The following is a 115,343-nucleotide window of genomic DNA, read 5'->3' on the forward strand; positions in this document are numbered from 1 at the left end:
ATGCTGGTATCTCCCGTTTCGTTGATACCAACATTCTACGCAAACATAGTTCAGTTAACAACGGAACGGAACACTAGCCGCGCCGCCCGGAAGCAAAACGGCTAAGCCGCGCGTTCATCCGGCCTTAAGGATTTCCGCTGGAAAATTGAGCCAGCGCCTGAGGGTCCGAGTACAGCGGACCCGCTTTTATCCTTGCCCAAGCGCTTGCGCCGCCGGGCGCACACGTCGTCCTGCCAAGACCCATACGGCCGCACCAATGACCAGGGCAAGCGCGCCGGCAACGCACAGGGCCGCGGCGAAACCGCTGGCGAAACTTGCGGGAGCCGCCGTTGCAATGAACACCTTCGCCGCCGGTGCCAAACGCTCTGTCGCGTGAACCGCGTCACCGGCAAGCAGCGTGCCGGCCATGCTTGCTGAAGGCCTTATCGACGTTGCGTATGTCAGGCCGCCCATGCATTACCCGGGGGGAATCCAGGCAATCACGCTGTATCGGGATCATTTCATTCTGGCAATCCATGAAGACTCGCCGCTGGCGAACTCGGCAGGCGTTTCGCCCGCGCAATGGCGCGACTGTGTTTTGCGGTACCTGAGCAGGACTTTGGGACATTCGAAGTCGGGCGCAGGGGGCGCTTTCAGCCGCGATTGGGTCAGCGGCCCGGACGGTTGGCCGCAGTACTGGCTTGCGTTTCGCCAGGAGGAAATGTCGCGGTAGTGCCGCGCACGCTCAGCGACTGCGTTTCATTTCCAGGCGTGGTTTATAAGGCGATTACTGGAAAACCGATCGTGTCCGAGATCGCTGTGGCGTTTCGCCGGCATGAGCGCGGGCCCGCCGTTCTTGAATTTATCAGGTATGCCAAGCAGTTTTAGTTTGACGTCTGATTGGTTTGTGAATTTTGTGAACGAGGGAGCGATTGCGTGGGGTTAGGCTCTGCACGACCGGACCACGTTCGGCAGGCGGTTTTTCTGTTCCGGGCGACCGCGCTCATATAGAGGCGGTCGACAGGTGTCCGCAAATGGCAATTGTGGAGGGGCGGGAAGGACACAGCGGCTGCGGCTGCCGATGCCCATGCCGTGTCCTCCCGTTCGAGTCATACCCGGTTGCTTCAGTGACTTCCGCCGCTGCCGCCGCCATGGCCACCGCTGTTACTGCTACCGCTCGATCCCTTGCCGGATGCACCGCCCTTACCGCCAGCGTTTGCGCCGCCATTGGAACCTGCGCCGGATGAGCCCTTGCCCTGGCCACCGTTGTTGCCGCTGCCACCGGATGAACCGCTGCCGTCGCCGTGGCCACCCGCACCCTCGCCGCCGTTAGGACCATGGCTGGATGATCCTGTTCCGTGGCCACTGTTGTTGCCATTGTTGCCGTTGTTGCCGTGGCCTCCATCGTTGCCGCGACCACCATCGCTTCCGTGACCGCCGTCGCTGCCATGGCCTCCATCGTTGCCGTGACTACCGTCGCTTCCATGGCCACCGTCGCCGCCGTGACCGCCGTCGCTGCCGCGACCACCATCGTTGCCATGACCGCCATCGTTGCCGTGACCGCCGTTGCTGCCATGACCGCCGTCGCTGCCATGACCGCCGTCGCTGCCGTGACCACCGTCGTTGCCATGACCGCCGTCGTTGCCATGGCCGCCGTCACTGCCGTGGCCTCCATCGTTGCCGTGACCGCCGTTGCTGCCATGGCCTCCATCGCTGCCGCGACCACCATCGTTGCCATGACCACCGTCGTTGCCACGACCACCATCGTTGCCGCGACCGCCGTCGCTTCCGCGACCACCATCGCTGCCGTGGCCTCCATCGTTTCCGTGACCGCCGTCGCTGCCGTGACCGCCGTCGCTTCCGTGGCCTCCATCGTTACCATGACCGCCATCGTTGCCGTGACCGCCATCGTTGCCATGACCGCCATCGTTGCCGTGACCGCCGTCGCTACCGTGACCGCCATCGCTGCCGTGACCGCCGTCGTTGCCGCGACCACCATCGTTGCCGTGACCACCATCGCCGCCGTGACCACCGTGGCTGCCGTGGTGGCCATGCCCTGATCCGCTGCCCGTATTACCGCCGGAATTGCCCCCTGAACTTCCACCCGAACCACTACCGCTTCCGTTCCCTCCGGCACCACCGCTTCCACCGCCGGAACCTGATCCGCTACCTGCACCCGCACCGCTACCACCCGAACCGCTACCGGATGCACCGCCGCCGCTTCCACTCCCTCCGGATCCACCGCTTCCACCGCTGGAACCCGATCCGCTACCCGCGCCAGCGCCACTCCCACCCGAACCACTACCGGACGCACCGCTGCCGCTGCCACTCCCTCCGGCACCACCACTTCCGCCACTGGAACCCGATCCAGCACCCGCTCCCGCGCCGCTACCGCCCGAACCACTACCGGACCCGCCGCTTCCACTCCCTCCACTACCTCCCGACCCACCACTTCCGCCATTTGAACCCGATCCAGCACCCGCTCCCGCGCCGCTACCACTCGAACTACCGCCTGACGAACTGCTTCCGTGTCCGCCGCTGCTGCTGCCTGATCCCGCACCGCTGCTACCAGATCCCGCCCCGCCGCTGCTACCCGACCCTGCACCGCCAGCGCCGGCGTTACCGTTCGAGGTGCCCGAGCCACCAATACCCGCACTGCCGCCCGCACTACTACCCGAACCACTACCTGAACCACTACCTGAGGTCCCGCCCGAAGTGCTACCCGAGGAGCCCCCCGAAGTTCCACTTCCATTTCCCTTGCCTTTACTACCTGATCCCGTGCCGCTGCCTGAAGTCCCGCTCGACGAATCATCACCGTGTCCCTCGGCGGCGATGCCGGAGTTAGGCCCGGTCGCTGCCCCGACGGCGAAACCCGACTCCTGCGAGCTGGATGTATCGGACTCCATGCCATAGTCATCGTTCACGGATCCGCAATTGCCTGCCATCAGCTTGTGGTGGTTGTCGTAACAAGGCAGCAATGGCGCTGCCGAAAGCGATGGGCTTCCGGCTTGCGCATTGGCCATCGGTGGAATGGCGCTGGCGATAACAATGCAGCTCACTCTAAGCGCGGTCTTCAGATTCTTTTTATAAGTAGTACTCATATTTCCCCCGGATTGAAACGCGTTTTTATTCCGCGTTCCCCATCAATCAAGGACGCGATGTGATTCCAGAATGACAGTCTGGAAAAAGCGTTCTGTGCGCTGTGCCACGCGAGTGGGGGGAGATGATTCGAAAGGGTGTGAGAGAGCGCAGAGAACGTTTGCGCACAACGGCAAAACCGTTATGGAAAACCCGATATCCTGATCGAAAACCCTGATATGAGCCTTGTTTTATAGGGCTTTTTAGTTCCGAACGCCGGTTGCGCATCGACATCGACGGCAATGCCTTCGTCGTGGCGGCCACGTCGTCTTGCAGATGGAGTGAGGAGTTGGCGAGGCAATCGGAAACTCAGGCGCGAATCACAACAACGAGTGTCGAAACACCGGCGTGATTGCTGAAAAGATGAAACGAAGGATAGTGAAGCGAGGGGTAAGGAAATCACCACTGCCAGCCGATACATCTATCGGCTGGCAGTGGTCATGAAATCAACCGCATAGATATTTCAACAGCCGGCCAATCACGTCACCGACGCCGGATTAAACAAGGTAAGCGCGTTATGCAGATTCAAATGCTCCGCACACGTCTCCTTGCGTCCGCTCGCCGCATCCAGCATCAAGCGGTCGCAACTACTCGCCTGTCACTGCCGCTGTTCCTTGACGCGCGAGACCAGTTGCGTCGGGCTCACGAACTGCAGCGCGATCAATACCCATACCAGCGTGATCGCCATATAGATCATCGCCATTGCATCGATGGATTGAGGCGCGCGCACGCCCGTCGAAAAGACCGCGTAATACAGCGCGACCACCAGCGTCTGCGTGGTCGGTCCCGCGGTGAAGAACGTCAGTTCGAACATGCCGATCGTGCGAACGAGCACCAGCAAGCCCGCGGCCAGCATGCCCGGCATCAGCAGCGGCAGCAGCACATAGCGGAAGTACTTTGCCGTGTTAGCTCCGAAGATACGCGCGGCTGCTTCAAGATTCGGATCGATCTGTTCAATGAACGGCGTCATCACGAGAATGACGAACGGCAGCGCAGGCACCAGGTTCGCAAGGATCACGCCGCTCAACGTCCCCGCAAGACCGACCTTGTACATGACGGTTGCCATCGGAATGCCGTAGGTGACAGGAGGCACCATCAGCGGCAGCAGGAACACGAGCATCGCAAAACGCTTGCCGCGAAATTGCACGCGGGCAAGCGCATAAGCCGCCGGCACGCCCAGCGCAATCGACAGGATCACCACCGCGCCAACCACCTCGATCGTCACCCACAACACGCTCGCAAGCTGGAAGTCGCTCCACGCCTGCGCATACCAGTGCAGCGTGAACCCGGGCGGCAAGAGCGTGCCGAACCAGCGTGTCGCAACCGAGTTGACGGCAACGGTCGCAATCAGCAACAGGACGTTGAACAGGAAGAACGCCATCGCGCCCCAGATAAATATCTTCCAGAGCCGGTCCCGCAGGCTGACGCGCGGTTTCATCGGCTTGGCCGGTTGTGCACCGTCGTTGCGGCTGTCGCGAGGAGCCGAGGCATGAGCGGAAGCCGTCCAGGCAGGTGCATGATTATCGGTCGCCATCAGCCTTTACCTCCGGTCACCGGACCCGTGTAGAAGAAGCGGCGCGCGCTCAGCATGCCTGCCACCACCAGCAACTGTACAAAGCCCATCACCATTGCGATCGCGGAGGCGAGGGAATAATCGTAGCTTTCGAATGCGGCTTCGGCCGCGGCGATCGAGATCACACGCGTGGGTCCGGCAGGCGCGCCGAGCAGCACCGCCGACGGAAACACTGAGAACGCCTGCACGAACGACAGACACGCGGCCATGGTCAGCCCAGGCATCAGCAGCGGCAGGTAGATCTGCCGAAACTGTTCCCACGGGCTCGCACCCAGGGTTGCCGCGGCACGCGCAAGCGTTGGATCGATGCCGGTCACATACGAGAGCGTCAACAGAAAGGCGAACGGAAAGCCCGACACGATCAGCGATATCAACACACCCCAGTAGTTATGCGTGAGACGGACTTCATCGCTATATAAGTGCAGCCCGTGCACCGCCTGGGAGAACCAGCCGTTCGGGCCGAAGTAAGTCAGCATGCCGTCGGCGATCAGCACCGTGCCCAATGTCACGGGAATCACCAGCAGCGTGGTCACGAACTTCTGATACGGGGAATTCCGGCGCAAAGCGAATGCAACCGGAACCGACAAACCCACGTTGATGATCGTCGCCGGCACCGCAAGCTTCAAGGTGACGATGATGGTGGGCCACATCGCCGTATCGGTGAAAAAGGCGATGTAGTTGGCGAACGCGGATCCGCCGTTCATCGGCTGGAACGACAGCACGAGGCCGTACACGAACGGATAAACAAACAGCGCGAGGATGAAGATCAGCGCGGGAGAAACCAGCCACGCCTTCGCGTCGCGGGGGACTGCGGAAGGGAGCGGAGCGGTCGGAACGGTTGGCGAGTTCATGGCGTCTCCCCGTCGTACACCAGCGTGCGCGATGGCGGGACCCGCAGGCAAATGGGTTCACCCACCACCACATCACCTGTCACGCGCGCCCACAGATTGCCGAACGCAGCCTTCACGCGGATCAGCGAATCGTGGCCGCCGTATTCCACCGTCAGCACCTCTGCATCAAACGCATTCTCGGCTCCTGGCGCGGCGCGCTCCAGGTCTTCGGGACGCATGGCGACACTCACGCGCTTGCTGTCGAAACCGGCCATCGGCATACCGATCAGCCGCACGCCGTCCGCGCTCACGGCAACCCCTTCACCCTGCATGCCCTCGAGCGTAAATTGAGCCACGTTCCGATACCCCATGAAGCGCGCGACATGCAGGTTGCCGGGCCGTTCATAGATTTCCTTCGGCGACGCAACCTGCTGTACGGTGCCCTCACGCATCACGACAATGCGGTCGGCCATCGAGAGCGCTTCGTCCTGATCGTGGGTCACGTAGATCGTCGCGCGTCCGAGCTGGCTGTGAATGCGCCGGATCTCGGCGCGCATTTCAATGCGCAGCTTGGTATCCAGGTTCGACAGCGGTTCGTCCATCAGCACGAGCGCCGGTTCGATCACGATCGCCCGGGCGATGGCAACGCGCTGCTGCTGCCCACCGGACAACTGCCCCGGCAGCTTCTTCTCCTGGCCGACGAGCTGCACCATCTGCAACGCTTCATACGCGCGACGGGCAGCTTCGCTCTTGGCCACGCCGCGCATCTTCAGGCCGAAGCCGACGTTGTCGAGCACGGACATATGCGGGAACAGCGCGTAGTTCTGGAACACCATGCCGAAGCCGCGTTTCTCCGGCGGCAGGACATCAATACGCTGGTCGTCGAGCCAGATCCGTCCGCCGGTCAGCGGTTGCAAACCGGCGATGCAATTGAGCGCCGTCGACTTGCCGCATCCGGACGGCCCCAGCAACGCGATGAATTCGCCGCGCTGGATGTTCAAGGCGAGACCACTGAGCGCCGCAACCGCCTGACCTTCGGCGTTCATGAAACTGCGGCTGACCGAATCAAGACGCAACTCATCAAACTGATGCTTCATGGCAGGTTCCTGAGACTAAGAACAACGCCGTGCGACGAGCTTGACGCAATCGTCAAGCCGCCGCACGGCCGTTAAAACACCTATTCGTTACTTCGTCATCCAAAACTACTTCGACTTTTGCGAGCCAATCTCGCGGTCCCACTTCTGGAATGCAGCAACCATCGCAGCGGCGCTCAGCGGCACCACATGCGGACGGTCGGCAAGCAGTTTCGCGTATTCCGGCCGGCCGTACTTCTTGATGACTTCCTGACTCTTCGCCGGGGCCTGGTCGATAGTCACGCCCTTCACTGCCGGACCCGGATAGAAATAACCGTCGTCGAAGGTCATTGCCTGCTGCGCGGGTTCAAGCAGGAAGTTCATCATCTTGTAGATGACGTCGAGCTTTTCTTTCGGCACGCCGTTCGGGATCACCATGTAATGGGCATCGTTGACCCACGTCATGTTGTCGAAGGCCTGGACCTTGTATTCGGCCGGCACGAGGCCGAGCGCGCGCGGGTTGATGTCCCAGCCGGTCACGGTCACCGTCATGTCGCGCGAGCCTTCGCCGAGTTCCTTCATCACCGCCGACGTACCGCCCGGGTAATACGGAATGCAGTCGTTCAGCTGCTTGAGAAACGCCCAGGTCTTGTCCCAGCCGTTGATTGGATCTTGCGGATCCTTGTCGCCGAGCACATAAGGCAAGCCCATCAGGAACGTGCGGCCCGGACCGGAATTAGCAGGGCGTGCATAGATCAGCTTGTCCGGATGCGCCTTGCACCACGCGAGCAGTTGGGCAGGCGTTTTCGGCGGATCGGTCACCTTGGCGGGGTTGTATTCAATCAGCGGACCCGCCGGCATGTACGTCACTTCAATCCCGTAGCCTTGCGCCAGGTCCTGCATCTTGCGCGGACCGGGCGCGTATTTATCGAGTACGCCGGGGAACGCCGCGGCTTGATCCGGCAACAGCTTCATCCAGAGCTTTTGTTCGATACCCGCGGCAAGTGCATCCGTGCCGGTCAGCACGAGGTCAATATCCGAGCGGCCGGCCGCCTGCATCGCCTTGATCTTGCCGGGCAACTGCGGCGCGGGTGCGTTGGTGAACGTGATGTTGGAGACGAGTTGCGGGTACTTCTCCTTGAAGGCCTCGAACGCCTTCTGCGTCAGTTGCAGGTTCCCCGCAACGTCCACGATGTTGATCGCCACCGGGTCCGCCGCGTGCGCGGCAGGTGCGGTAACCATGGACACCGCGGTAACCGCGGTGACCGCCGCCACGGCGCTCAGCGCCATGCGCAGTACCCGCAGCTTCGCCGACAAACGGCCAGACAGAATCATTTCGTCTCCTCGCTCTTTGTATGGATTTTATTGCGGATCGATTAAGGCCGATGCCGGCCGCGCGACACAAATGGACCGCAGCCAAGTCCGTTTCGCGGTCCATTTATCGATGTATGTTGTCGTATGAGAACATAACCGTGAAGAAGCGCTCTTTCTATCACCGTAAACCCCTAATCGCAATGACTTCGATTTCCCGGAAAAGATCGGATAGATGTCATTCCTGGCTTTACGGGTGGCCGTTTCCACGATTTGAACCAGCATTGGACCAGATCGGCCGAAGGCAGCACGACATTGGGCATCGGCGCAGATATTATCGCCCTTGTTGTACGACAACCTATCTTTTGAGTGCACGACAAAACACCGCGTTTAGTAACACGGAGCGGATGATTAAAGACGATTATTGCCCGAAAAGGCCGCTCCCCGGCGCGCGAAGCGCCGGGCAAGCTATGCGGAGATCAATCTCAGTGACTTGCCGAGGCCGGCTGCATCGGCACGCTGGCGGGCGCGTTGGCGGCCTGCGTCTCAGGCGCACTCTCCTGCTCGCTGCCCTGCTCGCTACCGCGCTCGCTACGAGACGCGGCGACCGAGAACGAGAACGTGTTGACGCCTCCGGCGCTGGTCGCGGACACCTTGCCACCATGCATTTCCGCCGTCGCCTTGACGATCGCCAGGCCGAGTCCATGGTTCTCGCGGCTGTTGGTCCGCGAGACCTCGGCGCGATAAAACCGGTCGAACAGATGGTCAAGCACCGCGCGCTTAATAGGCTCCCCGGGATTGGCCACCGCCACGCGCACCTGATCGCCTTCGCGGGTAATCGAAACCTTGATGGTGGATCCAGGCGCGCAATGCTGGATCGCGTTCATCAGGAGATTGATGCAGGCGCGACCGAACAGCGACTTGTTCACCCGCACGAGCGCGTCGCCGGTGGCAACCGCGTGCACGTGCGCCTCCTCGAGCGGAATCTCCAGGAACTCCAGCGTATGAGCGACTTCCGCAGCAAGCGATGCATCGAGAAGCCCCGTCGCCCGTTCGCCCTGATCGGCTCGTGCGAGAAACAGCATGTCGTTGATGATCGCCCGCATGCGCTCGAACTCTTCCAGGTTCGACTGCAAGGTGTGTCGCAGGTCGTCAACTGAACGGTTGCGGGTCAGCGCCACCTCGGTCTGCCCGATCAGGATGGTGACGGGCGTGCGCAACTCGTGCGCGACATCGGCATTGAACGATTCAAGCCGTCCGTACGCGCCATCGAGGCGCTCAAGCGCCCCGTTGAATGAATTGGCGAGATCGTTGAGTTCCAGCGGCAGCGAGCGCGTATTCAGCCGCTGCGAGCGATTGTTCGGACTCACCGCCGACGCGTCCCGAGTCAGCCGCGTGAGCGGCGCAAGCCCGATCCGGGTGACCGAATAACTCAGCAGCAGCACCCCGAGACTGCCCAGGGCGGACAAGGCGGCCAGCGCAAAGCCGAATGCGCGCATGGTCCGGGCATTGGCCGAATAACCGGCCGCGACCTGCAGCATCACGACCGGCCGCTGGCCATAAGCGGGAAGCGTAACCGTACTGGTCAGCATGTCGTTTTCGCTGCCGGGGCCGGTTCGCACCCGTTCATAGCCGCCCGACCAGCGGTCCATGACCTGCCCGGTGACTGGCTTGCCAAACTGGTAGGACGAATCGGCGCTCCACACCGAATACAACGTGACGCCGTCGCGCGGCGTCATGTCGGTGAGCTTTTCGCGCGCCATCTTCCATTTTTCAGGTGTGATCGCGTGATAGACGATGATCCGCGCGATCTGCGTGCGATCGTCGAGCGACTCGCGCAAATGCAGTTCGAGTTGCGTGCGCAACACCAGGAAAAGCCCGGTTCCGACCAGCGTGAAGACAAACAGCGCGACGGCCGCAAACATGAAAGCCAGACGTCGGGCGATGGATCGATTCATGATGTTCCCGCTTCTTCGCGGACCTCCAGCACATAGCCCATGCCGCGCACCGTATGCAGCAATTTGGTCGGAAATGGGCCGTCCAGCTTGGCCCGCAGGCGCTTGATCGCAGTTTCCACCACATTGGTATGGCTGTCGAAATTCACGTCCCAGACCAGTTCGGTGATCGCCGTCTTCGACAGGATATCGCCCTGGCGGCGCGCCAGCACGCTCAGCAGCTGGAATTCCTTGGCGGTCAGGTCCAGCCGCACACCGTCGCGGGTCGCGCGCCGGCCGATCAGGTCGACGTACAGGTCGCCCAGCGAGATCAGCGTCGACTCCTGCACGCGGGTGCGCCGCGCCAGTGCATGCAGCCGCTCAACCAGTTCCAGGAAGGAGAATGGCTTGGTCAGGTAGTCATCGGCGCCTTCCCGCAAACCCCGTACCCGGTCGTTGATCTGGTCGCGGGCGGTCAGCATGATGACGGGGGTCGCCTTGTGCGCGCGCAGCGACTTCAGCACGCTGAAGCCGTCGCGTTTGGGCAGCATCACGTCGAGCACGATCACGTCGTAGTCGAATTCGATCGCAAGATGCGTGCCTTCCTCGCCGTCAAGGGCCACGTCGACTATCCAGCCCTGCTCCGTCAAACCGGAGCGCAGGTAGTCAACCACCTTGTGTTCGTCTTCCACGATGAGCAGTTTCATGCGCGCCTTCTTGTGTACGTCTTCCCATTATAGAAAAACGTTATTTCCCCCTCCCGGCGAGTGGCGAAACCCGGTCTGCGCAATTGGGCCAGTTGCGCCCGGGCGAGTTCACGTCACCGCACGTCGATCAGTTTGACGGGTTGGCTGCCGCCGTTTTCTCCGGTTCTGCCGCATTGACGTCCCAGCCGCCCCCCAGCGCCTTCACCAAGGACACCGACAGGTTCCATTGCTGACCATGAATCTGCACATCCTGACGCTCGCTCGTGAGCAGCGACTGCTGGGCGGTGATCACATCGAGGAAAGCGACCAGGCCGCCCGAATAACGATCGTTGGCAAGCGCGAGCAAACGCTGCGCGTCGCTCACGGCCTCTTGCGACTCTTTCGACGCGGCATCGAGCACCGACAACCCGGTCACGCCGTCCTGCACCTGCTGGAACGCGTCAAGCACCGTCTGGCGATAATTCGCCTCGGCCGCCTGGTAACCCTCGCTCGCAAAGTCGACATTGGCGGCGCGCCGGCCACCATCGAAGACGACTTGCGAGAGCGTTGCGCCAAGTGTCCACATCAGGGTGGGCGCGCTCAGCAGGTTGGCGAACTGCGTGCTTTCCCAGCCGATGCCCGGCGTCAGCGAAAGGCTCGGGAAAAACGCGGCCTTCGCCACGCCGATCTGCGCATTCGCCGCGGCCATCGCGCGTTCAGCCGATGCAATGTCGGGACGCCGCTGCAGCAAGTCACTTGGCAGCCCGAGCGGAATCGCGGGCACGGTGGTGTCGATCACCTTCGGCGCGATGGCGAATTGCGGTGCCGGAACGCCGATCAGTGCGGCGATCGCATGCTCGAACTGGGCGCGCTGGTTGAGCAGCAAGCGCGCCTGGACCCGCGTTGAGTCGAGTTCGGATTTCTGCTGCAGCACGTCAAGCCCGGACACCGAACCAAGGTCATGCTCCGCGGTCACGTAATCCAGCGCCTTCTGCTGCAGGACGACTGACCGGTTCAGCACGTCGATCTCGGCATCGAGTTCGCGCATCGAAAAGTAGTCGGTCGCAAGGTCCGTGGTCAGCACGAGCCGCGCGTTGGCAAGATCGTCGCGCGATTGTTCAGCGGATGCCTTAGCGCCCTCGACCTCGCGGCGAATCCGTCCGAACAGGTCGGTGTCGTAGTTGATCGTGGGGCCGAGCTGGAGGTTGTTTTGCACCGTCGACTGGGTCGGCGTGGCGTAGTTGGTCAGCGGCCGGTCCTTCGATGTCCGAAAGCGCGACGCATTGGCGCCAAGGTCGACCTCGGGCACTTGCTGCGCCTTGGTATTCGCCAGCGTCGCGCGCGCCTGCGCGTAATGCGCGCTCGCGGCGGCGAGCGTCTGGTTCTGCGCGAGCGCCTGCAGTTCGAAGCCATTCAACGATTCATCGCCGAAACGGGTCCACCATTCCGGCGCGAGCGGCGCATGCGAGGGCTCGGCGACACGCCAGTACGAGTCGGTATGCCACGCGGGCGGTGCGTCGGCGTGAGGCTGCTTGTAGTCCGGCCCGACCGTGCAAGCGGACAGCAGAACCGCTCCGGATGCCATCGCGGTCGTGCCGGCTAATACGGTCTTGAGGGCCTTGAGCCGTGCCGGCAGGATCGGCCACTGCATCGGCCACTGGCGCGCGCGCTTCACGACGTCCCCTTCTTGGCAGGCTGTTGCGGTGCAATCAGGACATGGTCGCCGTCCGCAATGGAATCGCTCGGATTGATGATGATCTTGTCGGTTGCTTCAATGCCGCTTTCAATTTCCAGGGACTGCCCCAGGTCCTGTGCAATCACGATCTTGCGCAGGTTCACCTTGCCGTCCTGGCCAACCACTGCAAGCCGCGGCCCTTCGGAGCGGAACAGCAGCGTATTGCCCGGCACCAGCAAGGGCGCCCGCACGCTAGCGGGCAACGACACCTGCACGTACGCACCCGGGCGCAGCTTGTTGTCCGGATTGGGCAGGCGCACTTCGATCTGCAGCGAACGGGTGGGAACATCGATCGCGCCCGAGATATGAGCGATCGAGCCGTGGAATTGCTGGCCCGGCAACTCCGCCTGCGTGACGATGACATCCTGCCCTTGCGTCACGTTCTGTGCATAAGCCTGCGGAAGCTGCACGTAGACTCTCAGCGGGTCCGACTGCGCCAGCGCGAAGAGCGCGCGGCTCGCGCCGCTGCCGGCATCGATCAAATCGCCCACATCCACGTTGCGCTGCGTCACCACGCCTGTGAACGGAGCGACGATACGCTTGAACGATTCAAGCTGCTTCAGGCGCTGCACGTTGGCGTCGGCGGCGGCAAGATTCGCGACGTCCTGCGTATAGGTGCTCTGGCGTTCATCGAGTTCCTGCTGCGAAACCGCATCGCGTTGACGCAGTTGCTGCCAGCGATCGAGCGAACTCTTCGCGAGCACGAGGCTCGACGCGGTCTGCTCGCGTTGCGCCGCCGCCTGCTTCAGTTCCTGATCGATCTCCGGTGTATCGAGATCGGCGAGCAACTGGCCTTGCTTGACCCGTGCGCCAATATCCGCATACCAGTGCAGCAGATAACCCGTGGCGCGTGCGTAGATAGGCGACTCCACGTAGCCGCGCAACGTGCCCGGCAGCAAGGTGTCGCCGCCGCCCGCGGCTTGCTTGGGCAAGACGACATTCACGTACACCTTCGCATTTTGCTGTGAGGTCGCAGCCACCGAGTGGCTTTGCATCACGTCCGACACCACCGTGCGCCCGGCGCCCAGCACCAGCAGGACCAGCACCACGATGATGGCGATCTTCGCGCGTTTCCATTCCCGGCCGCGAGGCGGCAACGCGTGCCCGTCCTCGGTGTCCCTTGCAGGAATCGCCAGCGAAGCATGAGTTTTTTCAGTCATATCAGTCAGCCATATTTAACTTGGAGCATGCTCGCCGGCGCCATGGCCCGGGTTGCCACCTGGGTTGCCACCCGAGTGGCCGCCGCCATGATCGTCCCCGTCACCCGCTGAACGATCACGCCGCCGGGCCAGCCGGCTGTGAATACCCGCAAACACGAGCGGCACAAAAAAGAGTGTGGACACAGTAGCGAACAGCAATCCGCCGATCACCGCGCGGCCGAGCGGCGCGTTTTGTTCCGAGCCCTCGCCTAAGCCGAGCGCCATCGGAATCATGCCGATGATCATGGCGAACGCCGTCATCAGCACCGGACGGATACGGCTCGCCCCCGCTTCCAGCGCAGCGGTCAACGGCGGTGCGCCGGCCTGCAGCCGCTGGCGTGCAAAGGCAACCATCAAGATACTGTTCGCGGTCGCCACGCCCATGGTCATGATGGCGCCGGTCAGCGCCGGCACGCTTAGGTGCGTGCCGGTGAGGAACAGCATCCAGACAATGCCGGCAAGCGCCGCCGGCAGCGCGCTGACAATGATCAGCGGGTCGACCCACGACTGGAAATTCACCACGATCAGCAAGTACACCAGCACGATGGCCATCGCCACGCCGATACCCAGGCCGAAGAACGACGAACGCATGGTCGCGACCTGGCCGCGCACGACGATCTGGCTGCCGCGCGGCAGGGTTGCGCGGGCCTGGTTCACGAGTTTGTCGACCTGTGTCGCAATGCTGCCGAGGTCGCGCCCTTCCACGCTCACGAACACGTCGATGACCGGACGGATATTGTAGTGCGTGACCACGGCGAACTGGCTTTTCGGCGTGACCTGCACAAGGTTGCCGAGCAGTTGCGTGGGTCCGGTGGCGCTGCCGGAAACAGGCGTGCGCAGCAGTTCGTCGATGGATGACACCTGGTACTGGGGCGTCTGCACCGCGACAGAATATTCAACGCCGTTCTTGTTGTTGAACCAGAAACCCGGCGATGTCTGCGAGCTGCCCGACAGCGAAATCAGCACGTTCTGCGCGACGTTGTTCGCGGTCAGGTTGAGCTGCTGGAGCCGGGTGCGATCCATCTGAAGATTGAGCGTGGGTTCGTCGAGCTTCTGCTGAATGTGCGTGTCCACCGTGCCGGGAATCTGACGGATCGACTTCATCAGCTTCGCCGCGACGTCGAAATTACCCTGCTGGTCGGCCCCGGAAATCTGCACGTCAATGGCCGCCGGCAGACCGAAGTTCAGGATCTGCGTCACAATGTCCGCAGGCTGGAAGAAAAATTCCACACCTGGAAAGCGCTGCGGCAGGACGGCGCGCAGCTTGTCCACGAAGGTCGCCGTGGGATCGTGGTCGGGCTTCAGCGCCACCTGGATCTCGCCGTCGAGCGTGCCGATCGTGCCCGCATTGCTGTACGACAAGTTGATGCCGCTATACGGCAAGCCGAGGTTATCGAGGATCGTGTTGAGTTGAGCCGCCGGCACGATCTGCCGCACCACGTCTTCGACATGGTCCGCCAACCGCGCGGTTTCCTCGATCCGCGTGCCGGTCGGCGCACGCATATGCAGGCGGATGTCGCCCGCGTCGACTGTCGGGAAGAAGTCCTCGCCAAGCGCGAACACGAGGCACACCGACAGCACGCAAAAGCCGAGAAACGCCGATGCGAACATCCGGCGCCGCACGAGCAGCGTGCTCAGGATCACGATGTAAGTGGCGCGCATGCGCTCGAAGCCGGCATCGAAACGGTGATACAGCCGCATGAACAGGTTCGGCTTCGACCCGTTCTTCGGCTTGTGCGCGTGGCCCATCAGCAGCATGGCCAGTGTTGGCACGAGCGTACGCGACAGGATGTACGACGCGAGCATGGCGAACACCACCGCTTCGGCAAGCGGCACGAACAGGAATTTCGCCACGCCGGTCAGGAAGAACATCGGCACGAACACAATGCAAATACACAGCGTGGAGACCAGCGCGGGAACCGCGATTTCGCCGGCCCCTTCAAGGATTGCCTCGTGCAGGTCCGTGCCCATGTGCAAGTGCCGCTCGATGTTCTCGATGGTCACCGTTGCATCGTCCACCAAAATACCGACCGCGAGCGCGAGCCCGCCCAGCGTCATGATGTTGATGGTCTGGCCGAGCGCATGCAGCACAAGCAAGGACGAGAGGATCGACAGCGGAATGGAGACCGCGATGATGCAGGTGCTGCGCCAGTTGCCGAGGAACAGCAGGATCATCGCGGCCGTCAGCGCGGCGGCGATCAGCGCTTCGCGAATCACGCCCTGCACCGCCGCCTTGACGAACACGGACTGATCGAAAAGCGGCGTGATTTTCAGGTCCTGCGGCAGCGACGCCCGGGCATTCGGTAACAGCCCATAGAGCGTATCGACAATGGACAGCGTCGACGCGCTGCCGTTTTTAAGGATCGAGATCAGCACACCGCGGTGTCCGTCCTGACGCACGATATTCGTCTGCGGAGAGAAGCCGTCGCGTACATGGGCCACCTCTCTCAGGTAGGTGGTCGCGCCGTTCAGCGTGCGTACCGGAATGTCGTTCAACGCGTCGATGGTGGCCGGCGAGCCATTCATGTTGATCGTGTATTCCTTCATCCCGATCTTGGCCGTGCCGGTGGGCAGGATCAGGTTCTGCGCGTTGAAGGCGCTTACCACGTCAGACGGCGTCAGGCCTTTTGCCAGCAGTGCGCGGGTATCCAGATCGACCGAAATCAGGCGGCTTTTACCGCCATAGGGGTAAGGCACGGCCGCGCCGGGAATGGTCACCAGTTGCGGTCGCAGGAAGTTCAGCGCGGTGTCGTTCAGGTTCTGTTCGGACAGCGTGGGGCTGGACAATCCCAACTGGATCACCGGGATACTGGAGGCCGAATAACTGATCACGAGCGGCGGCGTGGCGCCCGGCGGCATCTGCTTCAGTTGCGCCTGCTCGACCGCTACCGTCTGGGCAATGGCGGTCTGGATGTTCGCGGTGGGTTGCAGGAAGATCTTCAGGATCGCGATGCCGGGCAACGACTGCGACTCAATGTGCTCGATGTCGTTGACGGTCGTGGTGAGACTGCGCTCGTTGACTTGCGTGATGCGGTCGGCCATGTCCTCGGCCGACAGGCCCGTGTAATTCCAGATAATGCTGACGACAGGAATGTTGATATCCGGCAGGACGTCGACCGGCGTTGTCAGGAGCGCAAACGGCGTCGCCAACAGGATCAGGATGGCCATCACGATAAACGTGTAGGGCCGCTTCAGCGCAACGTTGACGATCCACATTGAGGCGCGCTCGAAAAAAGCAGGAAAGAAAATGAACCGCTGGGATGCAACGACACCTTTCAGGCAAGGCCATCAGGCGCTGTTTCGCACACGGCGAGCCGGATTGATTGCGGCCCGATGCCATGTGGTCCCTCAGACAGTCGACAACAACCAACAACCAACGACAAGTGACAGGTAACTCACGCCTCGATCTTAACGGGCAGGTGCCAACACCCAGATGACGCCAAAATGGCAGAAATGTCAGGAAGCGCGGGTGCTTCTGCGGGTTTTCCAGAGGCAAACGTTTTCGTGCATTCGGGCTCCTTTTCTTACCCGATAAAAATAGAAGTCCTCAAGCCAGTTTCGAGTCCACCCACGATACAAACGCCGCCACCAGCGGCGCCTCCGTCAGCTCGTGACGACACACCCAGTAATACGCATGCTTGGCCGGCACGGTAAACCGGAACGGCCGCACGAGGGTGCCATCGGCAAGATCGTCGCGTACGGAAAAGCTATCGCCCAATGCTACGCCTTGTCCCCGCACCGCGGCTTCAATACCTACATGCGCAATGCCAATTTCAAGGATCCGCAAACCTTCCAGCTTGTCCGCCGATGCCTCCGCCAGCCATCGCATCCACGACTCGGCATACTCGCAGAACAAGGTCCGGTGAGCCAGGTCCTGCACCGTGCGAAGCGCGCGCGGCCCGTTCATCAATGCCGGACTCACGACAGGGAACAGGACCGGATGCGTAATCAGCTTGACGTCGCGATCACGCCAGCGGCCTGCGCCGTAACGGACGCAAAGATCGACATCGGATGAATAGATCTCCTTGTCGTCGTTGGATGGAATCAGTTTTAAGTTGACTGCGGGGAATTGCTCGAGGAAGTCGCCAATATGCCGAGCGAGCCAGCGCGTAGTGAACAACAGCGGCGCCGACACCACCAGGTCGCCCGCAATGACCGGCGAATCCAGTCTGACGACGGCTGTCGCAATCATGTCGAACGCATTCTTGACCGGTTGCAGCAGCGCTTCGCCGGCAGCCGTCAGTTTCACCCTCGCCTTCGAGCGGATGAACAAGGCCACGCCCAGGGTGCTCTCCAGCACACGCACCTGATGGCTGACCGCGCTTGCCGTGACGTTGAGCTCTTCGGCGGCACTTGCAACCGTCCCGTGCCGCGCCGTTGCTTCGAACGCACGCAGGGGATTGAGCGGGGGCAGCCGATGGCGCATGACAAAGCCTGCAAAAGCGTGGAACTACCGGAGAGATGCTGAGAAAAATTTGATTTAAAGCGAATTTAATTCTCTCTACAAGCAAAAAATTTGTTTGCGTAAGCTAGGCACCATGAGCTAGGCACCATGAACGACAAGCCGTGAACCAAGCCTCATCCTGAAACGCTTCCTTAGGCAAACCTGGGCAACGCGCATGAACACTACCGACACAACCGAACGCCTCTGGGGCGGCCGCTTCAAATCAGGACCTTCGCTGGCGCTGGAAAACCTGTCCCGTTCGGACCCAAGCTTCTTCCGTCTCGCCCCCTACGATCTCGCCGGTTCGCGCGCCCATGCAAACGAGCTGAAGCGAGCCGGCATCCTCACCGCCGGCGAGCTTCAGCAATTGCTCGACGCCATGCAGCAAATAGAAACCGAGTTTGCCGCGAGTGAGCTCGCCCCTATTCTTGCCGACGAAGACGTTCACACTTTCCTCGAACGCGAACTGACGCAACGGCTCAAGGCGATCGGCGGGAAGCTGCGTGCCGGCCGCTCGCGCAACGACCAGGCGGCTAACGACCTGCGTTTGTATCTGCGCGACAAGGCTCGCAAGCTGGCGCTGGCCGTGATCGAATTGCAGCGCGCGCTGGTCGAGCAGGCCGAGGCGCACGTGGAAACCGTCACCGCCGGTTTCACACATTTGCAGCCGGCGCAGCCTATCGTGTTTGCGCACCAGTTGCTCGCGCATGCTCAGTCCATTTATCGTGATGTCGATCGGCTGGTTGACTGGGACCGGCGCAGCGCACGTTCGCCGCTGGGCGCGGCGGCGCTGGCGGGGTCCGCAATCTGCTTGCGGGCCGATCTCTCCGCGCAGGAGCTCGGCTACGACGGCCCGTGCGAGAACTCTATCGACGCGGTCGCCTCGCGCGACCACGTTGCCGAGTTCACGTTCATCACCAGCATGCTCGCGGTCAACCTGTCGCGGCTTTCAGAAGAGGTGATCCTGTGGACCTCGCGGCAGTTTCGCTGGGTCGAACTCGACGATGCTTACGCGACCGGCAGCTCGATCATGCCGCAGAAGAAAAACTCGGACATCGCGGAGCTGACACGCGGAAAAGCAGGCCGGTTGATCGGCAACCTGAGCGGCTTGCTCGCGACACTCAAGTCACTGCCGCTTGCCTATAACCGCGATCTTGCCGAAGACAAGATCGCCGCATTCGACAGTATCGATACACTCGAACTCGTGCTGCCCGCAATGGCCGGTATGATCCGCACCATGCACGTGAACGTGGATGAAATGCGGCGTCAGGCGCCGCTCGGGTTTACGCTGGCCACTGAAGTCGCGGACTGGCTCGCGCTGCGCGGCGTGCCGTTCAGCGAAGCGCACGAAATCACCGGCGAACTGGTGCGGGTTTGCGAACAGCAAGGCATTGAACTGGGCGACGTGTCCGTGGCAACCCTTGCAACGGTCGACGCCCGGCTTGAACCCGGCGTCCTCGATCACGTCACGCTGGATGCCGCAGTGGCGGCACGCAGCGGTTATGGCGGCACGGCGCCGGCACGCGTGGCCGAACAGATCGCGCGCCTGCGCAGCGCTATTGAAGAACAGGTCGCATGGGCGGCTTACTACAAGGGACCTTCATGCTGAGCGCATCGAACGAAAGTGCACCGGCGTCCGGCAACGCCGACAGCTTCACCGATATCTCGCACTTCGAACACGTGCCGCGGCGCTATTACGGGCGCTATCTCGCCTCGGCCGTGATCCTGGCGATCGTTGTCTATGTGGTCGTGGCGTTTGCTCGCGGGCAAATCGAGTGGGCCGTCGTCGGACGCTTCCTGACAGCCAAGTCGATCCTCACCGGCCTCGGCAATACCATCGTCATGACGATCCTCGCGATGGCACTGGGTATTGTGCTTGGCGTGATCATCGCGATCATGCGGCTCTCCACCAACCCGGTCCTGCGCGCGGTCGCGCATGGTTACGTATGGCTGTTTCGCGGCACGCCGGTGATCCTGCAACTGTTGTTGTGGTTCAATCTCGCACTGGTGTTTCCGGTCATGGGCATCCCCGGCCTGTTCGAGTTTCGCACCGTCGACATCATGACGCCGTTCCTCGCCGCGCTGCTCGGACTCGGGATCAATCAGGGTGCCTACACGTCGGAAGTCGTGCGCGCGGGATTGCTCTCGGTAGACACCGGCCAGTACGAAGCCGCGAAATCGATCGGCATGCCGAGGCTCCAGGCGCTGCGCCGTGTGATCCTGCCGCAGGCCATGCGCGTGATCGTGCCGCCTATTGGCAACGAGCTGATCGGCATGGCCAAGCTGACCTCGCTCGCGAGCGTGATCCAGTACGCGGAGATGCTGCACAACGCCGAGAACATCTACTACGCGAACGCTCGCGTGATCGAATTGCTGATGGTCGCGGGCGTCTGGTATCTCGTCATTGTCACGGTTCTTTCCCTGCTGCAATCGCGAGTCGAATTGCGCTTCGCGCGTGGCGCGGGACGTGCATCCGCGAAACAGTAAGCAGCCCGCTCATACGCGAACCCAGGCAACCATGAACCCACTAGTCAAAGCGGTCGACTTGCGCAAGTCCTATGGCGAATTCCAGGCGCTGCACGGCATCAATCTCGACGTCGCGAAGGGCGAAGTGCTGTGCATCATCGGACCATCCGGGTCGGGCAAAAGCACCTTCCTGCGCTGTATCAACCAACTCGAGACCATCACCGGCGGCGCGCTGTGGGTGAATGACGAACTGGTCGGATACCGGCGTGTCGAGAAGAAGCTGTATCCGCTGTCTGAAAAGCAGATGGCGCGGCAACGTCTTGCGACCGGCATGGTGTTCCAGCGCTTCAACCTGTTTCCGCACATGACGGCGCTGGAAAACGTGATCGAGGGGCCGGTCCAGGTATTGAAGAAGAAAAAGTCCGAGGCGGTTGAAGAAGCCCGCGCGCTGCTCACGCGCGTCGGACTCGGACACAAGTGCGACGCGTTTCCGGTCGAGTTGTCCGGCGGCCAGCAGCAGCGTGTGGCCATTGCACGCGCGCTGGCAATGCATCCGCAGCTCATGCTTTTCGACGAACCCACCTCCGCCCTCGATCCCGAACTCGTGGGCGAAGTGCTGAGCGTGATGCGCGACCTGGCCAAGAGCGGCATGACGATGATCGTCGTCACGCACGAACTCGGTTTTGCGCGTGAAGTGGCGAACCGCGTGGTGTTCATGGACCAGGGCAAGGTGGTCGAAAGCGGCACGCCCGAACAGGTGCTCTCGCGACCGCAGCAACAGCGTACTCAGGAGTTTATTTCGGCGGTGCTGTCCTAGTGTGATCAGGAACGCATGGCAACGGCTTTCACGCTTTCACCCGGCTTTTAAACCCTTCCGTCAACCTCATGTTCAGGCGACTTTTATGATGAATTCCTTGTTCCGGCGAACCCTTGTCACCCTCGCGTTCAGCGCTGTCTCGCTTGGCTCGCCGTTTGCCCATGCACAGACGCCCGTGGGGGGCAACGGTACGCTCACGGCCGCGATCGTGCCGAACTATCCGCCGTTCGAGTACAAGGACCCCGCAACCGATGAACTGACCGGCTTCGACGTCGATCTCGGCGTGGCGCTGGCTGCGAAGATGGGTGTGAAACTGAAGTGGGAGGAGACCAACTTCGACCAGATGATGAGCGCGCTGACCACCCATCGCGTGGATGTGATCCTGTCGGGCATGACGGACTTGCCGACACGCCGCGAGGCGGTCAACTTCCTCGACTACATCAAGAGCGGGCCGCAGTTTTATACGTTGAAGGCGCACGCCGGCGACTTCCCGTCGATCGAATCAGTGTGCGGCAAGCACGTGGGCACGAGCCGCCGCACGTCCTGGCCCGACGACATCAAGACATGGAGCGACGAGCATTGCGTGAAGGCTGGAAAGCCTGCTGTAGTCGTGGTGGGAACGGATGGTTCCGCCGACGCACGTCTGCAGTTGCGCCAGGGACGAATTGATGCCGCCGTGCAAGGCGGTGAGACGCTGCCGTATCAGAACACCCTTGAGAAAGATGCGTACGCGCCGATCGGCCAGCCGTTTATGTCGCAATACACCGCAATTGGCATGGCGAAGAGCAGCCCGGCTTTGAACGATACGATAAGCCAGGCATTCGGCAAGCTGATCGCCGACGGCACCTATGCAAAGATCCTGAAGAAATGGGGCTTGCAGGAGCATGCGGTGTCGAAGGTCATCATCAACTCGCAGGAGTAAGAGCGGACCGTCATACGCTGATTGGCGCGCACAACGTAAAACGGGCGTTGTCAGGGCACTCCCTGACAACGCCCGTTTCAATCCAGCGTCAGATTACCGTTCGATCTGACGGTTCCAGCGCGCGTCCCACTGCGGACGATTCGCGTTGATCACATCCCAGTCCACCACGTTGACCTTCTTGACCAGGTCGTCGAGGTTGCCCAGTTGTTTCTGCATCGAGTCGGGCATGGTTGCCTGGCGGTTGGTCGGGATCTGGCGGCCGGCGCTCGCTGCCTTGCTTTGTGCGGATGCCGAGATCATGAACGCCGCAAGCTTTTGTGCGAGGGCCGGATCGGGGTTGTTCGCCACTACGCATTCATCGACCAGCAACAGCACCGGACCTTCCTTCGGGTTCACGTAGGCAACGGGAATGCCCTTAGCCTGCAGGTCACCCACGGCGGTCGGCGTGAGCGGGAAAAGGCCGGCTTGGCCCGTTTGCACCATCTCCGAGATCTTCGCCGAGTTGGGGATGTACTCGATCACGTTCCTGCCCACGGTGCTTTGCCATTTCGTGAAGCCCGGTTCGACGTTCTTCTCCGACCCGCCTTCAAGCCGGTTGATCATCAGGAAGCCGTGCAGGCCGAACGTGCTGCTCGATGCCGACTGGAACACCACTTTGTCCTTGTATTTCGGGTCGGCGAAATCGAGCCATGACGTAGGCGGCGCCCAGCCATTGGCCGCAAAGAGTGTCGTGTTGTACGCAATGCCGGTCATGCCAAGCTGCACGCCCGCACCAATGTCATCCTTCATGCGCGCGAACGGATAGAGTTGCTTGAGCTCAGGGGTGTCGTTGAGTTTCTGGCAGACGCCCATGCTGACTGCACGCGCCATCACGCCATCGTCGAGGAACACCACGTGGATTTGCGGCTTGGCTTTGTTCGCCAGCAGCTTGGCGAGAATGTCTGAGGACGTGCCTGGGACCACGACCACTTTTACGTTATTGGCCTTTTCAAATTCGGGCAGGACCTCGCTCGTGTAGGCCTTTTCCATCGCACCGCCGTTCATGCCGATGTAGATAGTCTTGTCGTCGGCTTGCGCGGGCGTGGAGAGGGCTGCGGCGCACAAGGCGGCTATGCCCACGCTGGCTACTGTATGAAACGCTTTCATTTACTGATCTCCTTCAGAGGTGGTCCTGCCAGATTTTGTTCGCACTTTTTTTGGGTCGCTCAGGCAAATCTCTCGATGGAAAATGCATCGAGAGGCGTGCTCGTCGTGCCCTCAACAACCAGGTCGGAAAGCACTTCTCCAACCCCCGGGGCAAGCAGGAACCCGCCGCCCGAAAATCCAAACGCGTGAAGCAATCGCGGCGTAGTCCGGCTAAAGCCGATCACCGGATTATCGTCAGGTGTACTGCCTTCCACACCTGTCCAGGTCCGCAACAGCAAAGCATCTTTCAACGCAGGTAACAGCGCACATGCCGCACGCATCACCGTCCGTGTAGTCTCCGTGAGCGGTTGGGCATACTCACCATCCCCCAACCCGCGACCACCGCCAATCACTACATTGCCGCGCGTGACCTGCCGGGCATAAATGCCGCCGCCATAGACCCCAAGATTGTGATCGATGAAAAAAGGCAGCGGCTCGGTCACCCACATGTTCGGGTAGATCGGTTCCATTGGGATGGCTTCGCCAAAGGACGCGGCCACCGTGTTGCCCCAAGCGCCTGCAGCATTGACCAGCCAGTCGCTCTGCGCCTCGATCGCCGCACCCGAGTCATGCCGGGCCTGCACAACAAACCGTTCCCCCGCCCGCACGATGTTCGTCACGGCAGTCTGCTCGCGGACATCGGCACCGGCTGCACGCGCCGCGCGCGCAAATGCGGGAGAAACCACACGCGGATTCGCATGGCCGTCGCCGGGGCACAGCGAGCCGCCCACCGCAGCCTCGCCGAGCCACGGGTAACGGCGCCGGAAAGTCGGCCCGCTCATCAGTTGCAGGTCGAGACCGAAAGGGTTGGCAAGCTGCGCGTACGCTTCCAGCGCCGCCAGATCCGCAACGCTACGGGCCAGCCGCAAGTGCCCCGACACAACGAACTCACCATCCGTGCCCACGAGTTCCGGCAACCGGTCCCAGATCAATCGCGCACGCACGGCCAACGGCAGTTGTTCGGCCGGCCGGCCCTGACGGCGCACGCCGCCGTAATTCACGCCGCTCGCCTGTGCGCCGCAATACCGGCGCTCGAAAAGCCCGACCTTCAGACCGCGCTTTGCAAGCATCAGGGCCGTCGATGACCCCACCAATCCGCCGCCCACCACCAGCACGTCAAACCGCAATTTCTCAGTCATCGCGTGCGTGCTCCGGAATGGCCGCGAGATGATCAGCTTGCGAGACTTCGTCCATCATTGCTATCGATAGAGGCACGGGTTTGATCGGCGCCTGTCCGCGCAAACGTCCGGCCTCCGCGATGGGTTTGCCCGTCTCCGCGCTCAGCAATTCCGCCGCCGCCGCGCCGCACATACGCCCCTGGCAACGACCCATGCCCACGCGCGTAAGCGCCTTCAGCCGATTGATCTCGCTCGCCTCGCCAGCGCGTATACAACGGCGCAGCGTGCCGGCATCGATCTCCTCGCAGCGGCACACGGTCATGTCGTCCGGCCAGTTTGACGTGCAATCGGAGGGCGGCGCAAACGCCTTTTCCAGCCCGATACGAAATTGGGCGATGTTCGCCAGTTGCCGGTCCAGCTTCGCAGCCTGACCCTGAACGTCAGCGTTGCCAGCTCTATGCCCAAGGTCTTCCAGCATCGCGAGCGCCGCACGACGGCCAGCCAGTTCCGCAGCATCCGCGCCGGCGATACCTGCGCCATCGCCGGCGAGATAAACGCCCGGCACCGAACTGCGGCCGGCCGAATCGCGCTCCGGCAGCCACGCGCGATTAAGCGCATCGAAGCGAAAACGGCAACCTGCGAGGTCAGCCAACTGCGTTTCGGAACGCAGCCCATAACCGAAGCCAACCGCATCGCAGGGAATGGTCAGCTCCTGGCCGCCATCGCGATAGGTCATGCCCTGCACAGCTTTATCGCCGGTGGCACGCACAAGCGTCACGCCACGTTCGATACGAACCCCGCGAGCCGCCAGCCAGCCGACGTAATAAAGGCCCTTCGCAAAGGTGGACGGCTGACGCAACAAACGCGGCGTCGCGGCGATCTGGCGCGAGAACGGATTGGTATCGAGCACCGCCTCCACCTGCGCGCCCGCTTTCGCATATTGATACGCCACGAGGTAAAGCAACGGCCCCGTTCCCGCGAACACCACGCGGCGTCCAATCGCACATCCTTGGGATTTCAACGCGATTTGCGCGGCGCCAAGCGTGTAGACGCCCGGCAGCGTCCAGCCCGGAAACGGCAAAACGCGATCCGTCGCGCCGGTCGCAATCAGCAAGTGCGAATAAGGTACCGCGCGTTGACGGCCAGCGTGGAAGGTATCGAGTTGTGCGGCACCGCATCCCCACACCAATGTGTCGGGCCGGTAATCGATCTTTGCAATCAGTCCCGCCATGGTGGAATGCACCGCGTCGGCCTTGCCTGCTTCCATGCCATACAACGTGCGTTTGCTGCGGGCGAAACCGGCATCCGCCGGCGGCTGGCGATAGATCTGGCCACCGGCACGCGGCGCTTCATCGATCACAACAGGCACGATTCCGGCTGCCACCAGCGTCTCAGCCGCGCGCACACCCGCGGGTCCCGCCCCGACGATCACGACCCGACGCATGCTGTCTTTATCGATTGTCGTGCTCACGCTCCTGTCACTCCCAGAGACCGGGTCAGCACTCGCATGCCCTCCTTCACGAAGGTCGAACATGCTCTGATCCGCGTGCCCTCTTCCAGTTGCACCCAGCAGTCCTGGCACGCGCCCATCAGACAGAAACCCGCACGTGGCTCGCCGCTGAACTCGGTGTCGCGCACCCGCCGCGCGTGCAGCAGGATGGCGCTCAATACCGTATCGCCGGTCAGCGCTGTGATGGCCGCGCCGTCCAGCATCAGCGTCACTTGCTTGCGATGCGTCTCCGTAAGACGCACGAATTGCGGTGCGGCATCGGCCGCTATTGGCGGCTGAACGGCAGATGCTGCATTTGGAAGGTTTGTCATCGCGTAGAAAGAAGTCGTAGGCACTGAGCGATCAATGCGAACCGATCAGGATCCGGTTCAGTCCATACACGCGGTCCAGCACGATCATCGCGCCGGCTGTAATAAAGATCACGAGCGCGGACACCGAAGCCATCATCGGGTCGATCGATTCCGTCGCGTACATGTACATCCGCACCGGCAACGTGATGGTCTGCGGCGATGTCACGAAGATCGACATGGTCAGTTCATCGAAGCTATTGATGAACGCAAGCAGCCAGCCGCCCGTGATGCCTGGCAGGATCATCGGCAAGGTAATGCGGCGAAAGGCTGTCCATCGGTCCGCACCCAGCGACTGCGCCGCATGCTCGATGCTGCGATCCATGCCGCTCACCGAGGCCAGCACCAGCCGCATCACGAACGGCGTAATGATGATCATGTGCGCCGCGACGAGCCACGTGAACGAGCCGGTCGCGCCGATCATTGCGAAGAAGCGCAGGAACGCAATGCCGAGCACGAGGCTTGGAATCACCAGCGGCGAGAGGAACAAACCGTTGAGGAATTCGCGCCCGGGAAAACGTTCACGGCCGATGGCAAGCGCCGCCGGCAAGGCCAGCGCGAGCGACAGCGTAGCCGACGCAAACGCCAGCCTGATGCTGTTGAAAAACGCCGAGATGAAATCCGGGTAGTCGAGAATCGCGCGAAACCAGCGCAGCGAGAAGCCATGCGTGGGCAGCGTCAACGTCTGGTCCGGCGTGAACGCCACCAGCACGATGATCACGAGCGGCGCCAGCACGAACAGGATCACGAGCGTGTGGAAACTCAGGGCAACGAGGCCGTTCTTTCGCATGGCAGCGGTCTCCTTAACCTTAACCCAGGCTTCTGGAGTAACGACGCTCCAGAACCCGGTAGTACGTGATCATGATCACGAGGTTCGCGATCAGCAACAGGATCGCGATGGTCGCGCCCAGCGGCCAGTTCAGCGAGCCGAGGAATTCGTCGTAGACAGCGGTGGCCGCCACTTTCAGGCGGCGGCCGCCAAGCAGGCCGGGAATCGCAAACGCGCTCGCCGACAAACCGAACACCATCAGGCTGCCCGACAAAATGCCCGGCGCGATCTGCGGCAACACGATGCGCCGCAACGTGGTTGCCGGTGACGCCATCAGCGAGAGCGCAGCGTTTTCCACTTGCGGGTCGAGCTTCTGCAGCGAGGTCCAGACGGGGATCACCATGAACGGCAGCATCACGTGAACGAGCGCAATCACGATCGCGAAGGTGGTGTATTCCAGCTTGTACGGACCGAGGCCAAAGAGTCCGAAGAACTGATTCACGATACCGCCGGTGTTGAGCAGCATGCTCCAGCCGAACGCACGCACCACGACTGAAACAAGCAACGGTGCGAGGATCACAAGCAGGAACATCGAACGCCACGGGTCACGCATGCGGTACAGCACGTACGCTTCGGGCGCACCAATCGCGACGCACAGCAAGGTGGTCAGGATCGCGATGCCGAAGGTCCGCGCAAAAATGGTCTGGTAATAGCTGTCCGTCAGCACTTCGGCATAGTTGCCGAACTGGAACGCCGCGATCGGGCCGCTGGCCGGATCGAAGCGATAGAACGTCAGCACAATGGTCATTGCGAGCGGCGTCAGCACGAGGACCGCGAAGAGGATGAAGGCAGGCAGGCTCATCAGCCACGGCGGCACGAACGCATGCCAGGGCGCGCGGTCTTTCTTCAGCGCACCGCTATCTTCAGGGCCGGTGGAATCGATCGTACTAGCCATGGCTCGCTTCCTGGATCACGCGCACGGCGTCACGATGCCAGTCGATGCCGACCATCGCGCCCTCCGCCACCGGCTCCGTACCTTCGTTCTGGCTACAGACCAGCACTTCGCCAATCGCGGTATCCACACGATAAAGCCATTGGCTGCCGAGGAAAAAGCGGCTGGTGACAGTCGCCGTCAAGCGCCCCGTGCCCACCTCGCACAAGTGCAGTTTTTCCGGACGGATGCACAAGGTCACCGTATCGCCTTCGCGCCACACCGTGCCCGCATCGATGCAGGCAATGCCGGTCAGGTCATGCCCGAGATCCACATGCACTTCGTTGTGACGCGCCTCGGTCACCTTACCCGCCAGCATGTTCGCCTTGCCGATAAACTGCGAGACAAACCGGTTCTCCGGTCGCTCATACGCGCGATACGGCGAGTCCACCTGCGTCACGCGCCCTGCCTCCATCACGACCACGCGGTCGCTGATGGACAGCGCTTCCGACTGATCGTGGGTAACCATGACCGTAGTCGTGCCGACCTTGCGCTGAATCCCGCGCAATTCGAACTGCATCTCTTCGCGCAGCTTGGCGTCGAGGTTGGACATGGGTTCATCGAGCAGCAGCACCGGCGGCTGGATCACCAGCGCGCGCGCAATGGCAACCCGTTGCCGCTGACCACCCGACAGTTCACGCGGATACCGCGCCGCGAGCGCATCGAGCCGCACGAGCGCCAGGGTCTCGCGAATCCGCTCCGCACATTCAGCCTTGCCGACGCCCCGCATTTCGAGGCCGAAGCCGACGTTCTGCGCCACCGTCATGTGCGGAAACAGCGCGTAGCTCTGGAACACCACGCCCAGGCCGCGCTTGTTCGGCCGCACGTTCGTGATGTCGCGGCCGTCGAGTGAAATCCGTCCGCGCGTTACGTCGATAAAACCAGCGATCATTTGCAGCGTCGTGGTCTTGCCGCAGCCTGAAGGCCCCAGCAGGGAAACGAATTCGCCTTTTTCAACCGAGAGGCTCACGTCGCTCACGGCGTTCAGGTCGCCGTAGGCTTTTGTCAGTTTGTCCAGCACGAGAAACGACACGGTGGCCTCCAGGGTCTGGCGGAAAAACAGTTGAACGGTCGCGAGTATTTGCACGAACGCAAAAGCAAACACCACGCGAAGACAGGCGGAACGCGCTTCTTATGCGAAGCGCGTCATGGGACAGGGTCGAGACAGGTTCACGCGCAACAACCGGGGATGACCGCGGAGGCCTGACGTCCGCTTAAGCGCCGCGGTTCGCGTGCGCCCAAGCGGATGAAAGGAGTTGGCGTCAGGGGTGGGACGCCAGGTTGATGTCTCGTTTTGATTCTTCTTTTAACGCTACTGCAAACTCAGGTCAGACGTCGAACTTCACGCCTTGCGCAAGCGGCAGCTCACGGCTGTAGTTGATCGTGTTGGTCGCGCGGCGCATATAACCCTTCCACGCATCGGAGCCCGATTCGCGGCCGCCGCCGGTTTCCTTTTCACCGCCGAACGCGCCGCCAATTTCTGCGCCGCTCGTGCCAATGTTCACGTTCACAATGCCGCAATCGCTGCCCGCCGCCGACATGAACTGCTCGGCTTCGCGAATGTCGTTCGTGAAGATCGCCGACGACAAACCCTGCGGCACGCCGTTTTGCAGTTGCAGCGCGTCAGCGAAGTCGTCGTAGGTCATCACGTAGAGGATCGGCGCGAAGGTCTCGCGTTCGACCACAGCCGTTTGTGCGGGCATGCGCACGAACGCGGGGCGCACGTAGTAAGCATCGGCGTGGCCGCCTACGTCCACTCGCTCGCCGCCCTTCACATTGCCGCCTTGCTCGCGGGCATCACCCAATGCCTTCTGCATGGCGTCGAACGCGGCGCGGTCGACCAGCGGACCGACGAGCGTATCGGCTTCAAGCGGGCTACCCACTTTCACTGATCCAAACGCTTTTTCCAGGCGCGGCAGCAACTGGTCGACCACGCTGGTATGCACGATCAGGCGACGCAGCGTCGTGCAACGCTGACCCGCCGTACCGACTGCCGAGAAGGTCACGCCGCGCACGACCAGATCCAGGTCAGCGCTGGGCGCGACGATCACTGCATTGTTGCCGCCGAGTTCCAGGATGCTGCGGCCCAGGCGCTTCGCCAGCACTTGCGCCACTTCAATCCCCATGCGCACGCTGCCGGTCGCGCTGACCAGCGGCACCTTGGGCGACTCGGTCAGCACCTGGCCGACATCGCGTGCGCCGAGCAGCAACTGGCTCAGGCCTTCGGGTGCTACGCCCGGATGAGTCTTGTCGAATTCACGCAAAGCCTTTTCAAACAGCGCGTGGCAGGCGATAGCCGTCAACGGAGTTTTTTCCGACGGCTTCCAGACCACGGCGTCGCCGCAGACAAACGCGAGCGCCGCATTCCACGACCACACCGCGACCGGGAAGTTGAACGCGGAGATCACGCCGACCACACCCAGCGGATGCCACGTTTCCATCATCCGGTGACCCGGACGCTCGGACGCGATCGTCAGGCCGTAAAGCTGGCGCGACAGGCCGACAGCGAAGTCACAGATATCGATCATTTCCTGCACTTCGCCCAGGCCTTCGGATGTGATCTTGCCGGCTTCCAGCGTGACGAGGCTGCCGAGCGCGGCTTTGTGTTCGCGCAGCACGTTACCGAAAACGCGCACGAGTTCGCCGCGCTGCGGCGCGGGCACGGTGCGCCATTTGAGGAAAGCGGCGCGGGCAGCGTCGATCTTGCGGGCGGCATCGGCGGGAGAATCTACGGCCAGTCCGGCCAGCGTTGCACCGTCAAGCGGCGAACGCGCCGTCAGGGCGTTGCCCTTCCATTGACCGAGGTCTACACCGAGTGCGCCAAGAATATCGTTCAGTTTCATCACTTCCTCTCTATGTCGGGTGGCTGCCGGGCAAGGCGGCGCAGCTTGGGGCCGCAGTCCGTCAGTGCCGCTCTGGAACCCGCTCCGGCGCTTGAATGGTCACATTCGCCGGAACAGAGTTTCAGGGCTTAAAAAAACCGCTGCAATTGATTAATCGGCACGACTTGGTGCGCTGGAGGAACCAACCATGCTCAAAATACCCAGCCCAAGCCGTCATCAGCGTTCAGGTTACGCGATTAGAACGCGTTTCACCGCATCTGGCGAGCCATACGGTGGCTTGCCCGCGCGTCTGCACCCGGTCTAGCGGTTCGCCAGCGCGAGCTTGAGCCGCCGCACGCCTTCGAACACTTCGGCCTCGCCCGGCGCGGCGGCAAATGAAAGCCGCATGCTCGACTCGTCCGGATCGCGCACATAGAACGCCGGTCCGGGAACGTAGATCACGTTCTGTTCGATCGCGCGCTTGAGCAGCGCGGCAGACTGCCGGCCGCCCGTCAGTCGCGCCCAGATGAACATGCCGCCCTCGGGCATCACGTAGTCAATCTCGTCGGGAACAAACTGGCGCAGCGCGCTCGACAACGCCTCGCAACGCTTGCGATAAGCCAGCGCAATCGTGTGCAGGTGTTCCGCGAGACGCCCGCGCTCCAGATAATGGCGCGCCGTTTCCTGCGCGAGCGGCGAGGTGCAGAGATCGCTGGTCTGTTTGGCGACGAGCATGCGGCGTGTGATGGCGGGCGGCGCAATCGCCCAGCCGACGCGCAAGCCCGGCGCCACAATCTTCGAGAGGCTGCCGAAATACACGAGCCAGTCGCTTGCGCCCAGAATGGCATCGGCGAATGCGGTAATGGGTTTCACCGGCTCACCCGAGAATCGCAGTTCGCCATACGGGTCATCTTCGACCAGCACGAAACGAAACCGCATTGCAAGCCGCGCAAGCGCTTCGCGACGCGCCGACGGCAAGGTCGCGCCCGTCGGGTTGGCGAAGGTCGGCACCGTGTAGAGCAGCTTTGGCCGCCTCGACGGATCGAGCGCTTCGAGTTGAATGGCAAGCGCATCGACATCGATACCCTGCGCGTCGGTGCGCACCGGGATGAGATTTGCGCCCGCGAGCCGCAGCGCCTGGATCGCGGCCGGATAAGCCGGCTCTTCAATCAGCACCGCGTCACCCGGTGCGACCAGGATCTTGATCAGCAGGTCGAGACCCTGCTGCGACCCCGTGGTCACGATCACGTCGTCCACGTCGCGCGTCACGCCACGATCGCTCATTAACCGCAGGATCTGGCGGCGCAGAGCGGGGGATCCTGCCGTGTCGCCATATTGCAGGCACGCGACCGGATCGGACGAATACGCGTCTTCCAGCGCCTGGCCAATCCCCGCCCGGTCGAAAAGATCCTTCGACGGATATCCGCCCGCAAACGAAATCATCCCGGGCCGGCTGAGGTACTTGAAAAGCTCACGGATCGCGGAGCCTTGCGGCGCCTTGAACGGTTCCGTGAAATCGTAGAGGTCGGAGGAGTTCACGCGGCCGCCGTCATCTTGAAGATGCCGGTGGCGTTGCCGGCATCGAAACCGAGATCGAGCCTGGCTCGCCCAGTAGCCTCGTCCATGACCGCGTCGCGGCTGATGAACTCGTAGAACGAGCCCGGCACGTCGCGTTCGATCCGTGCACCGTCGGCACCGATAAACTCGCGGCGCACGGGGTCGGCGCGAAACGCCGTCTGGCGCACCCGGCCCGACTTCGAAATTTCAACGCTGTCCTTGATCGGACGGCCGAGGACGCGCTGGGCATCGGCGACGGCAAAGACATCGTCCACGCGGTCGGTCGCATGATTGAACGCGTTGCCTTCGGTTGCGATCCACGCCATTTCCGCCGACTCGGCGCGCAGCGTTTCATAGTCCGTCATACGCGGCACCGGGTGCTGGCGCTCGAAACAACGCACGAGTACCGGCAACAGGTCGAGGGCGGTTGCCAGCGGCAACGAACGGTCGCGCTCCAGTTCCGCCAGCGACGCAACCGCTTGCGGCGTGAGCGGATCGACGCTCTGGCCGATCACGTTCGTTACCGCTTGCTGGAACTCGGGGCTGAAGCGCTCGGGATGCAACTCACTCACGAAGTACTGCGCGATTTCATCGGGGGCATCGATGTGCATGTACGAGCGCCCCGTCATCTTGATGCGATCGAGCGGATATGTGCCGTTCAGCACGAAACCCAGCGGCTTCAGGATGCGCGTGAACACGGCTTCGCCCGGCGGCAACGCGCCGGATTCGGTCCAGCGCACAGTGCGCAGCGCGCCGTGGTCGAACTGAACGCGGGTTTGCGTGTGTTGAAGGTCATCGGTATAAGCGCGGCCCGTCGGCACGCGCTCGAGCAGGCCAGCGAACAAGGCCATGTTCATCGCCTGCGCCAGTTCGGCACGGGTAACCGTACCGGGCGTAGCGCTGGCGAGTACGGAGGGCAAGTTCATTAATTGCACCAACCCGGTTACATCCGATTCTGGAAGAGCTACGGCGAGCAATGCGGCTAGATTCGGGTTCATTGGTTGTTTTCCGGCTGATCCAGCGTGGTGCGAGCCCCAGGGCCCGGTTCGGCGCTTCAATGGAAGGCGATTCTGGGGCGTGTCGAAAAGCTGCACAATTGATATAAACTCACCACTTCATTCTGAAATCGAACCAAGTCGGCTGAAACAGCTTCCGGCCCGTGGCTTTTATAGCGTAATCAGTACAAGGCGAACATGAGAAAAGGCATTCCCAACCTGGTTGCCCTGCAGATCTTCGAGGCCGCCGCGCGCCACGAGAGCTTCACCCGCGCCGCCAATGAGCTCGCGCTCACGCAAAGCGCGGTGTGCCGCCAGGTCGCGGGACTGGAAAGCCGCCTGGGCGTCGCTTTGTTCCTGCGCATCAAGAAGCGCATTGTGCTGACCACGCATGGCCGTCATTACGCGGCGCTCGTGCGCAAGAATCTCGACCGGATCGAGCGCGACACCCTCGAATTGATGGCGCAGCGCGGCGTGGGACGGATTCTGGAAATAGCGGTCGTGCCAACACTCGCCAGCCAATGGCTAATCCCGCGCCTGCCGCAATTTCGTGCGCTGCGGCCGGATATCACCGTGAATCTGTCGATACGCACCGAGCCTTTCCTGTTCAGCGATTCGCCCTTCGACGCCGCGCTTTATTTCGGCGATTCGGTCTGGCCCGGCACGCAGGGGAAGCTGCTGTTTCGCGAGGGCAAGGTCGTGCCGGTCTGCAGTCCTTCCCTGCTCGCCGGGAATGCGTCCGGTTCTTCTGTTTCGCTTGAGCAGCTCGCCGACTTGCCGCTGCTGCATTTATCGACACGGCCCGACGCCTGGCGCACCTGGTTTCGCCTGAACGGGCTGGAGCACGATGTGCGCGCGGTACGCGGCGCGCGCTATGAGTTGTTCACCATGCTCACCAGCGCGGCTCAGGCGGGTTTGGGCGTCGCGTTGCTGCCGGAGATCTTGCTCGCAGACGAATTGTCGTCCGGCCGGCTGGTCGTGCCGCTGGATAAACCGATGTCGGGCACGTCGGGTTATTACCTCGTCGCACCCGATGAAATCGCCCACGACGAACCGTTCGTCGCGCTCTCGGATTGGCTGAGTTCGATCGTGCCGCGAACGCAAGGCGACGCGTAGATCAAATTACTACAACCAGCGCGAAACTTGGCGGGGATTGATCTGGCCGTCGAACGATTCAGAGACCAGGGCATGCGTTTGCCATGGCAGACCGGGCAAGCCGGCTCAAACAAAACGTCGAATTCGGGGGACATTGGGCACTGGTGCGAATCCTGGAAAGGACGAAGGTCGAACCTGTCGATAGCGTGACGTTCAACTCACATGGCAAACCACGCCGGCCACGCGAATGATGCGCGTCGCCACGGTCGCGCCACAGGGAAAGGCTTCATCAACGTCGCCGAACGCGCAAAAAACCCTCACTTCAACGTAGACGTAGCGAGCTCAGCGCCCTTCTACGTGCTTTTCGGCCACCCCTGCATGATCGATCTCCGCCACGTATAAAACCGCACGCTTTCTCCGTCGTACGCGTGCATGTCGCTGAACAGACAACGCTTCTAACCGCCGAACCCATGCCATCGGAACGGGAACGGAATCACTCTCAAAATTCTCAGTCATTTCTCTTCTCCGATCTACTTTCTCTTTTGATAAGTACAACAAATCTCCCAAAAAATGAAACAGATGATTCGCCTATAAATCCACCAAAACCATACTCAGAAAAATCCGAATTTTTGTTTGCGACCATTTGTGACCAAAAGCGCTTCCCCATTTGCGTAAGTTCAACGAACATCCACAAGCATGACTGTTCATCGAAACATTGAAGGCGAACGTTCTTTGTCTTGCGTTTGTATAGGGCTTTCAAAACGATGCAGGTGGTGGCTTTGCGGGACAAATCAAGGATCGTAAGAGATGGCAGAAACTAATCAGACAGCGGGATTGCAGCGCTCACACGACTCGCGCGTAAAGAGCCTGCAGACCTATCACGTTGACGTACCGAGTGCGGCGAACGCCAAGGACATCTCTGTGGTCTCGTATAGCGCCCGCGAGGGTATGGCCTCACCCTACGAGATTACGATCGAATTTACGCACCCTGAGCTGCTCTCCCGCGCCGACTACCTCGGCCGCGACGGGCACTTCGCGATCACCGCAGAGGACAGCGCCGAACCTCGGGTATATCGCGGCATTGTCGCGAAGTTCAAACGGATCAAAAAGACCAAGGATTTCTTCAGCTACACGATCGTCATAACGTCGCAGATGGCGCGGTTGGGTCTTCTGCACAGATGCCGCGTGTATCAGCAGCAGAGCGGGCCGCAGATCATCGAATCGATCCTGTTGAGCGATAAGTTCATGGACCACCAGTTTGTGTTCAAGCTGCGTCGCGAATATCCGGTCCATGACTTCCGGCTGCAATACCAGATGTCGGACCTTGACTATATCCATTTGCTTTGCGAGCAAGAAGGACTGTTTTGGTACACAGAACAAGGTAAGCACGGTGACGTAATCGTCTTCGGCGACGATATCGATCACTACGTCTATACGCCTGAATTGAAGGTGCGGTATCGCGAGAACGCTGGGCTTGAGGCGGGAACTGAAGCGGTATTCGCGCTAGAGACGCACGCCGATCTGGTGCCGCAATCGGTCATGGTCGCGGATTACAACCCACTGATCGCTTGGGAGCGGTTCAAGCACGAGGCCAACGTCGCGATCAACGATACGACGACCTATGGCACGCCCTACATCTACGGCACGAATCACCTGACCCAGGACGGTGCGCAGTGGGAAGCACAGTTGCGCCACGAGGCTGCGATCGCCTGGCAGGTGGTGTATTACGGGCAAAGCAATGTGCTGGAGTTGCGACCGGGCCGCATTCTGCGCATTGATGAGCCCCTGCCCGATGCACCGAGTGGGCAGGTGATTATCGAGGTGACGCACTCTGGTGGGCGCGGTGTGGCTTACACCAATTCGTATAAAGCCATCCCGTCCGACCGGCGATTTCGATTGAAAATTGAAGAGAGTAAGTGGCCCAAAATTTCTGGGGCATTAAGCGCGCGCGTCACGTCACCGAACAAATACCCATATCCGTACATCACGAAATTCGGTCACTACGTAGTTCGGTTGGATCTCGATTTCGATGAGTGGAATCCGGGGGGTGAAAGCATTCCATTGCGGCTTGCGAAGCCCTTCGCGGGTGCACTGCAGACGGGTTTCCACTTTCCGGTACTCGACGGAACCGAAGCGGTCATCATGGCCCGCGATGGTGACCCGAACAAGCTCTTCATTTCGCAGTTCCATCACACAAGTCTGCAGACCGACTTGATCACCAATCATGACCGGTGGATGTCGCGTCATGTGATCCGTACGCAGAGCAATAACAAGCTGCGCATGGAAGACTGGAAGGGCGAAGAGCACGTCAAGCTCAGCACCGAACACTCCGGCAAGAGCCAACTGAACCTCGGTCACTTGGTCGATGATGAACGGCAAAAACGCGGTGAAGAATATGAGCTGCGTACATCGGGTTACGGGGCGATCCGCGCAGGTAAAGGCATGTTCATTACGGCCGATGATCAGCCTGGCGCAAGTGGCAAGCAGCTTGACATGATCGCTGCCGAGGGACTGCTTGAACAGGCCCTTCAGCAAATGCAGGCGCTCGCCGAAGCGGCCAAGGTTGCACAGGCAATTGCAGCCGATTACGACAAGCAGAAGGCGCTTTTCAATGACACTCTCAAAGGACTTAGAAAGGCCGGCATTCTCGTAAGTGCCCCGGCGGGTATCGCCCTGGTTTCGGCCGATCATTTGCAGCTTGCCGCTGCGAACAACTTGATAGCAACCGCTGGCGGCAATGCTGATATCGGCGTGATCAAGCGCTTCACCGTGGCTGCCGGCGACGCCGTGTCGCTGTATGCGCAACGACTTGGCATGAAGCTGTTCGCCGCAAAGGGCAAGGTTGAAATCCAAGCGCAAAGCGATGAGATGCGATTGCTGGCTGACCAGAACATGACGATCACCAGCGTCAACGGGCGGGTGACGATCGAAGCGAAAGAAGAACTGTTGCTTAAGTGTGGCGGATCTTACTTTCGTATGTCGTCTACTGGCATCGAAGATGGTACTCGCGGTGACCGGACCTTCAAGTCCGCTTCGTTTGGCAGGCAAGGACCATCTTCGCTTGGCGAGTCTATGAACACTTGGAAGCACGCCAAGTTCGATGAGCAGTTTGCGTTGAAATGGCCCTTCAGCAACAAGCCGGTCGCCAATCGAGCATTTTCAATAGTCTTGGGGGATGGAAGTGTGGTGAAAGGCATGACCGACAAAGCCGGAATGACAGATTTGCAGAAAAGCGTTTTTGTGGAGGGGGTTAGGTTGCGCATAGGCCCGAAGTAACAACATTACGAGATCTATAAAGCGGGATGCCCTAATCGACAAGCGAACAGCAGATGCCCATAACCGAACGAATCCTTAACGCTGAGATAGCCGACGATGGCTCAGTTCATTACGCTTCTACTACGTCGCCATCCGATGACAGCATTGCCGTGTGTCATATGGTTCCTGATAGGGTTATCCCCGTGATCTTTGTTCCAGGCATTATGGGGACAAATCTTAAATCTATCGAGTCGCGTGATCCCGTTTGGCTCATCGATAGCTCGCTGGGCGTAGCGTCGGATTGGGTCTTCGCCGGTGCCGCCACGCGCAAGACCCTGCTGGATCCTGATTTAACTGAGGTTTTCGATGGCGGCAAAATATACAGCGGTACGAATCAGACAGAAGAGGAGTTGCGCCGGCGTGGATGGGGGGAGGTTGCGCGAAGTAGCTACGGAAAATGGCTAGTTTGGCTTGAGGACGCGCTCAACGATGCCGCTAAGTGTAAAACCGGACCGCGCGCTCAACTATTTGAAACACTCATTAGCGACAAGACAGGCCCAGCCTTACTTAAAGATGAAGAGGTAGAGCTATCGTACATGTATCAGATGCCCGTTCATGTCGTTGGCTACAACTGGCTTCAGTCTAATAAAGCGTCGTCGGAACGGCTGTCGGCAAAGATCGACGAGTTCGTCGCGAAGTACTCCGCCGAAGGGAAAATGTGCGAAAAGGTTATCCTAGTTACCCATTCGATGGGTGGCCTCGTAGCGCGTTATTACTCCGAGGTTCTGCCTAACAAAGGCAACGGTAAAGAAGGTCAGACTAGCGCCGGATGCCGCGAGAAGGTGCTGGGAATAGTGCACGGAGTAATGCCGGCAACCGGATCAGCAACCGCGTACAAACGAGTCAAAGCCGGGACCGAGGGCATAGCGGGATACGTACTTGGGTCAAATTCCGCTCAAATAACGGCGGTTTTTGCACAGGCGCCCGGCGCCCTACAACTATTGCCAAGTACGGAATACGGATCCGGATGGCTAAAGATACAAGACGGAGACTCTACTCAAGTTCTCCCTCAATCTGATCCGTACACCGAGATATACACAAAAGAAAAAAATGGTGGGCATTGGTCGACGAAACCCTCATTAATCCACTTGATCCAGAAAAAATCTTCGTTAAGAAAGATTGGGATAAGGTTGTTGAATTAATCAGTGAGGAAGTGTACCCCTTCCACTATGCAATCGCGAATTCGTATCACAGTCAGACTTATGCCTTCTTCGGAGATGACCCAAGTCACGCAACTTGGGGCGATGTTGTATGGAAGCGAAAGTTACCTCGTTTTTTCGGATCAAGAACCTCCAAAACTGCGTTCCCTGATCTTCTAGAGCAGCCGCCGGGGACGGGAATCGGAACCGGCTCGTACACCATTCTTGACGTGCATAACAAAAGCTCCGCATCGGCGAAGTTTGTTCTGCAAGCTGCTAACGAGAATGGTGACGGGACTGTACCAGTTCGATCCGGTAGGGCCCCTGCCGGCAAGCGAGGGGTTCAAATTTGTCTCGCTTTCCCCGATGTGGACCATGAAGGTGCTTACAAAAAGCAGACGCAGCAATTGTTCGCGCTCTGGGCGATTACAAAATTAGTAGGTGGTGTAAGAGGCACGGCATTGGAGTATCAAGAGTGTTAGCAATAACAATAAGGCGCTCGCTTCTGAGTTTCGCCCTCAGCGCCGCGTTGGTTAGCACGAGCTTTTCCAAATTAAATCTTCGAGACGAAATGACAACAATTGATCCGATAAATGTTGAGCTGACCTCACGCTGCATCGGCCGCTTCGTGGTGTCGATTCCGACACGGGCATCAACATCAGGACGCGCGAAAATCCAAGGTGTTGAATTCGATGCTCAGCCGATGTCGCAGGAGCTTTCTGAAAAATTCCTTGACAATCGAGAAAACTCAATCAGAAAGACCAAAAGCAAATACAAATACCTGTATGCAGAGGGCGAGGCAGGCCTAAAGGGTTCGAAATACTTCATCTCGCTTGGAGACCCGAATTCCCTAAGTGACGGCACGCGACTCATCGAAGCCTACAAATGGGATCGTGGATATTTAATCAAGCTTTGGACTAACGCTTTTGATTGGACCAACTCTGTCTTCAAAGAACATCCTTTGTATAAAAACAATCCAATAAAAAGCAATGTGCAAGAAAAGACACAGGCTTTGGTTGCCATGTTGGCGCGCGTTCGGGGTCGCCCCGACAATGAGACCCCATCTGAGCCAGGTGTCTGCTTTTTAGGTGGATTTTTGCCGGGCGGTGCTACTGATTCAGAACGCGTGCAGAACTTCTTTGTTCTACAAGATCATCCAGATGTCACTATTAACGTTACGGCTGACTCCGGAATTAAGGAGACCGACTCGCTTTTACAGCGAGGTCAAGAGATCGAGCGCATGCTCAATGCGACACCAGGTGGTCGAACTCTGCGAAAGGGAGTCGTTAGCCTTCAAGGTGCGTTGCCCGCGGAAGAATGGCTGATCTCGGGCACTATGCCGCGCGGAGTGTTGGGAAACATCTTCAATTTGGAGGGTAACTCGCTCACGGGAAGCGCACTTACTCCACTAGTTACATTGAATCTGCATAACGGGGGAACGTCCCCGAACACTAAACTGGATGCGGAACAAAGCCATGCATCGATATCCGAAAACGAAGCGATAGCATTATGGGATGTAGTTTCACGCACGCTGCGGCCCCGTCCGAACGGATTTTAAAATAGCTAGGCATGCCAGTTGACCATCAACAATTGCCAGGGGAAGAACCAGAACCGGCAATTCCGCCCTCAAAGCTCATGTGGAGCATTGCGTTCGTCGTACTGCTTGCCGCGGGAGGTGCGGCGACAGTGCTGCTATGGCCGAAACACGTGCCGACTAATGACTGGCAGTTCTGGACGACGCTCGTCGTTCTTCCTACCGCGCTTGCGACCTTCATCGTGTCGCGTAGATTTAGCGCATACGAGGCGAGCAAGCTAGACGTTCAAGCCAAGAACGATGTTGTTGGCGCATACAACCAAAGCGTTTTCGACGCAGCCAGCAAGCCATTCGCTGTCCTCGCTGCGGCATATCGCTTTTCGTGCGATCGTAAAGATAACGCACTGGACGGAATTCGCAATTAGTCAACGAAGCTTGTTTCGCAGGCCGCGATCGCGCAGGCAGCATCTCCGGTCCATGCACGGTGGCTGATCGTGCCTTCGGTCAAGCTTGCAGCGGGTCCCCTAACGGCTGACAAGAAACGGCACATCGAGGTCGCGAAGTGGCTCTTCGGAGAATTAATTGGAGACATCTCCAAGACCATTAAGGCGCTGCCTCAAAGAATCTCGCTTGACATTCATTTCGTCGTCTCCAGTCTACTTTCCATTGAAGAGCGGGACGGCCTTTGGAATGACAAATGGGAGGAGTTCGGTTTGCGTCGGGCCGATATTGCAATCAACGATTCCGAAGTCGATCTCATGATGCTTGACCGCTGGCTGGATCGGACAATTGAAACGGCTGAGACCAAAGCTCGACTGATCGTTGCCATTCAATTGAATGTTCTTCAAAGCAAGTCGCCATCGCCCGGCTCCGCAGAAGCGGCTGTCGCGCTGCTCCTTTTGCCCCAATTCGCGGCGACTAGGCACGCGTTGATCTCGACGGCAAATCTTCATCGACCGGTTCGTGGCGGATTTGGTCAAGCAAACGAAGTCTTGCGGCCTGCACTGAAATGGGCCGGTGCCGTAGCGGCGGAGATTAAGGGTATTTGGGAGACTGGTTTCGATGCGACGCAGTGGGGACAAGTTGTTTCGGAAAGCGGCTTGCTCGGTCTACGGAACAATGCGACCAAGATGGACCAGTCGATCGGTTTCGCAGGCGCTGCTGCTCCTTGGCTAGCGGTCGCGTGCGCCGCGAAATCTTTGTCTGGTAATGAGCCGAGGCAGATGGTATTTGCTGGTTCGGAGCACACGTTCGACTGTGCAGTGCTCGTTCACTCTACGGTGGCGAATGAGCCAACATCTTCGACCTTAGCTGAACCATCGGTATAAGGCTGGTTGGACGTGCGTGGCGGCATGTTGATACCCGATTTTAGCAATCACAGGAGTTGCACCATCATGACAAAGCGCTACGACCTTGTGCAGGGAGATAAGACAACCACGGGGGCAACCATACTGAATGGCGATTCGACCGACATGCTAGGAGATCGAGAACAAGCTTACGAAGGTCACCCCGTGGCATGTCCCGTGTGCAAGACGATCGGACGAATCGTGTGTGTCGAACCTCGCCATTCAATGACCTCTCCGGATGGACGCGAAGCGGCGCTCAGCGACGACATCTGCTTATGTCTTTGCCATCCGAGTTCGCGCTTCCTTCCTTCTCAGTACATCTTGTATATGGAAGTGTGATGCGTAAGCGTACATGTGCCTCAGAAATATCGGTTCGCGGGACCACCTAAACATAGGAGGTTCGCTCAGACTTTAGAAGAAAGCATCGCAATGAAAAAACTGTCCCTAGACGTACTGAGCATAACGGCGCTGGCTCTGGTCGTCGGTCTTTTCATCCTTGTGTGGGGCAAAGAGATTGGAGTCACGACGCCGGAAGCGCGGAGCAACTGGATCGCTGGCATCGCCATTTGCGCAATGGCATTTGCTTTCTTATTCGCATTCGACAATCGAGCGAGATTAAGCAGTGCCGCGCGTAACCTCGCGAGATGGCTGCACGTCCGAGAACCTGAGATGGCCGGCACCACACAAGGTGCGCTGGCAAAGTCGCCGAGTGCGGCAAAACCGACAGAAACCGGTCTGAGCGCGCTGCGCGCTTACTTGCGCGCGGAGAACGGGATTCGCTGGCGCTACCGCCAATCGTGGCTTTTGTTGACAGGCGGCGAGACAAACATCAGTCGCGCTATGCCGGATCTGGCTCAAAACGGCTGGCTCGTCACTCAAGATGCCGTGTTGTTATGGAACAAGGCCTCCTCTGACGGTCGGCTGGACGAAGGCTGGCTTCGCCAACTCTACGCCGTGCGCCGTAATCGCCCAATTGACGCCGTAATCCTGACCCTTGACGACACGGTTGATTCATTTCCTCAGCGTCAAGGGATGGGCTCTCACAGCGTGACGCTCGCACGCATTGCCAACGTGCTGCACTGGTCCGCGCCGGTCTACGTGCTCGACGTTGCGGAGACCGATAAACTCAACGATGGACGAACAGCATTACTAGGTTGCGAATTCGCACCCGATGCCAACGAGCGTTCGATCGAATCAACCTTGCTTGAGTTGCGTAGTCGTATTGGGCATATGAGCGTCGGGCAATTGATTCGAAGCTACAAAGACCAATACGCCGCGAGGTTGTCGGAGCGACTCGATACGCGTAGCGCGCCACTCGCCGCGTTGATCGCATCGCTGGCAAATCGCGAGGCCCGACATCAGCCCGTAAGCGGTGCGTTCTTTGCACCGTTTCCGCTTGCCGTTGATGCAGGGGCAGTTGCCGATCCGAACGCGCCCACCACAGTCGATCTGCCGCTATGGCCTCACCTCGCGACGATCGCCCGCAGGCAACGCGGTCGACGCATGGGCTGGCATCCGGTAACGGTGTTTTCTACCGTAGCCCTGACGATCATTGGCCTATGGACCACAGGCATGCTGATCTCCGGCATGACGAACGGCCTCAGCTTGTCCGAAGCCCGGCAGACAATTCAAACGCTCAAGTCCGCACCCGATCCCGCCGCCCGTCTACAAGCGTTGCTCGCACTGCAACAGCAGGCTTCGACTTCAAACCGATTCCGACACCGGGAATCACCGACACCGTACTGACGATCGACGCGCAAAAACTCCACTACTACAACCAGCGTGAGACATGGCAGGGCCTGGTCTGGCCATCGAACGATCCCGAAACCAAGGGCACGCGCTTGCAATGGCAGACCGAGCAGGCGGGCATGAACAAGAACTTCGAATTCGGCGGCCGTTGGGCGCTCGTGCGGATGCTGGAACGAGCGAAGGTCGAGCCTGTGGACAGCGCGACATTCCAGCTTACGTGGCAAGCAGCGCCTGATACCCGGATGATGCGCGTGGCTGCTGCAACATCGCCGATCGCCGCCTCGTCGACTGCGCAAAAGCCTCTGCATCGAGCGGGTGACGACTGGAACAGGTCAGCGGAGGACCTGAGCACATCGATCGAGCACTCCTCACTCGATAGCCTTGTCACCCAGGAACCCCTCACCGCGGCGCCCGCAAACCTGACTTACCCGTTGAGTTATCTGATGCGCACTGACGTCGGCAAGGGGCCACTTGAACTGCTCGCGTTGAAGGGATTTGTCCTACCGAACCGCATGTTCATCGACAAACCGGCGCGCGCGGCGAACGCAAACACGTCCGCCAACCCACCGCAGCTACCTAAAGCAGCACTTGAAGCCGCCAAACACGCCGTCACGCCGCTGCCCGACGTCACCCTGACTGGCTCGCTATGAATTTCCTCGCAACGCCACAGGCCCCTGTTCCGGTCACCCTCTCGCAAGGAGCACGCACCGCATGATCACCTTTTCAAAGCTCCTCAACGCCCTCTTCGGCGCGCGCTCCCCCTCAAGGCGCACGATGCCTGGCGCATCCAGCCACGCGCAGATCTTCGACATGTGGGTGGTGTTGGGCGGGCATGCGTGGGAACCTGAACACGGTGAAGCGGCATACGTCCCAGCCAAGCGGCACACAATCTGACGCGTCACGACTGGACTCGTCCCGGTTGACCTTCAACCCCACCGCGGCTAAAGGCCGGCCTTCGTCAGCCCTCGACACGTCAGGCGCCGATAGACCGCACTAGCGGACATTGCCTGGCCGCTGAATCCAGAAGAATCAGATGATGAAACGCAATGATAGCTACCAGGCAGAGAGCGCGAAAAACCCGGAACATGTTGACATCGCGACTGCGACGCAGCCTGCAAAACGTACGTCGAATGCGAGGCTCACGATTGGCGAAATGCATGTCATCGCTGCAGGGCACAAGGGCAGGTGTCTGTCGCTGCACTTTGTGAATACCGATACGCATCTGGAATGGGAATGTGCCGAGGGACATCGCTGGCTGGCGATCCCAAGTAGCGTGAAGAGCGGGACATGGTGCGGTATCTGTTCGCGGGAATGCCCTCGCGTGCCGCTGACCGAGGTCCGTCGCGTAGCCGAAGAACGCGGTGGCCGCTGCCTCGCATCGAAATATGTGAATGGGACTACGCCCCTGCTGTTCGAGTGCGCATCCGGACATCGATGGAAAGCGCAGCCCGCTCTGGTCCGAGTCGGGCATTGGTGTCCGCAATGCCTGTACGCAAGCCGGCGCGGCACGATCGGCAAGATGCAGGAGATCGCCGAAAGCCGCGGTGGTCAACGTCTGTCCGAGGTGTATGTCGACCAGCGTCGCCCGTTACGATGGCGCTGTGCCAGTGGTCACGAGTGGGAATCGTCCGCCAACAGCGTGCAGGATCACAGGTATCCTTACTGTATGCACGAGCGCCTCCGCACAGGTATAGGCCGAATGCACGAAATCGCCGCCACGCACGGCGGACGCTGCCTGTCTGAGTCCTATGCGGGTACGAATACGCGACTTGAGTGGCAGTGCGCGACGGACACGTCTGGCAGATGGCGCCTGGCCAACTTGCCAAGCGTTGGTGCCCATTCTGTAGCGGCCGCCTCTGGTACACATTGGCAGACATGCAGGCGCTGAAACGTGGCCGTGGTGGCGAATGTTTGTCGGAGATCTACGTTTCGATGCGTCACAAAATGCAGTGGCTGTGCGAACGGGGGCACGCCTGGTCAACGACGCCTGCCATCGTGCTCAACGGCTCCTGGTGCCCGAAGTGCGCCCACCTGTCGCGCTTCGTGCACGAGAAAGCGAAGCGAAAATACTTGGCGTCAAGCTCGCTGACCAAGGAGGCTGACGTGGAACGCCGTTCCCTGCAGTTTCCAGCCAGCATGTGGTGCGGCGAGGGCAGGTGCAACCGACCGTCCGCCGCCGTATCCTGCCCTTGAAGGGTTGTGTCCGACGCGTCCGTTGGCGTGCTCCTTTCGCGAAACAAGTCTGCAAATCCTCGTTTTACCCAAGAGGGCCTACTTCAACGGCCCCCCATCGCATCGAGATAAATCAGCCGCCTTCACGAAATCGATAAAGACGCGCAACGGTGCGGGCAGGTGGCGGCGCCCCGGATAGTAGAGAAATGGCCCGGAAAAGCGCGGCCACCAGGGCTCGAGGATGGGCTCCAGCGCGCCGCTATCGAGGTGCGGGCGCAGCATTCCCTCGAACAGGTGAATCACGCCGACACCCTCCACGGCCATGCTGATTGCAAGGTCCATTGCCGCGCCGGGCCTGACCAGCAGCGGCCCCGTAGGGTCCAGCCGCACCACCTCCCCGCCCCGCTCGAAATCCCACGTAGGCTTCGCGCCGCCGGAAAACTGACCACGCAAACATGCGTGAGAAAGCAGTTCGCGAGGGTGCTCGGGTCTGCCGTGCGTATCAAGATAGCCCGGTGCCGCAGCGGTCGCGAAACGCTGCACACGCGGCCCGATCGGAATGGCGATCATGTCCTGCTCGAGCCTTTCGTCATAACGAATGCCCGCGTCACAGCCGATCGACAGCACGTCGACGAACCCATCCTCGACCACGACTTCCACGCGAATGTCGGGGTACGCTTTCAGGAACGGCGCGATAACCCCGGGCAGCACGATCCGCGCAGCGCTCGACGGCACGTTGAGTTTCAGCGTGCCGCTTGGCGTGTCCCTGAAACCATTCAGGACATCCAGTGCAGCTTCCATCTCGCCGAACAACGGCGTCAGCTTTTCGATGAGACGCGAACCTGGTTCGGTCGGGGCCACGCTGCGCGTGGTCCGGTTGAGCAAGCGCAGGCCGAGCTTCGCCTCCAGGCGGCGCACGGCAATGCTGAGACTTGACGCGGAGACGCCGCTGATCCGGGCGGCGTCGCGAAAACCGCCGGCGCGAGCGACCGAAACAAACGCGGCCAGATCATTCAGTTCCATGGTCACTGTTCACTTTTTTTAACAACCCGTGCAATTTAGACCGGATTATCGAACAGCGCAATCGTCTCCATACTGGCGCCACGTTCATCAAGGAGAGTGTCATGTCGAAGTCAACCATCAACACATTTCCGCTTGGTCACCGACCGGTGCACCGTCTGGGCTACGGCGCCATGCAACTGGCCGGACCCGGCGTATTCGGGCCGCCGAAGGATCATGATGCGGCGGTCGCCGTTCTGCGCGAAGCGGTGGAGTCGGGTGTCGATCACATCGATACAAGCGATTTCTACGGGCCGCACATCACCAATCAGATCATTCGCGAAGCGCTTCATCCGTACCGGGACGACCTTGTGCTCGTCACCAAGGTGGGCGCCGTCCGGGGTGAAGACGCCTCATGGCTGCCGGCGATGGAACCGGAAGATCTCAGGCGCGGCGTCCACGACAACCTGCGCAATCTCGGCCTGGACGTGCTCGACGTGGTCAACGTGCGGATCATGGGGAACATCCACGCCCCTGCGGAAGGATCGATTGAAAAGCAGGTCACGGCGCTTGCCGAACTTCAGCGCGAGGGACTTGTGCGCCACATCGGACTGAGTAACGTGACCGCGGCCCAGATCGCCGAGGCGCAGGGCATCGTGGAGATTGTCTGCGTTCAGAACCATTACAACCTGGTCCATCGGGACGACGACACGCTGATCGACGACCTGGCGAGTCAGGGCATTGCGTACGTGCCGTTCTTTCCGCTCGGCGGGTTCACGCCGATTCAATCCTCCGTGCTCTCAACGGTCGCCCAAACGATCGGCGCGACACCCATGCAGGTGGCGCTCGCCTGGCTGCTGCATCGCGCGCCGAACATTCTGCTGATCCCGGGCACGTCGTCGCTCACGCATCTGCGGGAAAACATGCAGGCGGCAGAATTGACTTTGCCGGACGCGGTGCTCGCTGAACTGGACGCGATCGGCGAAGCCCACGGGGAACATTGACCGCGCGCAACGCTAAGTCTGGCGGCTGCGGCTGACCTGAGCGAAGCTCAGTGCAATCGCACCTTTTGATGCGGTCCTGCTGCGTTCCGCAAACGCGTTGCCGTGCGGCAGCATCGAGCGGTTGAGCGGCCTGTCACTGTCAGAGCGGCGGGCCGCCAGGCATTGCTGGCCGACGCTTCCCGCTATCAGCCCGGGATCCACGCTTGCGGAAACCATGGGGCTTGATGAGGAACCGTGCTCGGCCAGCACTCGCCCGCCCGGATCGATGATCATGCCGTTCTGATGGCTGCCCGTGTCCGATCCATTGCTAAAGACTACGAACATTCCGTTGTCGGACGCTCGCGCGGTCAATGACCGCCGCAGCCAGTCCGTTGATCCCACGTTCTCTGCGGCTTGCGCGCGAGATCGCTGCACCGGAGAAAGCCGCTGTAACGAAGGCTCTCCATGTCCGTCCGATCCATACGTCCGATGCGGCGCAACAAGTAAGGTCGCGCCCATCATGGCCGTCATGCGAACGTTCTCGATCAGATAATTGTCAGCGCCAATCAGTATGCCGATACGAACACCCCAATTCGTATCCACGACGGTGTACTGCTCCCCGCGCTCAATACCCGGATGTTCAACCGCCTGCAGTTTGCGATGACAACAACGCACGCCTCCCGGCATGCAAACCACATAGCTGTTGAACAAGGTGCCGTCCGGTGCCTGCTCGATAAATCCGACGCCCGCGGCAACGCCGGTGCGCTCTACTGCGTTAGCGACTTCATCGATTGAACGCCCGTCGAGCGGCTCGGCGAGCGTTGCAAGGTCGCGCAGACGAACGTTCAGGGTATCGCCGTATCCGGCAAGGCTGGCCTCAGGAAAAACAACCAGTGAGATTTCTTGAACCGCAGCCTCCCCGAGCCACGCCGACACGTTCGCAACGTTCTGCGACGCATTCCCGCGCAGCGAGATAAGCGGGACCGTCGCAACCTGGAATGGGGAAAACGAAGATAAAGACATGTCGTTCACCGCCTGACTGAAGAACTTGTTGAAGAGTCCATTGGACTGCCTGGCCTTCAATAAGTAAAATGAATCATTCGACATATTCAATAACTCATTGGAATGGAATTTAGACTTCTGCGCGCCTTCCTGACGGTGACTGAACTCCGTCATTTCGGCCGTGCTGCCGAAGCGCTCAATGTCACTCAACCTGCCCTCAGCAAGCAGGTCGCGGCCTTGGAAGACTCATTGGGTGCGCGGCTTTTTGAACGCGGCAGGCATGGCGCCGAACTGACTTCATTCGGCGCCGGGTTCCTTGCGGATGCGCAAACACTGGTACGCGATGCGGACGAACTGCTCGCACGGGCGCGCGAAGCCAGCAGTGGAAAGCGTGGATATTTACGCGTCGGTCTTGGACTCACGACCTTGACCCTGGCGCCGCAACTGATAGCGGAATTTCGCAGGCTGAATCCCAACGTCAGCGTGACGCTCAATGATCTTTCTTCAGCCGAGCAAACCCGCCGCCTTCTCGCGGGGAAGCTCGATGTGGGCTTCATCCGCCTGCCGGCCGACACGGGGCTATCGTGCTTGCCGTTGCTCACCGAGGCATTGGCGCTTGCCGTGCCTCAGCACGCAAGATGGAAGCGGCTTCCGTCGAATCTGAACGAACTCAACGAACCCGGGTTGATCGCGCTCGCGCGCAGCAGTGGCCCCGGACTGGCAGCGCAGATAGACCACTGGTGCAGCGAGCACGGTTTCGTGCCCCGGGTAATTCAGCAGACCGATGATATCCAGTCCGTTCTTGCGGCTGTCGCCGCAGGCGTCGGCGCTGCATTCCTGCCGTCCAGGGCGAAGTACCTGTTGCGGGATGCCAGGGTTCTGCCCTTGCGCGATGCCGCCGCCCGTTGGCAAGTCGGGCTGGGCTGGGAGGCGACCCGCGAGAACGCGGTGGCGGCACGCTTCGTCGAATTCGTACGCGCGGCGAAGATACCGGCGTCGTGAGTCATGGCGGCGATCGTTATCCGAGTCCGGCCATCGCTTTCATCACATGGGCCGCCACGCTCGGATTCTGCTTTTGATGTAAAATACTGTACATCCATACAGCTATTTTCATCATGCCCGCTCCCAGTGGAAACGTCGGCAGATCCGGTTCTCGCGCATTGATCACATCGATCACGTTGAGGCGCTCGCGTGCCGGAGCGCAGCGGTGACGGCCATGCGGCGCATCGCGCATCTGGACATGGACGCGTTTTATGCGTCCGTTGAACTCCTGCGCTACCCCGAACTACGCGGCCAGCCGGTCGTGATCGGGGGCGGCAGGAACGCCATGCCTGAGACCCTGGAGGACGGCACGCGGCGCTTCAAGCGGTTGCGCGATTACGCGGGCCGCGGTGTTGTCACCACCTCGACCTACGAAGCCCGCGCGCTTGGCGTGTTTTCCGCCATGGGCATGATGAAAGCCGCGCAGCTCGCGCCGGACGCCATTCTGCTACCCACCGACTTCGATTCATACCGGCACTACTCGCGCCTCTTCAAGGAGGCCGTGGGCACCTTTACCACGCAGATCGAGAACCGCGGTATTGATGAAATCTACATCGACCTGACCGACCTGCCGGGCGACCCCGCCGAGACCGCCGCGCGCATCAAGCAGGCTGTGCGCAATGCCACCGGGCTGTCGTGTTCGATCAGCGTCGCGCCGAACAAGCTGCTGGCGAAGATCGGATCTGAACTCGACAAACCCGACGGCCTGACGATCCTCACCGCCGCCGACATGCCGCTGCGAATCTGGCCGCTGCCTGTGCGCAAAGTGAATGGCATCGGGCCAAAGGCGACTGAAAAACTGGCGGCTATCGGCATTGAAACAGTCGGCGATCTGGCGCGTGCCGACCCCGAGATGCTGCAGGCCCGCTTTGGCCGGACTTACTCGGCATGGCTCGTGGAAGTGGCGCAGGGTTTTGACGAACGGCCCGTCGTGGTCAGCTCCGAGCCGAAGTCGATGAGCCGCGAAACCACCTTTGAGCGCGACCTGCATCCACGGCAGGATCGCGGGGAACTCTCGGCGGCGTTTACCGACCTGTGCGCGCGCGTGGCCGACGACCTGCGGCGCAAGGGGTACGAGGGCCGCACGGTCGGCATCAAGCTGCGTTACAACGACTTCAGCACAGTCACGCGCGACCTGACGGTCCCGTTTCCAACAGCCGATGCAACGGAGATTCGCCGCGCCGCCACGGAATGCCTGAAGCGCGTGCCCCTGGACCGGCGGCTGCGTTTGCTCGGCGTGCGCGTGACCGCGTTGCTGCCGGTAGGGTCGTATGTGGCCGAGCCGCAACCGGTTCAGGGTGAACTGCCATTCTCAGCGGATTAGCCAGGAAAGGAATCGCCGTGTTTCAAAGCGATCTGTTCGATGCCACCCCGCTCACGCTTGTCGAAGACGCAGAAAGCGGGATTCGTTACCTGCCCGACGTGGTCCCACAAGCCACTGCACAGGCCTGGTTCGAACAGGCGCTTGCCAACGTTACGTGGGGCAACCAGCGCCGCCTGATGTACGAACGCGAGGTCGATGTGCCGCGCCTGATGGCGCATTTCTCGCTGGACGCGCCGGATTTGCCTGAACCCTTGATAGAGGCGGCCGCGCAGATGCGCATGATTGCCGGCGCGCAGTTCAACAGCGTCGGCTTGAATCTGTATCGCGACGGCAACGACAGCGTCGCGCCTCATAACGACAAGACCCAAGGGCTTGTGCCGGGAGCGCCTATTGCGATCCTGTCGCTGGGCGCGACCCGTCGCATGACACTCCGCGCCAAGTCGGGCAAGGGCCGTACGCTCAATGTGGATCTGCATGCGGGTAGCGTGATGGTGATGAGCTATGCGTCGCAATTCACGCACAATCATGGAATACCGAAAATGAGCGGCGTTGACGGACCGCGCATCAGCCTTGCGTTTCGATGCTTTGATGCTTCAAAGCTCAAAGAGCGGTAAGCATCTACCGCATGGCTTGTTTGAACATCGTAAGCCCGTCGGTGTTGCCCGCGAAGTGAACGTGATTGCTGCGGAAAACGCAGCAGGGAGACGCGAACATTCAACGCCTCCCTGGGCCTCCGGCTAAATCAAGCCATTCGTTAAAAAGCTTCCCAATCAGCGGCTCCGGCCAATGCAACCGGCTTCGGCTTCGCGCTGGTCAGCGCCGGCCTCTTGAGCGGTGCAGCCACGGCAACCGGGCTCGGGTTCGAACTCGCATTGCCGGCGATTGCGCGTTTCTTCGGCGCCGCCAACGCACGATGCGCCGCGGCACGCGCCGGTTTCACGCTCATCGGCGTCTTGCTGATGTCAAAACTGCGCTCGTCCAACTGGAACACCGCCACTGCTTCCTTCAACGCACCGGCCTGATCCTCGAGCGATTGCGCCGCAGCCGCGGCTTCTTCCACCAGCGCTGCATTTTGCTGGGTCACTTCGTCCATCTGCGTGACCGCGCGGGCCACTTGTTCAATGCCGCTGCTCTGCTCTGCGGACGCCGCCGCGATCTCGCCCATGATGTCGGTCACGCGTTGCACCGCGCCGATAATTTCATTCATCGTGCGCCCGGCGTCACCCACCAGTGTCGTGCCCGTCTGCACTCGCGAGACCGATGTGTTGATCAGTTCCTTGATCTCCTTCGCCGCTGCCGACGAGCGTTGCGCGAGGCTGCGAACCTCGGCGGCGACCACTGCGAAACCCCGTCCTTGCTCGCCAGCACGCGCCGCTTCCACCGCTGCGTTCAGCGCGAGGATATTGGTCTGGAACGCAATCCCTTCGATGATCGTGATGATGTCGGCGATCTTCGTCGAACTCTGGTTGATGTCGCCCATGGTGACGACAACCTGCGAGACCACCGTGCTGCCCTTGTTCGCGATCTCCGACGCGTTGGCCGCCAGCGAACTGGCTTGCCGGGCGTTATCGGCGTTCTGCTTCACGGTGCCGGTCAGTTCGTCCATGCTGGATGCGGTTTGCTGCAACGCCGACGCCTGCTCTTCCGTACGCGATGACAAATCGATGTTGCCCGCCGCAATCTGCTTGGTCGCCGTCGCGATCGATTCGCTCCCCGAGCGCACCGTACGTACCGTGTTGACAAGGCTGGCCTGCATCTTCGCGAGACCTGACAACAGTTGCCCCATCTCGTCGCGCGAGGTGACGATCAGTTCACGGCGGAGGTCGCCGGCGGCGATTGCATCGAACTGCGCAAGCGCTTCGTCGAGCGGACGCCCGATCGAGCGACGCAGCGACAGCCAGGAGAAAATGGCCGCCGCCAGGCCAACCAGAATGGAGGCAATGCTGACGATCCGGAAGTCGCCGAATGCTTCCTGCGAGTTGTCGTAGTCGCTCTTCGCGGAGTCGAATTGATACTTGCGGAGCGCGTCGCCAATCGTGGACAACTGCCTGAACGCAACTTGCATGGCTTCCGCGGAAGCGACAATCTTGTCTGCGTCGTTCGCCCTGACGTTGGCGTAACCGTCGTCCAGCAGCTTCTGGAGTTCAAGGCGCTTGGCTTCGAAGTCCTCGGCCAGTTTGTGCTCGCCCTGACCCTGGGGCAGCGCGGCGTAGGTCGCCCACTCCTTGTCGGCACGCGCGCGCATCGTTGCCCCGGTTTCAATGGCTGTCTCCGCGCTGGGCTTGCCGGCCAGCAAGGCCGCACGATCGAAGCTGAGCCGCTCCCGAGCAGTAAACATTTCCGCGTTGCCGGCCGCGACAGCGCTAGGCATCTGGTTCATGAAAAGACCGCGAGTGGTGTCGTTACCGCGGCTCATTCCCCAAAGCCCCAGTCCGCCAATCACAATCAGCAACAAACCCAGAAGCGCCATTGCAATGCCCAGGCGGCCTTTAATCGTCGAAAACATGTTCGTCTCACCTTTATATTTCACACCAGTGTCCAAGCGGTGGCGTGCGTCGATGCCTGGCGAACGCGACCGAAGCCGACAGCGTCCTCCGGCCTATATCCTTTAACGGCAAACGCCCGCGTCACTTGAGCGAATGCTTACATCGCCTCAGTTTACATTTCAATAATTATTGAAACGTGAAAGCGTTTGTTGTACGCTTTGCCGCATGAAACCGAACATGGTTGTCCGCGCGCTGGGCGCGCTCGCGCATGAGTCGCGCCTCGCAATCTTTCGGGCGCTGGTCGTGGCCGGACCCGAGGGTCTGGCGGCCGGCGACATTGCCCAGCAACTCGGCGTCTCACCGTCGGGTCTCTCGTTTCACTTGAAAGACCTGTCACACGCCGGCCTGGTCAACGCTCGCCAGGATGGACGCTTCATTTTCTACTCAGCGAACTTCGACGCCATGAGCGGGCTCATTGGCTTCCTTACCGAAAACTGCTGCGAAGGCGGCACGTGTTCGGTAAGCGCGGTGTCAAAACGCTCACGCTGAACGGCGTTGCTCAGTGGCGTTGCTTAGTGGCGTTGACAGAGCAAAGCCCTTCTTTAACGATTCATGGAGACATTTAGCATGGCCGTCACGATTTACCATAACCCCGCTTGCGGCACCTCGCGCAATACCCTGGCGCTGATCCGCAATGCGGGCATTGAACCGGAAGTGATCGAATACCTCAAGACGCCGCCCAGTCGCGACACACTAACCAGCATGATCAAGGATGCGGGACTGAGCGTCCGGCAAGCCATCAGGGAGAAAGAGAAGCTGTTCGCGGAACTCGGCCTTGCCGATGCAACGCTAACGGACGAACAGTTGCTGGACGCCATGCTGGCGCACCCTGTCCTTATCAATCGTCCGTTCGTGTTGACGCCCTTAGGCGCGCGTCTATGCCGGCCGTCCGAACTGCTTCTGGAGATCCTGCCCGAGACGCAGAAAGGACCGTTCAGCAAGGAAGACGGTGAAGTCGTGATCGATGACAAAGGCAACCGGGTGCGCTAATGTCATCAGGAATGCCTAATATCAGTGACATGCACATCGACATTCCGAGTGTCGAAAAGCTGACACCCAAATCCGTTGCAACACATCCTCCGCGGATTCTGCTGCTGTATGGTTCACTGCGCCCCACGTCATACAGCCGCCTCCTGACCCTCGAGGCTGAACGCATCCTTAACCACTTCGGCGCCGAGACGAAAGTCTTCGATCCGCACGGTCTGCCGATTACCGACAGCGTTCCAGCCGATCATCCGAAAGTGGCGGAGTTACGCGCGTTATCCACGTGGTCTGAGGGACAAGTCTGGTGCAGCCCGGAACGGCATGGAACGCTGACCTCGGTATTCAAGAACCAGATCGACTGGATTCCGCTGGAAATCGGCGGCGTGCGGCCAACGCAAGGCCGCACGCTTGCGGTCATGCAGGTGAGCGGCGGATCGCAGTCGTTCAATGCGGTAAACGCGTTGCGCGTCCTCGGCCGGTGGATGCGGATGGTGACGGTTCCGAACCAGTCATCGGTGGCAATGGCCTATAAGGAGTTCGATGACAACGGCCGCATGAAACCCTCCGCGTATTACGACCGCGTAGTGGATGTCATGGAAGAACTGGTCAAGTTCACTTTGCTCGTGCGCGATCGTGCGTCTTACCTGACTGACCGCTATAGCGAGCGCAAGCAAGCTTCGCCGGTGGAAGCTACAACGCTGGCAAACGCCGCGATGACTCATGAAACTGCTCCACCGGAAGACGACGACGTCGAGTAGTGCCGCAACGGCCGTGCTGTAAGCCTTGACTTCATTCCTCTCAAGCGGATATTTTCGATCCTGACGGATTGCTCGCACGAGCCGCCCTTCAAGAATATCGAGAATACACAGCAATACGCGGTGGCCTTTGCGCCGCCCATAAAAACCGATGGAGACGTGAATGAACAACACACTCGCCCGACGCTCTGCGTGCGGCCTCGTTACGGCAGCCATCCTGAGCCTCACCGCGAGCACGGCATATGCAGCGGCCGACTCAGTCAAGCTCGGCTTCATTACGGACCTTTCAGGGCTCTACTCCGACTCCGATGGCCAGGGAGGTCTCGAAGCCATCCGCATGGCGATCGACGACTTCGGTGGCAAGGTGAACGGCAAGCCCATCGAACTGCTGTATGGCGACCACCAGAACAAGGCGGACATTGCGGCGTCAAAGGCGCGCGAGTGGATCGACCGCGACGGCGTCAACGGGATCATCGGCGGCACGAATTCAGCTACCGCGCTTGCGACCAACCAGATTGCCGCCGAAAAGAAGATTCCGTACATCAACGTAGGCGCCGGCGTCGACGCCCTGACCAACGAGCAATGCACGCCCTACACGGTCCACTACGCCTACGACACGGTCGCGCTGGCCAACGGCACCGGCCAGGCCGTGACGAAGCAAGGCGGCAAGACCTGGTACTTCCTCACCGCCGACTATGCGTTCGGCAAGGCGCTGGAAAAGAACACGTCGGAGGTCGTCAAGGCGAATGGCGGGCAGGTGCTGGGAGCGGTGCGGCATCCGTTGTCGGCATCGGACTTCTCGTCGTTCCTGTTGCAGGCGCAAGCGTCGAAGGCACAGGTCCTGGGGCTGGCAAACGCGGGTGGCGACACGATCAACTCGATCAAGGCCGCGAAGGAATTCGGCCTGAACAAGTCGATGAAAATTGCCGCCCTGCTGATTTTCCTCACCGACATCCACAGCATCGGACTCGAGACCGCCCAAGGTCTTCTGGCGACCGATAGCTGGTACTGGAACAAGGATGCCGAGACGCGCAAATGGGCGCAACGCTACTTCGCCAAGATGAAGAAGATGCCGACCAGCTTGCAGGCCGCCGACTATTCGGCTGCGACCACCTACCTGAAGGCGGTACAGACGGCGGGCTCGACCGACAGCACCAAGGTGATGGAGCAACTGCACAAGATGAAGATCGACGACATGTACGCCAAGGGATATATCCGGCCCGACGGCACCATGATCCACGACATGTACCTGATGCAGGTGAAGACACCCTCGGAGTCCAAGGAGCCGTGGGATTTCTACACGATCACCGCGACCATACCCGGCGAACAGGCGTTCGGGTCCAAGGCCATATCGCGTTGCGCGTTGTGGAAGTGAACGATAAAGCGGGGCATGGTGGCGCCGCTTGTCCAAAGCGGTCGTCATATTCAACGGGCTTTACCGTTTTTGACCTTCGCTACCGCTGCGCCACGTCCACCTGATTGTTCAGCGGCTCGCCACGCATCAGGCGCCGCACGTTTTCGGCAATCTGCAAGCCAATGGTTTCGAGGCTCGCGATCGCCGCCATGTGCGGCGTGACGATGAGCTTCGGATGACACCAAAGCGGATCATCGGGTGGCAGAGGCTCGTTGGGAAAAACATCGACGATCGCGCCGCCCAGATATCCGTCGGACAATGCCGCGAGCAATGCGTCCATCACCAGATGTTCGCCCCGGCCTACGTGAATCAGTTTTGCGCCCGGGTTCAATTGCCTCAGCACCTCCGCGTTCAACAGACCGCGTGTCTCGCCGGTCAGCGGCAACAGGCACACGAGGATATCGACACCCGACAGAAACGCCGGCAGCGCGTCCCGGCCGCTGAATGACTGGATGCCCGGCAGCGTCCTTGCACTGCGCGCCCAGCCCTTCACCGTAAAACCCGCGTGCAGCAGATCGATGGCAACCCGCGCGCCTATTTCACCCAGGCCCATCACGCCGATCGTGCAATCGCTGGCGAGTGTTTGCTCCGGCACCCGCCATACTCCACGCCGCTGATTCGCGAGCACCTGATCGAACTGCCGATGAAAATGCAGCGCGCCCCACATGACAAATTCGCTTATGGCGCGCGCCTGATACGGATCGACCACGCGGCATAACGGTACGGCCGGCAGATGGGGATCGCACAAGATGTTGTCGACACCCGCGGCAATGCCATGCATCAGCCGGAGATTGGGCAGCGAGCGCAACGCGCCCGCCGGCGGATTCCAGCACACGGCGACCTGCGCATCGCCGGCATCGGGCGCGCCGAACGAATGGACCTGCAGTTCGGGCGCCGCGGCAACAATCGCGGGCGCAAGCGCGGACATGTCGTAGTCGCGGCTGATGAGAACGAGCTTGGTCATGAGTGGCTTGAAGAGTGACGCTTGACGCGACAGGCGATCAAGGGATACCGGCGCACGACGCTCTTCGTCGTGCAGCCGGTCATGCAGCTGTTGCGGATCAGGACCGGTAGTCCGGAAGGTTGTCGGCTATCAGGCGCATCGCCGCTTGCCATGCCAGTTCAATGATGGCGTCCGCACCTTCGGAGTCGAACTGCCGCGCGGTGAGTTCGCGGACATGCGCCGGCGGTATCCGCAGTTGCACGCCGCCAGCCAGCGCCTGAACCTGCGCCTGGCAAGCGCGCTCCAGGAAGTAGATCTCGTGGAACGCGTGCGCAGCGGTCGCACCGCCCGCGAGCAGGCCGTGATTGCGCAGGATCATCGCCTTGTGCGGGCCGAGATCCGCGACCAGGCGCGCGCGTTCGCCCAGGTCGAGCGCAATGCCTTCATAGTCGTGGTAACCCAGCTTGCCGTAGAACTTCAGCGCATGCTGGCTGATAGGCAAAAGCCCTTGCTCTTGCGCCGACACGGCGGTCCCCGCAGCCGTATGCGTATGGATGACAAACGCAATGTCCTCGCGCGCCATGTGAACCGCCGAATGAATCGTGAAGCCGGCCTCATTCACGATAAAGAGCTCGGGCGTATCGCGTGCGCGCTCGTCGATCACCTTGCCTTCGTAGTCGATCTTCACAAGGTCCGAGGCGCGCATCTCGTGGAACAACACGCCATACCGGTTGATCAGGAACGCGGGTTTCGCGCCCGGCAAACGCGCGGTAATGTGCGTGTCGATCATGTCCGTCATGCGGAAATGCGCCATCAGCCGATACAGCGCCGCCAGGTCCTCGCGGACCTTTTGTTCGGCGCCCAGGATCGGCGTAGTAGTCGTTTCCATGATGTGCTCCTTCCTCCTGATGACGCAGCTTGGAACTTGATAGGGGCCTGGCGCCTTATCGACGCTTATCGGCGCTGCACGCCCGGCAGCACGCACAGCATTTCATAAAGCAGGTTCGCGCCCAGCAGCGACGTGTTTCCGCTCGTATCGTAGGGCGGCGACACTTCGACCAGATCGCCTCCGATCAGGTCCAGCCCATGGCAACCACGGATGATCTCGATACCCTGGATGGTCGTCAACCCGCCAATCTCGGGCGTGCCGGTGCCCGGCGCCCAGGCGGGATCAATACCGTCGATGTCAAAGCTCAGGTAGACCGGCCCGCCCGCCACCTTGGCCCGCACTTCGGCCATCAGGGGTTCGAGCGACTTGTGCCAGCACTCCTCCGCCTGCACCACGCGAAAGCCTTGCCGGCGGCTCCAGTTGAAGTCGTCGGCGGTATAACCCTGCGCGCGCAAGCCGATTTGTACCACACGCTCGCAATCGAGCAGGCCCTCCTCCACCGCGCGCCGGAAGGTCGTGCCGTGGGCAATTTTCTCGCCGAACATGTGGTCGTTGACGTCGGCGTGCGCGTCCACATGCACGAGGCCGATCTTGCCATGCTTGCGATGCAACGCGCGCAGGATGGGCAGTGTGATGGTGTGATCGCCGCCCAGGGTCAGCGGCATCACGTCATGCTCGAGGATGCGGTCATACCACTCTTCGATAATGCGCACCGCGTCCAGCAGATTGAAGGTATTGATGGGCACGTCGCCAATATCGGCCACTGAAAGCGAGTCGAATGGAGCGGCGCCGGTCGCCATGTTGTAAGGCCGGATCATGACGGACTCGGCGCGAATGCCGCGCGGGCCGAACCGGGTACCGGCACGCAGCGACGCGCCTATGTCCAGCGGCACGCCTATGAATGCAGCATCCAGGCCCGCGGCCGAGGTGAGATGCGGCAAGCGCATCATTGTGGCAATGCCGCCAAAGCGCGGCATTTCATTACCGCCAAGCGGCTGATGAAAGATCTTTTCCATGGCACTTCCTCACATTCATTCGTCGAACAGTCTGGATTGAATTCTGGCGCTCACCGGCGCTCCGACAAAGTGCTGGTGCGAAATATTTAGTTCAGTTATTTCTAAAGTATTGGCCCGTCCGGGCCGGGGGCATTGCTTCGCCACCCTTGGCACCGGCCGTTCGCTTGCCGGCATTTACCGTATTCGATGGAGTCCGATGTGGCCACTGTTTTGCCTGAAGCACGCCTGCTGCGCATTTTTACCTGTGTGATCCGGCACCAGGGTTTTGCTGCCGCGCAGCAGGAACTCAACTTGTCCACGTCCGCCATCAGCACCTACATGAGCCAGTTGGAGTCCCTCGTGGGCGTGGTGCTGTGTCATCGCGGACGCGGCGGTTTCAGCCTGACGCCAAAGGGCGAGGAATTCCATCAGGAAGCGTTGCGGCTGCTTGGCGAGGTGGACGGTTTCGAGCGCTACGCCGCCGGGCTGCGCGGAGAATTGCGCGGCAATATCAAGCTTGGTGTGCTGGATTCCACGGTCAGCGATAAAGCGTTGCCGCTCTCCGACATCATCGGCGCATTTACGCGCGAGCATCCGGCGCTGCATCTGCATTTGCATGTGCAAAGCCCTTATGAATTGCAGCTTAGCGTGCTGGGCAATCGCCTTGACCTGGCAATCGGCGCGTTTCAGTTGCGCATGAACGGGCTGATCTACCATTCGCTTTATCGTGAGCAGCACTGGTTGTATTGCAGCGACAGCCATCCGCTCTTTAATGAGCGCCATATCCCGCTGGAAACGATCAGCCAGCAGCGGATGGTCGGGCGCGCGTACTGGAGTCAGACTGAGCTGGCGCGGCATGGGTTCAAGCGGAGCGAAGCGACGGTGGACAGTATGGAAGGACAATTGATCCTGATCCTGTCCGGTGCGTTTATTGGTTTCCTCCCGGAGCATTACGCGCAGGCCTGGGTCGACAACGGACGTTTGCGGGCTCTCGCGCCGGCAGGGTTCGGCTATCAGGCGCCGTTTGCATTGATCGTCAGGCGTGGGCGCTCGAAGGAACCTTTGATCCAGAAATTCCGCGACACGTTGAAGGGGCATCTTGGGCGCTGAGGGTTTCCGTTCGCCTAGGACCCCAGCGCAACCGACACGCCCTGATCCACGTGCGCCGGCGCCCCTTCCCTTGTTACGCCAATAAATCGCCGCACGCGTTCCGCGCCATCCTGATGCCTGATCGCATCGGGTGCGGCATCGAGCTCGATTACGCCGTTCTCCATAAAAACAATCCGGTCCGAAATCGACATCGCAAAGTCCATCTCGTGCGTGACGATAATCATCGTCATCCCTTCTTTCGCAAGCTCGCCAATCACATTGAGCACGTCGCCGACAAGCTCCGGATCAAGGGCGGACGTCGGCTCGTCAAACAACATGATGGCCGGGTCCATCGCCAGCGCCCGCGCGATTGCCACGCGCTGCTGCTGCCCGCCCGAAAGCTGATGCGGATACTTGTACGCATGCGCAAGCAGCCCCACCTTGTCGAGCAATGCCAGCGACCGCGCGGACACATCCGCGCGCTTGCCACGGCCGTGATAATTCGGCGCGAGCGTCACGTTGTCCAGGATGGTCCGGTGCGGAAATAGATTGAAGCTCTGGAACACCATGCCGATATGCCGCACACCATTGCGCACGCGCCGGATATCAGGTTTGTCAGCCGCGGAGATAAAGGTCTTGCCGAACAGGATGATCTCGCCCTCATCAATAGGCTCGAGCGCGTTGATCGTACGAATCAACGAAGTCTTCCCCGAGCCGGATGGTCCGATCACCGCAATGACTTCGCCCGCCTTGACCTCCAGGTCAACGCCCTTGAGCACCTCATGTTCGCCGTAGCGCTTATGCAGGTTCTTCAGCAACAACGCATGCGGCGCACCCTTGCCGTCCGGGCCGGCGTCAGGCGGCGCGACCGGCACAAGCCGCGTGCGCAGCGCCGCTATTTGCTCGGCCGCGAGCGTTTCGGGCTTGCGCTTCGAAAGATCAAGGCGACGCTCGACATACTGCAGCAACCAGCCGAAGACGGTGACGATCAGCACATAATAAATAGCGATGGCCGACAGGGTTTCCATCACCAGGAAGTTCTGCGAATAGAGCCGTTGCCCGACCAGCAACAGCTCGCTCAGCGATATCACCGAGATCAGCGACGTCAGTTTCACGCAGGTAATGAACTCGTTGATAAGCGTCGGCAACGCAATGCGAAGCGCCTGCGGAATCACGATCAGCCTTTGCAAACCGAACGGCCGGATGCCCAGCGCCACGCCCGCCTCATGCTGTCCTTTAGCCACGGACAACAATCCGCCGCGATGAATCTCCGCCATATAAGCGGTTTCCGTAAGCGCCAATGCGACAAAACCGGAGAAGAACGGATGCGACAACGCAACGCCGCTAGCGGGAAAAAGCTGCGGCAGGTTATAGACGAACACGACCAGGACCAGCAGCGGAACGCTTCGAAAAAACCAGATGTAAACGGCAGCCGGCGTGGCAAGCCAGCGCGAGCTGGACAGTTTGGCCGACGCCAGCAGGAAGCCCAGCACGAGACCTGTCAGCCAGGAAAGCGCGCTGAGTTCCACCACGGTCACGCACGCCTGCCAGAAGGCCGGCAACGCAAATAGCGACAGCAGGTAGGGGAAATCGTAGTGCATGAGTGCCTCTCGCCGGACGCGGTGCGCGGATCAGGTGTCGCCAGGAATCAGGTCGACGCAGGACGATTCAGGACGATTCAGGACAAGTCAGGACGACTTGGCGGGCGGCATGGACAGGTTGTATTTCTTGAGCATGGCTTCGTACTCGCCGTTTTTCTTCAATGCGTCGAATGCCTTCGTGAGCGTGTCGTAGAGCGCCGTGTCATCCTTCCTCACGTAGATACCCAGCGTCTGCGGATAGATCAGGTGCGGCGACTGCACCACCACCACGCGCCCTGACGACTTGGCGGCCAGTGCATGCGCCGCTCCGGCAATTTCCATCTGCGCCTGCACGTTATTCGAGAGCAGCGCCTGCAATACCTCCGGCGCCGACGGGTACTCGCTGACCGTGATCTCGCCCTTGCCGTTCGCCTTGCAATAGTCCTTCGACAACGCTTGCAGTTGCGCTACCCACGTCGTGCCCTGCTCGAGGCCCACATGCAGTCCGCACAATTCCTCAGGCGTCTTGGGTTTGACCGTGCTGCTCGCGGCTACCATGATGGCGGCCGAGGTTTGCGCGTAAGGAATCGCCTGCGCCTGTGCTACACGCTCGGGCGTGACGTACATGCCGGAAATGACCGCGTCGTAATGACGTGCGTTCAGGCCGAGGATAAGACCGGAGAAACGGGTGTCCACGAAGCTCGCGCTCGCACCGATTTGCTTGGCAAGCGCCCGTGAAAAATCGGGATCGGAGCCCACCACCTTGTCACCGTCGTAGGATTCGAACGGCGGGTAGGTGATCTCCATGCCAACCTTGAACTGGCCGGGCGTCAGGGTAACGGCGTTGGCCGGCGTCTGTGAAAACGCACTGCTCATGGCACATGCGCCGGCAAGGGCGGCAGTCGCGACTGCGATCAGGAAGCGCTTGGTGTCAGGCTTGAAAATCATCGTGTGACTCCGCTCGAAGAAGGGGTGTGATGTTGATGAACGTACTCAGTTGCCCGGGTGGCGATCAGCCTGGCTGACCGGCTTTTTTCAGGTGTCCGAAGCTTGACGGCTTGCGCGCACGCGAGGGCAGCGTCGCACGTCCCTCCGCCACCCGCTGGCGCAGGTAGGTGTAGGTTTGCAGCGCCTGCCCATACATGTGTTCGCCAATCGCGATCTCTTCGTACTCGTCGCCCTCCTTCGCAAAGGCCGGCAGCGGCTTGATGAGCGTGTGGTAATCACATGCATAGAACAGCGGGAACGAGTAGCGCTCCTCGCGCACAGTGCGCACGCGGTGAGCGGTGGCAACAAACGCGCCGGAGGTCATCACCTCCAGCATGTCGCCGATATTCACCACGAATGTCCCCGGCAGCGGCGGTGTATCGATCCATTCGCCCAGGCCGTTCATCACCTCGAGACCGGGCGCGTCGGCTTGCAGGATCGTGAAGCACTCGTAGTCGGTATGTGCGCCAATGCCGGGCGCATCCTGCGCCGCGCCGTCGAACGGATAATGGATCAGGCGCAGCTTCGAGGGCGGCCGCGTGACCAGCGCGTCGAAGTGATCTTCGGGCAGCCCAAGCGCCAATGCGAAGCCATGGAACAGCACCCGCCCAAGCGCGAACACCTGCTGGTAGTAGCGTTGCACAGCCGGTTTGAAACCATCGAGCGCGGGCCAGTGATTCGGTCCGAGCAACGGGGTCCCGGCGAGAACCAGGGGATCGTCGGCGGGAACTTCAAAGCCGACGTCGAACGCCTCCTTATGGTCGGGCTTGCCTTTCGCATAGACCTCTTCGCCCTCGGGCACGAACCCCTTGTGGGTGTCCGACGTGCCTATGTAGTGCTCCATCTTCTTCTCGACAGGCTGCCTGAAATAATCCTTGGCCGCCTGCCTCAGGCCGTCGATCACCGCGGGTTCTATACCGTGACCGGAGATATAAAGAAACCCGACATGACGGGCGGCTTGCCCGAGCTCGTCGGCGACAGCCTGGCGATCCGCCAGCTTGTCGCTGAACAGGCCGGAGATGTCGATCACCGGAATCGATGTGAAATTTTTATCCGGCGCAGCTTCGCCGGCGTGGTTCGCTTGCATCGCGTTTGGCTCCTGGGGGTCAGTGCGAGTCCATGATCTGACTGAAATTGATCTGACTGAAATGCTTGCGCTCGGCGTGCACCATCCACTCGTTGAGCTGGGACAGATCGGCGACCGGAACGTCGGTGAACGGCAGGTGATGCAGGTAGCCGTCCCGTCCGAACTCGGGTGTGAGGGTCGTGGTCTGGTAGCCGCGCGCCGCTTGCGAACGCCAGACGGCTGCCCAGTGGTCCTGATGAAAAGCGAGCGGCAAAGAATATTCGGCGGCGGCGGGGTGCGGCACCTGCGGCCCCTGGTCATAACCCACGCGCGCCTGGATGTGATGCACACGCTCAATGAACGGCGTGAGGTCGTCCTCGGCGTCATCCAGCAGACGTTCGCATACGACGACCCAATGACTGATGTCGCTGGTGAAGCGTAAGCCGGGCACCTGCCGGATCAGGTCGAGCGTGACCCACGGGCTATACAGGGAGCGCGCCCTATGCGTTTCGAAACTGCAAAACTGCTCATGTTTTTTCGCCAACTCAAGCGCGTTGCCGAAGAACTCGGCTTGCTGCGCGAGCGGCCAGCGGTCGTTGCCCGCCAGCACGTTGATAAAACGCGGAGATAACTGCGCAGCGAACCCGAGCTTGCGATCCAGGTCCTCCAGGTGTTGGGCAGGCGTCGCACGCTGGTCGGGCAACACCGCGTTGTCGGTGAAGACAATGGCGATGTAGTCGAGCTCGTGTTCCTCCAGGTCCCGCGCCAGCGCGGCACGTTCGTCCGCCATCGGCGGCAGGCGGGCCTCGATACCGGCCAGGCCCGCCTCGCGGACTTCGCTGAAGGTAGTGCGCCGGTCGCCTCGATGGCCCCAGAGCGAACGAAAGATGTCCAGTTGCATTGGCAGAGTTTGGATCGTGGGACCGGCACGGCGCCGTTCTTGTGAAAACAATGTCGCATACAGCCTGGGCGGCAAAAAATCCTGAAAATAAAACAATTAGTTTTGAGATTCCTGAACTAAGTTTTGCCGTCATGCAGCCGCTCGTCCGTTTCCTCATACGATTGTGTGCTGTCGAACATCGCGCGGCGTCGACAACCGGCACCATGACCCCGTATCAATTCCTGCCCTACCCATCGTTTGACTTCCGACTTCTTGTCAGACCGGCCGCATCCGCCGGCAGGCAAGAGCGGACAGCGGCGTTTATTTACCCGAGACACCATGAACCAGGCAGATTGTCAGTTTGAGATCGTGAGCAACGAAGACGACTTGCGGGCTTTAGAGCACGAATGGGACGATCTCTGGTCACGCGCGCACGGTCAGTACGGCCAGTCCTTCAACGTGTGCTGGCTGGCCTGGCAACATGTCGCCAAGCCGCGCGGCAGACGGCTCTGCTGCATCGTGCATCGTGAGAACGGGCAGTTGGCAATGGTCTGGCCGCTCGTGACCTACCGGCGGCTGCTATGGACTTATCTCTGCCCGCTCAGTCCTGAAGCCGGGGACTACACGAGGGTGCTCATGGCCGATAGCCCCAACTCCCCCGCTCTGATTGCCGGCGCGTGGCGGACGGCGCTCACGCGCTGCGGCGCTGACTTCATTAAATTACCCTATGTGGACGAAGGCTCCGACCTGCACGCTGTCGCGTCACGCGAACGCCATGTGATGATTGCTGCACGCACCGTTGCCGCATTTGCGAAGCTCCGCGACGAGACCGAATGGGACGCGTTTTGCAAGACGCTGGGCACGATGAGCGGGAAAAAACCGGGTGCGCTCGAACGTCGCTTGTCGAAAGAAGGCCAGCTTGCCGTACGTGTGACGGAGCCCGGCGACGCTCGCGAAAACGCCGCGCTGGTCGACTGGATTCTGGCGCGCAAACGCGCGTGGGGCGATCGGGTCGGAAAAAGGGGCGAGTGGCTCGACTCGTCGCACTACCGGGACTTTCTCGTCAATCTGCTCTGTCCGGCGAACGGGCGCGCCATGGGCCGCCTGTTCGTGGTCACCCTGGATGGCGCGCCGGTCGCGGCAACGGTGGTTGGCGTGGGCACGACCTGCGTCGACGGCCTCATTGCCAGTTTCGATGACCGGTATGCCCGCTTTGGCCCCGGCTCAATTGTCGTTGAACACGTCATCAAGTGGGCATTCGAACAACGCCTGAACGTAGACTTCGGCGTGGGCGCCGAACGCTTCAAAGCTTATTGGAGCCGCAATAACATTACCGGAGCCTGGAGCGCGCAGATTGCCAATTCGCGCTGGGGAGTGTTTGCGTTTCGCAGCAAGAAAGCCGTGCGGGCGGCTGCCCGGCGAATGGCGCGATTAAGCGGTTTGTCAGGCGGACAAAGGCGCGGTGCGTCGGCCTTCGTTCCTGACAATCCTGACAATCCAGACAATCATGACGATCCTGACAGCGCTCGCAGGCTTGATCTCCCGATGAATCCGTCCTGACTTCCGCTCATGGATGCGAACCTCGTGCGCTCGCATTGGCGATGCATATGCACGATGTCAAACACGAAGGGAATAATTTGCCACGCTGGTTCGTTTAGCTCATGAGTGCCGCATATCGCGCTTGACGCTTTTGCGCGCTCGTCCAAAACTCTCATGGGGAAACCAAATGAACTTCAAACGCATTGCGTCGGCGTTGCTGGCTATTCTGACCATCTCGCTCGCAGTCTCCCTGGCCGGATGCCAGACCGATAGCGCAGCCTCAGGGTCGAGCTCAGGCGGGAGCAGCAGCGGCGGGTATTGAAACCACCCGATATCACCCGAGCTCGCCCAATTGAAGTCTATTGAAAGCATCGCGTTTATGAAGGTGTTCCGGATACCCGGAACATGAGCGATCCGCCGCGTCCTCCCGGGATGTTGGAGTCTGATTTCCAGCAGGTGCTTGCAGCATTCAGGGTAATCGCGGGCCAGAACGCCGTTCTTGCGGGAGACGGTGCGGCGAAGCCGTATCTGGATCCGTTCGCGCCGGGGGACGCGCACGCTCATGAAGCGTCGGCCATCGTAATGGTCTCGGATGTCGAACAGCTTCGTGCCGTGCTGAGCGTGGCGAACCGGTATGGAGTGCCGTTGTGGAGCGTATCGACCGGACGCAACTTCGCTTATGGCGGCGCAGCACCCCGGCTCAGAGGCAGCGTCGTACTGGACTTGCAGCGCATGAACCGCGTCATCGAGATCAATGAGACGCTCGGTTATGCGCTGGTCGAACCGGGTGTCAGCTACTACGATCTTTATCAGGCGCTTCAGGCGCGCGGCATGGCGTTGTGGCTCGACCCGGCCGCCGCCGGCTGGGGCAGCGTGGTTGGCAATACGCTTGAGCGCGGTTTCGGCACGACCCCATACGGCGATCACGCGGCCATGCAGTGCGGGATGGAAGTGATGCTCGCGAACGGCGAGATCATACGCACCGGCATGGGCGCGATGAACGGCAGCCAGGACTGGCAGGTATTCAAGGCAGGTTTCGGTCCCTCCTATGACACCATGTTCATGCAGTCCAACTTCGGCATTGTGACCAAGCTCGGCATCTGGTTGATGCCGAAGCCCGAAGGCTACATGCTGTGCCGCTACACCTTCAGACACGACGCCGATATCGAGAGCATTGTCGAGACGCTGCGTCCCTTGAAACTCGACGACACGATCCAAAGCAACGCCGTCATCGAGAGTGCGGTGCGCTGGGCTGCGGGCGCGTCGGCACGCAAGCAGTGGTATGACGGTCCTGGCGCCATGCCCGACGCCGCCATAGAGACCATGGCGCGCAAGCTTGGCATAGGACGCTGGAATCTTCGCTTCTGCCTGTATGGTCCCGAAGCGCTGGTGAAAGCGCGCCGCGATGTCATCCATCAGCGCTTCGTGTCCATCAAGGATGCGGAGTTGATCGAGTCGCCCTATAAGCCTGCCGGCGACAAACCCGAAGGGGGCGGCGATCGCAGCCAGGTTGGCATTCCTAATCTCGACGCATTCAACCTGCTCAACTGGCGCGGCGGCTCGGGCGCGCACATCGATTTCTCGCCCATCTGTGCGCCGCTCGGCCGCGATGCGGTGCGGCAGTATCGAATGATAAAAGAGCAGGCTGCGCGGTATGGCTTCGACTATTACGGCGGTTTTACCGCAGGCCCGCGCAGCATGCATCACATTTTTGCAGCCATCTTCAACAGTGACGATCCGGCTCAAGCGCAGGCTGCGGGCGACCTGCTCAAGACATTGATCAACGACTTCGGCGCGGCGGGTTATGGTCAATACAGGACCCACCTCGCGTTCATGGATCTCGCTGCGTCCCAGTACGATTTCAACAATCACGCGTTGATGCACATGAGCGAGACCATCAAGGAAGCGCTCGATCCAAACGGCATCCTGTCGCCTGGAAAACAAGGGATCTGGCCGAAGAGGATCAAGGAGCGCGACAGATGAAAACCGGCCGGCGTGAGTTCATCGAGGCTGCTTCCCTGGCTGCGGCATGTGGGCCAATGTCCTGGCCCGCGCAGGCAATAGTGCGATCGACGACGTTATCGGACCAGCGATCAGAGTGTGACCACGCGCTCATCATCGTCTTCGATGAACGCGTGGCCGACAGCCGTGCTTTTGCTTTCAGATCTCGCACGAGGGGTGCGCACCTCGTGCCGATGGGAAACGATATAGGGGTGCTGTGGTTTCAACACCTGATGCCCCTGGCCAGCTTGTCCGGCAACACCGTCGCCGGCCTGACAACGTACGCGGACGCGTTCCTGCTGACCCGCTTCGCACAAGGCAACGGCTTACGGATCGTTCAGCGCACAGCCGAGGCGCATGCAGGTCCCAACACGCTCGTTATGTGGCGGCTCACTGCCGGTGATCCCGACCAGAGCGACGAGTATGTTCCCGCAGTTCGCCGGCCACGTTACGGCGAGAACCGGGAGGCAATGTGGCACGGCCGCGTAATCGGTAAAAAAGAGCGTGTAAGCGAAGATAAGGGTACGTAAGAACGCAACGTTGACCGTTGAACAAGCACCTCATTTCCCCTATCAAGCCCCTTTACAGTGCTGTTTTATGTGCGCGAACGCACCCCGTTCAAGCTGCCCTCTTTTGCTTGTGATGTAGCGCACACATCAGAGGATTTTCTCGTTGGTCCCCGTATTCGTCGTCGATACACTTTGGCTAAATCGTAAATCCGGGGAACACGATGCAACCCATAACGGGCTTTCTGCTGTACGGCGTCTGCGCAGCAATAGTCGCCGCGATTGCAGGCAAAAGAGGGCTGAGCTGGAGCGCGTACCTGCTCGTGATGCTGCCCCTGGGGCCGGCGATCGCGATCCTTGTTCCGCTGTTCACACAGGGCTCGGCCAACGGCCTGATGACAACGGTACTCGCTTTTTGCGTGCCGCTTGCCGCGCTGCTGGTGGCGCTCCTCAGCAAGGAACCTGCGACGCTGACATCAGGCGCCGATTCACGCGAACAGAAAGGCGCCTAGAGCACGGCGGAAGTACATAGTCAGGACAACGCACATCCTGGCGCGGCAACGCTTTATTGCGCAGCTATTGCATCAGTCACGCCAGATCGACTGGCACTCACCCATAAAAAAACAGCGCCTGTCATTCGATGACCGGCGCCGCTAGTCAACCACTCATGCGGGGCTCGCTCAGGCCGCCACCGGTTCTTCTTCCACCGCACGTACCGTCAGCGGCTTCGGCGTTCCATACGCGTAATCAAGCGTCATGCGCATATAGTCGTAGCTCTTGCGAATGGCGGCGCGGATCTTGTTGATCGACTCCACCGGCGGATTGGTCCCCAGCAACGTGGCCACGATATCCAGCGCGACCCACGGGTGCTCATCGTCGTAATGTGCGTGCACCTTGAGCCAGCGCATCGCCGACTTGCGAATCGGTTCCGGAAAGGTCAGCGCATAGGTTTCTTCAGAGCAGACGAAACACGAGAAGTCACCCGTCGCGCCTTCCACTGCATAGTTCGTTGCCGCCACCGCTACCGCCAGTTCGTCGGTAAGGCTGACATGCCCGCACCAGTGCGCGAGCGCATGCATCTCGCTGGGCACCTCTTGCGACAACAGGTCGTCAAGCTCAAGGCCGCTCGCTCCCGCCCACTGCAGCCAATGCTTGGCATGCATGTTCTCAACCCGGATATTCTGGATGAGGTAGGACCGCGCCATCCCTTCGCCATGTGAATTACCGAACCGTGCTTTCATCAGGTTCGACGCCATGAACTGCGGAAACTGCTCAATAACCGGGAAGAAGCCAATTAGAAAACGATGCGTACTTTCGATATCGAGCGTCGCGTCCTTCATGGCCTTGCAGAGCGGGTGATAGACAACCTCTCGCTTCGCTTCTTCGCAATCCCTGACTACCTCTTGGAGCCATTTCGGATAGCTGGCGATGTTCTTGAGTTCGCCGGTACGGGTGAAGTCTGCTTTCATCGGATGATCTCTCACAGAAATGGGTTTCAGGTGTTGGGCTTCGGCGCCCTATGCGGGTATAACCGGATCTCAACTCGCCATCGTGATGCTCGCCAAGCTTCGGGGAGCAGAAGAATTTCCTATATGCAGACGCGCACATTTCCCGGAACATTTAATAAAGGCATTTCTTCAGACAACATCGCACCGGCATCCTTTTTCGACACGCGGCGGTGTTGCGCCCGGGCTCCTGGACCTTTGAAACGGTTGAGAGATCAGGACCTGCGGAGAGTCGACGCAGCCTGTCTGAGATGTTAGTCCACGCGGCGCATTGAAGTGCTTGTACGGGGCGCTCGCCGGGGTGTCGGTTTTTTCTAGATTTTGGCGGAGAGCGACTATCCGTCCCCGCTCAAGCGGCCAGCCGTCCGAGACTCATGGCAGGGCGTACGGTTTCGGGCGGATAGATGTGCCAGGCGCCGTCATCGTGGCGAAAAAAGAAGAGCGTGAAAGCGTTGGTTGCGGAGCCGGAGATCCGTTCCACTTCAACGCAGACGCACCGGCGGCGCCCTGCACGGATACGATGAATGGCGCGCACGTGCAGGTGCCCGGCGCTCACTGCGCCCAGCCATTTTTCAACCAGTACACGCAACGACTGCTCCGGCGCAACCATAAGACTCTCCGTGGTTTGCTATTCAGCCCATCTTCAGCCCATAGGACCATGCTAGGAGCACCACAATTTCTTGTCCGTCGGGAGAGACGGATTATGGCCTCAGGCGCTGCTGCTTTTCTTGTCGGAATATCCTTACGACCGATCTCGTTCGGATGTCAAACCATGCTTGATCGCATACCGGATCAGTTCGGCGTTGTTTTCAATACCGAGTTTTTGCATGAGGCGCATCTTGTGCGTGCTGATGGTCTTGGCGCTCAGCACGAGCACATCGGCTATTGCGTTGATGCTCTTGCCCGCCGCCAGCAAGTGCAACACCTGGAACTCCCGGTCCGACAGGATCTTGTGCGGCGCGGCGTCCATGGAGTGGGTGTCGAAAACCATGACGTCGACAAGCTTCGGATCCATGAAGCGGCCCCCGCCGGCCAGCTTGCGAATGGCGGCAAGCAGGATGTCGGGATCGCTGTCTTTCGTGACATAACCCGTGGCGCCGGCGCGCACCGCACGCGCGACCACCTGCGCCTCATTGTGGATACTGAGCACCAGGACCGGCAGCACAGGGTGTTCGGTGCGCACCCGCCGGATCAGATCAACGCCGCTGATTCCGGGCATCGTCATGTCCAGCAGCAGGAGATCGACTTGGCAGGTGCGCAGTTTCTCGATCACCTCGGCGCCCTGCGCCGCTTCGCCCGCGACAACAATGTCCTCTGTCGTCGCAATGATCTGTTTCAATCCGCTGCGCACGATGGCGTGATCGTCGGCTATCAGGATCCTGATCATGAGCGTGCTCCGCCATCCAGCGGCACGTGAATCGACACCACCGTCCCTGTTTCAGGCGAGCTGTCAATTCGCAGAGATCCACCAATCAAACGGGCACGCTCGCTCATGCCGAGGAGTCCGTATGAATACCCCTTGCGCGCGGCCGCCGGATCGAAACCGCAGCCGTCGTCGCTGACATAGAGATCGAGCGCCGTCCCGGTGCTGGTCAAGGTTACGTCAACACGCGACGCACCCGCGTGGCGCGCAACGTTGGTCAACGACGCCTGAACGATACGAAACACCGCCGTGGCATGGGCATCTTCAAGAACCGGCTCGCGGCCGTTGATCCAGAGCTGACAGGAAAGACCCTTGCGGCGGCCGAAATCTTCCACCAGCCATTCCAGCGCCGACACAATGCCGAAGTTGAGCGCGGCAGGCCGCAGATGACTCGCGACGTTGCGCACCATCCAGATCGTCTTCTCAACCAGCTCGCGCATGTCGTCGGCTTTTTTCGCGGCACCCGAGTCGTCGGCCAGGCGCATCTTCAGCAACGAGACATCCATCTTCAGGGCGGTCAGCAACTGCCCGAGTTCGTCATGAATTTCCATCGCAATGCGTTTTCTTTCTTCTTCGCGGATCGCTTCCATATAGGCGGACAACTCGCGCAATTGTTCGCGCGACTCCAGGAGTTCATGCTCGATACCCTTGCGCTCGGTAATGTCCTGGATCGTGCCGACCAGCTTTAGCGGCTGGGTCTCGGCGCCGGGCATCGCCTCCGCCTGGAACTGGACGATCCGCACCACGCCATCGGCGCCGCTTACGCGGCAATCCAGGCCGTAAGGCCGCCGCTCGGCCAGCAATGCCCGTACGGCGCGGCGAACCAGAGGCCGGTCGTTTCGATGCACGGCCGCCAGAAACGTGCGGTAGGTCGGCCGCGAAAGACGCGGCGCCAATCCAAGGATCCGATACATCTCGTCAGACCAATGAATCACGCCAGCCGTCGTATCCCACTCCCAGTCACCGAGCCGGGCAAGCCGCTGCGCGTTCGCGAGGCTCGCTTCGCTCGCGCGCAATTTCCCCTCGGCCAGCTTGCGCGCGGTGACGTCGTTAAGGCCGACATAGATAGCAGGCGCTTCGTCGAAGCTCGCCACCCGGGCGGTCAGGATTGCCCAGAATGTGCTGCCGTCCGGCCGCTTGAAATGGACTTCGGTGTTGCGAAAAGCCCCGAGCATGCGCAACTGCCGCACAAGCCTGTCTCGCGTAGCGGGGTCCACATAGAAATCGATAACACGAATGTCCGCATAGGCCTTGAGGGGGAGACCGAACAGCTTGCGGAACGGCTCGTTCATGTAGAGCAGCGTGCCGTCCGGCATTGATGTAATGCAGAACGGCAGCGGACTGGTCTCCACGATGTTGCGGAAACGGGCCTCGCTCGACAGCAGCCTGGCTTCCGCTCGCCTGCGCTCCTCTATCTCCAGCCGCAGGCTTGCATTCGCCCGCGCCAGTTCCGCGGTGCGTTGCGCGACCCGCGCCTCGAGTTCGTCGCGCGCGCGAGCCAGCGCTGCTTCGGCTTGCTGGCGCACGCTCACCTCGTTCGACAACTGCCGGTTCTGCGCGACAAGCTGCTTGTGCATTGCACGTAGCGACAGATGCGTGCCGATCCTCGCCATCATTTCGTCGACCCGGACGGGCTTTGTCACATAGTCCGCGCCGCCTGCGGCAAAACCCTCGATCAGATCCTCGATGCGGGTCAGCGACGTCATGAAGATCACCGAAATATCCCGCGTCTGTTCGTTCATCTTGAGCCGGCGGCAAGTTTCAAAGCCGTCTATGCCGGGCATCTTCACGTCGAGCAGGATCAGGTCTGGTTGTGAAAACTGCGCGCGCTCAAGCGCCTCCACGCCATCGAGCGCCACCAGCACGCGAAAACCCCGGTCGGCGAGGCTGTCGACCACGAGACCGAGATTGGCCGGCATGTCATCGACAATAAGGATGGTTGGCGGCTCGCTGACGTCCGCGTCCGGGCTGGCGCTTGTCTCATTCATGGCGCCGGCCTCGCTTCAAGATAGTGCTCGACCAGCCGGAGGATTGCCTTCGATTGATAACCCCTCGCCAGCCCGCGCAGATATGCTGCAAATGGTTCGCACTGCGGATCGATCAATGAAATACCGTCGGCCCAGGCAATGATGTCGCGCATGTTGCCGAGCCGCGCAAGACGATGCAGCTCATCCATCTGCGCCGCCGGCACGGCAGCCGGCATATCGGGACATGGACACGGCGGGGAATGGCCCCTGGCCGCATAGGTCCACTCAAGCTTCAGCAATGTGCCGATCCTCGCCAGCAACAGGCCAAAATCGACCGGTTTGGGAAGGAACGCGTTCACGCCGGCCGCGAGGCTCCTTCTCTCGTCGACACCGGACGGGCTGGCGGTCACCGCGATGATCGGCACGTCGGCGAGCCCGGGTGTCTGACGCAATCGCCGCGTGGTCTCGAGGCCATCCATGCCGGACATTACAATATCCGTTATGACAAGTGCCGGGCGCTCGCTTTGGGCCTTCTCCAGTCCGTCGCGACCGTTCGCCGCCTCCACGATTTCAAAACCGAGCCGGCGCAGCAATTCCCCAATGACCGTGCGATTGACCGCCACGTCGTCGATGACCAGCACCTTCCTGCGCGGCCCCTCGTAGCCGCTCGCAACGCGTGCAGCCGGTTCCCGGGAAGGACCGGAGCGTAACGTCGTGGCGGGCATCAGCTCGAACCAGAAGAGACTGCCCCGCCCGATTTCGCTCTCGACGTGGATCTCGCTGTCCATCGCCCGCACGAACTCCCGGCTGATGGCGAGCCCGAGTCCGGTGCCCTCGGCACGGCGCTCGGGATTGCCAACCTGTTCGAACGGTTCGAAAACGCTTCGCAACTGGTCCGGTGGAATACCTATTCCGGTGTCGCGCACTTCGAACCGTACTGCGCCGGCAGCGGTCCGCGTGACAAGCAGGCTCACCCTGCCGGTATCAGTGAACTTGACGGCGTTCGCCAGCAGGTTGAGCAGCACCTGCCGCAAACGCCGCGGGTCGGCCTGCACGCGGTCCGGCACATCGGGCGCGATCGCGCAGAGACAGTCGAGCTGCTTCTCCTCCGCCTTCACGCCGATGATCTCGCGAATCGCATCCACGAGGCCCGGCAGTGCCACGTCGACGATCTCAAGCCGCAGCTTGCCTGCTTCTATCCTCGCGAAGTCGAGCGTGTCGTCGATCAGCGTCAGCAGATGTTCGCCGCTGCGCTGGATCACGGCCACGCCCGCGCGCTGCCGCTCGTTCAGCGCGCTGTCGCGCTGCAGGATTTGCGCATAGCCCAGGATGCCGTTCAGCGGCGTGCGCAACTCATGGCTCATATTGGCAAGAAATTCGCCCTTCGCGCGGTTCGCTGCTTCGGCCGAACGTAGCGCCTCGCGTTGCATGGCGGCATTGCGTTCGTCGAGATAGGCAACGTGCAGGCGTACCCCCATTGCGTGAAATGCGGCGACCACGCGATCGAGTTCGTCGGCCCGACGGGGCGGCCGACGCTGCAGGGCGAACGGGCGCGGCGACTCGCGAAAATCGTAGCGGCCGACAAGCCGCGCGATAGCGGCAAGGTGCCGCGTAACCAGCCGCGAAAAGATATAGATGATGAACAGCGCAACGAGGAACGTATTGGCCGCCTGGCTCACCAGGATCACGAGCGCTGTCTGCGCCAGCGCGCCATAGAGATCGGAGAGCGTCGCCTCGACATACAACGTGCCGAGCACGCGTTGGGTGCCGTGAACGCGGTACGAGATCGGAAATTCCCGCGATATGACTGCATCGTTCATCCGCTTGCCGGCGCTCACCACCAGGGGCGAGGCGATCGAGCCGGTCTCGCGCACCTCGGCTGCACGAATGTCGGCAAGATGAAGCATGCCATCCAGTTCGAGTTGCAGTTGCCGCCGGTCAAGGCGCCACAAGCCCTCGCTGAGACTGTCGCGATAACTCTGGTCGATATCCGACAGCCTGCCTTCGATGAGCGCGATTCCGCGCTCATAATCGCCGTAGAGTTGAAGCGCGGTCAGCAACAGCGTGACCCCGCAACTGAACAACAGGACGGTCGCGAGCAGCCGCAGGACCACACTGTGGCGAAAGCGGCCCAGCGAACTCCACGGCGCGCTGAACGTGTTGGGAACCATATCTCCCCGCGAGTGCCCTGATTCTCGTTTTCTCGAATCCGCACTCGTTGTCGAATGACGGTTACCGTGAGTTCATCGGGCGGACGGCCAGGCGTGTTGCCTACCGTCGGTACTGAGATGGTTTAAGTGAGCAGACCGGCGTTGCGCCTCATCGCACGCGCCCGCTGCGGACTGGAATCAACTGGCTGAGACGACCACTTCCGTATGCGTTTCCTGGAAGCACTTGAGCAGACAGCCGGAGGACTTGAACGGGAACAACCGATGCCCTCAAGCTTTCAAATTCATTTAGTTCACCCCAACAACAAAACCTGGTGCGAGCCTAGCCGTTTGCAGCGATATTAAACGGGCCGAACGAGTTCCCCAGGATCTCGTCAATGCAATCGGCCAGATCGCACAGCACGCCCGACTCGTCACCGTCGAGCGTTTCCGCGTGGAATTTACGCAGCTCCCACATGGTGTCAGCCAAACGTCTGATCGATATGGGACCGCTGTTGATCAGGGGCCAGCAATGCATCAGGTACGCGAGCGGAATGACGTTCCTGTTCTCACACCATGAATCGAACAAGCGCAGGCAGATAGTGTGGATATGCTCCACCGCGTTTTCGCGCTCGGACAAATACGGAATCATGGTGGATAACCGGAAAGACCCATTTCAATGCTTCAAATTCTAGGCGGGCGACCCGTCTCGCACAGTCAGGAAACGCGGAAATTGAACCGGGACGTATGCTGATTTCCCTGTCAGGAAATCCTTATGCGGAAAAAAAAATGCAGCGGAGGCAGGGAATGTTGCGGGGCGACGGCGGCAAGGCAGTGCCCCGCGTGGGCGCGTAAGGAACCCACGCGCATGGGCTCCTTGATCCTGGTTTGGGTGGTTTGGGTGAGTTTGCGCGGTTGGGCCAAGCGCGGCGTACGCCCTTAAGCGTGCCCGGAGCTTTCTTCAACAAGCGGACCGGGCGCGTTTTCCAGAGCGGTATCGTGGCGAAGCAGCAGGACCGCCGCAACGCCGACCAGTCCTGCTCCTGACAGGCAGAGCAAGCCGGCGGCGAAACTGCCGGTACTGTCCTTGATCCACCCCATGGCGTAGGGTCCGAAAAATCCGGCCAGGTTGCCGAGCGAGTTCACCGCGGCAATGCCGCCCGCTGCGGCCGCCCCCGAAAGAAATGCGGCGGGCAGCGTCCAGATCACCGGCAGGCAGCCGAAGATGCCGAAGCCTGCAATTGACAGCGCGATCATTTTCAGCACAGGATCATCCAGTGCGGTTGATGCCGCGATCCCACCGGCTGCCACCAGCAGCGGGATTGCCACATGCCACTTGCGTTCGAGCTTGCGGTCGGAGCGGCGTCCCCACAGGATCATGCTGAACGCACCGACAACATACGGCAGCGATGTCACCAGCCCCGTCTGGACATTGCCAAGGCCAAATCCCTTGACGATCTGCGGCAGGAAGAAACTCAGGCCGTAGTTGGTTGCGTTGGCGCCGAAGTAAATAAGCGCGACAGCCAGGACCCGCGGGTTGAACAAGGCTTCCCGCACGCTGAAGGAACGCACGGCCTCCCGCTGCGCACGCTCCTGTGCTTGCCGTGTCACCAGCCAGTCGCGTTCGTCTGCTGCAAGCCAGGTTGCATCGGCCGGTTTATCGGTGAGATAAAACAGGACCACGAACGACAGGAACAGGGCCGGCAACGCTTCAATCAGATAAACCCACTGCCAGCCGGCGAGGTTCGCGAGTTTATCGAGGTTGAGCAACGCGCCGGAGATGGGTGCTCCTATCACGGTGGACAGCGGGATCGCCACCATGAAGTAGCCGACCACGCGAGCCCGGTACGCCGCTGGAAACCACAACGTCAGGAAGAAGATGATGCCGGGGAAGAAGCCCGCTTCGGCGATTCCGAGCAGCACCCGCAGGGTGTAGAACACGTGCGCCGCCGACATGCCAGTGAACCGCGAGATGTCGGGGATGAACGCCATTGCGCCGGCGAGGATGCCCCAGGTGAACATGATCCGCGCGATCCAGCGGCGCGCGCCGAATTTCTCCAGCAGGAGGTTGGACGGAACTTCGAAAAAGAAATAGGCAATGAAGAAGATCCCGGCGCCGAAGCCGAAGGCGCTTGAAGAAAACCCAAGGTCCTTGTTCATTTGCAACGCAGCAAAGCCGACGTTGACGCGGTCCAGGTACGCTATGAAATAGCAGAGAATCAGGAACGGGACGAGTCGCTTCGTCACACGTCCCAAAGTACGGGATTCGAGTTCCACTAGCCTTCCTCCAAGTCAGAGTTTCAAACGTTCGTCGTGCGTTGAATGTTCATTTCTCTTTGCCGTAGAAAGCATAGTGCTCCTAAGACGAAGCGGGAAGTAGTATGTGCCCGTGGGCTCCTGATTGATGCGTGGAAGGGGTCAGGCCGGCTACCGGCAGAATTGGCCGACTCCCCCGAAGGGAGCCCTGGATTCGGAAGAATTGTCCGCAGGCAATGATGCATGAGCGCCTGTAAGGAAGATACCGCTTGCCTGTCCCGGCGCCCGCGCCACGAGACCCGTCAGGAGAAGGCACATGCGAAGCGATTGGACAGCCGGCGTTCGTGCCCTGGCCGGCGCCGCGTTGCTGGCGAGCGTGGCCAGCCTTTCAATGACCGGCATTGCCGCGGCCCAAGCGGGCGACTCGAAGGATGCGGCCATGCATATCCGCATCCTTCGCGTGGCGGACGAAGTCGTTCGGGAAAGGCGCTGGGACTTTCTCATTGCGGCGCTGGACCATACGATCCCCGCTTACGGACCGTACGTTATAGACGCATACTCCGAGCCAATGTCGACACAGCGCGAAATCGAGGAGGTGATATCGGGCCGGCTGATCAATGTGATCGCGAGCGATCCCGGTCACCCCGACCTCAACGCGCAGGCCATTCCGATTGCCATTCCTATCGACAAAGGTTTGCTCGGTTATCGGGTCGCGCTGATCCGGCGCGACAACCAGGCGCGGATCAACGAAGTCAACGACCTCCAGGGCCTTCGTCTCCTGAGCGTCGGGCAGGGTCAGGACCGGGGCGACGTGCCCGTGTACCGGTTCAACGGCATTCCCCTGGTCACGTCGAGCCACTACAACCTGCTGTTCCCGATGCTGGCCCATCGCCGCTTTGACCTGTTCCCGCGCGGGGTTCTCGAGATCACGCCCGAACTCATTTCTTTTCACGCGCAGTACCCCGACATGGCCATAGAGACTCACCTGCTGATCCGGTATTCCTATGCGCAATTCTTCTACGTCAACAAGTCTTACCCGATGATCGCGCAGCGAATCAGGGACGGGCTGGAGGCCATGCGCAAGGATGGAAGTTTTGACGCGCTGTTCCAGAAGAATTTTGCGCAGGCCGTGGCCGGCCTGCATCTGGAACGACGCGTCCTGATCGAGTTGAAAAACCCCTTTCTTCCCCCGTGGGTGCCGGTCGAGCGCAAGGAACTCTGGCTCGATCCGGTCACGGTCGGCACCCCGGGTTAAACCCCTGGGTCAGAAACGGTAGCCGATGGAAACAAACGAGATGATCGGGTCGAGTTTGATCTTGGGGCTGCTCGTCACGGTGCCCAGTTTCGACTGGGTCGTCAGCGTGGCGCGGGTTGAAAGCCACATATAAGACAGCGAGGCATCGACGGACCAATGCTTGTTGATGTTATATGAAAGCCCGGCGTTGATGACCGGCGCAAACGAACTGCTCAGCTTCACTGTCGTTGGTCCTTCCAGTGCGGTCCCATAGGTTGAGGAATACAGGAAACTGCCGCTGGACATGGCCGGACTCAACTTCACGCCGCTATACCAGACATATGATCCCCCGGCGCCAATATAGGGCCGCAGCCGGCTCTGCGCGTCATTGAAGTAGTACTTCAGCAGCAGGGTCGGGCTCCATTCATAAGCCGTCCCGATCTGCCCGAGTGGCGAGAGCGTTCCGCTGCCCGACAGATCAAACTTGGGCGGCACGCCGAGCACCGCCGTGGCGGCAATGTGATCGGTAATGAAATAGGTCGCCGTCAGGCCGAACGTGTCCGCGTTGTCGACAGATGCTCCCGTACCTGTTTCTGTCGTACTCGTACCCAACGCGCTGACGGTCAGCGGCTTGCTCGAATCCTGCGGCGAAAGATGAAACCAGCCGAGGTTCGCGACCACGTCGCCCGCGCTCTGCGCATGCGCGGCGGTACTGATCAACAACGCGGCCATCGCGGTTATCACGCCCAGCGCTCGTATCTGCATGCTCATGTCTCCTCCGTTTTTATCCGACCCTGTCAGTGGATCTGGAGAAGATTCTATGCGAACGATCGTACGAATAATTCCCTTGGCGGTGGAGCAATACTTCTGGAATCTGGTAAGAATCAGGAAGTCGACGCGGGCATCCGGTTTGCTGCGCGTTTATGTTTGTCTGTCAGACGCATTGCATGTTGCTTCATGTCGCTTTGGACGGCTTCATGCCGTCATACGTTGCACGAGAACGTTTGCTACGTGCGAATCGGCCAGCGCCGTGCTTCCTCGACTGGAAACAAATCGCACGTCTCTTGCGAAAGGCCTCTTTATCTTCTCAAGAGTTTTCGAACAAGCCCCCTCTTACGCCTACAATACAGCCCCATCCACGCCATACCGCGTCACCGTCTTCAACCCCACCACGCGCTCTTACCGGTCCACAGGCAGCATGGTTACAGAAACCTCATCCTCTGATTCCCTCGCAGTCGCGCAGCGTGTACGCGACCTGATGAATCGTCACGGCATCGGCAAGCGGCAGCAGACCGCTGAACTGTGCCGTATCCTCGACCTCAGTTTTTCGCAAGGACATCGAAAGCTACGCGGCAACAGCCCGTGGACCCTCGCGCAGATCCGCCGCGTAGCCGAAGCTTTCGGCGAGCCTGCACTGCAGCTCTTCGACGCGAAGAACGCCGATGTGGACGACACGGAAGGCACTGCCCAGGACGCCGTCCTGATGCTTGGCGCTATCGAGATTCCGTGCGTTGCGTGGATTGGCGAAGCGCTCGACCCGGGTAGCCGCCCGGATTTCATTGCGCAAAACATGAACGGCCGCTGGCTCGTGACAACGCATGAAGGGGTGCTGCTGCACGCCGCCCACGATGTCCACAAGATCGAGATCCAGCCCCGCCGCACGGACATGGACAAGCCGCTGATCGCCGTCGTGGACGACGACCAGACCTCCGCCGACAACCTGCACGACTACCTCGAGCGCAGCGGTTTCACAGCGGTCGCGCTGTACGGTCTGGAAGGGTTTTCGCAAGCGCTGCAGACGCAGGTGTTCGACGCGGTGGTGATCGACTGGCTGTTCGGCGCGCACACCTCGGCCGATGCCATCCGTGCCGTGCGCAACTCCGATAATCCGGATGCACCCATCTTCGTATTGACGGGCGAACTGACGACCGGCAAGGCCAGCGAATCGGAAATCAGCGACATCATCCAGCGATACAACGTCACGTGTTTCGAGAAACCGGCACGCATGGCAATCCTGGTAGCCGATCTCTCGAAGCGCTTGCAGCGCACCTGATCTTCAACGCTGCATCAACGGCACGCACGCCGCTCAATGTATCCGGCGTGTCGCCGATAACGCCCGCGCCAATGCGCTTTTCAGCACTTCATAGCGCACCGGTTTGAGCAGGTAATCGAAGAACAGGATGGCGGCGCTCGGGTCGACCAGATCCGGCGCATAAGCGCTGACCGCGATCACCGGCAAGCTCGCGCCCGCCGCCCGCCGTGCCCGGTATTCATTCACGAACGAGTAGCCGTCCTTGCCCGGCATGTGCAGGTCGGCAAGGATCACGTCGGCCTGATTGTTCTCCAGCCACGCGAGCGCGCTGTCCACGTCGGGCATGGCCACGCTTGCATAACCCAGGTGCGCCAGCATTTCAGTCAGCGACTCGCGAATGGAATCGTGATCGTCGATCACCAGCACGCGCGCTTTCTTCAACGGCGGCAAGTCCACGGGCGCGCGCTCGCGCTCGGGCATTCGCGCCACCGGCGCGGCGGGCAGACTCACGCGAAACGCTGCGCCCCGGCCGACGTCGCTCGACACGTTGACCACGCCGCCCAATAACTCGACCAGCCCGCGAACGACCGCGAGTCCCATGCCGGCGCCGTCGAAACGCCGTGTGGTCGATGAATCGAGTTGCGTGAATTCCTTGAAGATCAGCGGCAACTGTTCGCGTGCAATCCCGGGACCGGTGTCGATGACAGAGATATCGAGCCGTTCCAGCGAGCGTTCGAAACGGACATCGACAGAACCGGAATCGGTGTACTTGATAGCGTTCGTCACCAGGTTCGTCACGATCTGACGCAGCCGGTGCTGATCCGATTCCACCAGTCCCGCCTCGCCCGAGAACTGCCCGCGCAATACCAGGCCCTTCCCTAGCGCCGCCGGCGTATTCGCGTCCACGATAGAGTCAAGCAGTTCCATTGGATCGAATACGGTCAGCCGCAATTCAAGCTTGCCGGCGCCGAGCCGCGCGAAGTCGGTCAGATCGCGCATCTGTGCCTCGAGATGGCGTGCACCGGTCTCGAGCCGCTGGATGATCTTGCGGTCGCTTTCGCTATGCAGGTTCAGTTCGAGTAATTCCACCGACGACACAATGGCATGCAGCGGCGTGCGCAATTCATGGCTGATCATGCCGAGGAACGCATCCTTCGCCTGCGATGCTTCGCGCGCAGCGCGGGTTGCCTGATGCTGCGCTTCGAGCGCCGCGCGCTGCTGGTGAATCAGCTTCGAACGCCGGTAGCCGTTGAGCAGCAGCATGGCGGTGGCGACCATGGAGAGCAGCGCGAGCAGCATGCCCGCCCCGAACAGGTAGCGCCGCTTCGAAACGAAATCGCGCGCAATGTAATCACGCTCCGCCACGTCGACCACGCGGCGTCCGTTTGCCAGCTCGTTCACTGCATCCTGGTTCTGCCGCAATACGCCAATGATCTTCAGCGTGCGCCCGGGCTCCCGGCTCAATGCTTCGACATCCGTTTCGATGGACCCGAGCGCCGCGTCCAGCTGGCGCAGGATTTCCTGCTGGCGGTTCCTCAGGGTGCCTCTGTCGGAGAGCATCGCGGTGGAAGCGGTGACAATGGCGAGCTTCGATTCAAGCACCTCGTACCGGAGCTGGATCTCGTCGGTATCGGCGTCAATACCGCTGCGATACAGCAGCACCTGGTTCGCAAAGCGGCCGTACGCAATCTGGAATTGCGCACCGTCCCAGTAGAAACCGTCGTACGGCATGGTGAGTTGCTGCGTGGTCTGGTTCGCCAGCAGAACGGAATACAGCACGTAGCCGACCCCCGCCAGCGGCGGCGCAATGGCTGCCGCAACCAGCATGGCGACCTTGAAACGGCGGAACAGCGCACGCATCATTTCACGACCAGCGCTTTGATCTGCCACACGAACTTGGCCTCGGCGACCGAACCACTCAGCTCGGACGGGTAAGCGTCGCGCGGATAGACCAGGAACAGCGGACCAAAGTTGCTGACAGTGAGACGCACACCGTCCTTGCTGTACGCGAGAATCGCGCCGTAATGCTCGGCTTCCCTGGCGCTCACCGTGTACGAATAGTCGTCGATCGTGCGCAGTTCCACGCTGTCGGCGCGTGCGTCCACCAGCTTCAGCACGTCCCCGAGCAACGGTCCGGCGAAGGTGCATCTCGGCGTCCAGGTGGTCGAGGTCGTGATCGTGTGGACAGGAAGCTTCAGCAGGTCGGCTTCGCTGAGGTGATACACGGTATGGTCCGCGTCGTTGGTGCGCCCGATCATGCCTTGCACGTCCAGCGCCAACGGAGCCGCACTCGCGGCAAGAGGCAACAAGGCGAGCAGCGAAGCCGCCAGCAATCCCAAGATCCGCTGCAGTGTCATGGCCGCGGTCAATGCTGTTCGTCGAACGCGAGCGCCGCACGTTCGGACGCCACCACGATCAGCTTCATGGTGGCGCGCGTTGCGCCGACAAAGAACTTGCGCGCGACCTGTTCGTCAAAGGTATCGAAATCGACTTCAGTCAGGATCACGCAGGGCGCCGACTGTCCCTTGAACCGGTAGATCGATTCGAGCAGCACGTCGCCTTCCCGATACTCCGGATTCCCGAACAAATCGTAACGGCCGGTGAAACTGCGCAAGCGATGTGGCCCGAGCTGGTCGACCGCCATCAGCACCGAACCCTCGCGCCCCCGAAAGGACAACACGGCGATGTCCTGCTTCCGGTAGCCAAGCGCCAGCGCCTGGGTAATGGCCCGCTTGGTCGCCTCGATCACTTCGTCGGGGTGGCCGTTTTCGTAGGTGGAGAGACTGACTTCGGAACCGTCGAACGGACTGCCCGCATCAAGCCGCACGTCGCGTCCGACGATCCGCCGGATGTACGCGAGCAAGTCGCGCGGACTGCGATAGTTTGTGGTCTCGCGCAACGTGGTCCAGCCGGGCAACGGCACGGGGTCGCGGAAATACAGGTTCTGCATGGGATCTTCGAGCCACCACCACGCGCCGTCCGGCTTCAGCAAACGGGCCAGCGCGTCCACCCAGGCCGCCTGGAAATCCTGGCCTTCGTCGACAATCAGTATGTCGAACTTCCAGTTCTCCGCAATCTCCACATTGGCGAACTGCTCCTCCAGCGTAGCGAACGCGTTCGGCTGGCTGAAGTCGGGCGGGGTGCCCGCATCGCGCGCCACGCTTGCGCTGAGCTGGTGATAATTGGCAATGCGTGCTTCGGTCGGCGCAACCCGGCGGATGTGATCCGCAAGCGGCCGGTTGAAGCACACGTACAGCACGCTGAGGCCCTTCGCCACCGCGTCGCGCATCACCTGTACCGCCAGTTGCGTCTTGCCCGAGCCGGCCGTGCCAATCACGCGCAGCCTGAACGGCTGGAACTCGAGCCGGCGTGCCCACGTGGCCAGGCCGCCCGAGAGCCGCGTGACGAGCATGTCGGCCTGACCGACCAGCGCGTTGGTGTCCGGCGTGAGCGCAAGCTCGTCGGCGAGAAAATGATGGATCCGCGCCGAGGTTTCGAAACGCGGCTCATTGGGCGGGAGGATGTCCAGCACGACCGACGGCAGCCTGGCCTTGCGGCTGGCATCGACAATCCGCGCTTCAGGCACGCCGGCAATGGACGCGTCCTTCACCGTGTAGTCGGGGCAATACAGCAGCTCTTCAATCCGGTAGGTACCTGCGCCGAACGCAGCCGTGAAACGCCGGTGCAGGTTCTCGAGCGTGCGTGCCAGCTGGATGGCGACGTTGCGCTCCTTCTGCATGTAGACCTTCATCAGGCCCGCGGGAGTCTCGCGCAGGAACCCCGCCTTCTGTTCAATGACCAGCACCCGGCCCGACGGCGCGACCACCACGAAATCCGCTTCGCCGAACACCGAAAAACCTTCGTTGATACGGGTCCAGTGAACACCGTGGTAGACGGTGTATTCGTCGGGAAGTTTTGCGAGCAGCGCGAGCGTGTCGAGTTCACGCACGGCCGCGCCGGTCGCTTCCATATTCTTCCAGTCGTCGGGGACGATTCGAGCCATGCTTCGCCTTCGCGCCTAGGTGCGTGTGAATGCGTGTAAAAACCGGAAAGACCTTGATTCAGGCAGGATTCCGGGAACCAGCGGCCATTGTACGCAAGCCGCGCGGCCGTTCCGGGTCAGTACGCGAAATCGTATTTTCCGCCGCGCTCCAATGCTCGCTGATAGGCCGGGCGCGCGTGAATCCGCTTCACGAAAGCCGCCACGTGAGGCAGCGCCCTCGCGCCCGCACGCTGGGTTCCGGCTTCGAGCGGGAAGCTCATTTGCACGTCGGCGGCGCTGAAGGAATCGCCGGCGAACCATTCGGACCTCGACAGCTCGCTCTCTATGAAGCCGAAGTGCAGTTTCAATTGCGGGTCGATGAAACTGTCCTGCATGGTTTGGGCGATCCGGCGCGCGATAGGCTTGACGAAAAACGGCATGGGCGCGCTGGCAATGCGCAGCGCCACCAGCTTCAGCAGCAGCGGCGGCATGGCCGAGCCTTCGGCGTAGTGCATCCAGTAGTTGTAGCGAAGGCGTTCCGGCGTGATGCCGGGAGGAGGGGCGAAGCGCCCTTGTCCATAACGCTCGTTCAGGTACTCGATGATCGCGCCCGACTCGGCGATGGTCTGGCCGTCGTCCGTGATGACCGGCGACTTCCCCAGCGGATGCACGGCGCGCAACTCGGGCGGCGCGAGCATGGTGTCGGGATCACGCTGATAGCGCTTGATTTCGTAATTGACGCCCAGTTCTTCCAGCATCCAGAGCACACGTTGCGAACGGGAATTGTTGAGGTGGTGAACAATGAGCATGGGGGATGGCCGTAAGGGTTGAAGTCCGGGCATGACCGCGCCAAGAATACAACAAGCCCGCGTACGGGCGTTCGTATTCACACTGAGGTTGTCTTCGGATTAGCGCCGGATTCTGGGGGGAGGCCCGCTTTGTGCGAGTGCCATGATCTAACGCGAGTTGCCGTTCGCGGCTTTTTCACTTTTCCAGACCAAAACAACACAAAAGGACAATTCAATGACCCTGGTTATTTATCTGTTGGGCTGGCTGATCCTGATCGGCGGCGCGTCATGGGCGCTGGTCGCCATGCACGTGTCTCAGCACATCATCATGATTGTCGATGTGATCCTGCTGGGTATAGCGGTAATCACCGGCGCCACCCGCGCGCGCAACCGCGACCGGTCATAAGACCGTCATCCGCCCGGCGCGTGTTGGCGGCGGCGGGCGGATCGGCTCAGGACAGCACGCGCGTGCTAAGCGACTGCTGGATCAGTGTCACAAGCACATCGGGATGCGCGGGTTTGGTCATGAAGTGCTGGAACCCTTCGCCGATGCTTCGCAAGCGGTATTCGTCTCCGTCGTGGCCGGTGAGGGCAATGGCAATCGATGGCGTCAGGTTGCCTCGAATCTCATGGTCACGCAGGCGCTGGATCAGGTAAAAACCATCCATCATCGGCAGGTCGATGTCGCAGATGACCGCGTCGGGCAACTCCCGGATGACCGTCTCGGCGCCCTCTTCGGCGTCCGCCACGGCAACGACTTCCGCGCCTTCCTCCTCCAGCAGCATTCGCAGTGATTCGCGGCTCTCCAGGTCATCTTCTATCAACACAATCCTGGCATGTCCCAGTCTCGCTACTTCATTCATCATTGTCTTTTCTAACTGCCCCAAACAGGATTCCGGCGACCGCGTCGCGGCTCTCGCGTCTCACTCACTGCGGACCTTGCGGCACGATGGCATGAGCTCCATGCGGCACCGTGTGATGTGCCGCGCACGCCGGTGTCGAACGTCGCGCGGATTAAAAAATTTCAACGGGCGCAGTATGCCTCATCGCCTGTCGAGCATGCTTGCAGCAAAAACCAGACCGAGCGCAGAAACTGCATGAGGAACCACGGCGAAAACCCCGGCACGCATGCGTTTGCGCAAACCCTAATGGGCTGCCAACGGCTCTGTGCAAAGGGGCGAACGTGCAGCGCCGCAGGTAAGTTTTTACCTCGGCGTGCCGGTTTGAAAGTTCAGACTTATCGACGGCGATATTGACGCGGATATCACATGGAAAGCTTTGCGGCGGCATGGGTTGCAGGGTGTGCCGCCACATGATGATTGCGCAGCAGCGCGCGATATTCGGTTGGCGTCAGGCCCACGGTCGCCTTGAACTGCCGCGTGAACGCACTGTGGTCGGTATAGCCGCACAATGCCGCTACGTCGGTCACTTTCTCGTGCGTGACAAGCAGCGCGGTGGCCGCATCCAGCCGCGTCTTGAGCAGCACCTGGCGCGGTGTCAGATGAAACACCTTGTGGAAATAACGCTCGAGCTGCGCAATCGACATATTCGCCATGGCCGCCAGATGCGGCATGTTCAGAGGCTGCACAAAGTTGGCTTGAATATGCTGGACGACAGCCGCGAGCCGGCTGTAAGCCGGATGCGTCCCTTCGTCCGCCTGCAGGTCGCGCGAGATGCCGGCCAGGCCGACAACCGCGCCGCGGGCATCGTGGAGCGGCTGCTTGGACGTCATGCACCAGCCCGGCTGGCGCGCCGGATAGAGATGCAATTCGAGCTGGTCGATCATCGGGCTGCCCTGCGCGATGATCGACTGGTCCTGCGCGGTATAAATGCGGCCAAAGCGTTGCGGAAAAACTTCTTCGGCGGTCTTGCCGAGCAGCCCCAGCTTGTCCTTCAAGCCGCAGCGCGAAGCCAGCGCACGGTTCACCAGGGCATATCGCGCCTGCGCGTCCTTCACGAAGAAAACGATATCAGGCATGGCGTCGAAGACCGGTTCCAGCAGCCTGAAATGCTGCAGCATGGCCTCGAGCGTCGCAGCACCCGCAGGCGCTTGCAGCGTAGCGTGCAAGCCGGGCGGCGCGGCGGCGTGTTCATGCTCAGCATGCGCCGGACTGTCCGTCGTAGTGGTCATTCGCGTCTCGCTGGCATCGTCGGGATCCGCAGGTGCCGTCAATGCCGCGTAGGCCGCATGCATGGGCGCGCACCGCGCTGTGTCCGATTATAGAGGCGGGAAGCGCCCGTCAAAATTGGTGTTGACGACAGGCAAGCCCAGCGCTGCCGGAGGACGAACGAAATGGCGGGCGCGTGCCGCCGCGTGAGTGCCCGGTCAGGCATTCACGCGGCCGGAATACCCCAGGCGAACGGGTCGGTGCTGTCGAAGCAAAGGCGGCCTTCGGCCATGATGTGCGCGTGTCCGGTGATGGTCGGAATCACCGCCTGGCCCGCTAGTTCGCCGGAGCGCCGGTAGCTCGCTTCGAACACGCTGCCAATGATGCTTTCCTGCCGCCACACCTCGCCTTCTGCCAGCTTGTTGTCGGCGGCGAGGCACGCAACCTTCGCGCTTGTCCCTGTACCGCACGGCGAACGGTCGTAGGCGCTGCCGGGACACAGCACGAAATTGCGGCTATCAATACCTGCACGCGGCGAGTCCGCGAACAATTCGATGTGGTCGATCATCGCACCGTCCGCGCCCGTAATACCTTGCCTCTGCAATGCGTCACGAATGGCGTCTGTGAACGCCGTTAGCCGGGCCAGGTTCTTTACGAGCAGATCCTGGCCATGATCGGCCACGAGAAAGAACCAGTTGCCGCCCCAGGCAATATCGCCTGTCAGCGGCCCGTAGCCGTCGACGTTTACGCTGACCGCCTGCCGGTATCGATACGCCGGGACATTACGCACACTCACGCTGCCGTCCTGATGCAAGGTGGCCTCGACAACACCCGCCGGCGTCTGGACCCGGTGCGAACCCGGTTGTATCTTCCCCAGGTAAGCAAGGGACACGATCAGCCCGATCGTGCCGTGGCCGCACATGCCGAGATATCCCACGTTATTGAAGAAGATGACGGCCGCCGCACATCCGGGGTCATCCGGCTCGCACAACAACGCTCCCACGATCACGTCCGAGCCGCGTGGCTCGGTGACCGCGCCCGCCCGCCAGTCGTCATGTTTCGTGCGAAGGTTTTCCAGGCGCTCGGCCAGGGTGCCGCCGCCCAGATCGGGTCCGCCCGACGTGACGAGGCGGGTGGGTTCGCCGCCCGTATGGGAATCGATGAAGTGTAGGATTTTCATGCTGACATCGTAGAAATTCGGACTGGATCCGTCTTGGTGCCGCTCAACGGATTTGATGCCGATTTCGGCATAGATGGAGCAAGTTTGTTGAAGCCCGGAGCCCTCGGATAATGCTGGCTGCAGGCCCGATTCCCCTACGAGCAAGCCCGGCACCTGGGAAAGTTGAGGCTTTGAAGTTGTGCCGAAATCGGCATCGCAGTTGCGCGCAACATGCAAGACGGCCTCTTCTGCAATGCTTAGACTGCTCTCAACCGATCACTTTTAGGAGAGCCTCCATGGCGCATATCTGGGAAGGCGTGATACCCGCCGTCACGACCAAGTTCAATGCGGATTTCAGCATAGACAGCGCCTGGACGAAGAAGAATATCGAGGCGCAGATCGCGGCCGGCGTGGACGGTATCATCGTCTGCGGATCGCTTGGCGAGGCGTCAACGCTCTCGCTCGACGAGAAGCTGGATGTGCTGGATATCGCGGTTGATGCAGCGCAGGGACGCGTGCCGGTGCTGCTGACCATTGCTGAAAACAGCACCCTCGACGGCTGCCGCCAGGCCGAACTGGGCGTCAAGCACGGCGCGGCCGGTTATATGGTGCTGCCGGGTTTGCGTTATTTGTCAGACCGGCGCGAAACGCTCAACCACTTCCGCGTGGTCGCGAGCGCGAGTCCGTTGCCGATCATGGTCTACAACAACCCGCTCGCGTATGGCGTTGACGTGACGCCAGACATGTTCGCCGAACTCGCCGATGAAAAAAAGCTCGTCGCGATCAAGGAATCGGCCGGCGATGTTCGCCGCTTCACGGATCTCATCAACGCGGTCGGCGATCGCTACGCGCTCTTTTGCGGCGTCGACAACCTCGCGATGGAAGCCTGCCTGATGGGCGCACACGGCTGGGTTGCGGGGCTGGTTTGCGCGTTTCCCGAAGAGACCGTGGCGATCTTCAAGCTGCTCAAGGCGGGCCGCCTGGAAGAAGCGCGGACGATCTACCGCTGGTTCGCCCCGCTGCTTGCGCTCGACGTCTCGGCGAAGCTGGTGCAGAACATCAAGCTGGCCGAGGCAATGGTCGGTCTGGGCACCGAGCCGGTCCGGCCGCCGCGCTTGCCGCTTGCGGGCGACGAACGTCTCGCGGTGGAAGCATTGATCAAGCGTTCCATCGAAACCCGGCCCGTGTTGCCAACATTCTGAATGTTCTGAATGAAGTTTTACTCTCGGCGGCTGCGGCCTGTTCTCATGGGAACAGGCCGCAGCCGCCGCAGTTTTAGACCCTGCCAATACCCCTGGCCCCTCCTGATCCGCCAGCCGGAAAAATGAGCCTGTCCTGGCTCCGTTTCCCTTGCCCGGCGCGTTGCCGCCAGAGCATAAAACAGCCCACCGGGTACGCTCCACGGTCTGAAAACCGGCAAGGCGCCGCCTGACACCCGCTAACGCCCAAGACAAAAAATCCGCACCCGTTATATTCTGTAGAATATCACGGTACTATTCGTCTGCTGTCGGTCTCTCACGCTCCCGGCGCAAGGAAACCGGTTCAATCATGCATCTCGAGGATTTCCCCATGTCCGGGCAACAGGCATCGACACCCCGCGCTTGCGCCCCGCTACGCCACGACCTGTCGGTTGCGATCACGCCGCTCAACTCGGCGCGCAACCCCGAGCGTACAGAAGCGATCAGGGAAGTAGTCGATGCATTCCGGAACCTGCGCGCGAGCGTCGCCCGTTTTGTCCTGATGCTGGAGGACATCCGCGGCAATGCCCGCTCTCTCGAATCCACAACCGCCCAATCACTCGGAGACCTTTTGTCTGCGCTTGAAGATCATGCGCGCGCGCTCGACTTCGGCCGCCTCGAAGACCTGACGTTTGCTATCGAAACCGCGCGGTCTGCCGAGCAACAGCGCGACCTGGTATTCCAGGCCTCTCCCGGGAGCGGCACCGCCGGCCTTCAACAGGTCGCGCGCGGTCTCGAGCGCCTGGACGCCACCTTCGTCGGCTTGTGCGTCGAGCATGTGCTGGAGCGGCACTATCGAGGACGCGCGGGGAGCGGCGTGTCCGCCTGACAGCAACCCCTGACGGACCAGCGCAAGCCAATGTTGATTTCGTTGAATACCTGCCCGAATTCGTACCGTTATATTCAATGGTATATTTCGATATCCGTTCATCGAACAGGCTGGGAACCATTGCCTGTTCAGCCGTTTGACATCCAGATCGATTCGAGGTGAATGTGCAATCCGTTCCCCCCTTCCGCCTTGCTCGCACCCCGTCCGGTGAATCGACCAGCGCCGCGGGCGCTTATGGAGCCGCTTATTCAGCCACTCCCGCCGGCACGGCGGATGCTTGCTGCACACCTACCGAAGCACAGCTTCGCAGTCCGCACCGCCGGGCGCGGCTATCGGATCTGGATTCGCATTTGCATTGCTCCGTCATCGGCACGTGCCTGAGCACGAACGAACTTAGAAAACTCGTGCCCAAGTTTACGGATCTCGACCGGCAGCACGCGACGGACCTTGAAATTCATCATGCCGCGGTGGAACTCGCGATAGAGGGCGGCCCGGGCGCCAAGGCGCTGCAGAAGGCACTGGATGCGCGTTACTCAGGCGCCGTGCGCCGCTTTGAAGTGGCGAAAGGTCCGGAAGCCCTGCTGGGACTCTGGAAAGACGCGCTCAAGAGCGGCGATATTCCGCCGGCTTACTGGGCGGTGATGACACATCCGCACGCCGTCATGAGCGTGCGTCAGACTGCGTTCGGCGACTTGCATATGCTGTCCCATCTCGTGGGTGCGGCCAACCGGGCTGACATCCGCCGCCTGGTTGCACTCGAAGAAGAGAACGCGGCGCTCAAGGACAAGGTCGAGCGGCAACAAGAAAAACAGCACGAGCTGACTACGGAGCGCGACGCGTCACTGCGTCAACTGAGCGCGCAAGTGGCTGAATTGTCCGCGAAGGCCGAGCGTCGGCCAGATACGTCCGGGGCCAACCTGGAGGCTGAAATCGAGGCGCTGCGCGAGGCACTGGCTGCACGCGACGAACGCCTCGCGATTCACACGAGCCGGCGGGAAACCGCCGAGCAACGCGCGCTCGACGAGCAGCGCCACGCGCAAACCCTGAGCCAGCGCCTGGACGATACGATCGCCACGCTCAACGTGGTCCAGGCCGAATGCAACGCGCTCGAACAGGCGCTGGTGGCACAAGGCGGCGAAGCCGGTTCAAAGGCTGAGGACCTGACCAGCCTGAGCGGCAAGCGCGTGGTTTATGTAGGCGGCCGGCCCGGTTCGAACGCCGCGCTAAGGCAACTGGTCGAATCGGCGGGAGGCGATTTTGTCGTCCACGATGGCGGCATAGAAGACCGCAAGGGCATGTTTGCCGCAGCGCTCCCGCGCGCGGATATTGTGGTGTTTCCCGTTGACTGTATTGACCACGACTCCATGAATCTGCTCAAGCGCGTATGCGACCGTCATCAGGTCGACTATCACCCGCTAAGAACCGCGAGCGTGGCGAGCTTCGTGGAATTGATGACCCGGCTCGGCCGGGCGTCGCAGCAATCTGGCAAGTCCGGCAATACGCCGCCGGCTTCCCGCTTCTGCCTGCGGCACGGCTAAGCCCTTGCGCCTTGGGCTTGCCGCGGCATGCACCCTGATCAGCGCTTCATAAGCCTGGTCAGTGCGGAAATCTGCGGCGCGCAGGTCCTGGCCGCTTCCGCTTCAATCTCACGATAAAGCCGTACGATCTTTTCGCCAACCGGCGTCAGCACGCAACCGCCGCCCGCCGAACCACCCGTCTCCGAAGACGTTGCGGGCGCTTTGAGCGTGCGGTTCAGCTCGTCGATAAGCAACCACGCGCGCCGGTACGACATGCCGAGGCTGCGTGCCGCGGCGGAGATCGAACCATGCACATGCACCGCCTCGAGCAAGTCAATTTTCCCGGGGCCGATTGCCACGGCATCGGCCTGGCGAATGCGCATGCGAAAACGCACCTCGGGCTGACGGGATAGGGAAGTCGCTGGATCTTTCACGGATTTGGCCATGCGCGAAAGCATACACGAGGCCGACAGGCCCATGCATTGGCGCCATTACCAGTGCGTCGGGAAGCCGCGGCGCTCAGGCGCGGCTTCTTGATTTAGCGCCGAATTCACCGCCGGATGCACCACCGAAGCAATAGCCGAAATCCTCGCAGCCCGGGCACCCCGGCGCGGGCTGTGGGACCTGCCCCAGCGACAGCGCAAGCTCGCGCGCCAGGAATTCGGGAAATATCGGTTGAGCATGTTCGTGACGTCGTCACGCCCGGTCAACCCGAGATCTCGCCATAGATGGTCCGGCCGCAAGCATGCGTGAGCGATGATCGACGCGAGGCAGTCCGCGTCGACCATGCCGGCCGCGTCATTCGCTTGAGCTTGCCTCAGCAGGAAGGTCTCAAGCGCACTTACGAAACCTGCCTGCTCTTCTGAGCGGATAAGCAAACTCACGCCCGGCGGCCGCATTGCACCGAAATGCCGGCCATACAGCACGGCGATTTGCTCCCGCGACAATCCAAGCAAAGAAGGTTCGTCGTGCGCGGCAAGCAGCGTGGCGAACAATGCGGTGCCGGGAGAATGGGGGGTGGCGGAGGCGGCCAGCAGCTCGGCGCGCGTCGCGAGAAGGTGTGTCATTGCCTGGTAGCAGATATATCGCAGAGGTATGGCTGGGGTCTAGCCGAACGCGGACGTCACGCGAAGGATCAACTCAAAACCAGTATGCCATGCGCAGCCGGCAGTCAAGCCCGTGTCTCGCCAACCCTATTGCAAGAAGCGCCTGGCCGCCCCGGGCTCCGGAAGGCACCGGGTTTCAGACCACCCATCAGACAGTCAGGACCCGCGCCACGATGCGCACCAGCCGTTTTACATGACGGGGGGCAGGAAGAATATCCGCGCCTGAAAACAGAATGGGCACGCCGTCCTCGCTGCTGAGCGCGCGGCCTCCGCATTCATGCGCCACGATCACGCGCTCGCCGACTGGCGTATTGAACAGCTCGTGCCATGAGAAGGTGACCGCGTAGCCATCGTGCGCGACCGCAATGAATACCGTGCGCTTGAACTCGCCCTTCGGCTCCGGCCGCAGGCCGGCTTTCAGGATCAGGTCTTTCAGCAACACCCCGCGATACGTGTCGACACTGCGGATAAACCGGTTCGTCGTATAACAACGCAGATCGAACGAATCGGCAACGACGTTGGGTTGCTCCCTGAATTCCGCAAGATCGATAGTCAACGGCCGCAGGAAATCCCCTTCAAGCGACAGGACGGTTTTCGCCGTGGTTTCGAGCGCGACTGCGTGGGAGTGGGCTTCACTCATTTCTCATCCTCCAGGGGCCGGATTCAGATGGCTTGTCCGGCATTATATCCACGCGAATATTACGCTGCTGTCGCGGCCGGCGAGTCAGTGCGCAAGCAATAGGCAACATACAAATTCACGCATGTGCCCGCCAGGATGGCACCAAGCGATATATTGGTGGCCTTCGATCCCCGCGCCCAAGGAAAATACGATGCTTTCCTCGCACTTTTCTCAACGGTTCTCGCAGCGTTTCAAGCGCCATGCGCTTACAGTAGCCGGTGCCTTGACGGCCGCTGCGGTCATCGCGCTATCCGGTTGCGGTTCGACACAAATCGCCGGCACGCCGCAGCGAATCTCCCTGGATGCACGGGCCAACGGCATTGCAATCCGTCCCGCCGACGGGGCGGTCTTCATCACTGACGACAAGACCAACAGCGTGCTTTCATCGGCTGACGGCAAGACATTCAAACCCTTTGCCTCTATTGCCCCGGTCGCGGGACAAGCGAACGCGCTAAGCCAGGTGAGCATGGCGGATGACGGGTCGCTGCTGGTCGGACGATTCGGATTCGGCACGGCAGGCGCCGTGTTCGACATTGACGCGAACAGGTCCGTCTCCATCCTGTCAGGGCCCGATCCGGCACGCCGAAGACTGGGACTTGCGGCCATTGGTATGGGGAAAATACTCTCGACCTGGTTCGTCAAGAACGGCAACAGCCCGGCAACGGGTGGCCTCAGCCTGATCACGTACGATGTTTCAACCCACGTCGCGTCCGAACACAATTTGCTGACGGGATTGGCGAAACCCGTTGGCGTAGCCGTACAAGGCGACGCCGTTTTTATATCGGATCAGACTGACAACATGATCCTGAAGACGAGCCTGTCCGGGTTGCTCAATCATGCCCAGGCCGGCGGCTTGAACACGACGGTCATCAAGATCAACGGACCCGACCTGCTGAGCATTGATTCAAACGGCGCGCTCTATACGAAATGCAACTCGACCGCCGTGTGCCGGATAAGCCCGGATGAATCGGTTACGGTCATCGCAAACGATTTCGAGGATGCACGCGGCGTGGCTATAGACCCGGTGCATCACCTGTTGTACGTCATCGACCGGCCGAAATCCGCTGACAGTGCCAGTACCCTGCGGACCATTCCATTGAACTGATGAACTGGCGCTGCACGGATTCGCAAGAGGACTAGTTGTCCACGCCGACAATCACGCTCGACGCCTTGAAGATTGCCGTTGCGGCTTTCCCGCTGGCGAGCGCGAGCCGTTGCGCGCTTTCGTTCGTGACAATAGCGGCAATCTGCGCGCCGCCCTCGACCGTAATAACGACTTCGCTGTTGACCGCGCCCGGGGTCACTGACGATACCGTGCCGGCAAAGCAATTCCTGGCCGATACCTGGCTATCCGCTACATCGACCATCACGATCACAGACGACGCCTTGACCAGCGCGAATGCGGGCTTTCCGGCCGCCAGCCCTAGCGATGCCGCGCTGCCATGCGTGATCACCGCGACGATCTCGAGGCCGTCATTGGCGCGCAGCAGGATCTCGTCATTGACCGCGCCATGCTTGAGCTCAATCACTTCACCGACAAATTGATTTCGGGCGCTTGTTCGCATGTTCATCTCCGGTTGCGGCGTCCTTCGAAGACGTGGATCGCCTGGATCCAAGGACGCACGTTTTGCTCGGGTTACCTGCGTGGCAGGCAGGCCACAAGTGTAACCGCACCACGCCGCCCGCTTGGGACAAATAGCCGGCGAAACATGTCGATGGCGTTAGCGAACAAGTTGAGTCTGAGCGTAATATAGCGCCCTTTATCACGCCCTTTATCAACGTGGAGAATCAGATGATCCGTAAGGTGATGGTATCGGTTGCGGTCATGGCTAGCGGGCTCTTGAGCCACGCCGCCGTGGCGGATGAAAACGCCGTAAACGTGTTGTATGCCGGGTCGCTCGTCAATTTGATGGAGCGCAGTGTCGGCCCCGCTTTCGAGAAGGAAACCGGCCTGCATTTCCAGGGCTACGCGGCGGGTTCGAACAAGATCGCCAACGAGATCAAGGGCAAGCTGCGTCGCGGGGACGTGTTCATCAGCGCGAGCCCGAAGGTGAATACGAGCTTGATGGGTGCAGCCAACGGTGACCATGTCGCGTGGTACGTCACGTTCGCCGAATCGCCGCTGATGATCGGTTATAACCCGCGCAGCAAATTCGCCGCCGACTTCAAGACAAAGCGCTGGGACAAGGTCCTGCAGGAACCGGGTATTCGCATTGGCCGGACAGATCCCAAGCTGGACCCGAAAGGCGCATTCACGGTCGAGATGGTGACGAAGGCCGCCGCTCTTTATAACCAGCCGGATCTGGTGGAGAAGACGCTGGGCGACGCCGAGAATCCCGATCAGGTCCTGCCTGAAGAAACACTGGTCGGGCGTTTGCAATCCGGGCAGCTGGACGCCGGTTTCTTCTATTCAACCGAGACCTCGGACCTGAAGATCCCGTCCATTCGTCCCGCGCCCGAATTGCAAGCCAAGGCAAGCTACACGCTGACCATTCTTGGCGATGCCCCGAACTCCGCGGGCGCCACGCGCTTTGTCGACTTCCTGCTGAGCGAAAAGGGCCGCGAACTGCTTAAGGAACATGGTGTCGATGTGATCAAACCCGCGATCACCGGTAACGCTCAGGCCATGCCGCCATCCCTTCAGGCCGTGATCGACGCGACTCGATGAAACGAACCACCGCGCGACCGCTGCGGTGGCTTGCCGCGCTGCTCGCAGTCTATTTATGCGCGCCCTTTCTCGCGAGCATCCCGCAAGTGGGCGCAGCGGACTGGCACGGGGTCGACTGGACCAGCACGCTCTCGGCCGTAGCGGTATCGGCGGGCAGCGCGAGCGTCGCGGCGTTTGTCATCTTGTTGGGCGGCGTGCCGCTGGGCTATCTGCTCGCCCGGTCGAATTCACGCAAGGCGGCGTTGCTCGGTTTTGTCGTGCAATTGCCGCTGGCCTTGCCGCCGCTCACGAGCGGTGTCCTGCTGCTGTTTCTTCTCGGCCCGTATAGCTGGGTCGGACAACTGACGGGCGGCGCGCTGACCGACTCGTTCGCCGGCATCGTGCTGGCTGAAACGTTCGTCGCCGCGCCCTTCCTGATCATTGCCGCGCGCTCCGCGTTCGCGGCCGTCGATCCCGTGTTCGAGGACGTGGCCGCCACGCTGGGTCATCGTGCCGGCAGCCGCTTCTTTCGCGTCACCCTGCCCGTTGCATGGCCTGCAATCAGCGCCGGACTGGCGCTGGCGTGGCTGCGCGCATTCGGTGAATTCGGCGCGACCGTGATGGTCGCTTATCACCCGTATTCGCTGCCTGTTTATACCTATGTCGTGTTCGGCGGCCAGGGCTTGCCAGCCATGATGCCCTTGCTGCTGCCGACTCTTGCCATCGCGGTCGCGTGTGCCGCGCTGTCCATCTACAGCCGCAAAGGCCGTGTTTCGTTGGGCGCGGAACTGGTCAATGGTGATGACGCCGACGACAGCACGCCTGCACATCGGTTAGTGGATGAGGATGACCGGCGCCTGAGCATCGTGTTGAAAAAGCGTCTTGGCAGCTTCGATCTCGACATTGAATGGGCGCCGCGGACACGGCGTCTTGCGATCATCGGCACGTCGGGGTCGGGCAAGTCGCTGACGCTGCGCCTGATCGCGGGGCTGGAAGCCGGGAATACGGCTACCGTGACGCTGGGTCCAAGCCAGCTAGACACCCTGCCGCCCGAGGAGCGCAGGATCGGTTACATGCCGCAGGACTACGGTCTTTTCCCGCATATGACGGTCGCGCAACAACTGGCGTTTCCGCTAAGCGCTGATGCTGCAAGTGCGCGGCAATGGGTCGATCAACTGGGTCTTTCAACGCTGCTTGGCCGCTTGCCGCGTGAGCTTTCATTCGGTCAGCGCCAGCGCGTGGCACTGGCTCGCGCACTCACGCAGCATAGCCAGTTGCTGCTCTTCGACGAACCGTTCGCCGCGCTCGATACCCCTCGCCGCCGCCGTCTGCAGCAATCGTTGCGCGCGCTGCAGCGCGAGATATCGGCGGTCACGGTGATCGTCACGCATGATCCCGATGAAGCCGCGCTGCTCGCCGACGAAGTATTGCTGATCGAACACGGCCGCGTGCTTCAGGCGGGACCGGTGAGCGAGGTCTTCGAGCGCCCCGCTTCAATGCGCGTGGCGCAATTGCTCGGGCTTCACAACGTGGGGCAAGGCCGCTTGATTGAAGCGGACAGGGTGGAACTGGGCGGCGAGTTGCGCCTGAACATTGCACGCAACCCTGCGCTCCCCGTTGGACAAACCGTGATGTGGCGGCTGCCTGCGCTCGCCATCACGCTGTCTGATGAAGGTCCGTTCGAGGGTACGGTCGACGGTATTGAATTGCGGCGCGGAGAGCGCTATGCAAGGCTGAAAATCCGCGGTGTGGCCTTCGATATTCCCAGCGACGACACCCGCCTGAAGACCGGTACGTCGCACCGGTTTTCGGTGGACATCGACAAATTAACTATCTGGTCCATTTGAAGAGACCACCGAAAAATCCAACGGCTTTTTTTGCGTCATGCCTCACGCACGCATCAAGCCGTGGCTCCCTCTTGCAAACGCGCTTCCTCGGCTATGTCTCCGTAAAGATGCAGCAGCCTGTAGCCGCTCTTGTACACGGGCTGCAAGCGGAAGTGATTGACCGGCTCGATCGTCAATGCAAGCCTCAGGCGCGAAACATGACTGTCGATGGTCCGGGTGGACTCGCGAAACTCACGTCCCCAGACCATTGCGAAAATATGATCGCGCGACAACACCCGTCCAATGTTCGAGAAAAACAGCAACGCCAGCCGGAATTGCGTGCCGCTCAGTTGCACGGGCCGCCCGCGTACGGTGACGCTTTGCTGGCGCGAATCGAAGCGATACGGACCCAGCTCCGTCACAGCGGCGGTTTTCGCCGGATAGGCGCGCCGAAGCAGCGCTGCCACGCGTGCACCGAACTCGGCGGAACGCACGGGTAGCGTGACGTAATCGTCGGCACCCGCGCTTAGCGCACGCACCACGTTGCTCTCTCCGCCATCCACCGAGGCGAACATCACGGGCACGCGCTCGCCGATGCCCGAGCGCATCGACTTCAGCAGGTCGAGCCCGGACAAGCCGGTGGAATGCCAGTCGAGAATCAGCATGTCCACCGTGGAACGGGAGAGCGATTTCGACATCGACAAACCGTCGCTGAACGGAATGCATTCATGGTTGAGCCGTTCGATGATTCCGCCGATAACGAAGCGGTGCTGGGGATCGGACTGAAGAACTGCGATGCGCATGATGACGGGACCGGTGGCCTGTAAACGGCGGCTTCGGGACGTCCTTGGAAGACGTCATTGAAGGCGCCCAAGAAGGTCTCATGACGCTCCACGAGACCGCTTTCAACGCGCGAATTCTGAAGAGCGGTACCGGGTTGATCCATCGGAAAACTCTTAATTGCGTCCGCGGGGCTGTAACAAATGCTTTCAATATGTCTCGCGAAGTCTCAGCTTGTGCCGACACGTGGCGGGACAGGATCGTTTCAACACGCGTTGTCTGGACGTCGGCCGATGACACTGGCCCGGGCGCGCACGGCCGCAAAACGTCGACCATCCATATTTCACGAACCACGGAAACGTTGAAGGTTTCGGGTCGATAAGCTGGTCTTCATGAACTCGAACCTTATCCCCTCACGCGCCGGACTGAGCACACGCCAGGCGCTGATCGTCACCACGGCCAGCATGGGTTTCGTGGTCTCTCAACTCGATGTCACCATCGTCAATGTGGCGCTCGCGAGTATCGGACGCGACCTGCACGCAAGCGTGGCGGGCCTGCAATGGACCGTCGACGCCTACGCGCTCGCGTTCGCCGCGCTGATGCTCTCGGCGGGCGTGCTCGGCGACCGCTTCGGCGCGCGGCGTTTGTTCGTTGCGGGCCTGATGCTGTTCGGACTGGCGTCGGCCGCTTGCGGCTTTGCAATGGATGCGGGTCAACTCGTCGCCGCACGCGCGTTGCAGGGCATAGGCGCGGCCGCCATGCTGCCCAACTCGCTGGTGCTCCTCAACCAGGCCTGCGGCCACGACGACGGCCTGCGGGCACGCGCAGTGAGCTTGTGGACGGCAGCGGGGGCGGTATCGATTGCTGCGGGGCCGATCGTAGGCGGCCTGCTGATCGCGGCGTTGGGCTGGCGCAGCATTTTCTGGGTCAACGTGCCGTTGTGCGTGGCGGGGATCGTGGCGACCTATGTATGGATCGCCCATAAGAAACCAGCGCAAAAAGCACGCGGTATCGACTTGCCCGGGCAGGTGCTTGCGACCATCGCGCTGACCGCCTTCGTGGGCGCGATGATCGAACTCCGGCCGCTGGGCCTGACGCATCCGCTAGTGGTCGGAGGCATTGCCGTGGCGCTTCTCGCCGCCATCGGACTCGTGCTGGTTGAGCGGCGTGCAGCATCGCCCATGCTGCCGCCCGCGCTGTTTCGCGACCGCACGTTCAGTTCGGCCACCGTGTTCGGCATCTGCGTGAACCTCACGTATTACGGCATGGTGTTCGTGCTCAGCCTGTACTTGCAGCGCGTGCTCGGCCATACGCCGCTGGAAGCGGGGCTCGCGTTCCTGCCTCTCACCGGGGGGTTCCTGTTGTCGAATCTTGCCAGCGGCGCAGTGGTCGCGCGCTACGGCTCGCGCTTGCCGATGATCGTTGGCGCATTGATCGATGCAACCGGTTTTGCCGCGCTCCTGTTCGTCAATGCATCCACGCCTGTGTGGGCGTTGCTGCTGCCTTTCCTGCTGATTCCGACGGGCATGGGCCTCGCCGTTCCCGCGATGACAACCGCGGTATTGGGCACGGTCTCGCCTGACCGGGCAGGTACGGCGTCGGCGGTGCTGAACACCGCGCGGCAATCCGCTGGCGCGATTGGCGTCGCCGCGTTCGGCGCGCTGGTCAGTCACGCGGCGCCGGGGGAAAACACGCAGATCGTGGTGGGCGTAAGGGCGTCGGCGGGGGTATCGGTGGCGTTGCTGTTGTTCGCTGCATTCATGGCGCGGCGTGTGGTTGAAAGCAAGCGCGCAAAGGGTGCTGGAGCGCCCGGGGCAGTATCGGTTAAATGCAGCAGGGGGCACAGCACTGAGGCCCGCTGAAGGGATCAGCCCATGCAGGAACGCGTGTTGCGTGCGCAATAACACGCACTTCTTGTGCAACCCCCGGTCCGCAGGCCGCAAATGAGGAGCTGGACATGTTCACCCCGCCGCCCGACCCGACATACATACCGATTGAACCCGATCCCGACGAACTGATAGATCCCGATGCTCCCCCGCCCCCGGACGACGATCCCGACACACCCGACGGTCCGGATTCCTCAACGCCTCTGGTGCCTGCTGATCCGAACAACGGTACACCGCGTCTTTGATGTCGACACCACGGATCAGCAGAAAAAAATGCCCGCCTGTTTTAGAAAGCGGGCATTTTTTCTGAGCAGCGTGGTGCGCGTCAAAGGCTCGTTGTCAGGATTTCGCCCGTTGCGAGTGCGCGCTCGATGAGCCCTTCCTGCTGGGCCTTGCGCACGGCTTCGGCGACAAACGTCTCCGGCGCTTCGACCTCGGCCTTGATCGCGCCGATGATCCCCGACGCCTCGACAATCACCAGCGATTTCGCCGAATCCGCCCGGCTGATGATGACGCGCTGCGGACTGCCGCTGTCCGCGATGCTTGCACAGAACTGAACCGCCTGGCCGTCGATGGTTTGCTCGAAAGTTTGAATCATCGCTGGGATTCGCCTGTAGTAAATGGAGGTTAGGCCAGGGTACGCATAAAACATTCCGCACCCTGTCCGCCCTTGTTACTTATTGACTATTTATTGACTGAATATTCCGCACGACACAGGTTCAAATCTTGCAAGCGTGGAATCCATGATTCAGAACCGGTAAGTCACGCCCAACTGCACGACCGGGTACCAGCGATACTTCCCACTTGATTGGTGATGTTCTGCTGCTCCTCGTCGATATTCGCCTGCGTCGTCAACTGGCTGTAGACCGCCGGCACGAAATACGAAACGTGGGGCCGGCCATACGCCACGCCGAGGTCGCACATAAAGCCAAATCCCTTCGACACCGGCTTGTGGCCATAACCGACTCCGAGATACGGCATCACGCTCGGAAAACGCGCAGTGGCTGATGGCGCGGCGCCAATGGCCGGCACGTAATCATTGCCGATCTTGTAGTTGCCGTCGGCGTTGGGCACCGCATGCGCGGTGAGTTCGTCGCCGTTGAACAACGCGCCGCCCGTCACGCGAAAGCCGCTGCTGGAAAACGGGAACAGGTCAAGGTAGAGCCCTCCTTGCTTCAGGCTCAGGTGGCCGTCGTATTGGCTGCCGCTGACGTTGAACGAATGCGACAGCCCGAAACCCTCCACCTCCGCATGCACGCCCGCCCACGAGTTGAAGGGATACGCCGCACCTATACCCGCGCCCAGCGTGCCGCCCTGTACATAAACTTCCTGCGCGTGGACAACGCCCATTGCAAGCGTCGCAATCGTTGCGGCGGTTGCCGCCCTCAAGACAGTGTTCACTGCACCCTCTCCGTAATGTGCCGGGCCCTTTCCCGTGGCGAGACTTTACGGTTTCACCAATCGATTCAATGGAGCGAACAGTGATTGTTTTCGAGTTCAATTCACCGATCTGCGGAAAGTGCCGGGAACAATGAATCGAGGCGCATCAGGTCATTTTTTTCACGTGCAATCATCTGAAGATTCAATAACAAAGTTGTTTTGAACCCTCGCGCCGCGCGGCTTATCGACGATCGGGAGAAAAGATACCTTCGCTCCACCCTAAATCTGCGGGTCTGATTGCCGTTAAAGTCTTGGACAGCTTCATTCAAAGGAAGCGCTGAAAAAATCAAGCGGAGAGACCATGTTCGTCGTTATAGGCTGGGTCGTGGTCATCGGGTCGGTGATCGGGAGTTTTTTGGGTGTAGGCGGCCATCTGCTGGCGCTGTTCCAGCCCTTCGAATTGCTGTGCATCTTTGGCGCGGCAATCGGTGCGTTCGTCGTATCCAATCCGCTCACAACACTGAAGAAAACCATCGAGGTCCTCCCGAGCGCATTCAAGGCCAGCAAATACTCGAAGGAAAAGTATGTGCAACTCATCGCGCTGCTTTACGAGCTGCTTCAGAAGGCGCGCAAGGAAGGCATGATGGCGCTCGAAGCGGATGTGGAAGCGCCTGAGAGCAGCGCGACATTCAAGAAGTACGAACACGTGCTGCACGATCATCATCTGCTGGAATTTATTGTCGACTACTTGCGCATGATGTCGAGCGGCAACATCAACGCGCTCGAGATGCAGGACCTGATGGACGAAGAACTCGAGACGCATCACGCGGAAACATCGCTGGTAGCCGGTGCAATCCAGAAGATGGCCGACGGCCTGCCCGCATTCGGTATTGTCGCGGCCGTGATGGGTGTCGTGCATACCATGGGCTCGGTGGGCGCCGCGCCCGCGATACTCGGCGAGATGATCGCAGGCGCACTGGTCGGCACCTTCCTCGGCATCCTGCTCTCGTATGGTTTCTTTGGACCGCTCGCCGACCTGCTGACTGCGAAAGGACAGGCTGAAGCCAAGCCGTTCCAGTGCGTGAAGTCCGTACTGCTCGCGTCGATGAACGGCTATGCACCGGCTATTGCTGTCGAGTTCGGGCGCAAGGTGCTGTTCACCGCGGATCGTCCGACCTTCAAGGAACTCGACGACGCCGTCCGCGCCACCAAGCAACCGAAGGCAGCGTGACGAGCCTCTCGCAACCGGCCCGGATCATGCAACTCGTGTATTTCACGCACCTCAAGCAGCAGATCACCAGGGGTTTCACTCATGGCTGACAACTCCTCTCGCGACCCCATGCAGTCCGTCCTGTCGCCAACCGTAGTCGTGCGGCGCAGGAGGAAATCCGGACACGGCGGCCATCATGGCGGCGCGTGGAAGATTGCCTACGCGGATTTCGTGACGGCCATGATGGCGTTCTTCCTGCTGATGTGGCTGCTCGGCTCGACCTCCAAATACGACAAGCAGGGTATTGAGGACTATTTCAACACCCCGCTTGCGACGGTCTTCGGCGGCAAGGACGGCAGCGGCGCCGCACGCACGAGCGTGATTGACGGCGGTGGCCGCGATCTTTCCAGCTCCCGTCCGGGCGAGGCCACCAAGAGCCAGCCCCAGCCATTGCCGAAGACGCCCGTGCGCGCTGCCGCGACTGCCGCGACTGCGCAAGACGACTCGCAGCGCTTGCAGCAGCTCAAGCAGAAGCTCAGCGCGTTGATCGACCACACGCCCGCACTGGCCGCGTACAAGGATCAGATTCGTATCGACATCACGAGTGAAGGATTGCGCATCGAGATCGTGGACTCACTCAAGCGGCCCATGTTCCCGTCAGGCAGTGCGAAGCTGGAAGCATATGTGGTGAACATCCTCTCGCAGATCGGCGCCTCGCTCAATGACGTGGACAATCGTGTGTCGATTGCCGGGCACACGGACGCCGTGCCGTACTCGGGCGGCGAGGCCGGTTATTCGAACTGGGAGTTGTCGAGCGAACGCGCGAACGCTGCACGCCGCGCGTTGATTGCAGGCGGCATGAACGAAGGCAAGGTCCTGCAAGTCCGCGGACTCGCCGATGTATTGCCGCTCAACAAGGCTGTCGCCGATGAACCGACCAACCGGCGCATCAGCATCCTGGTATTGAACAAGGCTGCCGAACAAGCGTTCTTCGCGGACGGCGGGCGCACCGCCGTGGATGAGTCGCAACCGGCAAGCTCAGTGATCCCGGAGGCCGCCGGGTCTCAGGCCATCGGGTCTCAGGCCATCGGGTCTCAGCCTGCAAGCGCTGCCATTCCGGTGGCCGCGCAACAGCAACCGGCGAAACCAAATGCTGCACAGCCAAGCGCCGGGCCGTCCTCAAAAAGCTAGCACGCTGCAGTGGGCGGCGGCGATCCGCCAGCCGCTTTCCGTCTCCACCCACATGCGCGTATAGCGAAGGTTCGCCGAGAGCGGCATGCCGCCGAACTGTCCGCTCAGCACCGCATTCGTGAGCGTCACCGCGCTCTTGTCATACATACGCACTGTCTGCTCCTTGATCTCCAGCCGTTCGATCCGCTGTATCCCGTAGCGATGCGCGTTCAGGTCGTCGGCCTTGCTCCACACCTTGCCTGTTGCATCGACGAACGTCAGGTCGTCGGCAAGCAGATTGTCAAGAACCCCCACATCGGATGCCAGCATCGCCTCCCGCAACTGCGCTTCCAGCCCCGCTATCACGCTCTCGGTCATCGCTTCGTCCCTGGCTTGAAGATGAGCCGCCAGCATAGCGCAGCGGCTCGCGAAAACACTTGCTGAGGCCCGGCCAGATATCTGTTCACATCCGCCAGCGAACCCGTTTGCATGGGTCAATTCGTCATCTTATTTAGTGCCCACTAACCCTTAGCGACGCTTACAAGAAGTATTTTTTCTGTAGCCGTCGCTTAAAAACAACTGTCATATACCTTACATACGCTTTCGCTAAAGTCCGCCCGTCGCGAGCTACAGACCGTCAGAGTCCGATGCCGCGCGTCACTTGCTTGCAGCGCATTTGCATTACTTACTCACACCCACGCTTAGGGAGAACGTTTTGAACCGTCAAACACTGCTCGCCACTGCTGCAATGGCGGCATTCGCCGCATCGGCTACATCCGCTCAAGCTCAAAGCAGCGTTACCCTCTACGGCCTCATTGACGCCGGTATCAGCTATGTCAACCACAGCGCCGTCGGCACGACCGGCAGCGGCAAGCTGTTCAAGTATGACGACGGCGTGGCGCAAGGCAGCCGTTGGGGCCTGCGCGGCTCAGAAGACCTGGGCGGCGGCCTGAAGGCGATCTTCACGTTGGAGAGCGGCTTCAACAGCGGCAACGGCACGCTCGGCCAGGGCGGCGCGGAATTCGGCCGGCAAGCGTTCGTGGGAATTTCGAAGTCGGATATCGGCTCGGTGACCCTTGGCCGGCAATACACGTTCTCGACCGACTACCTCGGCGGTTCGTATTCCATCGGCGGCCAGACGGTTGCCGGTAACTACGCGTACCACATCAACGACGTTGACCAGCTCACGTCAAGCCGTATCAACAACTCGATCAAGTTCAGCAGCGCCAACTTCCACGGCGTGACGTTTGGCGGGTTGTACGGCTTCTCGAACCAGGCTGGCGCGTTCTCGGGTTCGCCCACCACGACGACCGCGGGCGTCACGACGCAAGGTTCGTCGCGCGCTTACAGCTTCGGCGTGAACTACGCCGGCGGCCCGTTCGGCATCGGCGCGGCTTACACGGACATTCACTTCCCGGGCTCGTCCACGCCGGCATTCAGCACGAGCATTGCCAACGTTGCGACGGGCGGCTCGAAGGACCTGCGCACGTTCGGCGTTGGCGCCAGCTACAAGTTTGCGGCCGCTACGGTGTTCGGCCTCTGGACCAATACGCGTTTCGAATCAATCACGGGCGCAACGTCGAAGTTCAACGCGTATGAAATCGGCGGCAAGTATGCGTTCACGCCGGCTCTTACCGGCGGCCTCGGCTACACGTACATGAAGCTGACCGATGCGGCGCAAGGCAAGTGGCAACAGGTCGACGCGAGCGTGGACTATGCGCTGAGCAAGCGTACCGATGTCTACGTGCTGGGTATCTATCAGCACGCGTCGGGTTCGAATGGCGGCACCCCGGTGCAGGCGGAGATCGGTTCGAGCACGAGCTTCTTCGGAACGTCGTCGGGCAAAGGCACGAACGAGCAGATCGCTGCACGCGTGGGTATTCGCCACAAGTTCTAAAGCAGGCTTTAGCGGTTGAAACGGGCCACCGGGTAGTTGATTCCCGGCGGCCCGTTTTTTATTCGACGCCTGAAGCACCCGGCGTCGCGGACGTATCAGAATCAGAGCACCTTGTTTTTATCGAGCGACTTGCCCGTGGCGGCGTTATAGCGCTCGACGTATTCGACCATCAGCTTGCGCATTGCGCGGCCGATCGCCCTGTAGTCGCTCTCGTTGAGGTTGGCGAGCGACACGCGCCCCGACGGGTGTTGCGTGCCGAAGCCGCGTCCCGGCAACAGTACGACGCGGGCTTCCTTCGCGAGCCGGAACAGCAACTCGGAGGGCTCGGTATTCTTGAAGAGCCACGCGACGAACTCCGGTCCATACGCACGATTGCCGAGGAATTCGAGGTCGATGATGGTGTAGTAGTCGACCTGGTTCGCGTCGCTGTCGTCGAACCTGATGCCTATCTCCCGGTACAACGCTTCCTTGCGGCTGCGAATCAGGCGCTTGAGCGCGTTCTTGTAGGCGTCCGGGGTGTCCATCAGCGCGAAGAGCGAGAACAGCACCATCTGCACCTGCTGCGGCGTGGAAAGCCCTGCAGTATGATTCAGCGCGACAGTACGGCTGTCGGCTACCAGGCGGTCGATGAACTTCAGGTTCTCCGGCTCGGTGGTGATGGATTCATACCGCTCATGCAACTCCTTGCGCTGTTCCTTCGGCAGCTTGCGGATCAGGTCGTCGATCACGTTCTCGCGATGCATGGCGATGGTGCCGAGCCGCCAGCCGGTCGCGCCGAAATACTTCGAATACGAATACACGAGGATGGTGTTCTTCGGGCACAGCGCGAACAGCGAGACGAAGTCGTCGGCGAACGTGCCGTACACGTCGTCGGTCAGGAGGATCAGGTCCGGCCGCTCTTTTACGATCCCGGCGATGTACTCCAGGCTCTCGGTGTTCATCTTGACGGAAGGCGGATTGCTCGGATTCACGAGGAAGAAAGCCTTCACCTTCGGATCGCGCAGCTTGTCGAGCTCCTTCTTCGAGTATTGCCAGCCGAGTTCCACGTCGGCGTTCAGGTTGACCACGTTCAGCTGATAGTCGTTCAGCGTCGGGATTTCTATGTACGGCGTAAAGATGGGTGAGCCTAGCGCGATGGTGTCGCCTGGTTTGATCAGGTGATTCTCGCGCATTGTGTTGAAGATGTAGGTCATGGCGGCGGTGCCGCCTTCGGTCGCGAAGATATCGAAGTCGCCCACGAACGGGTGCTTGCCGATCATCTCCTTCTTCAGGTACTGCGCGACAATCACTTCCGACAGCTTCAGCATCCGGTCCGGCACCGGATAGTTCGACGCGAGAATACCCTCGCACATTTCGTACAGGAATTCGCCGCCGTCAAGGCCCAGCTGGTCGCGCACGTACGACAGCACGCCGCGCAGGAAGTCGATACCGGCCACGCCCTTGTTGTCGCGTGCAAAAATTTCAAAGCGCTCTTCGAGTCCTTCGTGCTTGGGGAAGCCGCCCAGCCCTTCGGGCATGTGGGCGAACGAGCGCTCGGACTCGCGCATGGCGAAGAGACCGAGTTGCCAGAAGCCGTGGCGCGGAATGGTGGCGAGGAAATTCGGGTTGCCCCGGCCCGCGTTGAGCATGGCCGCATTGGCGGGACGCTCGACCGCGCCGCCGCCGGCGGCCTTGATCAGTTCGTCCTTGAGTTCGAACGGGCTGAGCGCCGCGATCTTGGATTGTTCCTGCGAACCCGCCTTGGTAGATTTTGCCATCCAACACCTCCAGAAATGATCGACTGCTTGAAAGAGTGACGTTCGGAAAACCGTTAATCCTTTTGAGAGAAAAGCGGCAATGAAATCTCAGGTAATGCGTCTTTGATCGCAGCCGGTTATCGGGAAACCACATCGCGGGAAACTACATCGCTCCCTTTCACTGATATTCGCAACCATGCTGCAAGCCAATGCGCGGCTGGTTTATGCATGATGACCACGATAATTTTAGGAAACGAAATAATCCAGACACCATCCACTGGCCGGCGAGTCAATAGTCTAGGGGAGAAAACTTCAAACGCAATCGCTTTATGTTTTCCCCTGGGGCTTGCGCCATTCGGTTTTTGCTGGCAAAGACAGTGGCGAATGTTATTCAACAACATTTAAAGAACTTGATACGCCGTCATATCACCGTTCGCAATCAAAGACAGTCTCGTTCTCGTGCGTGAATACAATTACTTCGCCCACGCAAACATGACAGGCTAATTACCGGATTCAATCCCGGTTGCTTAAATCCTTCAGGACGCACGGGTAATATCGCGGATATCGGCGCATGAATAGGTGGGCATGCTCCGTGCGGCAAGTGCCCGGTGCCGGATCGAGCGCCCCTTCACAAGACGCTTATGCAAACCCCTTAAACTGTCTGCAATTCGCGCGGCCAGGCGGCGTGGGACTGCGCATGATGTCCCGACATGCCCTTGATGCCGTACAAGCAAACAGACCCATAACGGCTTTAAAGCGCATGACGAATCGAAACAAGAAAGCTGAAACCACGCCGGCCCATCCCTCCCGGGCCGGCTTCGTGCGGGTACGGGGTGCCCGCGAGCACAACCTTCGCAACATCGACGTCGACATTCCCCGCGACGCGCTCGTCGTCTTTACAGGCGTCTCGGGATCGGGCAAATCGTCGCTGGCCTTCGGCACGCTCTACGCTGAAGCGCAGCGCCGTTATTTCGAATCCGTGGCGCCCTATGCACGTCGTCTCATCGACCAGGTGGGCGTGCCGGAAGTGGATTCCATCGAAGGATTGCCGCCCGCCGTCGCGCTGCAGCAGCAACGCGGCACGCCCAACGCGCGCTCGTCGGTGGGCAGCGTAACCACGCTGTCCAGCCTCGTTCGCATGCTGTACTCGCGCACCGGCACGTACCCGGCGAAACAACCCATGCTGTTCGCCGAAGACTTCTCGCCGAACACGGTGCAAGGCGCTTGCCCCACCTGCCACGGCCTGGGGCGTGTCTACGAGGTGACCGAGCAATCGATGGTGCCCGACGACTCGCTGACTATCCGCGAGCGTGCCGTCGCCGCGTGGCCGCCGGCGTGGCATGGCCAGAACCTGCGCGACATCCTGGTCACGCTCGGGTTCGATGTCGACACACCGTGGCGCGAGTTGCCGAAGAAGGACCGCGACTGGATCCTGTTCACGGACGAGACACCAACCGCTCCCGTGTATGCCGGCATGACGCCGCAAGAGACGCGAGCCGCGCTCAAGCGCCACGCGGAGCCGAGCTACCAGGGCACGTTTACCGGCGCGCGGCGCTACGTGCTGCACACGTTCGCCAACACGCAAAGCGCATTGATGAAAAAGCGCGTGTCTCGTTTCATGGTGAGCAGTGCGTGTCCGTCGTGTCATGGCAAGCGCCTGAAGCCCGAGGCGCTGTCCGTGACCTTCGCGGGACTCGATATAGGCGAGTTTTCGCAGATGCCGCTTGCGCGGGTTGCGGACGTGCTGCGCCCTATTGCCCGCGGCGAGACGCCGGAGCCTGGAACAGCGTCGGCAGGTGAAATATTGAGCCGCGACGAGATGCGGGCGGCCGTCGAGCGACGGGTCGCGTCTGGCGGAGCGGAACACAAGGCCTCCCCCGATATCAGACGGACTACGAATCAATCCAGGGAAAAGCAGGTTGCAGCGCAACGAATTGCAGGCGAGTTGCTCGAACGGCTGACCACGCTGATCGATCTTGGCCTGGGGTATCTTGCGCTGGACCGCGGCACACCGACCTTGTCGTCGGGCGAGTTGCAGCGGCTGCGGCTGGCGACGCAACTCGCATCGCAGTTGTTCGGGGTGATCTATGTCCTCGACGAACCCTCTGCCGGCCTTCACCCCGCCGACGGCGAAGCGTTGTTCAGCGCGTTGCTGCGCCTGAAGGCCGCGGGCAATTCGCTGTTCGTGGTCGAGCACGACCTGGAGATGATGCGCCGGGCGGACTGGCTGGTGGATGTGGGCCCGGCTGCGGGCACGGCGGGCGGCCAGATTGTCTATAGCGGACCGCCTGCCGGCCTGGCGGACATCGAGGAATCGCAAACGCGGCTGCATCTGTTTGGCGACTCCCGGCCGGCTCCGCGTTCGAAGCGCACGCCGACCGGCTGGCTGCGTCTTGAGAACGTGACGCGCAACAACTTGCAGGACCTGGAGGCAGCCTTCCCGCTTGGCTGCTTCACGACCGTGACGGGCATTTCGGGCTCGGGTAAATCGAGCCTGGTCAGTCAGGCGCTGCCGGAGCTGGTTGCAGACCGGCTTGGACGGCCGATCGTGGCCGATACGGACGAGGAAAGCGACCCGTTGCTGGATGCCGAGGACATTCCGACCGGTGGCGAAATAACGGCCGGCATGGAGCGAATCCGGCGGCTGGTACGGGTCGACCAGAAGCCGATCGGACGCACGCCGCGCTCGAATCTCGCGACCTACACCGGTCTGTTCGATCATGTGCGCAAGTTGTTTGCGGAGACACCCACGGCGCGCGGGCGGCGCTATGACGCGGGCCGTTTCTCGTTCAACGTTGCGAAGGGCCGATGCCCGACGTGCGAGGGCGAGGGCTTCGTGAGTGTCGAGTTGCTGTTCATGCCGAGCGTGTATGCACCGTGCTCAACATGCGGGGGAACGCGATACAACCCGGAGACGCTGGAGATCGAATGGAACAAAAAGAACATTGCGGACGTGCTGCAGATGACCGTGGACACCGCATGCGCCTTCTTTGCCGGCGAGCCGCAGATCATGCGCGCGCTGACCGTACTCAGGGACATTGGACTGGGTTATTTGCGCCTGGGCCAGCCGGCCACGGAACTGTCCGGCGGCGAGGCGCAGCGGATCAAGCTGGCGACCGAGCTGCAGCGAGCGCAGCGGGGCGAGACCCTTTACATCCTGGATGAACCCACGACCGGACTGCATTCCACGGACAGCGACCGCCTGTTGATTCAATTGCAGGGTCTGGTCGATGCGGGCAACACCGTGATCGTGGTCGAGCACGACATGCGGGTCGCGGCCCAAAGCGACTGGGTCATCGACATGGGACCGGGCGCAGGCGAGGAAGGCGGCAAAATGGTGGTCAGCGGCACGCCGGAAGACGTGGTGAAGCGGGGGAAAACCAGCAGCTATACGTCAAGGTATCTCAAGGCCTGTCTGCCCTGAGGTTCTCCGGGGCAAGACTCTCAAGACAAAACAGCCGGTGACTCCTTATGGAGCCACCGGCTGCCGCAAGCCAAGACCAGAGCGCTTAGTCCATTGTCTCGAGCATCGGGTAGTCCGTGTACCCTTCCGAGCCGCGAGCATAGAACGTCTCGGGGATCGGCGCGTTCAACGCGGCATCGCTCTCGAAGCGTTTCACGAGATCCGGGTTGGCGATAAACAACTGCCCCCACGCAACGGCGTCGGCGTCACCGCGGTCAAGCGCTGCCTGCGCGCTTTCCTTGGTGAACTTCTCGTTAGCGATATAGACGCCGCCGAAGGCCCGCTTCAACTGCGGTCCGATCGAATCCTCGCCAACGCGTTCACGTGCTGCGATGAAAGCGATCTTGCGCTTGCCCAACTCACGTGCAACATAACCAAACGTCGCCGCGCGATCGCTGTCGCCCATGGTGTGCGAATCGGCACGCGGCGCGAGGTGCATGCCGACCCGGTCAGCGCCCCAGACTTCAATACATGCATCAACTACTTCGAGCATCAGGCGAGCGCGGTTTTCAATCGGGCCGCCATAGATGTCCGTGCGCTTGTTCGTGCTGTCCTGCAGGAACTGATCGAGCAGATAACCGTTCGCGCCGTGCACTTCAACGCCGTCAAAGCCGGCAAGCTTCGCGTTCTCGGCGCCCTTTCGGAACGCTTCAACCACCCCTTGGATTTCGTCGAGCTCAAGTGCTCGCGGCGTCACGAATTCACGCTGCGGCCGCACCAGGCTCACGTGCCCTTGCGCCGCGATCGCGCTCGGCGCCACCGGCAGGTCACCATTGAGAAAGATAGGGTCCGAAATCCGGCCGACGTGCCACAGTTGCAGCAGGATCGTGCCGCCCGCGTCATGGACCGCCTTCGTGACAAGCTTCCAGCCTTCGACCTGCTCGTCCGACCAGATCCCCGGCGTTTCAGCGTAACCCACGCCTTGCGGCGTCACCGACGTCGCTTCGCTCAGGATCATGCCTGCCGCTGCACGATCGGCGTAATACTGCGCCATCAATGCGTTTGGCACACGTTCAACGCCTGCGCGCTGACGCGTCAGCGGCGCCATGATGATGCGGTTGCGAAGATTAAAGGCACCGGCTTTGAGCGGGTCAAAAAGATTGGGCATTTGAAAGTATTCCTAAATAGGTTCTAAGGGAATCCGGCAACCGGAACACGATGGACAAGCTCACCGGTCAGAGGCCGTTACGAAGCTGATCAAGAAAAGCCTGGATGACCGCTTCGTCGCGCTTGAAAAATATCCACTGCCCGATCCGCTTTGAGCTCACCAGGCCCGCCTTATGAAGCGTGGCGAGATGAGCCGACACCGTGGATTGGGACATGCCGCAACGCGCGTCGATCTGGCCCGCGCACACGCCATTCGCGAGCGGCAACTCCTGCTCGCTGAAATAAGCTTCGGGCTCCTTGAGCCACACGAGAATCTCGCGTCGCACCGGGTTGGCCAGGGCCTTGTGAATGGCGTCGATATCCATGAAAAACGGTTTAGGTGGAATCGTAATGAAACGAAGTATATTTCGTAAAAACACGATATACAAGCAAACCACTATCGCTGATAGGGGTAATCCCTGATTCGTTCGCTTGGCCGCTCTCGTCAGAACGCTTTTTGCGCATTGCGCAGCCAGAGCGCGTCGTCTCATGAACGCCCGAACATGCTGGCATCGGGCGGAGGGTTATGGTCTCATTCGTCCTTTGGATCACCCGCCGCCGTTCATGGACCTGAAGCAGATTCACTATTTCATCGCGCTGTTCGAAGACGGCTCAGTCACGCGCGCGGCGAAGCGGCTCAACATCGTTCAGCCGGCGCTCAGCATGCAGATATCAAAGCTCGAAGCAGAGCTTCATCAGCCGTTGTTCGAGCGCGGCCCCCATGGCATGACGCCGACCGAAGCCGCGCGCCTGATGTACCGGCTCTACGTGCCGATCATCCGCGATATCGAACACGCTCGCGAGCAACTGAGCCGCAGTGATGTGATTGTCACCGGACGCGTGGCGCTCGGCATGGTGTCGTCGGAAGCCGAGAGCGTGCTGCCCGAATCGCTCGCCACCTTCAACGCGCTGTTCCCGCAAGTGGAAGTGTCGGTGGCGGACGGTTTCAGCGCGCAAC

The 115,343-nt window shown here is 60.8% G+C and carries 103 protein-coding genes and 2 pseudogenes (1 of these 105 running past the window's edge); 46 read left to right on the plus strand and 59 right to left on the minus strand.

Features of this window, described 5'->3' with window-relative positions; genetic code table 11:
• Positions 1-186: 186 nt before the first annotated feature.
• Entirely contained in the window at positions 187-408 is a 222-nt protein-coding gene (locus AWB69_RS04265; protein WP_062082524.1) for a hypothetical protein, read from the minus strand.
• On the opposite strand from AWB69_RS04265, the gene AWB69_RS49170 reads away from it, so the two are divergent.
• Positions 407-712, plus strand: coding sequence for a LysR substrate-binding domain-containing protein (locus AWB69_RS49170; RefSeq protein ID WP_062082526.1), 306 nt, complete (start codon positions 407-409; stop codon positions 710-712). The genes AWB69_RS04265 and AWB69_RS49170 overlap by 2 nt on opposite strands.
• Positions 713-982: 270 nt before the next feature.
• Here the strand turns inward: AWB69_RS49170 and AWB69_RS48575 are convergent, their stop codons facing one another.
• The 11 genes from AWB69_RS48575 to AWB69_RS04325 all read right to left on the minus strand — a co-directional run bounded on the left by AWB69_RS48575 (position 983) and on the right by AWB69_RS04325 (position 17,884).
• Positions 983-2,731 carry a hypothetical protein gene (locus tag AWB69_RS48575; protein ID WP_197500162.1) on the minus strand — a complete coding sequence of 583 codons (1,749 nt, stop codon included), beginning with the start codon at positions 2,729-2,731 and terminating at the stop codon, positions 983-985.
• A 984-nt stretch (positions 2,732-3,715) separates the two neighbouring features.
• A complete protein-coding gene (locus AWB69_RS04280; RefSeq protein ID WP_062082528.1) occupies positions 3,716-4,651 on the minus strand; it encodes an ABC transporter permease in 936 nt (311 codons plus the stop codon).
• On the minus strand, positions 4,651-5,541 hold the full coding sequence (locus AWB69_RS04285; RefSeq protein WP_062082530.1) for an ABC transporter permease: 891 nt from the start codon (positions 5,539-5,541) through the stop codon (positions 4,651-4,653). Before AWB69_RS04285 ends, AWB69_RS04280 begins: the two co-directional genes overlap by 1 nt.
• Entirely contained in the window at positions 5,538-6,617 is a 1,080-nt protein-coding gene (locus AWB69_RS04290; RefSeq protein ID WP_062082532.1) for an ABC transporter ATP-binding protein, read from the minus strand. Before AWB69_RS04290 ends, AWB69_RS04285 begins: the two co-directional genes overlap by 4 nt.
• A gap of 105 nt (positions 6,618-6,722) precedes the next feature.
• A complete protein-coding gene (locus AWB69_RS04295) occupies positions 6,723-7,835 on the minus strand; it encodes an extracellular solute-binding protein (RefSeq protein ID WP_407923014.1) in 1,113 nt (370 codons plus the stop codon).
• A gap of 554 nt (positions 7,836-8,389) precedes the next feature.
• Positions 8,390-9,862, minus strand: coding sequence for a heavy metal sensor histidine kinase (locus AWB69_RS04300; protein ID WP_062082536.1), 1,473 nt, complete (start codon positions 9,860-9,862; stop codon positions 8,390-8,392).
• Entirely contained in the window at positions 9,859-10,545 is a 687-nt protein-coding gene (locus AWB69_RS04305) for a heavy metal response regulator transcription factor (RefSeq protein WP_031363551.1), read from the minus strand. The genes AWB69_RS04300 and AWB69_RS04305 overlap by 4 nt, the downstream gene beginning before the upstream one ends.
• Before the next feature lie 127 nt (positions 10,546-10,672).
• Entirely contained in the window at positions 10,673-12,109 is a 1,437-nt protein-coding gene (locus AWB69_RS04310) for an efflux transporter outer membrane subunit (protein ID WP_062082927.1), read from the minus strand.
• Positions 12,110-12,195: 86 nt separating this feature from the next.
• Positions 12,196-13,419, minus strand: coding sequence for an efflux RND transporter periplasmic adaptor subunit (locus AWB69_RS04315; protein ID WP_062082538.1), 1,224 nt, complete (start codon positions 13,417-13,419; stop codon positions 12,196-12,198).
• Positions 13,420-13,434: 15 nt separating this feature from the next.
• Complete coding sequence (locus AWB69_RS04320; protein ID WP_062082540.1) at positions 13,435-16,674, minus strand: efflux RND transporter permease subunit; 3,240 nt, start codon at positions 16,672-16,674, stop codon at positions 13,435-13,437.
• Positions 16,675-17,005: 331 nt separating this feature from the next.
• Entirely contained in the window at positions 17,006-17,884 is an 879-nt protein-coding gene (locus AWB69_RS04325) for a LysR substrate-binding domain-containing protein (RefSeq protein ID WP_062082543.1), read from the minus strand.
• A 193-nt stretch (positions 17,885-18,077) separates the two neighbouring features.
• Between AWB69_RS04325 and argH the strand changes: the two genes are divergently transcribed.
• The 4 genes from argH to AWB69_RS04345 all read left to right on the plus strand — a co-directional run bounded on the left by argH (position 18,078) and on the right by AWB69_RS04345 (position 22,107).
• Positions 18,078-19,511, plus strand: a complete 1,434-nt coding sequence (argH, locus tag AWB69_RS04330; protein ID WP_062082545.1) for an argininosuccinate lyase — start codon at positions 18,078-18,080, stop codon at positions 19,509-19,511.
• Complete coding sequence (locus AWB69_RS04335) at positions 19,505-20,389, plus strand: amino acid ABC transporter permease (RefSeq protein ID WP_062082547.1); 885 nt, start codon at positions 19,505-19,507, stop codon at positions 20,387-20,389. The genes argH and AWB69_RS04335 overlap by 7 nt, the downstream gene beginning before the upstream one ends.
• Positions 20,390-20,420: 31 nt before the next feature.
• Complete coding sequence (locus AWB69_RS04340; protein WP_062082549.1) at positions 20,421-21,185, plus strand: amino acid ABC transporter ATP-binding protein; 765 nt, start codon at positions 20,421-20,423, stop codon at positions 21,183-21,185.
• A gap of 85 nt (positions 21,186-21,270) precedes the next feature.
• Positions 21,271-22,107: an ABC transporter substrate-binding protein gene (locus tag AWB69_RS04345; protein WP_082913253.1), complete on the plus strand. Its 837-nt coding sequence runs from the start codon at positions 21,271-21,273 to the stop codon at positions 22,105-22,107.
• A gap of 93 nt (positions 22,108-22,200) precedes the next feature.
• Here AWB69_RS04345 and AWB69_RS04350 read toward each other — a convergent pair whose 3' ends face one another.
• From AWB69_RS04350 to AWB69_RS04395, 10 genes are all read right to left on the minus strand, one after another.
• Positions 22,201-23,253 (minus strand): extracellular solute-binding protein, encoded by a 1,053-nt coding sequence (locus AWB69_RS04350; protein ID WP_062082551.1) that lies wholly within the window; start codon positions 23,251-23,253, stop codon positions 22,201-22,203.
• 59 nt (positions 23,254-23,312) lie between these two features.
• Positions 23,313-24,431, minus strand: a complete 1,119-nt coding sequence (locus AWB69_RS04355; RefSeq protein ID WP_062082553.1) for an NAD(P)/FAD-dependent oxidoreductase — start codon at positions 24,429-24,431, stop codon at positions 23,313-23,315.
• Positions 24,424-25,854: an FAD/NAD(P)-dependent oxidoreductase gene (locus AWB69_RS04360; protein ID WP_062082930.1), complete on the minus strand. Its 1,431-nt coding sequence runs from the start codon at positions 25,852-25,854 to the stop codon at positions 24,424-24,426. Before AWB69_RS04360 ends, AWB69_RS04355 begins: the two co-directional genes overlap by 8 nt.
• Before the next feature lie 23 nt (positions 25,855-25,877).
• On the minus strand, positions 25,878-26,231 hold the full coding sequence (locus AWB69_RS04365; protein WP_062082555.1) for a (2Fe-2S)-binding protein: 354 nt from the start codon (positions 26,229-26,231) through the stop codon (positions 25,878-25,880).
• Positions 26,232-26,262: 31 nt separating this feature from the next.
• A complete protein-coding gene (locus tag AWB69_RS04370) occupies positions 26,263-27,057 on the minus strand; it encodes an ABC transporter permease (RefSeq protein WP_062082558.1) in 795 nt (264 codons plus the stop codon).
• A gap of 19 nt (positions 27,058-27,076) precedes the next feature.
• Complete coding sequence (locus AWB69_RS04375) at positions 27,077-27,991, minus strand: ABC transporter permease (protein WP_062082560.1); 915 nt, start codon at positions 27,989-27,991, stop codon at positions 27,077-27,079.
• Positions 27,984-29,060 carry an ABC transporter ATP-binding protein gene (locus AWB69_RS04380; protein ID WP_062082931.1) on the minus strand — a complete coding sequence of 359 codons (1,077 nt, stop codon included), beginning with the start codon at positions 29,058-29,060 and terminating at the stop codon, positions 27,984-27,986. The genes AWB69_RS04375 and AWB69_RS04380 overlap by 8 nt, the downstream gene beginning before the upstream one ends.
• Before the next feature lie 295 nt (positions 29,061-29,355).
• The gene (gene amaB, locus AWB69_RS04385; protein WP_062082562.1) at positions 29,356-30,870 is read right to left on the minus strand and encodes an L-piperidine-6-carboxylate dehydrogenase; all 1,515 of its coding nucleotides are present in this window, start codon (positions 30,868-30,870) and stop codon (positions 29,356-29,358) included.
• A gap of 300 nt (positions 30,871-31,170) precedes the next feature.
• Complete coding sequence (locus AWB69_RS04390) at positions 31,171-32,388, minus strand: aminotransferase-like domain-containing protein (RefSeq protein ID WP_062082564.1); 1,218 nt, start codon at positions 32,386-32,388, stop codon at positions 31,171-31,173.
• Positions 32,385-33,332: a DUF1338 domain-containing protein gene (locus AWB69_RS04395; RefSeq protein ID WP_156528735.1), complete on the minus strand. Its 948-nt coding sequence runs from the start codon at positions 33,330-33,332 to the stop codon at positions 32,385-32,387. The genes AWB69_RS04390 and AWB69_RS04395 overlap by 4 nt, the downstream gene beginning before the upstream one ends.
• Before the next feature lie 267 nt (positions 33,333-33,599).
• Here AWB69_RS04395 and AWB69_RS04400 point away from each other — a divergent pair, with 267 nt between their 5' ends.
• The 11 genes and pseudogenes from AWB69_RS04400 (at position 33,600) to AWB69_RS04450 (ending at position 45,467) form a co-directional block, all read left to right on the plus strand.
• Positions 33,600-34,517, plus strand: a complete 918-nt coding sequence (locus tag AWB69_RS04400) for a LysR family transcriptional regulator (RefSeq protein WP_062082574.1) — start codon at positions 33,600-33,602, stop codon at positions 34,515-34,517.
• A 786-nt stretch (positions 34,518-35,303) separates the two neighbouring features.
• Positions 35,304-37,772, plus strand: a complete 2,469-nt coding sequence (locus AWB69_RS04410) for a DUF2345 domain-containing protein (RefSeq protein WP_062082578.1) — start codon at positions 35,304-35,306, stop codon at positions 37,770-37,772.
• Positions 37,773-37,825: 53 nt separating this feature from the next.
• On the plus strand, positions 37,826-38,953 hold the full coding sequence (locus AWB69_RS04415) for a lipase/acyltransferase domain-containing protein (RefSeq protein ID WP_062082581.1): 1,128 nt from the start codon (positions 37,826-37,828) through the stop codon (positions 38,951-38,953).
• Between the two features lie 568 nt (positions 38,954-39,521).
• Positions 39,522-40,508 carry a T6SS immunity protein Tli4 family protein gene (locus tag AWB69_RS04420; protein WP_062082583.1) on the plus strand — a complete coding sequence of 329 codons (987 nt, stop codon included), beginning with the start codon at positions 39,522-39,524 and terminating at the stop codon, positions 40,506-40,508.
• Positions 40,509-40,585: 77 nt separating this feature from the next.
• Positions 40,586-40,909 carry a hypothetical protein gene (locus AWB69_RS04425; protein ID WP_062082586.1) on the plus strand — a complete coding sequence of 108 codons (324 nt, stop codon included), beginning with the start codon at positions 40,586-40,588 and terminating at the stop codon, positions 40,907-40,909.
• A 69-nt stretch (positions 40,910-40,978) separates the two neighbouring features.
• Positions 40,979-41,812 (plus strand): hypothetical protein, encoded by an 834-nt coding sequence (locus AWB69_RS04430; RefSeq protein ID WP_062082588.1) that lies wholly within the window; start codon positions 40,979-40,981, stop codon positions 41,810-41,812.
• Between the two features lie 66 nt (positions 41,813-41,878).
• Positions 41,879-42,169 (plus strand): PAAR domain-containing protein, encoded by a 291-nt coding sequence (locus AWB69_RS45525; protein ID WP_075643861.1) that lies wholly within the window; start codon positions 41,879-41,881, stop codon positions 42,167-42,169.
• 90 nt (positions 42,170-42,259) lie between these two features.
• Complete coding sequence (locus AWB69_RS49175) at positions 42,260-43,576, plus strand: hypothetical protein (protein WP_062082590.1); 1,317 nt, start codon at positions 42,260-42,262, stop codon at positions 43,574-43,576.
• Positions 43,528-44,229 (plus strand): annotated as a pseudogene (locus tag AWB69_RS04440) (type VI secretion IcmF C-terminal domain-containing protein); the annotation flags it as partial. The gene AWB69_RS49175 and the pseudogene AWB69_RS04440, both read left to right, overlap by 49 nt.
• A gap of 61 nt (positions 44,230-44,290) precedes the next feature.
• Positions 44,291-44,473 carry a hypothetical protein gene (locus tag AWB69_RS04445; RefSeq protein ID WP_062082594.1) on the plus strand — a complete coding sequence of 61 codons (183 nt, stop codon included), beginning with the start codon at positions 44,291-44,293 and terminating at the stop codon, positions 44,471-44,473.
• Between the two features lie 139 nt (positions 44,474-44,612).
• Positions 44,613-45,467: a hypothetical protein gene (locus AWB69_RS04450; RefSeq protein WP_062082596.1), complete on the plus strand. Its 855-nt coding sequence runs from the start codon at positions 44,613-44,615 to the stop codon at positions 45,465-45,467.
• A gap of 383 nt (positions 45,468-45,850) precedes the next feature.
• Here the strand turns inward: AWB69_RS04450 and AWB69_RS04460 are convergent, their stop codons facing one another.
• The gene (locus tag AWB69_RS04460; protein ID WP_062082601.1) at positions 45,851-46,774 is read right to left on the minus strand and encodes a LysR family transcriptional regulator; all 924 of its coding nucleotides are present in this window, start codon (positions 46,772-46,774) and stop codon (positions 45,851-45,853) included.
• Between the two features lie 101 nt (positions 46,775-46,875).
• Here AWB69_RS04460 and AWB69_RS04465 point away from each other — a divergent pair, with 101 nt between their 5' ends.
• Positions 46,876-47,754 (plus strand): aldo/keto reductase family oxidoreductase, encoded by an 879-nt coding sequence (locus tag AWB69_RS04465; RefSeq protein ID WP_062082604.1) that lies wholly within the window; start codon positions 46,876-46,878, stop codon positions 47,752-47,754.
• A gap of 12 nt (positions 47,755-47,766) precedes the next feature.
• Here AWB69_RS04465 and AWB69_RS04470 read toward each other — a convergent pair whose 3' ends face one another.
• Positions 47,767-48,756, minus strand: a complete 990-nt coding sequence (locus AWB69_RS04470) for a nitrilase-related carbon-nitrogen hydrolase (RefSeq protein ID WP_062082932.1) — start codon at positions 48,754-48,756, stop codon at positions 47,767-47,769.
• 102 nt (positions 48,757-48,858) lie between these two features.
• Here AWB69_RS04470 and AWB69_RS04475 point away from each other — a divergent pair, with 102 nt between their 5' ends.
• Complete coding sequence (locus AWB69_RS04475; protein ID WP_062082606.1) at positions 48,859-49,737, plus strand: LysR family transcriptional regulator; 879 nt, start codon at positions 48,859-48,861, stop codon at positions 49,735-49,737.
• 16 nt (positions 49,738-49,753) lie between these two features.
• Here AWB69_RS04475 and AWB69_RS04480 read toward each other — a convergent pair whose 3' ends face one another.
• On the minus strand, positions 49,754-49,912 hold the full coding sequence (locus AWB69_RS04480; RefSeq protein WP_156528736.1) for a hypothetical protein: 159 nt from the start codon (positions 49,910-49,912) through the stop codon (positions 49,754-49,756).
• Positions 49,913-49,951: 39 nt separating this feature from the next.
• Between AWB69_RS04480 and dinB the strand changes: the two genes are divergently transcribed.
• Both dinB and AWB69_RS04490 read left to right on the plus strand, forming a co-directional pair.
• Positions 49,952-51,100, plus strand: a complete 1,149-nt coding sequence (gene dinB / locus AWB69_RS04485; protein ID WP_062082610.1) for a DNA polymerase IV — start codon at positions 49,952-49,954, stop codon at positions 51,098-51,100.
• Between the two features lie 17 nt (positions 51,101-51,117).
• The gene (locus tag AWB69_RS04490; protein ID WP_197500163.1) at positions 51,118-51,714 is read left to right on the plus strand and encodes an alpha-ketoglutarate-dependent dioxygenase AlkB family protein; all 597 of its coding nucleotides are present in this window, start codon (positions 51,118-51,120) and stop codon (positions 51,712-51,714) included.
• A 140-nt stretch (positions 51,715-51,854) separates the two neighbouring features.
• Here AWB69_RS04490 and AWB69_RS04495 read toward each other — a convergent pair whose 3' ends face one another.
• The gene (locus tag AWB69_RS04495) at positions 51,855-53,606 is read right to left on the minus strand and encodes a methyl-accepting chemotaxis protein (protein ID WP_062082614.1); all 1,752 of its coding nucleotides are present in this window, start codon (positions 53,604-53,606) and stop codon (positions 51,855-51,857) included.
• Between the two features lie 205 nt (positions 53,607-53,811).
• Between AWB69_RS04495 and AWB69_RS04500 the strand changes: the two genes are divergently transcribed.
• From AWB69_RS04500 to AWB69_RS04515, 4 genes are all read left to right on the plus strand, one after another.
• Positions 53,812-54,135, plus strand: a complete 324-nt coding sequence (locus AWB69_RS04500) for an ArsR/SmtB family transcription factor (RefSeq protein ID WP_062082616.1) — start codon at positions 53,812-53,814, stop codon at positions 54,133-54,135.
• Positions 54,136-54,213: 78 nt separating this feature from the next.
• Positions 54,214-54,636: an arsenate reductase (glutaredoxin) gene (gene arsC / locus AWB69_RS04505; RefSeq protein WP_062082618.1), complete on the plus strand. Its 423-nt coding sequence runs from the start codon at positions 54,214-54,216 to the stop codon at positions 54,634-54,636.
• On the plus strand, positions 54,636-55,388 hold the full coding sequence (arsH, locus tag AWB69_RS04510) for an arsenical resistance protein ArsH (RefSeq protein WP_062082620.1): 753 nt from the start codon (positions 54,636-54,638) through the stop codon (positions 55,386-55,388). The genes arsC and arsH overlap by 1 nt, the downstream gene beginning before the upstream one ends.
• Positions 55,389-55,548: 160 nt before the next feature.
• On the plus strand, positions 55,549-56,760 hold the full coding sequence (locus tag AWB69_RS04515; protein ID WP_062082623.1) for an ABC transporter substrate-binding protein: 1,212 nt from the start codon (positions 55,549-55,551) through the stop codon (positions 56,758-56,760).
• Positions 56,761-56,839: 79 nt separating this feature from the next.
• Here AWB69_RS04515 and AWB69_RS04520 read toward each other — a convergent pair whose 3' ends face one another.
• From AWB69_RS04520 to speB, 3 genes are all read right to left on the minus strand, one after another.
• Entirely contained in the window at positions 56,840-57,763 is a 924-nt protein-coding gene (locus AWB69_RS04520) for a 2-hydroxyacid dehydrogenase (protein ID WP_062082625.1), read from the minus strand.
• 97 nt (positions 57,764-57,860) lie between these two features.
• Positions 57,861-58,631: a class II aldolase/adducin family protein gene (locus AWB69_RS04525; RefSeq protein WP_062082627.1), complete on the minus strand. Its 771-nt coding sequence runs from the start codon at positions 58,629-58,631 to the stop codon at positions 57,861-57,863.
• A 65-nt stretch (positions 58,632-58,696) separates the two neighbouring features.
• The gene (speB, locus tag AWB69_RS04530; RefSeq protein ID WP_062082629.1) at positions 58,697-59,647 is read right to left on the minus strand and encodes an agmatinase; all 951 of its coding nucleotides are present in this window, start codon (positions 59,645-59,647) and stop codon (positions 58,697-58,699) included.
• A 198-nt stretch (positions 59,648-59,845) separates the two neighbouring features.
• Here speB and AWB69_RS04535 point away from each other — a divergent pair, with 198 nt between their 5' ends.
• A complete protein-coding gene (locus tag AWB69_RS04535; RefSeq protein WP_156528737.1) occupies positions 59,846-60,736 on the plus strand; it encodes a LysR family transcriptional regulator in 891 nt (296 codons plus the stop codon).
• A 14-nt stretch (positions 60,737-60,750) separates the two neighbouring features.
• Here AWB69_RS04535 and AWB69_RS50265 read toward each other — a convergent pair whose 3' ends face one another.
• From AWB69_RS50265 to AWB69_RS04555, 4 genes are all read right to left on the minus strand, one after another.
• Positions 60,751-62,316, minus strand: coding sequence for an amino acid ABC transporter permease/ATP-binding protein (locus AWB69_RS50265; protein WP_062082634.1), 1,566 nt, complete (start codon positions 62,314-62,316; stop codon positions 60,751-60,753).
• A gap of 87 nt (positions 62,317-62,403) precedes the next feature.
• Complete coding sequence (locus AWB69_RS04545) at positions 62,404-63,243, minus strand: ABC transporter substrate-binding protein (protein ID WP_062082636.1); 840 nt, start codon at positions 63,241-63,243, stop codon at positions 62,404-62,406.
• A gap of 64 nt (positions 63,244-63,307) precedes the next feature.
• A complete protein-coding gene (locus AWB69_RS04550) occupies positions 63,308-64,369 on the minus strand; it encodes an isopenicillin N synthase family dioxygenase (protein WP_062082638.1) in 1,062 nt (353 codons plus the stop codon).
• Positions 64,370-64,388: 19 nt separating this feature from the next.
• Positions 64,389-65,249 (minus strand): sugar phosphate isomerase/epimerase family protein, encoded by an 861-nt coding sequence (locus tag AWB69_RS04555; RefSeq protein ID WP_062082933.1) that lies wholly within the window; start codon positions 65,247-65,249, stop codon positions 64,389-64,391.
• Positions 65,250-65,567: 318 nt separating this feature from the next.
• On the opposite strand from AWB69_RS04555, the gene AWB69_RS04560 reads away from it, so the two are divergent.
• From AWB69_RS04560 to AWB69_RS04580, 5 genes are all read left to right on the plus strand, one after another.
• Positions 65,568-66,788, plus strand: coding sequence for a GNAT family N-acetyltransferase (locus AWB69_RS04560; RefSeq protein ID WP_063977745.1), 1,221 nt, complete (start codon positions 65,568-65,570; stop codon positions 66,786-66,788).
• A gap of 166 nt (positions 66,789-66,954) precedes the next feature.
• Positions 66,955-67,089 (plus strand): hypothetical protein, encoded by a 135-nt coding sequence (locus AWB69_RS50270; RefSeq protein ID WP_257026244.1) that lies wholly within the window; start codon positions 66,955-66,957, stop codon positions 67,087-67,089.
• Positions 67,090-67,172: 83 nt separating this feature from the next.
• Positions 67,173-68,750 (plus strand): FAD-binding oxidoreductase, encoded by a 1,578-nt coding sequence (locus tag AWB69_RS04570; RefSeq protein WP_062082642.1) that lies wholly within the window; start codon positions 67,173-67,175, stop codon positions 68,748-68,750.
• Complete coding sequence (locus AWB69_RS04575; RefSeq protein WP_062082644.1) at positions 68,747-69,298, plus strand: hypothetical protein; 552 nt, start codon at positions 68,747-68,749, stop codon at positions 69,296-69,298. The genes AWB69_RS04570 and AWB69_RS04575 overlap by 4 nt, the downstream gene beginning before the upstream one ends.
• Before the next feature lie 200 nt (positions 69,299-69,498).
• Positions 69,499-69,786, plus strand: coding sequence for a hypothetical protein (locus AWB69_RS04580; RefSeq protein ID WP_062082646.1), 288 nt, complete (start codon positions 69,499-69,501; stop codon positions 69,784-69,786).
• A 168-nt stretch (positions 69,787-69,954) separates the two neighbouring features.
• Here the strand turns inward: AWB69_RS04580 and AWB69_RS04585 are convergent, their stop codons facing one another.
• From AWB69_RS04585 to AWB69_RS04615, 7 genes are all read right to left on the minus strand, one after another.
• Complete coding sequence (locus tag AWB69_RS04585; protein ID WP_062082647.1) at positions 69,955-70,743, minus strand: TenA family transcriptional regulator; 789 nt, start codon at positions 70,741-70,743, stop codon at positions 69,955-69,957.
• 385 nt (positions 70,744-71,128) lie between these two features.
• A complete protein-coding gene (locus tag AWB69_RS04590) occupies positions 71,129-71,389 on the minus strand; it encodes a hypothetical protein (RefSeq protein ID WP_062082649.1) in 261 nt (86 codons plus the stop codon).
• 132 nt (positions 71,390-71,521) lie between these two features.
• A complete protein-coding gene (locus tag AWB69_RS04595; protein WP_062082652.1) occupies positions 71,522-72,166 on the minus strand; it encodes a response regulator in 645 nt (214 codons plus the stop codon).
• A complete protein-coding gene (locus tag AWB69_RS04600; protein ID WP_062082655.1) occupies positions 72,163-74,190 on the minus strand; it encodes a hybrid sensor histidine kinase/response regulator in 2,028 nt (675 codons plus the stop codon). Before AWB69_RS04600 ends, AWB69_RS04595 begins: the two co-directional genes overlap by 4 nt.
• Complete coding sequence (locus tag AWB69_RS04605) at positions 74,187-76,340, minus strand: hybrid sensor histidine kinase/response regulator (RefSeq protein ID WP_062082659.1); 2,154 nt, start codon at positions 76,338-76,340, stop codon at positions 74,187-74,189. Before AWB69_RS04605 ends, AWB69_RS04600 begins: the two co-directional genes overlap by 4 nt.
• A gap of 319 nt (positions 76,341-76,659) precedes the next feature.
• Positions 76,660-76,968, minus strand: coding sequence for a hypothetical protein (locus tag AWB69_RS04610; RefSeq protein ID WP_062082660.1), 309 nt, complete (start codon positions 76,966-76,968; stop codon positions 76,660-76,662).
• A gap of 287 nt (positions 76,969-77,255) precedes the next feature.
• Entirely contained in the window at positions 77,256-78,593 is a 1,338-nt protein-coding gene (locus AWB69_RS04615) for an MFS transporter (RefSeq protein WP_062082662.1), read from the minus strand.
• A gap of 295 nt (positions 78,594-78,888) precedes the next feature.
• Between AWB69_RS04615 and AWB69_RS04620 the strand changes: the two genes are divergently transcribed.
• Positions 78,889-79,827: a type 2 periplasmic-binding domain-containing protein gene (locus AWB69_RS04620; RefSeq protein WP_062082664.1), complete on the plus strand. Its 939-nt coding sequence runs from the start codon at positions 78,889-78,891 to the stop codon at positions 79,825-79,827.
• A 9-nt stretch (positions 79,828-79,836) separates the two neighbouring features.
• On the opposite strand, the gene AWB69_RS04625 is transcribed toward AWB69_RS04620, so the two are convergent.
• A complete protein-coding gene (locus AWB69_RS04625; RefSeq protein WP_062082935.1) occupies positions 79,837-80,571 on the minus strand; it encodes an OmpW/AlkL family protein in 735 nt (244 codons plus the stop codon).
• A 433-nt stretch (positions 80,572-81,004) separates the two neighbouring features.
• Between AWB69_RS04625 and AWB69_RS04630 the strand changes: the two genes are divergently transcribed.
• Positions 81,005-81,859 carry a helix-turn-helix domain-containing protein gene (locus AWB69_RS04630; RefSeq protein WP_062082666.1) on the plus strand — a complete coding sequence of 285 codons (855 nt, stop codon included), beginning with the start codon at positions 81,005-81,007 and terminating at the stop codon, positions 81,857-81,859.
• Positions 81,860-81,892: 33 nt separating this feature from the next.
• On the opposite strand, the gene AWB69_RS04635 is transcribed toward AWB69_RS04630, so the two are convergent.
• The 4 genes from AWB69_RS04635 to AWB69_RS04650 form a co-directional block, all read right to left on the minus strand.
• Positions 81,893-83,698, minus strand: coding sequence for an ATP-binding response regulator (locus AWB69_RS04635; RefSeq protein ID WP_062082667.1), 1,806 nt, complete (start codon positions 83,696-83,698; stop codon positions 81,893-81,895).
• Positions 83,698-84,195, minus strand: a complete 498-nt coding sequence (locus AWB69_RS04640) for an oxidoreductase (protein ID WP_062082670.1) — start codon at positions 84,193-84,195, stop codon at positions 83,698-83,700. Before AWB69_RS04640 ends, AWB69_RS04635 begins: the two co-directional genes overlap by 1 nt.
• A gap of 8 nt (positions 84,196-84,203) precedes the next feature.
• Positions 84,204-85,841, minus strand: coding sequence for an ATP-binding domain-containing protein (locus AWB69_RS04645; protein ID WP_062082672.1), 1,638 nt, complete (start codon positions 85,839-85,841; stop codon positions 84,204-84,206).
• 116 nt (positions 85,842-85,957) lie between these two features.
• The gene (locus AWB69_RS04650) at positions 85,958-86,629 is read right to left on the minus strand and encodes a glutathione S-transferase family protein (protein ID WP_062082674.1); all 672 of its coding nucleotides are present in this window, start codon (positions 86,627-86,629) and stop codon (positions 85,958-85,960) included.
• Positions 86,630-86,843: 214 nt separating this feature from the next.
• On the opposite strand from AWB69_RS04650, the gene AWB69_RS48580 reads away from it, so the two are divergent.
• Positions 86,844-87,014 carry a hypothetical protein gene (locus AWB69_RS48580; protein ID WP_197500164.1) on the plus strand — a complete coding sequence of 57 codons (171 nt, stop codon included), beginning with the start codon at positions 86,844-86,846 and terminating at the stop codon, positions 87,012-87,014.
• 46 nt (positions 87,015-87,060) lie between these two features.
• On the opposite strand, the gene AWB69_RS04655 is transcribed toward AWB69_RS48580, so the two are convergent.
• The 3 genes from AWB69_RS04655 to AWB69_RS04665 form a co-directional block, all read right to left on the minus strand.
• Positions 87,061-87,474 (minus strand): response regulator, encoded by a 414-nt coding sequence (locus AWB69_RS04655; RefSeq protein WP_231936976.1) that lies wholly within the window; start codon positions 87,472-87,474, stop codon positions 87,061-87,063.
• A gap of 398 nt (positions 87,475-87,872) precedes the next feature.
• A complete protein-coding gene (locus AWB69_RS04660) occupies positions 87,873-88,628 on the minus strand; it encodes an AraC family transcriptional regulator (protein WP_062082939.1) in 756 nt (251 codons plus the stop codon).
• Positions 88,629-88,942: 314 nt separating this feature from the next.
• A complete protein-coding gene (locus tag AWB69_RS04665; protein ID WP_062082941.1) occupies positions 88,943-89,896 on the minus strand; it encodes a 4-hydroxyproline epimerase in 954 nt (317 codons plus the stop codon).
• A 275-nt stretch (positions 89,897-90,171) separates the two neighbouring features.
• Between AWB69_RS04665 and AWB69_RS04670 the strand changes: the two genes are divergently transcribed.
• From AWB69_RS04670 to AWB69_RS04680, 3 genes are all read left to right on the plus strand, one after another.
• Positions 90,172-91,077 (plus strand): dihydrodipicolinate synthase family protein, encoded by a 906-nt coding sequence (locus AWB69_RS04670; protein ID WP_062082676.1) that lies wholly within the window; start codon positions 90,172-90,174, stop codon positions 91,075-91,077.
• 346 nt (positions 91,078-91,423) lie between these two features.
• Positions 91,424-91,942, plus strand: coding sequence for a hypothetical protein (locus AWB69_RS04675; protein WP_062082678.1), 519 nt, complete (start codon positions 91,424-91,426; stop codon positions 91,940-91,942).
• Between the two features lie 164 nt (positions 91,943-92,106).
• A complete protein-coding gene (locus AWB69_RS04680; RefSeq protein ID WP_062082943.1) occupies positions 92,107-93,480 on the plus strand; it encodes a DUF2325 domain-containing protein in 1,374 nt (457 codons plus the stop codon).
• Positions 93,481-93,518: 38 nt separating this feature from the next.
• Here the strand turns inward: AWB69_RS04680 and AWB69_RS04685 are convergent, their stop codons facing one another.
• The 3 genes and pseudogenes from AWB69_RS04685 to AWB69_RS04695 form a co-directional block, all read right to left on the minus strand.
• Positions 93,519-93,842 (minus strand): winged helix-turn-helix domain-containing protein, encoded by a 324-nt coding sequence (locus AWB69_RS04685; protein WP_197500165.1) that lies wholly within the window; start codon positions 93,840-93,842, stop codon positions 93,519-93,521.
• 136 nt (positions 93,843-93,978) lie between these two features.
• Positions 93,979-94,526 (minus strand): annotated as a pseudogene (locus AWB69_RS04690) (nitrogen fixation protein NifQ).
• A 187-nt stretch (positions 94,527-94,713) separates the two neighbouring features.
• Positions 94,714-95,205: a molybdopterin-dependent oxidoreductase gene (locus AWB69_RS04695; RefSeq protein WP_062082680.1), complete on the minus strand. Its 492-nt coding sequence runs from the start codon at positions 95,203-95,205 to the stop codon at positions 94,714-94,716.
• A gap of 190 nt (positions 95,206-95,395) precedes the next feature.
• Between AWB69_RS04695 and AWB69_RS04700 the strand changes: the two genes are divergently transcribed.
• Entirely contained in the window at positions 95,396-96,349 is a 954-nt protein-coding gene (locus tag AWB69_RS04700) for an NHL repeat-containing protein (RefSeq protein WP_062082681.1), read from the plus strand.
• A gap of 31 nt (positions 96,350-96,380) precedes the next feature.
• Here AWB69_RS04700 and AWB69_RS04705 read toward each other — a convergent pair whose 3' ends face one another.
• Positions 96,381-96,809 carry a TOBE domain-containing protein gene (locus AWB69_RS04705; RefSeq protein WP_062082682.1) on the minus strand — a complete coding sequence of 143 codons (429 nt, stop codon included), beginning with the start codon at positions 96,807-96,809 and terminating at the stop codon, positions 96,381-96,383.
• 227 nt (positions 96,810-97,036) lie between these two features.
• Between AWB69_RS04705 and AWB69_RS04710 the strand changes: the two genes are divergently transcribed.
• Positions 97,037-97,912, plus strand: a complete 876-nt coding sequence (locus tag AWB69_RS04710; RefSeq protein WP_062082683.1) for an extracellular solute-binding protein — start codon at positions 97,037-97,039, stop codon at positions 97,910-97,912.
• Positions 97,909-99,738: an ABC transporter ATP-binding protein/permease gene (locus AWB69_RS04715; protein WP_062082684.1), complete on the plus strand. Its 1,830-nt coding sequence runs from the start codon at positions 97,909-97,911 to the stop codon at positions 99,736-99,738. The genes AWB69_RS04710 and AWB69_RS04715 overlap by 4 nt, the downstream gene beginning before the upstream one ends.
• A gap of 53 nt (positions 99,739-99,791) precedes the next feature.
• Here the strand turns inward: AWB69_RS04715 and AWB69_RS04720 are convergent, their stop codons facing one another.
• Positions 99,792-100,520: a response regulator transcription factor gene (locus tag AWB69_RS04720; RefSeq protein ID WP_062082687.1), complete on the minus strand. Its 729-nt coding sequence runs from the start codon at positions 100,518-100,520 to the stop codon at positions 99,792-99,794.
• Between the two features lie 369 nt (positions 100,521-100,889).
• Here AWB69_RS04720 and AWB69_RS04725 point away from each other — a divergent pair, with 369 nt between their 5' ends.
• Both AWB69_RS04725 and AWB69_RS47465 read left to right on the plus strand, forming a co-directional pair.
• The gene (locus tag AWB69_RS04725) at positions 100,890-102,359 is read left to right on the plus strand and encodes an MFS transporter (RefSeq protein WP_082913256.1); all 1,470 of its coding nucleotides are present in this window, start codon (positions 100,890-100,892) and stop codon (positions 102,357-102,359) included.
• 95 nt (positions 102,360-102,454) lie between these two features.
• Positions 102,455-102,628: a hypothetical protein gene (locus tag AWB69_RS47465; protein WP_156528739.1), complete on the plus strand. Its 174-nt coding sequence runs from the start codon at positions 102,455-102,457 to the stop codon at positions 102,626-102,628.
• 80 nt (positions 102,629-102,708) lie between these two features.
• Here the strand turns inward: AWB69_RS47465 and AWB69_RS04730 are convergent, their stop codons facing one another.
• Complete coding sequence (locus tag AWB69_RS04730; protein ID WP_062082689.1) at positions 102,709-102,981, minus strand: hypothetical protein; 273 nt, start codon at positions 102,979-102,981, stop codon at positions 102,709-102,711.
• Positions 102,982-103,145: 164 nt separating this feature from the next.
• Positions 103,146-103,784 (minus strand): hypothetical protein, encoded by a 639-nt coding sequence (locus tag AWB69_RS04735; protein ID WP_331712655.1) that lies wholly within the window; start codon positions 103,782-103,784, stop codon positions 103,146-103,148.
• 340 nt (positions 103,785-104,124) lie between these two features.
• Between AWB69_RS04735 and motA the strand changes: the two genes are divergently transcribed.
• A complete protein-coding gene (motA, locus tag AWB69_RS04740) occupies positions 104,125-104,994 on the plus strand; it encodes a flagellar motor stator protein MotA (RefSeq protein WP_062082691.1) in 870 nt (289 codons plus the stop codon).
• A gap of 81 nt (positions 104,995-105,075) precedes the next feature.
• Complete coding sequence (gene motB, locus AWB69_RS04745; protein WP_062082693.1) at positions 105,076-106,164, plus strand: flagellar motor protein MotB; 1,089 nt, start codon at positions 105,076-105,078, stop codon at positions 106,162-106,164.
• Here motB and AWB69_RS04750 read toward each other — a convergent pair.
• Positions 106,153-106,521, minus strand: a complete 369-nt coding sequence (locus AWB69_RS04750) for a nuclear transport factor 2 family protein (protein ID WP_062082947.1) — start codon at positions 106,519-106,521, stop codon at positions 106,153-106,155. The genes motB and AWB69_RS04750 overlap by 12 nt on opposite strands.
• Positions 106,522-106,891: 370 nt before the next feature.
• On the opposite strand from AWB69_RS04750, the gene AWB69_RS04755 reads away from it, so the two are divergent.
• Positions 106,892-108,040: a porin gene (locus tag AWB69_RS04755; protein WP_156528745.1), complete on the plus strand. Its 1,149-nt coding sequence runs from the start codon at positions 106,892-106,894 to the stop codon at positions 108,038-108,040.
• Positions 108,041-108,141: 101 nt separating this feature from the next.
• Here the strand turns inward: AWB69_RS04755 and AWB69_RS04760 are convergent, their stop codons facing one another.
• On the minus strand, positions 108,142-109,797 hold the full coding sequence (locus AWB69_RS04760) for a bifunctional aspartate transaminase/aspartate 4-decarboxylase (protein ID WP_062082698.1): 1,656 nt from the start codon (positions 109,795-109,797) through the stop codon (positions 108,142-108,144).
• Between the two features lie 739 nt (positions 109,798-110,536).
• Here AWB69_RS04760 and AWB69_RS04765 point away from each other — a divergent pair.
• Positions 110,537-113,200, plus strand: coding sequence for an excinuclease ABC subunit UvrA (locus AWB69_RS04765; RefSeq protein ID WP_062082701.1), 2,664 nt, complete (start codon positions 110,537-110,539; stop codon positions 113,198-113,200).
• A gap of 85 nt (positions 113,201-113,285) precedes the next feature.
• On the opposite strand, the gene AWB69_RS04770 is transcribed toward AWB69_RS04765, so the two are convergent.
• Both AWB69_RS04770 and AWB69_RS04775 read right to left on the minus strand, forming a co-directional pair.
• The gene (locus AWB69_RS04770; RefSeq protein ID WP_062082703.1) at positions 113,286-114,347 is read right to left on the minus strand and encodes an alkene reductase; all 1,062 of its coding nucleotides are present in this window, start codon (positions 114,345-114,347) and stop codon (positions 113,286-113,288) included.
• A 67-nt stretch (positions 114,348-114,414) separates the two neighbouring features.
• Positions 114,415-114,711, minus strand: a complete 297-nt coding sequence (locus AWB69_RS04775) for an ArsR/SmtB family transcription factor (RefSeq protein WP_062082705.1) — start codon at positions 114,709-114,711, stop codon at positions 114,415-114,417.
• Between the two features lie 238 nt (positions 114,712-114,949).
• Here AWB69_RS04775 and AWB69_RS04780 point away from each other — a divergent pair, with 238 nt between their 5' ends.
• Positions 114,950-115,343: the 5' end (the start) of a LysR family transcriptional regulator gene (locus AWB69_RS04780; RefSeq protein ID WP_062082949.1), read on the plus strand. Its footprint extends 518 nt past the window's final position; 394 of the gene's 912 nt are visible here — the first part of the coding sequence; it begins with the start codon at positions 114,950-114,952; its stop codon lies beyond the right edge, outside the window.

Origin of the sequence: Caballeronia udeis, assembly GCF_001544555.2 — a bacterium.
Taxonomy (GTDB): Bacteria; Pseudomonadota; Gammaproteobacteria; order Burkholderiales; family Burkholderiaceae; genus Caballeronia; species Caballeronia udeis.

Excerpts from the sequence above, each read along its gene's own strand:
- AWB69_RS49170 (WP_062082526.1), top strand. The coding sequence starts at position 407 with ATGCTTGCTGAAGGCCTTATCGACGTTGCGTATGTCAGGCCGCCCATG.
- AWB69_RS04545 (WP_062082636.1), bottom strand. The coding sequence starts at position 63,243 with ATGATTTTCAAGCCTGACACCAAGCGCTTCCTGATCGCAGTCGCGACT.
- motB (WP_062082693.1), top strand. The coding sequence starts at position 105,076 with ATGGCTGACAACTCCTCTCGCGACCCCATGCAGTCCGTCCTGTCGCCA.
- AWB69_RS04290 (WP_062082532.1), bottom strand. The coding sequence starts at position 6,617 with ATGAAGCATCAGTTTGATGAGTTGCGTCTTGATTCGGTCAGCCGCAGT.
- AWB69_RS04695 (WP_062082680.1), bottom strand. The coding sequence starts at position 95,205 with ATGAGTGAAGCCCACTCCCACGCAGTCGCGCTCGAAACCACGGCGAAA.
- AWB69_RS04280 (WP_062082528.1), bottom strand. The coding sequence starts at position 4,651 with ATGGCGACCGATAATCATGCACCTGCCTGGACGGCTTCCGCTCATGCC.
- AWB69_RS50265 (WP_062082634.1), bottom strand. The coding sequence starts at position 62,316 with ATGCACTACGATTTCCCCTACCTGCTGTCGCTATTTGCGTTGCCGGCC.
- AWB69_RS04595 (WP_062082652.1), bottom strand. The coding sequence starts at position 72,166 with ATGATCAGGATCCTGATAGCCGACGATCACGCCATCGTGCGCAGCGGA.
- AWB69_RS04410 (WP_062082578.1), top strand. The coding sequence starts at position 35,304 with ATGGCAGAAACTAATCAGACAGCGGGATTGCAGCGCTCACACGACTCG.
- AWB69_RS04500 (WP_062082616.1), top strand. The coding sequence starts at position 53,812 with ATGAAACCGAACATGGTTGTCCGCGCGCTGGGCGCGCTCGCGCATGAG.
- amaB (WP_062082562.1), bottom strand. The coding sequence starts at position 30,870 with ATGAAACTGAACGATATTCTTGGCGCACTCGGTGTAGACCTCGGTCAA.
- AWB69_RS04670 (WP_062082676.1), top strand. The coding sequence starts at position 90,172 with ATGGCGCATATCTGGGAAGGCGTGATACCCGCCGTCACGACCAAGTTC.
- AWB69_RS04300 (WP_062082536.1), bottom strand. The coding sequence starts at position 9,862 with ATGAATCGATCCATCGCCCGACGTCTGGCTTTCATGTTTGCGGCCGTC.
- AWB69_RS04625 (WP_062082935.1), bottom strand. The coding sequence starts at position 80,571 with ATGCAGATACGAGCGCTGGGCGTGATAACCGCGATGGCCGCGTTGTTG.
- AWB69_RS04715 (WP_062082684.1), top strand. The coding sequence starts at position 97,909 with ATGAAACGAACCACCGCGCGACCGCTGCGGTGGCTTGCCGCGCTGCTC.
- AWB69_RS04350 (WP_062082551.1), bottom strand. The coding sequence starts at position 23,253 with ATGAAAGCGTTTCATACAGTAGCCAGCGTGGGCATAGCCGCCTTGTGC.
- AWB69_RS48575 (WP_197500162.1), bottom strand. The coding sequence starts at position 2,731 with ATGGAAGTGGAACTTCGGGGGGCTCCTCGGGTAGCACTTCGGGCGGGA.
- motA (WP_062082691.1), top strand. The coding sequence starts at position 104,125 with ATGTTCGTCGTTATAGGCTGGGTCGTGGTCATCGGGTCGGTGATCGGG.
- AWB69_RS04415 (WP_062082581.1), top strand. The coding sequence starts at position 37,826 with ATGCCCATAACCGAACGAATCCTTAACGCTGAGATAGCCGACGATGGC.
- AWB69_RS04645 (WP_062082672.1), bottom strand. The coding sequence starts at position 85,841 with ATGGCTCGAATCGTCCCCGACGACTGGAAGAATATGGAAGCGACCGGC.
- AWB69_RS04605 (WP_062082659.1), bottom strand. The coding sequence starts at position 76,340 with ATGGTTCCCAACACGTTCAGCGCGCCGTGGAGTTCGCTGGGCCGCTTT.
- AWB69_RS04725 (WP_082913256.1), top strand. The coding sequence starts at position 100,890 with ATGAACTCGAACCTTATCCCCTCACGCGCCGGACTGAGCACACGCCAG.
- AWB69_RS04620 (WP_062082664.1), top strand. The coding sequence starts at position 78,889 with ATGCGAAGCGATTGGACAGCCGGCGTTCGTGCCCTGGCCGGCGCCGCG.
- AWB69_RS04700 (WP_062082681.1), top strand. The coding sequence starts at position 95,396 with ATGCTTTCCTCGCACTTTTCTCAACGGTTCTCGCAGCGTTTCAAGCGC.
- AWB69_RS04475 (WP_062082606.1), top strand. The coding sequence starts at position 48,859 with ATGGAATTTAGACTTCTGCGCGCCTTCCTGACGGTGACTGAACTCCGT.
- AWB69_RS04640 (WP_062082670.1), bottom strand. The coding sequence starts at position 84,195 with ATGACACTGCAGCGGATCTTGGGATTGCTGGCGGCTTCGCTGCTCGCC.
- AWB69_RS04340 (WP_062082549.1), top strand. The coding sequence starts at position 20,421 with ATGAACCCACTAGTCAAAGCGGTCGACTTGCGCAAGTCCTATGGCGAA.
- AWB69_RS04285 (WP_062082530.1), bottom strand. The coding sequence starts at position 5,541 with ATGAACTCGCCAACCGTTCCGACCGCTCCGCTCCCTTCCGCAGTCCCC.
- AWB69_RS04655 (WP_231936976.1), bottom strand. The coding sequence starts at position 87,474 with ATGATGAATGAAGTAGCGAGACTGGGACATGCCAGGATTGTGTTGATA.
- AWB69_RS04555 (WP_062082933.1), bottom strand. The coding sequence starts at position 65,249 with ATGCAACTGGACATCTTTCGTTCGCTCTGGGGCCATCGAGGCGACCGG.
- AWB69_RS04720 (WP_062082687.1), bottom strand. The coding sequence starts at position 100,520 with ATGCGCATCGCAGTTCTTCAGTCCGATCCCCAGCACCGCTTCGTTATC.
- AWB69_RS04515 (WP_062082623.1), top strand. The coding sequence starts at position 55,549 with ATGAACAACACACTCGCCCGACGCTCTGCGTGCGGCCTCGTTACGGCA.
- AWB69_RS04560 (WP_063977745.1), top strand. The coding sequence starts at position 65,568 with ATGAACCAGGCAGATTGTCAGTTTGAGATCGTGAGCAACGAAGACGAC.
- AWB69_RS04580 (WP_062082646.1), top strand. The coding sequence starts at position 69,499 with ATGCAACCCATAACGGGCTTTCTGCTGTACGGCGTCTGCGCAGCAATA.
- AWB69_RS50270 (WP_257026244.1), top strand. The coding sequence starts at position 66,955 with ATGAACTTCAAACGCATTGCGTCGGCGTTGCTGGCTATTCTGACCATC.
- argH (WP_062082545.1), top strand. The coding sequence starts at position 18,078 with ATGAACACTACCGACACAACCGAACGCCTCTGGGGCGGCCGCTTCAAA.
- AWB69_RS49175 (WP_062082590.1), top strand. The coding sequence starts at position 42,260 with ATGAAAAAACTGTCCCTAGACGTACTGAGCATAACGGCGCTGGCTCTG.
- AWB69_RS04630 (WP_062082666.1), top strand. The coding sequence starts at position 81,005 with ATGGTTACAGAAACCTCATCCTCTGATTCCCTCGCAGTCGCGCAGCGT.
- AWB69_RS04750 (WP_062082947.1), bottom strand. The coding sequence starts at position 106,521 with ATGACCGAGAGCGTGATAGCGGGGCTGGAAGCGCAGTTGCGGGAGGCG.
- AWB69_RS04400 (WP_062082574.1), top strand. The coding sequence starts at position 33,600 with ATGAGAAAAGGCATTCCCAACCTGGTTGCCCTGCAGATCTTCGAGGCC.
- AWB69_RS04665 (WP_062082941.1), bottom strand. The coding sequence starts at position 89,896 with ATGAAAATCCTACACTTCATCGATTCCCATACGGGCGGCGAACCCACC.
- AWB69_RS04770 (WP_062082703.1), bottom strand. The coding sequence starts at position 114,347 with ATGCCCAATCTTTTTGACCCGCTCAAAGCCGGTGCCTTTAATCTTCGC.
- AWB69_RS04525 (WP_062082627.1), bottom strand. The coding sequence starts at position 58,631 with ATGGAAACGACTACTACGCCGATCCTGGGCGCCGAACAAAAGGTCCGC.
- AWB69_RS47465 (WP_156528739.1), top strand. The coding sequence starts at position 102,455 with ATGTTCACCCCGCCGCCCGACCCGACATACATACCGATTGAACCCGAT.
- AWB69_RS04520 (WP_062082625.1), bottom strand. The coding sequence starts at position 57,763 with ATGACCAAGCTCGTTCTCATCAGCCGCGACTACGACATGTCCGCGCTT.
- AWB69_RS04730 (WP_062082689.1), bottom strand. The coding sequence starts at position 102,981 with ATGATTCAAACTTTCGAGCAAACCATCGACGGCCAGGCGGTTCAGTTC.
- AWB69_RS04710 (WP_062082683.1), top strand. The coding sequence starts at position 97,037 with ATGATCCGTAAGGTGATGGTATCGGTTGCGGTCATGGCTAGCGGGCTC.
- AWB69_RS04420 (WP_062082583.1), top strand. The coding sequence starts at position 39,522 with ATGACAACAATTGATCCGATAAATGTTGAGCTGACCTCACGCTGCATC.
- AWB69_RS04600 (WP_062082655.1), bottom strand. The coding sequence starts at position 74,190 with ATGAATGAGACAAGCGCCAGCCCGGACGCGGACGTCAGCGAGCCGCCA.
- speB (WP_062082629.1), bottom strand. The coding sequence starts at position 59,647 with ATGGAAAAGATCTTTCATCAGCCGCTTGGCGGTAATGAAATGCCGCGC.
- AWB69_RS04550 (WP_062082638.1), bottom strand. The coding sequence starts at position 64,369 with ATGCAAGCGAACCACGCCGGCGAAGCTGCGCCGGATAAAAATTTCACA.
- AWB69_RS04760 (WP_062082698.1), bottom strand. The coding sequence starts at position 109,797 with ATGGCAAAATCTACCAAGGCGGGTTCGCAGGAACAATCCAAGATCGCG.
- arsH (WP_062082620.1), top strand. The coding sequence starts at position 54,636 with ATGTCATCAGGAATGCCTAATATCAGTGACATGCACATCGACATTCCG.
- AWB69_RS04335 (WP_062082547.1), top strand. The coding sequence starts at position 19,505 with ATGCTGAGCGCATCGAACGAAAGTGCACCGGCGTCCGGCAACGCCGAC.
- AWB69_RS48580 (WP_197500164.1), top strand. The coding sequence starts at position 86,844 with ATGACCCTGGTTATTTATCTGTTGGGCTGGCTGATCCTGATCGGCGGC.
- AWB69_RS04355 (WP_062082553.1), bottom strand. The coding sequence starts at position 24,431 with ATGACTGAGAAATTGCGGTTTGACGTGCTGGTGGTGGGCGGCGGATTG.
- AWB69_RS04360 (WP_062082930.1), bottom strand. The coding sequence starts at position 25,854 with ATGCGTCGGGTCGTGATCGTCGGGGCGGGACCCGCGGGTGTGCGCGCG.
- AWB69_RS04585 (WP_062082647.1), bottom strand. The coding sequence starts at position 70,743 with ATGAAAGCAGACTTCACCCGTACCGGCGAACTCAAGAACATCGCCAGC.
- AWB69_RS45525 (WP_075643861.1), top strand. The coding sequence starts at position 41,879 with ATGACAAAGCGCTACGACCTTGTGCAGGGAGATAAGACAACCACGGGG.
- AWB69_RS04450 (WP_062082596.1), top strand. The coding sequence starts at position 44,613 with ATGATGAAACGCAATGATAGCTACCAGGCAGAGAGCGCGAAAAACCCG.
- AWB69_RS04345 (WP_082913253.1), top strand. The coding sequence starts at position 21,271 with ATGATGAATTCCTTGTTCCGGCGAACCCTTGTCACCCTCGCGTTCAGC.
- AWB69_RS04675 (WP_062082678.1), top strand. The coding sequence starts at position 91,424 with ATGCATCTCGAGGATTTCCCCATGTCCGGGCAACAGGCATCGACACCC.
- AWB69_RS04365 (WP_062082555.1), bottom strand. The coding sequence starts at position 26,231 with ATGACAAACCTTCCAAATGCAGCATCTGCCGTTCAGCCGCCAATAGCG.
- dinB (WP_062082610.1), top strand. The coding sequence starts at position 49,952 with ATGCGGCGCATCGCGCATCTGGACATGGACGCGTTTTATGCGTCCGTT.
- AWB69_RS04315 (WP_062082538.1), bottom strand. The coding sequence starts at position 13,419 with ATGACTGAAAAAACTCATGCTTCGCTGGCGATTCCTGCAAGGGACACC.
- arsC (WP_062082618.1), top strand. The coding sequence starts at position 54,214 with ATGGCCGTCACGATTTACCATAACCCCGCTTGCGGCACCTCGCGCAAT.
- AWB69_RS04635 (WP_062082667.1), bottom strand. The coding sequence starts at position 83,698 with ATGCGTGCGCTGTTCCGCCGTTTCAAGGTCGCCATGCTGGTTGCGGCA.
- AWB69_RS04370 (WP_062082558.1), bottom strand. The coding sequence starts at position 27,057 with ATGCGAAAGAACGGCCTCGTTGCCCTGAGTTTCCACACGCTCGTGATC.
- AWB69_RS04460 (WP_062082601.1), bottom strand. The coding sequence starts at position 46,774 with ATGGAACTGAATGATCTGGCCGCGTTTGTTTCGGTCGCTCGCGCCGGC.
- AWB69_RS04685 (WP_197500165.1), bottom strand. The coding sequence starts at position 93,842 with ATGCGCATTCGCCAGGCCGATGCCGTGGCAATCGGCCCCGGGAAAATT.
- AWB69_RS04395 (WP_156528735.1), bottom strand. The coding sequence starts at position 33,332 with ATGAACTTGCCCTCCGTACTCGCCAGCGCTACGCCCGGTACGGTTACC.
- AWB69_RS04610 (WP_062082660.1), bottom strand. The coding sequence starts at position 76,968 with ATGATTCCGTATTTGTCCGAGCGCGAAAACGCGGTGGAGCATATCCAC.
- AWB69_RS04650 (WP_062082674.1), bottom strand. The coding sequence starts at position 86,629 with ATGCTCATTGTTCACCACCTCAACAATTCCCGTTCGCAACGTGTGCTC.
- AWB69_RS04425 (WP_062082586.1), top strand. The coding sequence starts at position 40,586 with ATGTGGAGCATTGCGTTCGTCGTACTGCTTGCCGCGGGAGGTGCGGCG.
- AWB69_RS04775 (WP_062082705.1), bottom strand. The coding sequence starts at position 114,711 with ATGGATATCGACGCCATTCACAAGGCCCTGGCCAACCCGGTGCGACGC.
- AWB69_RS04465 (WP_062082604.1), top strand. The coding sequence starts at position 46,876 with ATGTCGAAGTCAACCATCAACACATTTCCGCTTGGTCACCGACCGGTG.
- AWB69_RS04765 (WP_062082701.1), top strand. The coding sequence starts at position 110,537 with ATGACGAATCGAAACAAGAAAGCTGAAACCACGCCGGCCCATCCCTCC.
- AWB69_RS04590 (WP_062082649.1), bottom strand. The coding sequence starts at position 71,389 with ATGGTTGCGCCGGAGCAGTCGTTGCGTGTACTGGTTGAAAAATGGCTG.
- AWB69_RS04305 (WP_031363551.1), bottom strand. The coding sequence starts at position 10,545 with ATGAAACTGCTCATCGTGGAAGACGAACACAAGGTGGTTGACTACCTG.
- AWB69_RS04310 (WP_062082927.1), bottom strand. The coding sequence starts at position 12,109 with ATGGCATCCGGAGCGGTTCTGCTGTCCGCTTGCACGGTCGGGCCGGAC.
- AWB69_RS04575 (WP_062082644.1), top strand. The coding sequence starts at position 68,747 with ATGAAAACCGGCCGGCGTGAGTTCATCGAGGCTGCTTCCCTGGCTGCG.
- AWB69_RS04445 (WP_062082594.1), top strand. The coding sequence starts at position 44,291 with ATGATCACCTTTTCAAAGCTCCTCAACGCCCTCTTCGGCGCGCGCTCC.
- AWB69_RS04755 (WP_156528745.1), top strand. The coding sequence starts at position 106,892 with ATGGCGGCATTCGCCGCATCGGCTACATCCGCTCAAGCTCAAAGCAGC.
- AWB69_RS04325 (WP_062082543.1), bottom strand. The coding sequence starts at position 17,884 with ATGCGCCATCGGCTGCCCCCGCTCAATCCCCTGCGTGCGTTCGAAGCA.
- AWB69_RS04660 (WP_062082939.1), bottom strand. The coding sequence starts at position 88,628 with ATGCTGCAGCATTTCAGGCTGCTGGAACCGGTCTTCGACGCCATGCCT.
- AWB69_RS04570 (WP_062082642.1), top strand. The coding sequence starts at position 67,173 with ATGAGCGATCCGCCGCGTCCTCCCGGGATGTTGGAGTCTGATTTCCAG.
- AWB69_RS04295 (WP_407923014.1), bottom strand. The coding sequence starts at position 7,835 with ATGGTTACCGCACCTGCCGCGCACGCGGCGGACCCGGTGGCGATCAAC.
- AWB69_RS04705 (WP_062082682.1), bottom strand. The coding sequence starts at position 96,809 with ATGCGAACAAGCGCCCGAAATCAATTTGTCGGTGAAGTGATTGAGCTC.
- AWB69_RS04495 (WP_062082614.1), bottom strand. The coding sequence starts at position 53,606 with ATGTTTTCGACGATTAAAGGCCGCCTGGGCATTGCAATGGCGCTTCTG.
- AWB69_RS04320 (WP_062082540.1), bottom strand. The coding sequence starts at position 16,674 with ATGTGGATCGTCAACGTTGCGCTGAAGCGGCCCTACACGTTTATCGTG.
- AWB69_RS04375 (WP_062082560.1), bottom strand. The coding sequence starts at position 27,991 with ATGGCTAGTACGATCGATTCCACCGGCCCTGAAGATAGCGGTGCGCTG.
- AWB69_RS04265 (WP_062082524.1), bottom strand. The coding sequence starts at position 408 with ATGGCCGGCACGCTGCTTGCCGGTGACGCGGTTCACGCGACAGAGCGT.
- AWB69_RS04470 (WP_062082932.1), bottom strand. The coding sequence starts at position 48,756 with ATGTCTTTATCTTCGTTTTCCCCATTCCAGGTTGCGACGGTCCCGCTT.